Here is a 113251-nt window from a genome sequence, read left to right on the forward strand (position 1 = left end):
CGTGCGCCGGTTCGATGACTACGTCTCCAAGCTGGAGGCGGCCAAGGTCGTGCTCGACCCGGAACGCCGCGCCGACATGATCCGCGCCGATGCCAAGACGCTGGCGTTCGCGCAGGGCATGGAACTGGTCGAGGACGAGGGGCTGGTGAACGAGGTCGCCGGGCTGGTCGAGTGGCCGGTGCCGCTGATGGGCACCTTCGACGAAAGCTTTCTCGACGTGCCGGACGAGGCGATCCGCGCAACCATCCGCGCCAACCAGAAATGCTTCGTGCTCACGGACCCGGCAACGGGCAAGCTTGCCAACCGGTTCATCGCGGTTGCCAATATCGAGGCGGCGGACGGCGGCGAGAAGATCACCGCCGGCAACGAGCGCGTCATCGCGGCCCGCCTGTCGGATGCGAAGTTCTTCTGGGAGACGGACCTCGCGACACCGCTCGCGACCCATGCCGAGAAGCTCGCCGGCATCGTCTATCACGAGAAGCTTGGCACGCAGGCCGAACGCGTCGAGCGCATCGCAGCGCTGGCCAAGGAACTGGCCCCCGTCGTCGGCGCGGACCCGGACAGGGCCGAGCGCGCCGCCCGCCTCGCCAAGGCCGATCTGGTCACCGAAATGGTCGGAGAATTCCCCGAGCTTCAGGGCCTGATGGGCCGCTACTACGCGCTGGCCCAAGGTGAGGACGCGGACGTCGCAGCGGCAATCGAGGAACACTACAAGCCGCAGGGTCCGTCCGACACGGTGCCGTCCAACTCAGTCTCCATTGCGGTTGCGCTTGCTGACAAGCTCGACACGCTCGTCGGCTTCTGGGCCATCGACGAGAAGCCGACCGGCAGCAAGGACCCTTATGCGCTGCGCCGTGCGGCGCTCGGCGTTATTCGGTTGGTGCTCGGAAACGGGCTTCGGATAGAGTTGGGGTGGCTGTTAGATGCGGCTTTAAATCAAATCATCAAGATGAGCGATTTAGACATCTATCAACCCATCGACAAATTGCGTGAAATTGAATTGCGAACTGCGCGGGATTCGCACTTTTACGATCTGGCCGATACGCTGATAGCGGTTAGAGATCACCCGATATTCAATTTTTTCTTTAACGAAGATGGTTTAATCCAGAAACTGATTGAAAAATCGCTGAAGCTCCGGAATTATGCGGTAAGCAAAGAGAAATCTATTATCTATTTTGATCGTAAAGAAGCCGAACGAGTTTCTAAAGAAATAGAAGAAATGGTTGCTGGGCGCACCAAAGAAATGTACGCGCCATTATATTTGAAGATTGAATTTGATAATAATGAATTTCCCTATCGAGATGCCGAGAAACGAACAAAATACAGCGAAAAGTTCATTTTCTTCGATAGGCTCATTAGCGATCTCCTCTCCTTCTTCGCGGACCGCCTGAAGGTCCAGCTTCGCGACGAGGGCGCGCGGCACGACCTGGTGGATGCTGTCTTCGCGCTTCCCGATCAGGACGATCTTCTCATGGTCACCCGCCGGGTCGAGGCGCTGGGCGCGTTTCTCGACACCGATGACGGCGCGAACCTGATGGCGGCCTACAAGCGCGCCGCCAACATCCTGCGCATCGAGGAAAAGAAGGACGACACCACCTACCCGGCAACGCCCGATCCCGACCGCTTCGCGGTGCAGGAGGAGCGCGCCCTGTTCGACGCGCTGGAGACAGCGCGCGGCGAAGTTGACATGGCGCTGGAGCGCGAGGACTTCGCCGACGCCATGACGGCGCTGTCGAAGCTGCGCGCGCCCGTCGATACCTTCTTCGACGACGTGACGGTGAATGCCGAGGATGCTGACGTTCGCGTCAACCGGCTGAAGCTGCTCGCCGCCATCCGCGGCACGATGGACAGGGTTGCCGTCTTCGACAAGGTTGCCGGCTAGCGCTTCTGCGCTTCAAACACGACGCAACGTTTCCCTGAATCGCGCACGGCGATGAGCCTGCGCGGCGCGCTGTTCCGCGCGCGTACGCTGCACTGCGCGCGAGGTCTTCCACAAACGCATTGTCCCTAAACAGCTTGACGCATTGCATCGCGGGCGCGTTTGCGCGATGAAGCCTCACTCTTCGCGGTTGCAGCATGAGTCCTGTTCCGCGAAGGCAAAGAAGACTGCGCGAGACGCTTCAGGGACGTGTGACATGACGCAATGGGTCTATTCATTCGGCGGCAGGTCCGCCGAGGGCGAAGCCGGCATGAAGAACCTGCTCGGCGGCAAGGGTGCCAACCTTGCCGAAATGTCGAGCCTGGGCCTGCCGGTGCCGCCGGGATTCACGATCACGACCGAGGTCTGCAACTACTATTACGACAACGCCGAGAGCTACCCCGCCGACCTGCGCGAGCAGGCGGCCGCCGCGGTGAGCCGCATCGGCGAGATCACCGGAAAGGGTTTCGGCGACACCGAGAACCCGCTTTTGGTCTCCGTGCGCTCCGGCGCGCGCGCCTCCATGCCGGGCATGATGGACACGGTCCTCAATCTTGGCCTCAACGACGAGACGGTCGAGGCGCTCGCGAAGAACTCCGGCGACCGGCGTTTCGCCTATGACAGCTACCGCCGCTTCATCCAGATGTATTCCGACGTGGTGCTCGGCGTGGAGCATCACAATTTCGAGGAGATCCTCGAGCTCTACAAGGAAGAGCGGTCGCTGACGCTGGACACCGATCTCGGTGCCGACGACTGGGAACACATCGTCGCCGCCTTCAAGGTGCGCGTCGAGGAGGAGCTTGGCTCGTCCTTCCCGCTGGACGTGAACGAGCAGCTCTGGGGCGCCATCGGCGCGGTGTTCGGCTCCTGGATGAACCAGCGCGCCATCACCTATCGCCGCCTGCATGAAATCCCGGCGACGTGGGGCACGGCGGTCAACGTGCAGGCCATGGTCTTCGGCAACATGGGCGAGGATTCCGCAACTGGCGTTGCCTTCACCCGAAACCCCTCCACTGGTGAGAAGGCGCTCTATGGCGAGTTCCTCATCAATGCGCAGGGCGAGGATGTCGTCGCAGGTATCCGCACCCCGCAGGACCTGACGGAAGCAGCCCGCGAGGCTGCAGGCTCAGACAAGGCATCGCTTGAAAGGGCCATGCCGGAGACATTCTCGGAGTTTGTCGGCATCTGCGACCAGCTCGAAAACCACTATCGCGACATGCAGGACCTCGAATTCACCGTCGAGCAGGGCAAGCTGTGGATGCTGCAGACCCGGTCGGGAAAGCGCACCACAAAGGCAGCCCTCAAGATCGCCGTGGACATGGCCGCCGAAGGCCTCATCACGCAAGATGAAGCCGTGCTGCGCATCGATGCCGGCGCGCTCGACCAGCTTCTGCACCCGATGATCGACCCCGACGCCCCGCGCACCATCATCGCCAACGGCCTGCCGGCCTCACCCGGCGCGGCGCAGGGCGAGATCGTGTTCAATTCCGATGATGCCGAGCGGCTGAAGGCGGAAGGGCGCGCGGTCATCCTCGTGCGCGTGGAAACCAGCCCGGAAGACATTCACGGCATGCATGCCGCAGAAGGCATCCTCACGACGCGCGGCGGCATGACGAGCCACGCGGCCGTTGTCGCGCGCGGCATGGGCAAGCCCTGCGTGTCTGGTGCCGGGATGCTGCGCATCAACTACGCCAAGGGCGAGATGCTGGCCGCCGGCCGCATCTTCAAGGAAGGCGACATCATCACCGTGGACGGCTCCACGGGGCAGGTGCTGGAAGGCCGCGTGAACATGCTCCAGCCGGAACTTTCCGGCGATTTCGGACAGATCATGGAATGGGCCGATTCCCGCCGCGTGCTGGGCGTGCGCGCCAATGCCGAGACCCCGCTCGATGCCCGCGCCGCGCGCGAGTTCGGTGCCGAGGGCATCGGCCTGTCGCGCACCGAGCACATGTTCTTCGACGGCGACCGCATCACCTCCGTGCGCCAGATGATCCTGGCAGACGACGAAGCGGGCCGCCGCAAGGCGCTCGACAAGCTGCTGCCGATGCAGCGCGAGGACTTCATCGAGCTGTTCGAGATCATGGCCGGCCTGCCCGTGACGATCCGACTGCTGGACCCCCCGCTGCACGAGTTCCTCCCCCACGATGCGGAGGAAATCGCGGAAGTGGCCGAAGGTCTCGGCGCCGATGTCGACAAGGTGACGGCGCGGGTCGAACTGCTGAAGGAACTGAACCCGATGCTTGGCCATCGCGGTTGCCGCCTCGGCATCTCCTACCCTGAAATCTACGAGATGCAGGCGCAGGCAATCTTCGAGGCCGCAGCCGAAGCCGCGAAGAAGACCGGCCAGCCGGTGACGCCGGAAGTCATGATCCCGCTCATCGCCACCAAGGCGGAATTCGACCTGCTGAAGGAGCGTATCGACGCGGTGGCCGACAAGGTCCGCGCAGACAAGGGCGTCGAGATCGAGTACCAGACCGGTACCATGATCGAGCTTCCCCGCGCCTGCCTGCGCGCCGGCGAAATCGCCGAAAGCGCGGAGTTCTTCTCCTTTGGCACCAACGACCTGACGCAGACCGCCTTCGGCATCTCGCGTGACGATGCGGCGAGCTTCCTCGGCACCTACGTGGAAAAAGGCCTGCTGGAGGCCGACCCGTTCATTTCCATCGACACCGGTGGCGTTGGCGAACTGGTGTCCATCGGTTGCGAGCGCGGTCGTGCCGTGCGTCCCGACATCAAGCTCGGCATCTGCGGCGAGCATGGCGGCGATCCGGCCTCGGTGCGCTTCTGCCACGAGGTTGGTCTCACTTATGTCTCCTGCTCGCCCTACCGCGTGCCGATTGCACGCCTTGCGGCAGCGCAGGCCGCGATTGCCGGCGATGCCGGCTCGACGGACTAAGGGTCGAGGGCCGCGTGCGGTGAGCAGCGGTGCGGACCATCTCGCCGCGCTGCGGACCGGCGGCAAGCAGGCGGTTGCGCGCGCGCTGACCGCGCTTGAGCGCGGGCTGGACCCGGCCGGTGCACCGGATGCCGAAACCGCTGACCTGCTGGATGCGGCAATCGCCGACCCGACCGGCATTGTCATCGGCCTGACCGGGCCGCCCGGCGTCGGCAAGTCGACGCTGACGGGTGAACTGCTCACCAGCTGGCGCAAGGCGGGCCTGAGTGTCGGCGTCATTGCCGTCGATCCGTCCTCGCAGATCACCGGTGGGGCGCTGTTGGGTGACCGCACGCGCATTCGCACGGCTCCCGACGACGACAAGGCCTTCGTGCGCTCGCTTGCCGCCCGCGACCGGCTCGGCGGCCTGTCGGACCATTCCGTTGCAGCCGCGCTTCTCATGCGCGCGGTCTACGACCGGGTGATCGTGGAAACCGTCGGCATCGGGCAATCAGAAGCCGACATTGGCCTGATTGCTGACACGCTGGTCCTGTGCGTGCAGCCGGGTTCAGGCGACAGTCTTCAGTTCATGAAGGCCGGCATCATGGAACTGCCCGACGTGATCGCCGTCACGAAATCCGACATGGGAGCGGCCGCCCGCCGTGCGCGCGCCGACGTGGAAGGCGCGCTCGGCCTCGTGGCAACCGGCATCGCCGACTGGAAGGTTCCGGTGGTCGCGCTGTCGGCTGCCAGCGGCGAGGGCATCGACGATCTTCTGGCTGCAATCAGCAGTCACCGCGCGTGGCTGGACGAGGACCGGCATCTCGCTCAAAGGCGTCAGGACCAGGCCCGCGCCTTCATGCGCGACTTCGTCAAATCGCGCCACGGACGGGCGGGCCTGAACCGCGTCGTGACAGAAATCGCTTCGGCTGATGCGAGAAAGCCCTTTGAGGCACTGAGAAGGCTTGTGAAATTTCTCGACCGGTAAACCATTGATTTACCTAGAAAACACTTCACCTCTTGCCTGCCAATTTCCTGACTTTTTTTATCGTTAATTCACCATCAACGCTTTTGCGGCGAAATGGTCATGCGACGGGGGGTCCGTCGGGTATCAGCGCTTTCGCCGCCCGCGTTCGGGGTTTTGGCGATGCTTGAAATAAGTGGTGTTTGAGTTGCGTAAGACGTTTCGCATGCCGCCGCGCAGGGGGCGCATCGGGTACCGCCTACGTGCGGTCGTATTCGCAGTCATCGGTCTTCTGGTCACGACGGGCGAAGCCGCCTATCAGGACGCCGCCGCGATGTTGACGAAGGAAATCGTCAACAAGGATCGCTGGCGCACGTCACTGGTGGCAGCGCCCAACGGCGCAGAGTACACGGCCAAGGTGGCACTTCCCTTCAAATCATCTTCCGCGTCTGCAGGGGCCGGCACGCTCGGCGTATCCAACGGTCACGAGATGCTTGGCGTGGATCCGTCCGATGCCATGATGACCGGCGCGCTCCCAAAGGCGCCGAATAATCCGGAAGACAGCGTCAACCGCGTGGTCAAGAGCGACCTGCAGATGAGCCGTCCGCCCGTCGGCACCACGCTGCGCATGTCTCCCGATGGCGGCGGCATCCTGCGCAACGCGCCGCAGCTCATCGATCCGAGCGAGCTTGCCGGCCAGCGTCTTTCCTTCACCGCGCCAACAGAAGAGCGGCGCGGTGCCATGGTTCTTGCCTCGCTTGGCCTGGAATTCCTCTACGGCGAGGAAGCCCTGCCGACCCTGTTTGACGATCGGCTTCCCTCCGACCCCGGCTATGACGTGAATCGCTATGTCCAGGAGCTGAACTGCCTGGCCACAGCCGTCTACTTTGAAGCCCGCGGCGAGCCGGACCCCGGCCAGATCGCCGTCGCGCAGGTGGTCACCAACCGCGTGCGCTCCAGCTACTACCCGGACTCGGTTTGCGGGGTCGTCTACCAGAACAAGCACTGGCGCAACCGCTGCCAGTTCTCGTTCGCCTGCGACCGCATCCCCGACAAGGTCCGCGACAAGAATTCATGGGAAAAGGCAATGACCTTTGCCCGCGACGTGATGAGCGGCAAGGCCTTCGACGACAAGGTCAACGACTCCACGCACTACCACGCCGACTACGTTCACCCGCGCTGGGTGCGTGGCATGGTCAAGCGTGACAAGATCGGTCGCCACATCTTCTACCAGGTTCGCAAGTGGATCTGACCTGAAGCCTCAGGCTTCGTCTTCCAGGTCCGCATCGGCCGCAGTTTCCGGCGTGAACAGCAGAAACCCCCTCACCGTGTAGAAGTAGGGGGTTTCCTGCCATCCGGCGGCGGCAAAGGCTTCGCTCCCCTCCGGCCACGGCTGGTTGTCGAGGATCGCGTGCGTGTGTGCCTCGCCCTTGCCGGTGTTGCAGTGGATCGCGCTGACCCAGTGCTCCTGCTCCGACAGCTCCTTGCGAATGAGTGCTTCTTCCAGCAGTTCGAGTGCGCCGGGTGGTGCGATGTCGGCACCTTGCGCCGGGCCGCGATAGACCGGCTCGGTGGAATGCAGGATGAACCGGCCCGCGTCGAAATCGCAGATCGAGCGGTCCACTTCCGGCGTCTGAACGTCCCACAGGCCCGACAGCAGCACGTGGAACGGCCCGGCGACGAAGTTCTTCAGCGCGTCCATGCAGCCGGTCGTCTCCGTGCCCACGCCGGCATAGGTTTCCTCGATGATTTCGCCACCGGAGAGCGTGGCTTCCACCGTCAGCGTGCCGATGCCGTTGCCGGTGTCGCTTTCCAGCCAGTGCGCGCGCAGCGCGGGAAACACCCCGTCCGGCAGCACCCAACCGGCCTTTTCCTCAGCTTGCAGCCCGTACTCGGCAAACAGCTTGCGCATGAAATCTGCGAGCATTTCGTCCATGTCGGCCGCCCCCTTGTGACCGTTGACACAGTCTGACGCTTCTCGCAGCCAATGCGGGCAAGGTCAAACCGCTTTGAGCGCAGGCCCGGCGATTGCGTCACGTCAATGCGAATGGACGCTGGCCATGTTCCATCGCATCGAGGGAGAGAAACGATGAATGATGCAACCGACATCACCAGGCTGCCGGAAGGCTACCGACCGCCGCCCAAGGTGCGCAGCTTCACGTTTTCGGACGTGATCGCAGCCGCCGGCAAGGGCATGGCCGACTTCCGCAAGGCACCTGCGATGAGCCTCATGTTCGGCGCGATCTATGCGCTTGGCGGCATTGCGGTGTTGCTGACGGCGACCCTGCTGGAGATGCCGTGGATCAGCTATCCGCTCGCCACCGGCTTCGTGCTGCTCGGCCCCTTTGCCGCTGTCGGCCTCTACGAGATTTCGCGAAGGCTGGAGGCGGGCGAGCCGCTGGTCGTGAAGGACGTCCTGCTCGTCATTTACGACCAGCGCAGCCGCGAGATCGGCTTCATGTCCTTCGTGGTGCTCTTCTTCTTCATCATGTGGATGTACCAGATCCGCCTGTTGCTGGCGCTGTTCCTCGGCTTTGAACCCATCGACACCTTCGCCGGCTTCCTGCACACGGTGTTCACGACGGGGCCGGGGCTGATGTTCCTGGTCGTCGGGCATGTGGTCGGCGCGGTTCTGTCGCTGATCCTGTTTTCCATCTCCGTGATCTCCTTCCCGATCCTGCTCGACCGGGAGGTCGATTTCATCACGGCAATGGTCACCTCGGTGCAGACGGTGGTGAAGAACCCGGTCGCCATGCTCGGCTGGGCCTTCATCGTCGTGTGCCTGTTGCTGGTTGCGACCCTGCCGATGTTCATCGGGATGGTGGTCGTGCTGCCGATCCTCGGCCACGCCACGTGGCACCTCTACCGGCTGGCGGTGGAGCCCGCCGAAGAGGTCGAAATAACTGCCTGACACGATCAGGATTTCGGATGCGCAATGCGCGCTCCATGAGTTTTCCTGATGCAACCTATTCGATAACGCTGTTTCTCGATGTGAAACGACCCGTCTATGGTTGTCGCGCCCGGACCTGGCCGGGATGCGGAGACACAACGACATGAGCACCTCTCAGCCTTCGGCGCGCCCGGCCTGGCGCAGCGCGCAGATGATCATCCTGGCGGGTGTTCTCATCTCCATCCTGACCAACGGCCCGCGAACCTCGATGGGCCTGTTCCTGCCGCCGATGACCGACGAGTTCGGCTGGTCGCGGGAGACCTTCGCCCTGGCGCTCGCGCTGCAGAACCTCGTCTGGGGCATCTCGCAGCCCATCGTTGGCGGCATCGCCGATAAGTACGGCACCACCCGCGTGATCCTCGGCGGTGCGGTCACCTATGTCGCCGCGCTCCTGCTCATGTCGCAGGCCGACGCACCGTTCCTGCTACATCTCTCCGCCGGCATCATGATGGGCGCCGCCATCGGCGCCTGTTCCTTCGGCATCGTCATCACGGCATTCTCGCGCCTGCTGCCGCCGGAAAAGCGGCAGGTCGGCTTCGGCATCGCCACCGCTGGCGGCTCGCTTGGCCAGTTCCTGTTTGCGCCCATCAGCCAGGGCTTCATCTCCGCCTACGGCTGGCAACTCGCGCTGGTGCTGACCGCCGCCATGCTGATGACGGTCCTCGCGCTGGCGCCTGTTCTGGCGGGCAAGAACGAAAAGGCGACGCTGGACATGCCGGATCAGTCCCTGCGCGAAGCCGTGCGCGAGGCCCTGCGCGAACGCTCCTACGTGCTGCTGCTGGTCGGGTTCTTCGTGTGCGGCTTCCAGGTCGCCTTCATCAACGCGCACCTGCCGGCCTACATCGTCGACCTCGGCCTCGCCGCGAAGTGGGGCGCGTGGTCGATCGCGCTCATCGGCCTGTTCAACATCATCGGGTCATACGGCGCCGGCGTGCTGTCCGGCTCGCACTCGCGCCCCAAGATGCTGGCGGGTATCTACCTGCTGCGCGCGTTGGCCTTCCTCGTCTTCCTGATGGTGCCCGTCTCGGTACCGAGCGTGCTGATCTTCTCGTCGGTCATGGGCGTGCTGTGGCTGTCCACCGTGCCGCCGACCTCGGGCATCGTGGTGTCGATGTTCGGTCCGCGCTGGATGGGCCTGCTCTGGGGGCTGGTCTTCCTCAACCACCAGTTCGGCTCGTTCCTCGGCGTCTGGCTCGGCGGCCGCCTGTATGACCAGACGGGGTCCTATGACGTAGTCTGGTGGCTCTCGGTCGTGCTCGGGCTGGCAGCGGCGCTGATCCACTGGCCGATCAGCGACGCGCCTGTCGCCCGCCTCAAGGAAGCCGCCTGAGCGTTCAGCCTTTCAGGTTCGCGGCGAGGAATTCGCTGGTGCGCTCCCACGCGAGGCTCGCGTCCTCCGCGTCGTAGCGTGCGCCTGTCGGGTTTGCAAAGGCGTGGTCGGCGTCATACCAGTGCACGGTCAGTATGTCGGCCTTGCCGGCCTTTTCCATCTCCGCCTCGAAGCCTTCGACCATCTCTTCGTTGATGTTGCCGTCCTGCGTGCCGAAATGCCCGAGCACCGGGCCTTCGAGGTTCTCCAGTTCGTCGGCAGGCTTCGTCACCCGCCCATAATAGATCACCGTGGCATCGACCGGCGTCGCGACGGACGCATTGAGCGACCAGCCGCCGCCAAAGCACCAGCCCATGGTCGCGACCTTGCCGGTGCTGTCCTTGTGCTTCTTGAGATGCTCGATGGCTGTCACCAGTTGCTGGCGCGCGGTGCCCGCATCAACGCCCTGTGTCAGCGTGCGCGCTTCTTCCGGCGTCGAGGCAACCTGCCCGCCGTAGAGATCGATCGCGTAGGCGATGTAGCCCATCTTCGCCAGTTCGACCGCGACCGACTTGATCTGGTCGTTGAGGCCCCACCACTCGTGGATCAGCACCACCGCAGGCGCCGGCAGCGTCTCGGGCATGGCAATGACGCCGCTCGCGGTCGCACCGTCCGCGCCGCCGACGACGAGCGCTTCGGTGCGTTCGGCCTGCGCGTGCGCAAGGTCGGGATAAGCCAGCACCGTCGCCAGCGGCAGGCTGGCGAGCCCGGCCAGGAACGCCCTGCGGTCGGTTTGAGAAACGTCAATCGGCGGCATGTCCTTGTGCGCGCCACATCCATCAATCGTGCACATCGCAGTCAATCTCCCTCGTTGATCGTGTCCCGTACCCGGCCCCGCACAGGTCAGATAGGGCAGCGAACCGCCACGGCACCTCGACGGATGCAGCATTGTGCATGACCCGCGCCGCGCGGTAGGGATGTCGGCAATGACATCGAAAGCCGGGAGGCAAGAACCATGGGCGAATTTCCCGCGATCCTCATTTCGAAAGAAGGTGAGAAGGGTCAGAAGGCCGAACTGACGACCCTGTCCGACAGCGACCTTATGGACGGCGACGTGACCGTTCGCGTCACGCACTCCACCCTCAACTACAAGGACGGCCTCGCGCTGACGGGCAAGGCGCCCATCGTGCGCACCTGGCCGCTGATCCCCGGCATCGACTTCGCCGGCGAGGTGGAAGCCTCCGACAATCCCGAGTTCAAGCCCGGCGACCGCGTCATCCTCAACGGCTGGGGCGTCGGCGAAACCCATCACGGCGGCTTCGCTGGCAAGGCGCGGGTGAAGGGCGACTGGCTGATCCCTTGTCCCGACAGCCTGACCAATGCGCAGGCCATGGCCATCGGAACCGCGGGCTATACCGCTGCGCTCTGCGTGCTGGCGATCTCGGACAATGGCGCGGCACCGGCCAAGGGTCCGGCCATCGTCACGGGCGCTGCCGGCGGCGTCGGCTCCACGGCCGTCAGCCTGCTGGCGAAGCTCGGCTTTGAGGTGCTGGCCTCCACCGGCCGCGCCAGCGAGGCGGACTACCTGAAGTCGCTGGGTGCGAGCGACATCGTCGACCGCAACGAACTCTCCGAGCCGGGCCGCCCGCTCGGCAAGGAGCGCTGGGCCGGCGGTGTCGATTCCGTCGGCAGCCACACACTGGCGAACGTGCTCGCCCAGACCAAGTATGGCGGCTGCGTCGCGGCCTGTGGCCTGGCGCAGGGCATGGACCTGCCGGCGACTGTCGCGCCCTTCATCCTGCGCGGCGTCTCGCTGCTCGGCATCGACTCGGTCATGGCCCCGCGTGAAAAGCGCGCCCGTGCCTACGAGCTTCTGACCAGCCAGCTCGACAAGGATGCCCTCGACAAGATGTCGACCACCATTGGCCTTGGCGACCTGATGCAGGCAGGCGAGGACATCATCGCCGGCAAGACGCGCGGTCGCGTGGTCGTCGAGATTTCCTGAAACACCTGAACGAGACAGTCCGCCGCGAGCCTATTGCGGCGGGAAGATCATGCAGGTTGTGGTGGCGTGGGCGATCAGCTTGCCGTTGGCGTCGGTGAGCTTGCCCTCCGACGTCGCCGTGGTGCGTCCGCGGTGCAGGACCTTGCCTTCCGCGTGAACGAGGCCGGTTTCGGCGGTCATGCCGCGCACCATGTTCGTCTTGATTTCCAGCGTCGTGTAGCCTTCGCCCGCCACCAGCATGGTGTGGATGGCGCAGCCGAGCGCGGTATCGAGGATCGCCAGCGCGAACCCGCCATGCACCTGCGAGCTTGGATTGTAGAACCGCACGCCCGGTTCGCCGCGCACCACGCAGCGACCCTTCTCCAGCTGCGTGAAGGCAAAGCCCATCGTCTCGAAGATGGGCGGTGAGGGCAGGTCGCCCTCCATGATGCGGGTGAGAAACGTCAGCCCGTCACTGGCCAGAAGGTCTTCGCGCGCAACGACGCCGAAGGAACGGTTGGCGCTCACGTGTTGCTCTCCTCGTCGGGCGCGTCGTGCAGTTCGAGGACGAACGGCTCGCCCTCGAAGGCAGACTGGCCGCGACCAATCGAACGGATGGCCTCGCTCATCGCGCCGCCGCGTTCAAGGATCTGGTCTGCGAGGTCGACGAGCAGCGCGTTCGGTGTCGCGCTTGGTGCAGCCTTGCGCAGCGTCTTGGCGATCTCGTCCGGGTCGCGGTGCGGATTGAGCGCGCAGGCCGCGATGAAGCCGCCTGCCGTCGACCGGCTGATGCCCGCCCAGCAATGCACGACCATCGGCGCGGACCGGTCCCAGCCCTGCGCGAAGTCGATCAGCCGTTCCACGTGTTCCGCCCCGGGCAAAGTCATGCCGTCCAGCGGCGAAACGATGTCGTTTAAGCCTAGAAACAGGTGCCGGTCCTCGGCGATATGCGCGGGCCGCTCGACCGGCGTGCCGGCATTGATGAGCGTCACGATGTGCGACGCGCCGCTGTTGCTGACTGTTTCATGCAGGCGCGAGAGCGAGCAGACATGGATGGCGGGTGGTGTCTTGTTCATTGGGCACCTGCCTTTGCCATCTCGACCGGTTCGGCATCCGCGCCCAACTCGCTGGCGCGCGAAAGGAACTGCGATTGCGCCTGCTGGGCCGCATCGGGAGACAGCCGGAACAGGTCTTCAAGATGCGCGCCGCCGATGGGGCCGGGACGCCCGAAGTAGCGTTCCGCGTCAGCGCGCTCGAAACCGGCCAGCTGCGTTGCCTCAAGAAAGGCCGCGACCTGGTCTGCCCGCTTGATGAGTTTCTTCCAGTCGGCGGGCAAGGTGCCCGGCAGCGACAGGCGAATGTGAATGGCCTGCTGGAGCCTGCTTTCCACTGCCTTGTAATTGTCGCCGATGACCGCCTTGAACGGGCTGATCATGTCGCCGATGACGTATTCCGGCGCATCGTGAAACAAAGCAGCGAGGCGTAGCTGCATGCCCGCCTGCGGCTCCAGCCGCCCGACGATGTCCTCCACCAGCAACGAGTGCTGCGCCACCGAATAGGCATGGTCGCCGACCGTCTGCCCGTTCCAGCGCGCCACGCGGGCAAGGCCGTGGGCGATGTCGGCGACTTCGACGTCGAGCGGCGAAGGGTCGAGCAGGTCGAGCCGGCGGCCGGACAGCATCCGCTGCCAAGCGCGCTGGGAATTTGCGGCTGCCTTGCGCCCGCTCATGCCGTCTCTCCGCTCTTGGCCAGCGCCTGCGCCATCCACTCCGGCACGCTCGGGGTCAGGGTCGCGCCCTCGCATGTCAGCGCGTCGCCGACGCTTTCCGCCTTGTTGATGCGGTCGAGGCGCAACAGCGCAAGGCCCTGCGCAGCAGAAGCAGAGCCCATGGTGCCGACGCTCTTCTCATCGGCCTTCACATCGCTGCCCATCGCGGGCGCGGTGCCATCGATCGCGACGGAGACGAAGCGTTTGCGCGCGGTGCCGCGGTGCTGCATCCGGGAGACGACTTCCTGTCCGACGAAACAGCCCTTCGAGAACGAGACACCGGCGTAGTGGTCGAAATTCGCCTCGTGCGGAAACACGTCGCCTGTCACGAAATCCGCGCCCAGTTCCGCGATGCCTTCGTGGATGCGGTGGGCGTGATAGGGCGCGATATCGTCGCTCAGGGTTTCGGCCTGCGTCAGCTCAACGATGCCGCGATGGCCCAGCGTGAACAGGCGCGGATCGGGTGCCAGCCCCTCGGCCACGCCGCCCGGCAGCGCAACGGCACACAGCTCGTCGGCGCGCTCGATCGTCGCCTTGGCGCGCAGCTTGTAGAAGGTCAGCCGCTTGGCGAAATCGTCGGCAAGCTCGGCGCACGTGTCGAGCAGGATGCTGTCTTCGCCTTCCGCGTGGACGATGGCCTCGAACAGGATCTTGCCCTGCGGTGTCAGCAGCGCCCCGTGGGCAGGCGCAGCCGGCTCCAGCGCGTCGATCTCGCAGGTCAGCAGCCCTTGCAGGAGGTGGCGCGCGTCAGGCCCTGCAACGCGCAGGATGGCCCGGTCGCCGAGGCGTATGGTCTGGCTGTCTGTCATGCGTGTGGCGTGTGTCCCCTGTGCTGTCGTCTCATGAAGGTCTGGTTCGCGACGGCTTCATGGCATAGGTATGCGCCAAGGCTGCGCGCGGCAAGCGCCGGGCGCAGCAACCCGGCAATGCGAAAGGCGACTATGGCAGAGACGTTCGATCTGATCCTCAAGGGCGGCACGGTGGTCAACCAGGACGGCACCGCCCGCCGCGACATCGGCGTGCGCGACGGCCGCATCATCGATCTCGGCTCGTTCCAGGCCGACCAGGCCGGCAAGGTGATCGACTGCAAGGGTCTGCACATCCTGCCCGGTGTCATCGACACGCAGGTGCACTTCCGTGAGCCGGGCCTCGACCACAAGGAAGACCTCGAAACCGGCTCGCGCGCCGCCGTCATGGGTGGCGTGACCGGTGTCTTCGAAATGCCGAACACCAATCCGCAGACGGTCACCGCCGAGGCGCTGTCGGACAAGCTGTCGCGCGCCCGCAACCGGATGCACTGCGACCACGCCTTCTTCATCGGCGGCACGCACCAGAATGCCATCGACCTGCCGGACCTCGAACGCCTGCCGGGCTGCTGCGGCGTGAAGGTCTTCATAGGCTCCTCCACCGGCAATCTGCTGGTCGAGGACGATCCCGGCATCGAGATGATCCTGTCGAAGATTTCCCGCCGCGCTGCCTTCCACGCCGAGGACGAGCCGCGCCTGCGTGACCGCAAGGCCCACCGCGTGGCCGGTGACCCGTCGAGCCACCCGGTCTGGCGTGACCCGCTGGCAGCCCTGATGGCGACGGAGCGGTTGGTGGCGCTGGCGCGCAAGCTCGGCAAGCGCATCCACGTGCTGCACATCTCGACCGGACCGGAAATGGACGTGCTGCGCGCCAACAAGGACGTGGCGACCGTCGAGGTCACCCCGCACCACCTGACGCTGGTCGCGCCGGGCTGCTACCAGCGCTTGGGCACCCGCGCGCAGATGAACCCGCCCGTGCGCGATGCCGCCCACCAGGAGCGCATCTGGCAGGGTCTGTTCGACGGCACGGTGGACGTGCTCGGCTCCGACCATGCGCCCCACACGCTTGAGGAGAAGGGCGGCACCTACCCGGAAACGCCGTCGGGCATGACCGGCGTGCAGACGCTGGTGCCGACGATGCTGAACCACGTCAACAACGGCAAGCTGTCGCTGCAGCGCTTCGTCGACCTGACAAGCCACGGCCCCTCGCGCATATTCAACATCGCGCGAAAGGGACGCATCGCCGCCGGCTACGATGCCGACTTCACGGTCGTCGACATGAAGCGTTCGGAGAAGATCACCAATTCGTGGATCGCGTCGAAATCCAAGTGGACGCCCTATCACGGCGAGACGGTCACCGGCTGGCCGGTGGGGACGATCATTCGCGGCAACCAGGTGATGTGGGACGGCGAGCTGGTCAACGCCTCGCTCGGCAAGCCCATCGAGTTCCTCGAGACCCTGTAACAACGCCCGGTAGCAAAATTGCCAGTAGTCAGCCACAAGTGTTTTGAGCGACCCAATGTAACTGATCGCTTGTGGCGCTATATGGATATACCCAAATTTCTAGATCTCGTTATTTCAAAAAATCTATGGTTATCAAACGCAGAGGTTCTTGCAGCAGATGATCCGTATGAGGGGTTGCCAGATGCATACTATTTCCCTCACAGAATCTGGAATAGCATTGATGATTTGCCGAAGAAAATACGAGATCAAATCGAGTTTCTTTATGCTAGTGAGTTTCCTTCGAAGGCCGAGATTTTTAAAAATTGGTACCGCCTCGAAGAGCAAATGTGTCTATTTAAGAGGTTTAGTAGGCGTCAGTTTTATGTAAATTCTTGGCATGCAGCTCAGCACGAATCCATTGCGATGTGGAAAATTTATGCCTCGCCCGGTGATGGAGTAGCGGTAATCACTACAGGAGGAAGGTTGACTCATTCGTTGGACGACGCATCCGATGATCTGCACGTTGGTGCGGTTAAATACTGGACGCCTGGAACATTCCAAGTTGGGTCCGAAAATATATTTTCAAATCTAACGGTAAAACGGAGCAGTTATTCATTCGAGCAGGAAGTCAGAATAGTTTATTGGGACAATGAAAATTTTCATGATCCACTACAAGGCAGTGTGTGGAACGAGGAAACATTAAGGTACGAGAATATCAACGAAAATGTAAATCTGCCACGCGCAGGAAGATTAATTCCATGCGATATAAATATTATGATCGAGAAAGTCGTTATTTCACCAAACTCTCCATCGTGGTACCTGCCAATGATAGAGAAATTGATCGGGGAACTAGGCCTTAAATTTCCCGTAATGCAATCGAGTCTTCTGCAAGAGCCTCCAATTATTAAATAAACTAGTCGCCCGACAGCAGGAAGTACCACGTGCCGTCCGGCCCGATGCCGAGCCGGTAGAACGTGTACTGCCCGGCGTGGCTCGCCATGTCGTCGCGGTCGGCGGCGGTGATGACCTTGAACAGGTCGACTTCCTGTTCCGGCGTCAGCGCGTCGAAGGGCAGGGCCGCGAAGTAGGGCCACACATAGGCCTCCCGGTCCGTGCCCGGTTCGACGTGCGCATAGCCGCTTTCGAGAATCTCCACGATGATCGCGAGGATCTCGCGCCCGTTCTCGTCGCCAGCAAGGCTGCGCAGGAAGCCGACGATGTCGGTCTCGGTGTTCTGGCCCATCGCCGGCGGGAGTTCGCTCTGGTCGATGGGAACCTGCATGCGCGAGATATCGCCGCTGCGGGCTGCTTCGAGAATTTCCGCGCGCATCCGCTGAACCGCTTCGGGAAGCTTCGAGATATCCTTGGAGACCTCCGGCAGGTTGCCCATGTCGGCGAGGGTCGAGCCGTCTTCTTGTTGCTGTTCGTCCACCGGCTGCTCCGGTGGCTGGATCGGCACGGTGCGCACAGTGTTGGTGTCCGTCGCTGCAACGCTGGGCGCAGCCGCGAGCGAGATGCCAGCCGCGATCAGTGCAGCAGCCACCGCAACGCTATGCCGCTCAGTTGCCATAACGGGTCGCGATCTGGTTGGAGATGCGGGTGCCTTCGCGCACGAACCGGTCAGCCAGCAGCTTGGACGCGTCCGTGCACTCCGAGTGCGTGCGCTCGTAGCCGCGGTAGCCGCGATTGAAGCCGTCCGTGAAACGCGCGCGGCGCCCCACGCTCGGGTTTTCCGCTTCCAGCAGCGCCTGCATCAGGTCGCGCCACTTTTTGCCGTCTTCCGCGCCGCACAGGTTGCGCAGGTAGTGAATCGCGCCGAGCAGTTCCGAAAGCCGCGCCATCTGGTCGTCATAGGGCGCCGTCTGTTCCTTCAGGCCCGGCCGGATCGAGGCTTCCGACTGGGCGGAGGCCGGCGCGGCGCCGGCCATGAGCGCGGCGGCAAGTGCGAAGGCAGCCAGTGCCTTGGTGCGGGTCGTTGTCTGGAACATGCCGTTGTCGTCGAACCTGTGGGAATGCAATTCAGCTGTTGCGGCGCTCTCTAGCATAACCGCCACAAGATGGCAGGGTCGTGGTGGCGATCACCTGTCATGCGTCAAAACGATGTTGTGGTCTTGGATTCAACAAGAAGTTGCGTGTTCAATGGCTGCATGGTCGGATGGCGTCGCGTGATTTCGTCCGGCTACCAGCAAACTTAATAGCGCCGCAGAATACGGCGATAATGGGCAGCAGGCGTGAATGCGCTGCCCGGCAATCGACACTTGCAGCCTTACGACGCAAGCGAGGAGGGACGCATGACTGGCGACATCGGGAAGCACGACGTGCCTCTCAACAAGGACCTGTTTTTGCGAAAGCTGCTGCGCGAGCTCAGCGGGACATTGCAGGACGTCGTCGGCATGGAAAACGCCTCCGGCTATATTGCGGTGGTCGGCAGCGCGATGGGGAAGTGGATCGACGAGCAGTACCGCGAGGCGATGCACGTCAGCGAACTCGACGCCAAGCAGGTCGCGCAAGTCTTCGTCGACCTGAAGGGCCGCATCGGCGGCGACTTCTACATCATCGAACTCGATTCCGAGAAGATCGTCGTCGGCAATCGAGCCTGCCCCTTCGGCGAGATGGCCAATGGCCGCGAATCGCTTTGCCAGATGACCTCCAACGTCTTCGGCCGGATCGCCGCCGACAATCTCGGATACGCCCGCGTCAGTCTCGACCACACGATCGCAACCGGTCACAAGCAATGCCGGATCGTGGTCTATTTAAAGCCTGAGCAAAATGTTGAGGTAGATGAGCGCGAATTCTACCGCGTTCCGAAGTAACTTCGCAGTGGTTGATGCGATGTCCATGGAACTTTGCGACGAAATTCTGGAAACCCATCCAGCCGAATCGATCTCGATGTCGGTCGACGGCGAAATAATGTTCGCCAATGCCCGCGCGCGGAAGCTCATCATCCGTGGCGAGGAGAAGTTTCCTGACCTGTGGTCTGAATCGCGCGAGCGGGTTCTTGAGATCATCGGTCATTGTGCTGGCGGCAGCACGTGGCAGCCCTTCGCGCTGACCCGAAAGGGTGGCGGCCATGACGGCGTGAAGATGCGCTGGCGTGGGCGGGGCTATCGCCGCGACGGCAAGCCGCCGATGGTCGCCATCGTCGGTGACGAGAGCCACACCCATGCGTTCGAGGAACACCGCAAGCTTGTGCGAGAGTTGAATGAGCAGCTCGCCCACCACATGCGCATGGAGGCCAAGCTCGACGAGGCCCTGACAGGCCAGCAGAAGCTGCATCGCGAACTGGTCCACCGGGTCAAGAACAACCTGTCGATTCTCTCGGCGCTGATCCGGCTTCGCGCCAATTCCGCCGTCAGCGAAGAAACGCGCGATGCGCTGAAGCAGCTTGAATCGCGCACCATGGCCATGGCGCTGGTCCACCAGATGCTCGACCGCAACCAGCAGATCGACCGCGTCGATGCAGCCCAGGTGGTCGAGCAGCTCTGCGGGATCATTGAATCCTCGATCCTGCCGCCCAACGTGAAGATCATTCGCGACCTCACGCCCCATCCCCTCCACATCGACGACGCGACGCCCCTGTGCCTGCTGGTCAACGAGCTTGTCACCAACTCGATCAAGCACGCCTTTTCAGGCAGCGACAGCGGCGAGGTGCATGTCCGCCTGAAGAAGAACGGCGTCGACAAGCTGGAAGTCCACGTCGCCGACAATGGCGCCGGGTTCTCCGAAGCCGGTGATGGCAAGGGGTCGGGCACGCGGATCGTCCGCGCCCTTACCGAGCAGCTGCGCGGCGACCTGCATGTGGAATCGGAGAACGGGACGGTCTGGCAACTGATCTTCCCGCCCGTCGAACCCGGACGGATCACGCAGACACCGCCGCCCGCAAACGATTTGGCAGCCAACTGACCCGGGGCTACCCGGCGCCAACCATCTTGCGGGCATGCGCGATCACTTCCAGCGCGCGTGGAGTCAGCGGATAGCGGTCGAGGTCGAACGGCTTTTCCCAGGCAACTTCTGCGGCATCGCTCATGGCATGGGCCTCGCCGGACACGTAGCGCGCGGCGAAATTCGAGATCTTGTAGAGCTCCCCACTTTCCGTCTTGAAGTCGATTTCCATCCCCGCGCCGACGATGGTCGCCACGACGCCGGTTTCCTCGGAAAGCTCGCGCAGGGCGGCTTCCTCTGCCCGCTCGCCCGCCTCGATGCGCCCGCCCGGCAGGCTCCACAGGAACGGCGGCTTGGCGCGCTTCACCAGAAGCACGAGATTGGCGTGGAAGACGCAGATGGATGCAGCGGCGATGATGCCGGGTTTCGATGGAAAGCTGATGATATCGCCCATGATCCGCTTATACGCGCTTCATCGCGTGGGCGATGCCGTTATTTTCGTCAAAACATTGCGTCGACGAGGGCCTGCGCGCCTTCGGTGTCGTCGGAGATGGCGATATCGGCAATCGTCAGATGGCCGTGGATGATGCCGTTGAGCTGGCCAAGGATGCCGCGGGCTGCATCGAGAGTCGTTTCGGTGAGACTGACGGCGGCCTCTTCCGAGCCGTTTTCATACAGTCGCGCGATTTCGCCGATGGCCGGCGCGATGATGAGATCGAGTTCGCGCGTGGAGGCGAGAAACGCATCGCGGTAGCGTGCGGGAGAGGCCTCGTAGGCGGCAATCACCCCGTCCGCGATTGCCAACCCGGAGCCGCGGAAGTGATCGACATAGGATTTCGGCTGCCAGTCGGACGCGTCCTCGATGCACTCGGGCATGTCGGAGACGAGCTCGAGCAGCATGACGATCTCGTTGTAGTGATTGAGGTAATCGGTCGCCAACCCGGTTTCGGGATGGACCCCTTCTACTCCCTCGAACGGCTCGGCAGGCATACACGACCCCAGAAATTTGTCTTCGCGCTCCGGTTGTCCTCCCATTAGAGGCCTGATGGCTTAAATTCTATTAAACCGAAAACAGAATTCGCTCGTTTTACGTTTCGTCAGGAGCCGCGCATGTGTGGTCGATATCTGCTGCGAACCTCGCCGGAGGAAGTGCGCGACACGTTCGGATATGCCGCGCAGCCGAACTTTCCGCCGCGCTACAACATCGCGCCGACCCAGCCCATCCCGATCGTGCGCGAAGATGCCGGTGACAGGGCCAGCCCGGAATTCGCGCTGGTGCGCTGGGGGCTGCTGCCGCCGTGGGTGAAGGATATCAAGGACTTCCCGACCCTCATCAACGCGCGCTCGGAAGAAGCGGCGAACAAGCCGGCGTTCCGCACCGCCATGCGCCGCCGCCGCTGCCTGATCCCCGCCGACGGGTTCTACGAATGGCAGAAGGCGGAGAACGGCAAGAAGCAGCCCTACCTGATCCAGCGGCCCGACGCGCAGGTCTTCGCATTCGCCGGGCTTTGGGAAACCTGGATGGACGCGCAGGGCAACGAACTGGAAAGCGCGGCGATCCTGACGACTGCCGCCAACGAGACGCTGACACCGCTGCATCATCGCATGCCCGTGGTCATCGAGAAGGAAGACCGCGCCCGCTGGCTGCACTGTGACGAAACCTCGGGCGACGACATCTCCGACCTGCTGAAGGCGGCACCGGAGGACTACTTCCGCGCCTTCCCGGTTTCCACGCGGGTGAACTCCGTCGCCAATGACGACGAGAGCCTCGTCGTGCCGTTGGCCGACGAGCAGACGCCTGCAGCGACGGACAAGGAAAAGCCGTCTGCAAAGAAGAAACCAAAGGCCGGCGACGGCCAGATGTCGCTGTTCTGATGCTTTAGCGCGCGTTGGCCGGGTTCTTTGAAGGGTCCAGCCATTTCGCCATGGCGGTGCGCGGCTCCACGTCGTAGCCGAGCGCGGAATAGAACGCCTCGACCTGCGTGTTCTCGGTGCGGATCAGCAGGTTCAGCTTCCAGATGCCGCGCGCCATGAGCCAGCCTTCCGCTGCATCCATCACCTGCCGCCCGAAGCCGCGCCCGCGAAAGTCCGGGTGGACGCTGACATAGTAGACCGTCCCGCGATGCCCGTCGTGACCGACCATGACACTGGCGGCAATCCGCCCGTCCGCCTCGCCGACGAGCAAGGTGGATTCCTGGCCCCTCATGGCAAGGTCGATGTCCTGCCCCGGATCGTTCCACGGCCGCGTCAGCCCGCAGGCCTTCCATAGCTCCGCAACACTATCGGTTTCATCCGTCCGCATCTCGCGGATCGCAAGTTCGGTCTCGTTCATCGTCGTTTTGCTCACAGAACCTTGCCCGGGTTGAGGATGCCGTCGGGGTCCAGCACCGACTTGATCTTGCGCATCAGGTCCATTTCCACCGCGCTCTTGGTGCGCGCCAACATCTCGCGCTTCATGCGCCCGATGCCGTGTTCGGCGGAGATCGTCCCGCCCATGTCGAGGACGATTGCGTGGACCTTCTCGGAAACAGCATCCCACTGCGCGAGGAACGCCGCCTTGTCGCCGCCCACCGGCTGCGACACGTTGAAATGAACGTTGCCGTCGCCGAGATGGCCGAAGGGCACCGGGCGGCAACCCGGCACCAGCTCGGTCACCGCGTCGCTGGCTTCGCGCACGAATTGCGGGACCTTGGCGACCGGCACGGCGACGTCGTGCTTGATCGATCCGCCTTCCTGCCGCTGCACCTCCGATAGCAGCATCCGCAGCTGCCAGAAATCCTTCGCCTCGCTCTCGGACTTCGCGGGAATCGCATCAAGCACGTGGCCGGCCTCGTAGGCTTCCGCCAGCACCTGTTCCAGCACATCGTCGAGTGCGTCCTCGGTGCCGGAGGAAAACTCCATCAGCACGTACCAGGGGTGGTCCTCGCCGAAGGGATCGCGGGTGGAAGGTGCGTGGGTGAGGATGAAATCCAGCCCGATGCGCGGCATGAACTCGAATGCCGTCAGCGCCGGGCCAACGGTCGAGCGCGCGATGTCGAGCAGCCACATGGCGTCGGCCAGCGTGTGCAGCGCGACCATGGCGGTCGAGCGCGTGCGCGGCTTGGGGAACAGCTTCACGACAGCCGCCGTGACGATGCCGAGCGTGCCTTCGCTGCCGATGAACAGGTCCTTCAGGTCGTAGCCGGTGTTGTCCTTACGCAGCGAGCGCAGGCCCTCCCAGATGCGCCCGTCGGCCAGCACCACTTCAAGCCCCAGCACCAGTTCGCGCGTGTTGCCATAGGCGAGCACCGCCGTGCCTCCGGCATTGGAGGCGATGTTGCCGCCGATGGTGCAGGAACCTTCCGAGGCGAGCGACAGCGGAAACAGCCGGTCCGCATCGTCGGCGGCGTTCTGCACCGTCTCCAGCACGCAGCCGGCTTCCACGGTCATGGTGTTGCTGGAGGTGTCGATGGCGCGAATGCGGTTCAGCCGCCTCAGCGAGATCACCAGCTCGTGCCCCGCTTCGGAGGGGATCTGCCCGCCGACGAGACCGGTATTGCCGCCCTGCGGCACGATGGCGATGCCGGCTTCCGCAGCCATCCGCACCACCTGCGAAACCTCCTGCGTGTCGCCCGGCAGCACCACGCCCAGCGACTTGCCGTGATACTTGTCGCGCGGCTCGGTCATGTGCGCGGCCATGTCGGCCTGATCGGTCAGGACGTTCGCCGCCCCGACGATGGAAGCGATACGGGAAAGCAATGCACTTGCGCCCGAAGGCGCGCTGTGTGCTGACTGGTTCATGAGGTTCTGCCGCGTTCGCTTGGAATGGCGCGCGTCACGCGCGCGCCGTGGCTGACTTCAAGACCCACTATCGCGCGGGGCCGCCGCGCGGCGCAAGCGGTCGTTGATCGCTTCGCCAAGCCCTGTCTGCGGGATCGGTGCAACGGCAATGGCGCGCGCGCCTGCCGCGTCGAGGTCGCGCAGCACGGTGAAGAGATTTGCGGCGGCTTCGATCAGGTCACCGGAGGTTGAGAGATTGGCGACGTGTGCCGCGTTCTCGAGGCCTGACGGTTCGGTGCCACCAAACAGGATGGCAGCCTCGCCAGCCAGGATACTGCGCGCGTCGAGCCGGACCGGAACCGACGGCGCGTAGTGCGACGCCATCATCCCCGGCGCGGCGATCTCGCCGTCGTGCGCGTCATCGTCCGACAGCAGTTCGCCCAGAACCTCGCGAACCTGTTCGCGGGTGATGGCGCCCGACCGCAGGATGCGCGCGCGCTCGCCCGAACAGTCGACGATGGTGGATTCGATGCCGATGCCTGTCGGTCCACCGTCGAGCACGATCGCGACCGCCTCCCCGAGGTCGCCCGCCACGTGCTGCGCGGTGGTCGCGCTCACGTAGCCAGAGCGGTTGGCGGACGGTGCGACCACCGGCCCGCCGAAGGCCGCCAGCAGCGCGTGCGCGTCCGCGCCCTTGGGCACGCGAAGCGCAACCGTCTCGAGCCCGGCGCAGGCGAGGTCGCTGATGTTGGATGCCTGATTGCGCGATACGACCAGCGTCAGCGGCCCCGGCCAGAAGGCGTCGGCGAGCCTCATCGCGGCGTCGCCGAATGCGCCGTGCGCTTGCGCTGAAGCGGTATCGGCGAAGTGCGAAATCAGCGGGTTGAAGCTTGGTCGGCCCTTGGCGGCATAGACCTTTGCCACGGCGCGGGGGTCGCCTGCATCCGCTCCCAGCCCGTAGACTGTCTCGGTCGGGAAGGCGACGAGGTCGCCCGCGCGCAGCGCATCGGCGGCAAGCGCGATGGCCTCACGGTCGTTCGCTGGCAGGATGCGCGGTGCGGTCATTGTCGGCGAATGTCTCGCATTCGGGGATCGGGTGTTCCAACCTGTTCCGGCGGGCGATAGAGTCCGTTTCGAACCTGCCCGAACGCCTACTGGCCTCGACGCCCGCGGGCAAGCGATTTGGCGGCAGAAAGGGGAGGCAAGATGTCTTTTCGCGCACCGGTTTCCGACATTTCCCACACGCTGAATGCCATTGCTGGTCTCGGCGAGCTGATCGACAGCGGCGCCTATGAAGACCTGAGCGCCGACCTCGGCGAAGCCGTGCTGGAAGAGGCGGGCCGCTTCGCAACCGACGTGATCGCCCCGCTGAACCGCTCCGGCGACATCGAGGGCGCGAGCCTCTCCGGTGATGCGGTGACGCTGCCGGACGGCTGGAGGGATGCCTACCAGCGCTGGGTGGAAGGGGGCTGGGGCGCGCTGCCCGGACCGGCCGACCATGGCGGTCAGGGCCTGCCGGTCTCGCTCGCCGTTGCCGTGCAGGACATGTGGAACGCAGCCTCCATGGCCTTCGGCATCGGCACGGTGCTGACGGCGGGTGCCGTGGAAGCCGTCACCGAACACGGCTCGGACGAGTTGCAGTCGCTCTACTTGCCGAAGCTCGTCTCGGGCGAGTGGACCGGCACGATGAACCTGACCGAGCCGCAGGCCGGCACCGACCTCGCCCTGCTGCGCGCCAGGGCCGTGCCGAACGGCGACGGCACCTACGCCATCACCGGCACCAAGATCTACATCACCTATGGCGAGCACGACCTGACGGACAACATCGTCCACCTCGTGCTGGCGCGCCTGCCCGACGCGCCGGAAGGCACGCGCGGCATTTCACTGTTCCTCGTTCCGAAGTTCATTCCGGCCGAGGACGGGACCCCGGGCGAGCGCAACGACGTGCGCTGCATCGGGCTGGAGCACAAGCTTGGCATTCACGGCTCCGCCACCTGCACCATGGCCTTCGGCGAGAATGGCGGCGCGACCGGCTGGCTGCTGGGCGAGGAAAATCGCGGCCTCAATTGCATGTTCACGATGATGAACAACGCCCGCCTTCACGTCGGCATTCAGGGCGTGGCGATTGCCGAGCGCGCCTACCAGCAGGCGCTGGCCTACGCGCAGGAGCGCCGGCAGGGCCGCAAGCCCGGCATGGGAACGCTGGAAACCGTCGCGATCATTGAGCACCCGGACGTGCAGCGAAACCTGATGACCATGCGCGGGCTGACCCATGCCGCGCGCGCCATCTGCTATCTCACGGCCAATGCAATCGACCGGTCCAAGTCCGGCGGGGATGACGCTGCGCGCAAGGCGGCGCTCGAACGCGCGAACCTGCTCACCCCCGTCGCCAAGGCCTTCTCCACCGATATCGGGACCGAGGTCGCGTCCATCGGCGTTCAGGTCCACGGCGGCATGGGCTACATCGAGGAAACCGGCGCGGCACAGCACCTGCGCGATGCCCGCATCGCCCAGATCTACGAGGGCACCAACGGCGTGCAGGCCATCGACCTCGTGACCCGCAAGATCACCCAGTCCGGCGGGGCTGCGGTGGAAGCCTTCATGGACGAACTCGACGAGCTGGCCGATGCGGTGCGCGCATCCAATTCGCCGGACCTGGGCGCGACAGCCGAACGGCTGGGCGACAGCATCGCGCACTTGCGCGAGGCGACGCGCTGGTTGCTCGAGACGCTGCCGCAAGACCCGGATGCAGCCCTTGCGGGCGCAACGCCCTATCTGGAACTGTTCGGCCTGGCAGCAGGCGGAACGCACATGGCAGCCGGCGCATTGCGCGCCAACGGCTCGTCCGAAGCCCATGCGGCGACCGCGCGCTTCTTTGCCGAGAACCTCATGCCCGCGACCGCCGGGCTGCTGACATCCATCACCGGCGGGGCCGCCTCGCTGAAATCCGCAAAGGCTGCATTGCTCGCCTGACGATCAAGATACTGACCGAACAAAGTCCTCGAACAGAAAGACGTTTCAGCCTTGTCCACCCTTTACCTGTCCCATCCTTGCGGCCTCGAACACCTCGTGCCGGAAGGCCATCCCGAACGCCCCGACCGCCTGCGCGCCATCGAGCGCGCGATGGAGGCCGAGGTCTTCCAGCCGCTGCTGCGCGAACAGGCGCCCATGGGCGAGTTCGACGCCATCGCCGAGGCCCACCCGCAGGAATATATCCGCGCGTTGGAACAGGCCGCCCCCAGTGAGGGCATGGTGCGGATCGATGCCGACACCGCCATGAGCCCCGGCACGTGGGAAGCGGTGATGCGTGCGGTGGGTGCCGCGACCTACGCCGTCGACGAGGTGATGACCGGCAAGGTGGACAACGCCTTCTGCGCCATGCGCCCGCCCGGCCATCACGCCGAGGAAGCCCGTGCCATGGGCTTCTGCCTGTTCAACAGCGCGGCGATCGCAGCCCTCCACGCCCGCGACAAGCACGGCGCGGAGCGCGTTGCTGTGATCGATTTCGACGTCCACCACGGCAACGGCACGCAGGACATCTTCTGGAACCGCCCGGAGATGTTCTACGCCTCCACCCACCAGATGCCGCTGTTCCCCGGCACGGGTGCTGCCAACGAAACTGGCTGCGGCAACATCTGCAATGCGCCGCTTCAGCCCGGCGACGATGGCGTCGCCTTCAAGGACGCGATGGAGGTGCGCATCCTGCCCGCGCTGAAGAAGCACAAGCCGGACCTCATCATCATCTCCGCCGGTTTCGATGCCCATGAGCGCGACCCGCTCGCCAACATCAACCTGACGGAAGAGGATTTCGCCTGGGTAACCCGCAAGCTGATGGACTACGCCGACGAACAGTGCGAAGGCCGGGTGGTGTCGGTGCTCGAGGGCGGGTATGACCTCATGGGCCTGTCGCTGTCGGTCGCCGCGCACGTGCGCGCGCTGATGGGCAGCTAGAGCGGCAACGGGACGGGAGACTGCACGCATGGCGCAGGAACAAGGCGAGACCCCCGCGGACGTCTCCGCGATGAGCTTCGAGGATGCGCTCAAGGAGCTTGAGCGCATCGTCGGCGAACTCGAAAAGGGGCAGGTTCCGCTGGAGAAATCCATCCGCATCTACGAGCGCGGCGAAGCGCTGCGCCGTCATTGCGACAAGCTGCTCAAGCAGGCCGAGGCGAAGATCGAGAAGATCACGGTCGGTGCTGACGGGCAGGCGAAGGGCACCGAGCCGCTCGACGTCGAGTAGGCTCGTTCTATGGCAAGCGCGCCGTAACCGTGCGCCAGGGAACTTCCTCCAATGGGTAACGCGCGTTCGTTGCGCACTTCGGGCGAGCAGCCCATCGATCCGGGCATCCGCCGCCATCGCGGCCCCGTCGCGCGCCGCCGGGTGGTCTATTGCTGCGGCTACGACCCGCGTCCGCCCGAGGGCGCGGTCTACGGCCTGCTGGAACGCGAGGCCGAACGCTACTGCAAGGAGCGCCCACTCTCCTTCGAGCTGTCGCCGTTGGTGCATGCCGCGGACGGCGAAACGTCGAGCTGGACGCTGACGCTGGAAGGCGAACTCAACGGGGAAGCCTGGCGCACGCAGGCCGACTACATCCAGCTGCGCTGGGACGATATCGTCGCGGAAGATTTCGCGCGCTGGTTTCCTGAACGCGCGGCGCGCAGCTTCGCGACCTTCTTCGACTACCTGTTCAGCGGCGCGATGCTGGCGATGGCGCGCACGTTCCACCGCACGCTGATCCTTTGGCTCTACCCGGTCTTCGCCATCGCCGGGATCATCCTGCTGGCAGGCTTCGGCGCGTGGTCGGCATGGGAGCTGCTGCCTCTCTCCGCGCCGCTGCGCATTGTGGCGGCACTCGCCTGCTTCCTCGCGGTAATCGCGGGCGGGGCGTGGTTCACGCGGTTCACCTTCATCCAGCATCTGGCCGACCTGTGGACCTTCTGCCGTGACTTCGCGGTCGGAAAGCGCCCGGACATGGAGGCGCGCTGCGAGGCCTTTGCCGGTTACGTGCTGGATGCCGTGCGCAAGGACGATGTCGACGAGACGCTGCTGATCGGCCACAGCTACGGCACGATGATGATCGTGGAGGCGACGGCGCGCGCTCTCAAGCGCGACGCGGAGGCGTTCCGCAAGGGTGCGCCGATCACGCTCATCACGCTCGGTTCCTGCCTCAACACATCGACGCTTCACCCGGCTGCCGAAGCCCGGCGCGAAGCGGTGCGCATAATTGCCGAGAACCGCGACCTGCTGTGGATCGAGATTCAGGGCCGGCAGGACATGATCAACTATTTCGAGGACGACCCCGGCGTTGCGGCGGGCCTTGCCGATGACGATGCCCGCGCCAACCCTGTGGTGCGCTGGCTCTCGCTGCGCGACACGCTGGCCGCCGACACCTATGCGCGCTTCTCGATGAACTACTTCCGGATGCACTTCCAGACGATCTTTGCCAACGACCAGCCGCACCCGTGGGACTATTTCCTCACCGTCGCCGGGCCGGACCCGGTGGCCGAGCGCGTAAAGCGGAATTTCTGGGAATATCGCTGGGAGGAAACCGACATTTTCATGCGGCAATCGGTTCCATTGGTCTTGGCCTTCCCAGATTTGCCGGAAACACCATCTAGAGAGAGGAAACGCGGCAAGCGGAAGGATGCTTCGGCAACCTGAATTCGCCCGTTCCGCGCATACTTCACAAGGTGAAGCGAGCCTGTCAGGGTGCAGGCTCCCGCCAGTACAGGACAGCCGTATAAACGTGACCGCGTCATCGAAAACCCCGCTGCTCGATCAGGTTCAGACACCTCAGGACCTGCGCAAGCTGGATGAGTCGCAGCTGCCGCAGCTGGCGGAGGAACTTCGCCAGGAAACAATCGACGCGGTGTCGGTGACCGGCGGCCATCTGGGCGCGGGGCTCGGCGTTGTCGAGCTGACGGTTGCGCTGCACTACCTGTTCGACACGCCCGACGACAAGGTGATCTGGGACGTTGGCCACCAGTGCTATCCGCACAAGATTCTGACAGGCCGTCGTGACCGTATCCGCACGTTGCGCCAGCCAGGCGGCCTGTCGGGTTTCACCAAGCGCGCCGAGAGCGAATACGACCCGTTCGGCGCGGCGCATTCCTCGACCTCGATTTCCGCGGGCCTCGGCTTTGCGGTGGCGCGTGACCTGGCCGGCCGTGACAACCACGTCGTCGCCGTGATCGGCGATGGCGCGATGTCGGCAGGCATGGCCTACGAGGCGATGAACAATGCCGGCGCGCGCCACGAGCGCCTGATCGTCATCCTCAACGACAACGACATGTCGATTGCACCGCCGGTCGGTGCCATGAGCGCGTATCTCGCGCGGCTCGTCTCCGGGCGCACCTACCTGACGCTTCGCGACGCCGCCAAGCAATTGACCGCGCGCCTGCCCAAGACCTGGGACCGCGCGATTACCCGCGCGGTCGAGCATGCCCGCACCTACTTCACCGGGGGCACGCTGTTCGAGGAGATGGGCTTTTACTATGTCGGCCCCATCGACGGGCACAATCTCGACCACCTTCTGCCCATCCTGAAGAACGTGAAGGCCTGCAACGACGGGCCGATCCTCGTTCACGTCGTGACCGAGAAGGGCAAGGGATACGCGCCGGCGGAGAAGTCCGCCGACAAGTATCACGGCGTTGCCAAGTTCAATGTCGTCACGGGCGAGCAGGCCAAGAACCGCCCGAATGCCCCGGCCTACACCAAGGTCTTCGCCCAGCAACTCGTCCAGCAGGCGGAGAAGGACGACAGGATCGTCGCGGTCACGGCGGCCATGCCGTCCGGCACCGGGCTGGATATCTTCGGCGACAAGTTCCCCGACCGTACTTTCGATGTCGGCATCGCCGAGCAGCACGCGGTGACCTTTGCCGCAGGGCTTTCGTGCGAGGGCTACAAGCCCTTCGCCGCGATCTACTCGACCTTCCTGCAGCGCGGTTACGACCAGGTCGTGCATGACGTGGCGATTCAGAAGCTGCCCGTGCGGTTTGCCATCGACCGCGCCGGTCTCGTCGGTGCGGATGGTCCCACGCACGCAGGCGCTTACGACATTGCCTACCTGAGCTGCCTGCCGGATTTCGTCATCATGGCTCCGTCGGACGAGGCGGAACTTGCGCGCATGGTTTCCACCAGCGTTGCCATTGACGATCGCCCCAGTGCCTTCCGCTATCCGCGCGGCGAGGGCGTGGGCGTTGAAATTCCCGTCGATCCGCAGCCGCTGGAAGTCGGTCGTGGCCGCATCCTTCGCGAGGGCACCTCGGTCGCCATTCTCTCACTCGGCACGCGTCTGGCCGCGGCCATGGAAGCCGCCGACGAACTGGCCGGCTACGGGTTGTCGGCAACCGTGGCGGATGCCCGCTTCGCCAAGCCGCTCGACAACGACCTCATCCTGCGGCTCGCCCGCGAGCACGAAGTGCTGGTGACGGTCGAGGAGGGTGCGTCCGGCGGCTTTGCCTCCAGCGTCATGGAATTGCTGGCCAGGGAAGGCGTGTTCGATTCCGGTCTTCGGTTCCGCCCGCTGTGCCTGCCGGACAGCTTCATCGACCACGGCTCGCCCGCAGCCATGGTGGCAGAGGCCGGTCTGGATGCGACGGGCATCGTCACCACCGTGCTCGGCGCATTGGGCCGCACCGACGCCGCGAGCGCCAACCGCACGGCTTGACGCACATCGCCCGACACGTGGTGGTGGGCGCTTTTCTGCGCAATGGCAGATTCTTCGGCTTCCTTAAAAGTCGATGAATTGATTTAGCGTGGCCTTCCAATCTGGCTGCCATGGTCGTCCTCATGAACAACCCTCATGAGGACAAGTCGGCCATGCTCGCGCCGCTGAAATCCACCCTGCAGAATTTTTGCCGCCGCTTCCGCATGGACCAGCGCGGCAACGTCGCGATCATGACCGGGCTGCTGTCATTGCCGGCATTCGCCATCGGCGGCGCGGCAATCGATTTCTCCCGCGCCATCGCGACCAAGGCGGAACTCTCGACAGCGCTTGATTCCGCGCTGCTGTCGCTTGCCCGCTCGCCTGCCGGCCCGGATGACGTGGCCAAGGCCTACGTCAAGAACTATGTCGGCGACGTGCTGGTCAGCAATGGCAAGGTGCTGGACTGGAAGATCGCCGACTTTCACCAGACGGTCTCCACCGTCGATGCGACGCTGAGCGCAACCATCGAGACGGCGGTTCTCGGCATCGTCAAGATGACCGAAATGACAGTGACGGTGACGAGCGAAGTGACCCGCGAAAACAAGAAGGTCGAGGTCGCACTCGTGCTCGACAACACCGGCTCCATGGGGTCGGGCGGAAAGATACAGGCCCTTCGCGAAGCCACCCACGACCTTCTCGACATCCTGTTTGCCGGCAAGAACTCCGAAGAGATGGTCAAGGTCGGAATGGTCCCCTTCGTCACGTCGGTGAACATCAAGGCGGACGGCTTCAAGACGGCCTGGATCGACAAGAACGGAGAAGCGCAGAGCAACGGCATCAACTTCGATCCGCACACTGGCCCCACCAATCATTTCGCGCTCTACGCGACCATGAAGGGCGTGGAGTGGAAGGGCTGCGTGGAAGCACGTGCCGAGCCTTACGACACCAGCGACACCACGCCTCATCCGGGCAAGAAGGATACCCTGTGGGTGCCCTATCTGTGGCCGGACGAGCCGGACTACGGCTGGGGCTATTCGAACAACTACTTGCCGGACGGCGTCTGGGGCACGTCCGAGTATCGCCAGAGCCATACCCACAAGTACACCGGGTCTCGCCCGTCCATAGACGAAACCGCACCCAACACTCGCGGCCCGAACAAGTCTTGCCCGCAGCCGTTGCGCCCGCTGACAAACAATGTCGAGGTGCTGCGCGCCGACACAAACCTGATGACCTCCTGGGGTTCATCCGGCACGAATATCGCGCTCGGTCTCGCCTGGGGCTGGCGGGTTCTGTCGCCGGAAGCACCGTTCACCGAAGGTGTCGAGTATGACGATGAAGAAGTCGAGAAGGCGCTGATATTGCTGACCGACGGTGAAAACGTCGTCGTCAGCCAGAACACCCACAACAAGTCCGACTACAACGGATACGGCTATATGTCAGTGGGAAATCTGGGAACGACCAGCACTTGGTCGGCCGTGCAGAAGGTCAATGCCAAGGTCGAAAAGCTCTGCGCATCCATCAAGGCAAAGGGCGTCCGCATCTACACGATCACGTTCCAGCTGAACGACAATACGCTACAGGACATCTTCCGGGCCTGCGCGACCACACCGAACCTTTATTTCGACAGCCCCAGCAACGAAGAACTCAAGCTGGCCTTCCGCACCATCGCGGTCGACCTGTCCAACTTGCGCCTTTCCAAATAGCCAACGCGCCTCACAACTTGCTATAGCCCGCCTTCGGACCTTGAGGGCGGGCTTTTTCATGGGCGAGCGCGAACGCTATCTCAGGCTGGACGAGGCGCTTGTCGCGGCGGGCCTGTCGCCGTCCCGTTCGCGGGCGCGCGACCAGGTGCTGCGCGGCTGCGTCAGCGTCGATGGCCGGGTCGAGACGAAGCCGTCACGCAAGGTGCCGGCGGATGCGAAGCTGGCGTTGGAAGACGACGCGTCATCCTATGTCTCGCGCTCCGCGCTGAAGCTCATCGCCGGGCTGGAAGCGGCGGCGTTCGACGTCACCGGTGTACGGGCGCTCGATGTCGGCGCGTCCACCGGCGGCTTCACGCAGGTGCTGCTGGAGCGTGCCGCAAGCAACGTGCTCGCGCTCGACGTTGGCCGGGACCAACTGGTGGCCGAGCTTCGCGATGATCCGCGCGTCGGCGTCATGGAGGGCATCAACGCCCGCGATCTGGAACCCGGCGACCTGCCCTGGCCGCCTGATTTTGTTGCCGTGGACGTGTCGTTCATCTCGCTGACGCTGATCCTGCCAGCGGTGCTGGCACTGGCGGGACCCGGCGCGCGCGGCGTCTTCCTGTTCAAGCCGCAATTCGAGGTCGGGCGTGACGGGATCGGCAAGGGCGGCATCGTGCGCGCCGATGCCGACGTGGATGCCGCTTTTGATGCTGTGTGCCGCGCGATCGTCGAAGCCGGCTGGCGTGTTGTCGCCACCTGCGATGCACCGATTGCCGGCGGTGATGGAAACCGCGAGCGGCTCATCGCCGCAGCTGCCTCGACCTCGCATCCCGCCTGACCTATCGTTTCAGGACGGTGGGGCGATGGGTACTTGAGACGGAGCGCGCAATCGATGACCGAGACCCGTGAAGACGGCCGGCGCGGCAAGCGCCGCGTATCGCTTGCCCGCGCAGTGATGCGCGGTGCCTATGCGGCGCGCCAGGCAACGCGCGTTGGCTGGTACACGAGCCAGCGCCTGCTGACGGCACGCGCGGTCGAGTCCGGCGACGACGATGCCGATCCGGGTGAGGAGACCAAGCGCGCCGAAACCCCGCTGCCGAGCGAGCCGACCGGCGGACAGATGGCGCGCGGCGCGCGTTCGCTGATGCCGGGGCTGCGCGCCCTGTTCGAACGCGATCTCGCCAATGCCGAGGCTGGCTTATACCCAATGCCGCGCGATGCTGATGGCGGGTTCACACAACTGATCGCGCAGACCCGCGCGCTGTTCCGCGACCTTCCCGATGCCAACCGCCGACGCAAGGCGAAGGACGGGCAGGAGGTCTGGCGCAAGGCGCAGGAAACCGGCGAGGGTGCCGGCCTGCCGCGCTACTACCTGCAGAATTTCCATTATCAGACGGACGGTTACCTGACGGACCATTCCGCCCGCCTTTACGACGCGCAGGTGGAATCGCTGTTTGCCGGAACCGGCAATGCCATGCGTCGGCAGGCGCTGGTGCCGATTGCCCACCACGTCGCAGACCGCGACCAGCGCGAGATCGCGCTTGCCGACATCGCCTGCGGAACCGGCCGCTTCCTGCGCACGATCCGCGAAGCCTATCCGCGCATGAAGCTGACGGGCATCGACCTGTCGGAGGCGTACCTGCGCGAGGCGCGTCGCCATCTCGAGCGGCGCTATCCGGTGCGCCTCGCCATGGGCAATGCCGAGCAGATCCCGCTGCCCGACGCGAGCCAGGACATCGTCACCTCGGTCTACCTGTTCCACGAACTGCCGCAGAAGGTGCGCCGCATCGCGGGCGCGGAGTTCGCCCGCATCCTCAAGCCCGGCGGCATTCTCGTCTTCATGGATTCGCTTCAGATCGGCGACACGCACGGTTACGACCGCATCCTGGAGAGCTTCCCCGGTCGCTTCCACGAGCCCTACTACGACAACTACATCCGCGACGATCTCGACGCGATCTTCGCTGAAGGTGGGCTGGAGCCGGTGCGGCACGTGCCCGCCTTCCTGTCGAAGGTCTCGGTCTATCGCAAGCCGGACGAGGCCTGATCAGAGCTTCAGTTCGGCTTCCGCCGGCACGTAGTCCAGCCCCTGCGCGTCTGCGACGGCCTTGTAGGTCACGTGGCCCTTGTGGACGTTCAGCCCGGCGCGCAAGTGCGGGTCGAGGCCGAGCGCGCGGCGGTAGCCGTGATTGGCAATCGCCAGCGTGAAGGGAAGGGTGACGTTGTTCAGCGCGAAGGTGGAGGTGCGCGCAACGGCGCCCGGCATGTTCGTCACGCAGTAATGCACCACGTCGTCGACGATGTAGGTCGGGTCGGAATGCGAGGTCGGCTTGCTGGTCTCCGACGAGCCGCCCTGGTCGATGGCGACATCGACGATGCAGGCGCCCGACTTCATGTCGCGCACCATGTCGGCGGTCAGCAGCTTCGGCGTTTCCGCACCCGGAACCAGCACGGTGGAGATGACGGCGTCCGCCCCTGTCACCAGCCGGTAGATTGCATCGCGCGTGGAAAACACCGTGCGGATGGCGGTGCCGAATGTCGTCACCGCGCGGCGCAGCACGTCGGCAGAGCGGTCGACGATGGTCACCGTCGCGCCCATGCCGAGCGCGATGAGGGCTGCGTTGGTGCCCGCCATGCCGCCGCCGAGAATGACCACATCGCCCGCCGGCACACCCGGCACGCCACCGAGCAGCACGCCGCGCCCGCCGATTTCCTTCTCGAGGCAGCGTGCCGCGACCTGCGTCGCCATGCGGCCTGCGACTTCCGACATGGGCGAGAGCAGCGGCAGCGAGCCATTGGGAGCGGTCACGGTTTCATAGGCGATGCAGATCGCGCCGGACTCGATCAGGTCCTGCGTCTGCTCCTCGTCGGGGGCGAGATGCAGGTAGGTGAAGAGGATCTGGTCGGGGTTCAGCTTCTTGCGCTCGAAGTCGAGCGGCTCCTTCACCTTCACCACCATCTCGGCCTGCGACCAGATCTCGTCGGCGGAGTTGACGATCCGCGCCCCGGCGGCCTGGTAGTCGGCATCCGTCTGCCCGCAACCGGTGCCGGCTTCCGTCTCGATGATGACCTCGTGCCCGTTGTGGACGAGTTCTGCGACGCTCGAAGGCACGAGGCCGACCCGGTATTCGTGGTTCTTGGTTTCCTTCGGCACGCCGACAAGCATCTGGAATTCTCCTCTGGTGGCCCATTCGGGCTTGGTGTGGCTCCACCATGACAAATGGCGCACGAAATCTGTTTGCAAACTCGCGCGCGTGGATCACGATATTCGCAGGCAATTGCGTGCAAGGGGGCAAAGCGGATGAAACTTGCGCAAGTCCGTCTCGACACGGTGGATCGTGCGATTCTTCTCGCGCTTCAGAAGGATGGCCGCATCAGCAATTCCGACCTCGCCGAGCGTGTCGGCCTGTCCCAGTCCGCCTGCCTGCGACGGGTGCGCGCCTTGGAGGAAAAGGGACTGATCGGCGGTTACGCCGCGATCCTCGACCAGCGTGCCTGCGGCCTGCCCGGAACGGCTTTCGTGCACATCTCGCTGGAGCAGCAGGGCAGGGCGGCGCTCGATGCCTTCGAGCGCGCTGTCGCCCGCGTGCCGGAAATCCTCGAATGCCACTTGCTGGCCGGACAGTCGGATTTCCTCGTCCGTGTCGTCTACCGCGATGCGGACGACCTTGAACGCATCCACACCGAAACGCTGACCCAGCTTCCCGGCGTCACCCGCGTCCAGTCGACGCTGACCCTGCGCACCGTGAAGAAGACCACCGCGCTGCCGATCTGAGGCTTCAGATGATGTCGGTGGCGGTGATGTCGATGCCGTAGCCCGACAGGCCGACATAGTGTCGCTCGCGGCTGGTGATGAGCCGGATCGTGCTGACGCCGAGATCGTTGAGGATCTGCGCGCCAAGCCCGATCTCGCGCCACTGGTCGGAGCGCAGCGAGGCAGACCCGTGGTCTTCCTCGCCAACCGGCGGGCGCGGGCGGTCGGAGCTGCGCGACACGCCGACAGAGCCTTCCCGCAGGTAGATCACGACGCCGCGTCCGCCTTCGGCGATGCGCTCGACGATGCGGCGCAGGTCGGAGCCTTCGAAGACGTCTTCCACCACGGATTCAAGGTGCAGGCGCACTGGCACGTCATTGCCGTCGCGGATATCGCCATAGACGATGGCGAGGTGCTGCATCGGGTCCCACGGCGTGGCGTAGGTGATAGCGGTTGCGGGCCCGGCGAAGGTTTCCACCTTGCTTTCCGCGACCCGCTCCACCAGCCGCTCGGTGCGCTGGCGATAGGCAATGAGGTCGGCGACCGAGAGCAGCTTCAGCCCGTGTTCCTCGGCAAAGGCGAAGACGTCCGGACCCTTCTTCACGGTGCCGTCGTCGTTGACCAGTTCGCAGATGACGCCGACCGGCGGCAGGCCCGCCAGCGTGCACAGGTCGACGGCGGCCTCCGTATGGCCGGAACGCATCAGCACGCCGCCTTCCTTGGCGACCAGCGGGAAGATGTGGCCCGGGCGCACGAAGTCCTCCGCGCCGCAATTGCCGTTGGCGAGTGCGCGGGCGGTCGCCGTGCGGTCTTCCGCCGAGATGCCGGTGGTCGTGCCATGGCGGTAGTCGATGGTGACGGTGAATGCGGTGCCGTGCGGGGAATCGTTGTCGGCCACCATCGCATCCAGCTTCAGGCGCTTGGCGTCGGCCCGCGTCATGGGCGTGCACACGATGCCGCAGGTATGGCGGATGATGAACGCCATCTTCTCCGGCGTGCAAAGGCTCGCGGAAATGACGAGATCGCCTTCGTTCTCACGGTCATCGTCATCGGTCACGACGACGATTTCCCCGGCCTCGAAGGCGCGGATGGCTTCGGCTACGCGCGTCTGGTCGCTGGTCATGGAATGCTTTCTTCTACACCCGGCCCGTCTGGCCACGGTGACGCAGATAGTGGTCGGCCAGCACGATGGCCAGCATCGCCTCGCCGACAGGAACCGCGCGGATACCGACACAGGGGTCGTGGCGGCCCTTGGTCACAACGTCCGTCTCTTCGCCAGAGGACGTGACGGACTTGCGCGGCGTCAGGATGGACGAAGTCGGCTTCACCGCGAAGCGCGCGACGATCGGCTGTCCGCTCGAAATGCCGCCGAGGATGCCGCCGGCATGGTTCGACAGGAAATGCGGGCGACCTTCATTGCTGGCACGCATCTCGTCGGCGTTTTCTTCGCCCGTTAGTTCGGCCGATGCGAAGCCCGCGCCGATCTCAACGCCCTTCACCGCGTTGATGGACATCATTGCCGAGGCGATATCCTGGTCGAGCTTGCCGTAGACCGGCGCGCCGAGACCTTCGGGCACGCCTTCGGCCACCACCTCGATCACCGCGCCGATGGAAGAACCCGCCTTGCGGATGCCGTCGAGATAGTCGGCCCAGAGTTCCGCCGCCCTGGCGTCCGGGCAGAAGAACGGGTTGTTGGAAACCTCGTCCCAGTTCCAGTTGTCGCGGTTAATCTTGTGCGGGCCCATCTGCACCAGCGCGGCGCGCACCTTGACGCCCGGCACCACCTTGCGGGCGATGGCGCCAGCCGCCACGCGGGCGGCCGTTTCGCGCGCGGAAGACCGGCCCCCGCCGCGATAGTCGCGCACGCCGTACTTGGCGTCGTAGGTCATGTCGGCATGACCGGGGCGGTAGCTGTCGCGAATCCCGGAATAGTCCTTGGAGCGCTGGTCCGTGTTGCGGATCAGCAGCCCGATGGGCGTGCCGGTGGTGACCTGTCCGTTGGTGCGCTCGTCCTCGAACACGCCGGAGAGGATTTCCACCTCGTCGGCCTCGCGCCGCTGCGTGGTGAAGCGCGACTGGCCGGGCTTGCGCCGGTCGAGATCGGCCTGAATTTCGTCCACGCTCAGCGCAATGCCGGGCGGGCACCCGTCGATCACGCAGCCGAGCGCGGCCCCGTGGCTTTCGCCGAACGTCGTGATGCGGAACAGATGGCCGAACGAATTGTGGGACATGGAACTCTTGCTGCGCCCTTGAGGGATGGCCGGTTCTAGGTGAGGGCAGGGCGCGCGTCAAACATGCCGCGCTGCGCTATTCCGGCAAGGGCAGGGTGAGGTCCGGGGCAGGAGACGCGACTTGCGTCGTGGTGCTCTGGAAACCGGGCTGCTGCATGGTGATGATCGACTTGGAGACGAACCCGGTTTCCTTGTTCACCCAGTACTTCGCGTGGGTGTGCACCTCGGTCGGTTCGCTCATATGGGTGTCGGCCTCCAGCGTCTCGTGGGCGACGCCATCGAGCGTTTCCTCGCCGCACACGGCGTTCTCCACCGTCTGCGCCTGCGCCTCGACCGACGCGATATTCTTCTCGCGGGTGTCCTGCTTGTCGAAGGAATGCAGCGCGACCCACGACCCACCTTCGTCGGTGGACTGGTACATGGTGCCGTCATGGGTCAGGTACCACGGCCCGCCGGCAGGCTCCGTCGGCTTGTAGAGGTAGTGGTCCCAGGCCGATTGCGCGAACTCGCTGTGCGTCTTGCCCTGTCCCTCGGTCACGACCTCCATCTTCGAGACGGTCGGTTCGCGGAACTCGGTCCATTCCACCATCAGCCGGGCGACCTTCCCGGCGCACTCCTCGGCCATGGCAGGGGTTGCGAGGAAGGCGGTCACGAAGGCAGCAGCTATGGCAGGTCTGAACATCGTAATTGCTCCTCGCGAGAGATTGGCGCAGACCTGATTGAACAGGCAAGCGAGCCGGACTGCAATGTTGCCCGCAGCTTGTGGCAAAATGGCGCTTTGGCGATTGGCCGCTTTTCAAGCCGTGGCGATGGCCATATCTTGCGCTCCGCAATGAACCCGATCCGCAACAGACGGCTCGCCCTTTGGGCGGCATTGGCCTTCCTGCTGGCAGCGCTCGTCAACGCGCAGGGCTTCCGGCTGGGTGCTGCGGCATCGCAGGGCGACCGCGCGGATTTCCAGACACTGGCCGAACTTTGCCTCGGGTTCTCGCCTGACGGCGCGCCGATCCAGCTGTCGCGCGGCCATTGCGACTTCTGCAACCTGATCGCGTCGCCGGGCCTCGCCAGTGCACCCGAAGCCACGCATTGTGTGCCGACCGATTTCTTGTCGGTCGCCTACGTGGCGACAAGCCAGATCGCGGTGCGCCCGGCAGCCTTTCCCGGCGCGCGGGTTCGCGCGCCGCCTGTCCTCTCAGCCTGACATTTGCGCTGCCGGATGACCGGCGGCTTTGACGAAATTCAGACTGAAAGGACGATGCCATGACGCGCATCATGTCTTGCCGCATGAGCGGCATCCGCACGCTTGCCCTGACCTTCGCTTTCACTTTCATCGCGCTCGCCGCCAGCCTGCCGTTGGTCTCGGCGCACGAATACAAGCTCGGTGATTTGCACATCGACCACCCCTGGGCGCGCGCCACGCCGGGTGCCGCCAAGGTCGGCGGCGGCTATCTCACCGTCACCAACAACGGCACCGAGGCCGACCGGCTCGTTTCCGGCAGCGCGACATTTGCCGACAAGGTCGAGTTTCACGAGATGAAGACCGATGGTGGCACCATGGTCATGCGCCCGGTCGAGGGCGGCATCGAGGTGCCTGCCGGCGAGACGGTCGAGCTCAAGCCCGGCGGCCTGCACGTCATGTTCATGGGGCTGAGCGAGCAGCTTGTCGAAGGAGAGAAGCGCAAGGTGACGCTGACCTTCGAGAAGGCCGGCGATGTCGAGGTGGAATTCTCCGTCGACAAGATCGGCGCGAAGGAGCCGGGCGGCATGGAGCATGACCATGGGAAGATGGGATACGGCACCATGAACCACGACGCCGAGGGCCACGAGTCCATGGACCATTCCGGCCACGGCAAGTCGAACTGAAGACCAGAGAAAATTCGGGCGGTGGGTGTCAGACCCACCGTCCCTCGCCGCCTTCGATGACGTAGATCCGGTCCTGCGTCGGCGGCCCGTTGAACAGGCTCGGGTGGTCGCCTTCCAGCATCGCACGGAAGATCCGGATTACACCCCCGTGACACACGGCGACCGTCGGCTGCGTCAGGCTTTCAAGCCAGTCGGTCACGCGCTCCGCCAGCATCACGTAGCTTTCGCCGTTCGGCGGCACGAAGCCCCAGCGGTCGGCCTTGCGGGCGCGGTGCGCCGGGCGGTTCTTCGCCTTCAGCTCGTCCATCGTCCAGCCTTCGAGATCACCGAAGGTCGCTTCCGCGATGCGCGGCTCCAGCGAATAGGCCTGCGGATCAAGGCCCATGGCCTCGCGCACGATGCGCATGGTCTCCTGCGTGCGGCCCAGCGGACTGGAGACGAAGTCCCAGCCGCTCTCGTCGGGCAGATGCGTGCGCAGCGTCTCGCCGTTGCGGCGCGCCTGCGCGCGGCCGGTCTCGTTCAGCGGGATGTCGCGCTGGCCCTGCAACCGGCCTTCGGCATTCCAGTCGGTCTGGCCGTGGCGGATCGCGATCAGCGGAACCCGGATTTCGGGTACGCGAAAGGGTGGCGCGGCGCGGGGTCCGTCGTCGCGCATCAGACCTTGAGAACCAGCTTGCCGAAATTGCCACTCGTGTAGAGGAGGTTCAGCACGTCGGGGAAGGCGTCGATGCCGCCTTCGCGCACGTCTTCGCGGATCTTCAGCTTGCCCGCGCCGTGCCATTCGCCGAGCTGCTTGGCGGCTTGCGGATATTGCGAGATGAAGTCGAAGACGATGAAGCCGCGCACGTTGAGCCGGTTCACCAGGATGGAACGGTAATTGTACGGCCCCGGCACCGGCTCGGTCGCGTTGTAGGCGGAGATCATCCCGCAGATGGCGACGCGCCCTCGAAAGTTCATCAGCGACAGGCAGGTGTCGTGGATCTCGCCGCCGACATTTTCAAACAGCACGTCGATGCCGTCCGGGCAGGCGGCGGACAATTGCCCGCGCAGGTCGTCGGCCTTGTAGTCGACGCAGGCGTCGAAGCCGAGTTCATCGGTGACGTAGGCGCACTTCTCCGCGCCGCCCGCGATCCCGACCGCGCGGCATCCCTTGATCCTGGCGATCTGCCCGACGATGGAGCCGACCGCGCCGGACGCCGCTGACACGACGACCGTCTCGCCCTCGTTGGGCACCGCGATCTCGGTGAGACCGAAATAGGCGGTCATGCCGGGCATCCCCAGTCCGCCGATCCAGCGTTCGGGCGGGGCCTTGGAGGTATCGACCTTGATGACGCCGGACCCGTCGGACACGGCGTATTCCTGCACGCCGAAGAGACCGGTCACCGTGTCGCCATCGGCGAATTTCGAATTGCGGGACGCTTCCACCGTCCCCACCGCGATGGCGCGCATCACCTCGCCGATGCCAACCGGCGGCACGTAAGACTTGGCGTCGTTCACCCAGCCGCGCATGGCCGGGTCGAGCGAGATGTGGGAGATGCGGACGCGGAATTCGCCGTCGCCGGGTTCGGGCAGCTCTTCGCTGGCAATCTCGAAGTTGTCGCGCTGGAGCATGCCCGTCGGGCGCGACGATAGCCGGGCGGTCCTGTTGGTCTCAGCCACGCAGCCGCCCTCCGGTCAAACGGTTGAAATGTCTGGCGCGTCGACCGCCTTCATGCCGACGACGTGATAGCCGCTGTCGACATGGTGGACTTCGCCGGTCACGCCACGGCTCAGGTCGCTGAGCAGATAGAGCGCGGATGAGCCAACCTCGTCGATCGTCACGGTGCGCTTCAGCGCCGAGTTGTACTCGTTCCATTTCAGGATGTAGCGGAAGTCGCCGATGCCGGACGCCGCCAGTGTCTTGATCGGCCCGGCGGAGATCGCGTTGACGCGGATGCCGTTGCCGCCGAGGTCCACGGCGAGGTAGCGCACGCTTGCCTCAAGCGCTGCTTTGGCAACACCCATGACGTTGTAGTGGGGCATGACCTTCTCGGCGCCGTAATAGGTCAGGGTCAGCAAGCTGCCGCCCTCGTTCATCAGCTTTTCCGCGCGCTGCGCGATGGCCGTGAAGGAGAAGCAGGAAATCAGCAGCGACTTGGAGAAGTTGTCAGCCGTCGTATCGACGTAGCGCCCGGTCAGCTGGTCCTTGTCGGAGAACGCGATGGCATGGACGAGAAAGTCGAACTTGCCCCACTGCTTCTCGACTTCGGCGAAGACCGCGTCCATGGAGGAGTCGTCGGTAACGTCGCAATGACCGACGACGATGCCGCCAAGTTCCTCGGCCAGCGGTTCGACGCGCTTCTTCAGCGCATCGCCCTGGTAGGTGAAGGCCAGCTCGGCGCCCGCATCGGCGCAGGCCTTGGCAATCCCGTAGGCGATGGAGCGGTTGTTCGCCACGCCCATGATCAGGCCACGCTTGCCCCGCATCAATCCGGCAGTGGAGTTGGAACTGTCTGTCATGTCGGAGGCTTTCGTCGAACGCGAGGCTGATGGAAAGCCAGTCATATACAAGCCCGCTGCCAGCCTCAAGACTTGGGCCGGGACATGACACCCCTGCGTCTGCGCCTCAGGCCTTGGCCCGGCGCTGCTCCATCAGGGCTTCCAGTTCGGCATCGTTTTCGGGAAGCTGGATGTTCAGCACGACGAGAAGGTCGCCGTTCCCACCGGCCTTTTTCGGCAGGCCCTTGCCCTTCAGGCGCAGCACCTTGCCGCCATTCGTGCCCTTGGGAACGGTGAGATTGGCCTGCCCGGTAAGCGTCTTGATGCGCACCTTGCCGCCCAGGACGGCATCGGCCAGCGGCACGGACTGTTCCAGCCGCAGGTCATCGCCGTCGACCTTCAAGTGCGGGTGGTTCTTGAGCCGAATCGTCAGTCGCACGTCGCCGCGCTGCCCGGTGAGGGGGTCGGGCGCGCCTTGGCCCTTCAGCCGCAATTCGCTGCCCGTGCGCGATCCTGCGGGGATCGTCACGTCGAGCGTGCGTCCGTCGGGCAGCATGACACGGACCTTGCCGCCGCCTGCCAGCTCTTCCAGCGTGACCGGAGCGTCGGCTTTCAGTTCCGGTGCGCTCGGGGCAGCGGACGGGTCGGCGGAAAAGCCGCCGCCCATGCCTCCACCCATGCCGCCGGGGCCGGGCCTGCGCCCGCCGGCAAATGCGCCGAGGATGTCGCCGAACAGGTCGTGGGCATCGAACTCCGCGCTGCCACCCGGGCCGGAGCGGAACGCGAAGCCGCGCTGCGAGCGTCCACCGCCGCCGCCGGCCTGTCGCGGATCGAAGCCTGCAAATTTGGGGTTGCCGTCGGCATCGATCTCGCCACGGTCGAACTGCGCGCGCTTTTCGGTGTCGGACAGCATCTCGTAGGCGGTGTTCACCTCCGAGAAGCGCTCCTGCGCCTTCGGGTCGTCCTTGTTCGCGTCGGGATGGAACTTCTTCGCAAGCTTGCGGAACGCCGACTTCACGTCAGCGGTGCTTGCGGACTTGGACACGCCCAGAACGGTATATGGATCGCGCGTTGCCATGATGCGCTATTCGTCGCCACCTGTTTGCAAAATCAATGAGTGAGGCGCGCGCGGCGGATGCCGGCGCACGTCTTTGGGTCATATGTCGGTATTGCCTGCGAAAAATGCAACCCTTTCGGGCTGCTCAGCGGCGCATCACAGCGGGGTGACGGACCAGCCGTTGGTGCCGATCGGGCAGGCCTCGGAGAGGATTTCATCCGCGCCCCGGCCGGACTTGGCCGTGACCGCGATGCGGCGGCAGCGGCGGCCGTCGCCGGCAGTCAGCGTGCCGATCGGCGTCACGGTGCCGGAGCTGACATTGCCACCCTTCCAGTTGACGCGTTCGCCATCCTCGCGGTCGATCAGCGCGGTGATCAACGCTGCCTTGAGCGAAGGCCACGCGTCATTGCCGACGAACGACACCAGGAACGGCGCCTCGACGGCGGTGGAATTGCTGGCGGAGGGGATGATTGATCCGGTGGACTGGCTGAGCGAGAAGCGGTTCATCGGCAGCGAACACGCGGCGACCGCGATGCACAGTGCCCCTGCGGCGACGGCCCTCGCCATCGCAACGGAGCTTCTGTATATCGTGCCACTGAACATGTTCGGGCTTTCCACCTGACTCAACGCAACTACCTTCCGACCTGTTCGCGATTCCGTAGAACGCGCCGCGGCAAAATCTGCGGCGCTGTCGGATCCGTCTGCACAGACCGGGTACTCTAGATGTCCAGTATCATCGAAGATCAGTTAATGGATGGTGACCCCGACGCGGGATTGGACCCATTTGCCCAATTCGCGGAATGGTTTGCCGAAGCCCAGAAGAGCGAGCCGAACGACCCCAACGCCATGGCGCTGTCGACCGTTGATCCCGACGGACTGCCCAACGTGCGCATGGTGCTGCTGAAGGGATGGGACGCGGACGGCTTCGTCTTCTACACCAACCTTGAAAGCGCCAAGGGCGACGAACTTGCCGCGGCCCCGAAGGCAGCCTTCGTGATGCACTGGAAGTCGCTGCGCCGCCAGGTGCGTGTGCGCGGCAACGTGACGCCCGTGTCGCCGCAGGAGGCGGACGAGTATTTCGCCTCGCGTCCGCGCGGCAGCCGGATCGGGGCATGGGCTTCGAGCCAGTCGCGCCCGCTCGAGAGCCGCTTCGCACTGGAGAAGTCGGTGGCGGAGTGGACGGCAAAATTCAATGTCGGCGAGATCGACCGCCCGCCGCACTGGTCGGGTTTCCGCATCGAGCCGGTCGAGATCGAGTTCTGGCGCGACAAGCCGTTCCGGCTGCACGACCGCGTCAAGTTTTCCCGCAAGGCGTCCGGCCAGCCCTGGTCGGCCACGCGGCTTTACCCCTGAGGCAAACAGATGCCGAGTTATGACGGACCAAGACGCACCCTGATCCTGACCGGGGCCAGCCGCGGCATCGGTCATGCCACGGTGAAGCGGTTTTCGAGCGCCGGCTGGCGGGTCATCACCTGCTCACGCCACGCGTTCCCGGAAAACTGCCCGTGGGATGCCGGCCCCGAGGATCACATCCAGATCGACCTTGGCGACATCGAGAATACCAGTGACGGGATCGCCGAGATGAAGGAACGCCTGAAGCAGGACGGCGGCCAGCTCAACGCGCTCGTCAACAACGCGGCCATCTCCCCGAAGGGCGAAGGCGGCAAGCGGCTTGGCGCGATGGACATGCCGGTCGCTGACTGGCTCAAGGTGTTCCAGGTGAACTTCTTCGGCCCGGTGATGCTGGCGCGCGGCCTCCTCGACGAGCTGCAGGCAGCCAAGGGCGCGGTGGTCAACGTCACCTCGATCGCCGGCTCCAGCGTGCACCCGTTCGCAGGCGCCGCCTACGCCACCTCCAAGGCGGCACTTGCCTCGCTGACCCGGGAAATGGCGAACGATTTCGGGCCGCTGGGCGTTCGCGTCAATGCGATTGCGCCCGGCGAGATCGACACCTCGATCCTCAGCCCCGGCACCGAAAAGATCGTCGAGCAAATTCCCCTGCGCCGTCTGGGCAAACCGGACGAAGTCGCCAAGATCATCTATGCCCTATGCACCGAAACCGCGTCCTACGTCACCGGAGCCGAAATCCACATCAATGGCGGCCAGCACGTCTGATCGCATGTGTCGTGGCGTTCGCCGCGCTCGCATTGCCTGCATGGGCCGAGCACATCGGCCTGCCGGATGGCGGCAAGGCGACGTCCGTCTCCGGCGACATCGCTGAGGCCTGGTACACCGCGCCGACGCGCCGCTATGGCCACGGCGTGCTGGGTGACGCGATCGAGGCAGGCGCGCTCGCCGTGCGCCTGCGCGACGGTACCGTGATGGAGATGGAACTCGACGCCCGCCATGTCTTCGAGGACCTGACACCGCGCATCGCCGATCTCGACGGGGACGGGCGCAACGAGGTCATCACCATCCGTTCCAGCCTGTCGGGCGGGGCGGCTGTCGCCGTCTACGGTCTACGCGGTGAAACCTTCCGTCAGGTCGCAGCCAGCGATGATATCGGCCTGCGCAACCGCTGGCTGAACATCGCCGCCATCCACGATTTCGACGGCGACGGACAGCTTGAGATCGCCGCCGTCCGCACGCCGCATATCGGCGGCGCATTGCAGGTCTGGGAACTGGGCGAAGAAGGCCTGCGCAAGCAGGGCGAACTCGGCGGCTTTTCCAACCACGTCATCGGCTCACGCGCTCTTGCGCTGTCGGCGATGATCGACGTGACCGGCGACGGCAAGGCCGAACTCGTGATTCCGGACCAGTCGCGCGAAAACCTCATGGCGGTCACCGTCAGCGCGGATTCCGTGACCGTGGTCGCGCACGCCGAACTCGCCGACCGCGCCGTGGGAGATTTCAGCGTCTCCGGCGCGCGCCTCACAGTGCCGCTGGCCTCCGGAGAAGTTGCCAGCCTGTCGGCTGCGGACTTCCGCCAGTGAGCGTCGACGACGTCACGGCGGTTCTCGTCGGCTTTGCCCTCGGACTGACGCTCATCATTGCCATTGGTGCGCAGAATGCCTTCGTGCTGCGCCAGGGCATCCTGCGCGAATACGTCACGCCGGTGGTGCTCATCTGTGCCGTGTCGGATGCGCTGCTGATCGCGGCGGGGGTGCTGGGCCTGGGGGAACTGGTGCGCCAGTCCGAAACGCTCATCACGGTTGCCACCTGGGGCGGGGCTGCGTTCCTGCTGGTCTATGCGGGACTGGCCCTGAAGCGCGCGACGATGCCGGACGCGCTGCGCCCGCGCGCCGACTCAAAGCCGACGCTTGCTGGGGCCGTCACCGCCGCGCTGCTGTTCACCTGGGCCAACCCGCACGTCTACCTCGACACCGTGGTGCTGTTTGGCATCGCGTCGGTCGAGCAGGGCGGAACGGCCCGCCTGGCCTTCTGGGCAGGCGGCTCGCTCGCGTCGTTCGTCTGGTTCGCTGGTCTTGGATATGGCGCACGCCTGCTTGCGCCGCTGTTTGCCAAGCCGATGGCCTGGCGCGCGCTGGACGTGCTCATCGCCGTGACAATGACGGCGATTGCCATATCGCTACTGCGTGGAGAGCCGGCTTGAAGCGCCGGCTGGTCCGGCAGTGGATCAGTCGGTGTCCATCACCGAGCTGAATTGCGGGTTGTAGGTCCGCCGGGCCGACTTCGCCTTCAGGGACGGGCAGTAGGATGCCGCTGCCGTCACTGCGGAAATGCCAACTTCGTGAAACTTGGATTCAAGCGCCTCGTTCTGGCGCGGATCTTCCGGTTGCTGAAACTCAGCCATCTCTCGACTCCTGACAGGCTTTTGCCTGTCTCGCTTGCTTGCCTTGACCACTAAGGTCGGCGCGCCTGGTGCGGCAGCATAAGTCGTCGTCGCATCGGCCGTCGGCCTTTCAGGCCGCGAGGTGCGCCCCGAATTCGTCAAATCCGAGGCAACGCCCTCGGATGAATCAACAGTGCACCCCAACATGGTTGGTGAAAAGTTAATTGCTCCCGACGCGGCCAGTGTTCAGTTCTTTTCAAATCGCTTGTTGCGAATTTGTGACATGAGGCCAATGCGCATACGCATATCTGGTTCTGAATATGTCAGGCGGCGGTCACGGTCACCAGGTTGATCTCCGGCGGGACACCGAGTCGAAGCGGCAGATAGGTGCACCCGAGGCCGCCAGAAACCAGCATGTGGCGCTCATCCTCCACCACCGTCCCGTAGCCGTATTTCTCGCGGTAGCGGCGCGGCAGCATCGGGTTGCCGATGATCGGGAGTCTCACTTGGCCGCCGTGGGTGTGACCGGCGAGCGTCAGCGCGATTCGCGGTTCGACCTCCGGGAAGATGTCCGGCTCGTGAACCATCATGATGATGGGATCCTCGTCGGTGATCTTCGCCATCGTGGCGGGCAGATCGTCCTCGCGCACGCTGGCGAACTCGCCCTCGCTGCTCACATCCATGCTGGCAAGACCGCCGACCCAGAAGTCGCCGCCGTCGCGCTCGATTTTCACGGCGTCATTTTCCAGCAGATTGATATTGGAGGAGAGCAGCGCCTGTCGCACGTCTTCGGGGTAGTCCCACCAGTCGTGGTTGCCCATGATCGTGTGGACGCCGAGCGGCGCGGAAAGCTCATCCAGCGCGTGGATCCACTTTTCCGGCGCGATGCGCTTCGAAAGCCGCGGCAGGTAGCACGGCTCGTAATCGCCCAGCAGCAGGATGATGTCGGCACCCAGCGCGTTGGTGCGCTTCACGATTCGCTTCAGCCGCGACACCGACATCCACGGGTCGCAGATGTGGAAGTCGGTGAGCACGGCGATGGTCAGTTCGCCGTGGGAGGTGGGCCAGCGCGGCACGGAGAAGGTGTCCTTGCGCACGACCAGCCGGATCCCCGGCTCGACCAGGAACGCGTATCCCGTGGCACCGACGACCCCGGCCGCGGCAAGTCCGACAATGGTGCCGATCATGAGAAATCCTGCTCCTGGTTCAGGTGCGCAGGCCCTCGTGTTCCACCACGGCCTGTGCCTTGTCGAGCGCGCGCTCGAGAATGTCGAACATCTCGTCCGTATCCGCTTCGTCAATGATGATCGGCGGACAAAGTGCGACGCAATCCCCGTATAGGTTGCGGAGGATGAGGCCGTCTTCCTCGCAGAACTTCACGATCCTGGCGGCGACGCCGGCCTTCGGATCGAACTGCTTGCGGCTCTCCTTGTCGCTGACGATCTCGATGGCGCCGATCAGTCCGACGCCGCGCGCCTGGCCCACCAATGGATGGTCGGCGAGTTTGTTCAGGCGGTTCTGGAACTGCGGGGTGCGCGCCCTTGCGATGCCGACGATGTTGTCGCGCTCGTAGATTTCCAGCGTCTTGAGCGCCACGGCGGAAGCGACCGGGTGCGCGGAATAGGTGAAGCCGTGGCCGAAAATGCCGATCTTGCGGCTGGCTTCCACCATCGCCTCGTACATCTCGTCGCTGATCATCACCGCGCCGATGGGCTGGTAGGCCGACGACAGCGCCTTGGCGACGGAGATGGTGTCCGGCTTCATGCCGAAGGTCTGCGTGCCGAACATCTCGCCGGTGCGCCCGAAGCCGCAGATCACCTCGTCGGCGATCATCATCACGTCGTATTTGTCGAGCACCGCCTGGATCTTTGCGAAATAGGTCTCGGGGGGAACGATGACGCCGCCCGCACCCATCACCGGCTCGGCGATGAAGGCGGCGACCGTATCCGGCCCCTCCCGGGTGATCATCTCCTCCAGCTCGCTCGCCATGCGGGTCGCGAATTCGTCCTCGCTCTCGCCCTCGTGGCCCTCGCGATAGTAGTGCGGGCAGGACGTGTGCATGATGTTGGCAATCGGCAGGTCGAAATCGGTGTGGTTCGCGGGCAGGCCGGTGAGGCTTGCCGAGGCGATCGTCACGCCGTGGTAGCCGCGCTTGCGCGAGATGATCTTCTTCTTGGCCGGGCGGCCGAGGGCGTTGTTCATGTACCAGACGAACTTCACCTGCGTGTCGTTGGCTTCCGAACCCGAGCCGACGAAGAACACCTTGGAGACCGGAACCGGCGAAATCTCCTTGAGCTTTTCCGCCAGCGCGATCGCCGGGTCATGGCTCTTGCCGCCGAAGATGTGCGTGAAGGACAGCTTGCGCATCTGATCGCTCGCCGCCTCGATCAGTTCTTCGTTGCCGTAGCCAAGCGACGTGCACCAAAGCCCCGCCATGCCCTCGATGTAGCTCTTGCCGCTTGAATCGTAGACCCGAACGCCCTCCGCGCGCTCCAGCGACAGCGGCCCGGTTTCGCGGTGCGTGGCAAGGTTTGTGTAGGGGTGGAGGACGGTCTCGATATCGCGCATCGCCAGGTTGGACAGCTGCGGCATGGAAGGCTCCCGTTTTTGGCCGTGGTTTCATCGATTCGTAGGCTGGCGCGCGCAAAAACGAAAGCGCCTTTGCGCATGGCTCCCAACAGGCGCTTGCAATGCGCGCCGGGCGTGCGAATCTTTCTCCCTGGAAACAAGAACGGAGCCTGCGCCAAAGCGGGCCCGACGGGACGCAAAAGTCCCGGCCAAGGGATGAGGGAAAACATCATGCTCGGGCTGATGCAGGACTGGCCGCTGCGCTGTCACCGGATCATCGACCACGCCGCCACGTTTCATGGCAGCCGCGAGATCGTCACCCGGTCCGTGGAAGGCGCCATCCATCGCACCACCTATTCGCAGGCCCGCCGCAACGCGATGCGCACCGCGCAGGCACTGGAAGCCCACGGCATCAAGCCCGGTGACCGCGTCGGGACGCTCGCCTGGAACACCTGGCGGCATCTGGAGGTCTGGTACGGGATCGTCGGCTGCGGCGCGGTCTACCACACGGTCAATCCGCGCCTGTTCCCCGACCAGATCATCTACATCGTGAACCACGCCGAAGACCGCGTGATGTTTGCCGATCTTACCTTCCTGCCGCTGCTGGAAAAGATCGCCAACAAGCTGACGACCATCGAGCGCTTCGTCATCCTGACCGATGGCGAGCACATGCCCGAAACGAGCCTGAAGAACGCCGTCGCCTACGAGGGCTGGATCGCCGAATTCACCGGCGACTACGCCTGGAAGGAGGTTGACGAAAAAGCCGCCGCCGGGATGTGCTACACCTCCGGCACCACCGGCAACCCGAAGGGCGTCGTCTACACTCACCGCTCCAACGTGCTGCATTCCATGGCTGCGGTGCAGATGGACATGATGGGCATTTCCAGTCGCGATGTGGTGATGCCGGTCGTCCCGATGTTCCATGCCAACGGCTGGTCGCTCGCATTTTCCACGCCCATGGTCGGCGCGAAATGCGTGATGCCGGGCGCGCGGATGGATGGCCCCGCCATCCACGAGCTTCTGGAAAGCGAAGGGGTGACCTTCACCGCCGCCGTGCCGACCGTCTGGCTGATGCTGCTCCAGCACCTTGAGGAAACCGGCGCGAAACTCTCGACGTTGAAGAAGGTGGTGATCGGCGGTTCGGCCTGCCCGCGTTCCATGACCAGGAAATTCCAGGACAATTACGGCGTCGAGGTCATCCATGCCTGGGGCATGACGGAGATGAGCCCGCTCGGTTCGCTGTGCACGCTGAAACCCGCCTATGCGGGGCTGACCGGTGATGTACTGCTCGACATACAGGAAAAGCAGGGCCACCCGCCCTTCACGGTGGAAATGAAGATCACCGACGATGCCGGCAACCCGCAGCCGTGGGACGACAAGACATACGGCCGGCTCAAGGTGCGCGGACCGGCCGTCACCTCCTCCTACTTCAAGGGCGAGGGCGGCGAGATCCTCGATGCCGATGGCTACTTCGACACCTCCGACGTCGCCACCATGGACGCCGAGGGCTACATGCGCATCACCGACCGCTCCAAGGACGTCATCAAGTCCGGCGGCGAGTGGATTTCCTCCATCGACCTTGAAAACATCGCGGTCGGCCATCCGGACGTTGCGGAAGCCGCCGTCATCGGCATCGCCCATCCCAAGTGGGACGAGCGGCCGCTGCTGGTGATCGTCGCCAAGGAGGGCAAGGATGTCTCCGGCGACGCGATCATCGATTTCATGCGCGGCAAGGTCGCCAAGTGGTGGCTGCCGGATGCGGTTGCTTTCGTGGATGAAATACCGCACACCGCAACGGGGAAAATTCAGAAGACCACGCTACGCGATCAGTTCCGCGACTACGCCTTTCCGCAAGACTAGGCTTGGCGACTGGCCGTTCGGCGTTCCGGGGTTGCAGGCGTTTGACTGCTAGAGCGGCATGAGCGACGAGACGATCATCGACATCATGGACCGTCGTGCCATCGAGCACGACGCGGGCCGCGTGTCGGCAGCCGGCATCTGGGCGCGCCGGCTCGGTGCGCTGTCGATTCCCGTCGTCATCATCGCAGGGCTGATGCACCGCTTCGGCCACCTCGACACGCCGACGCTGATCGGCTCGATCGGCCTTGCGACCATCCTTGCGTTGCTGGCGCTTGCCATGGCGATCGCGACCATCGTCACGGTGTGGAGCTACGGCTGGCGGGGCCTTGGCGATGCCGGCGTCGGCGTCATCTACGCGCTCTGCGTGCTGGCGCTGCCGGCCTGGGCCGGCGTTGCCTATATCGACAAGCCGATGATCACCGACGTGACGACCGACCCGCGCGACCCGCCCGCCATGCCGGCGGCGCAGGCGCAGCGCCCGGCTTTGTCAAATCCCGTTCGCTACAACGAGGAACTCGTCGCCGTTCAGCGCATCGCCTATCCGCAGATCGTGCCGCTGCGCGCGGTCGTGCCGCCACCGAACGTCTACGAGGTCGTGCTCGATATCGTCGAGAGCATGGACTGGCTGGTGCTGGATTCGCACGCGCCGCAGGACGGGTTGAGCGGCGGCGTCGAGGCGCTGGTTCATTCGCCGGTCTTCGGCTTTCCCAACGATGTCTCGATCCGGATTTCCTACGAGGGCGACAACACGGTGATCGACATGCGCGCGCGCTCGCGCTTCGGCAAGCATGACCTTGGCTACAACGCCAAGCTGATCGACAATTTCCTCACCGAGCTTGCGACCCGCCTCAGCGTTCCCGGCGCTTAAATCCCTGGACCAGCCGGTAGGCGTCGTCGCCGTCGATGCGCTCGGCGATGCCGCGCTCGATCAGGTCGTCGATATGGGCGCGAACTGAGAGCGCGGCCGCGAAGTGAAGCTTGGCGTCGAGTTCGGGGTAGAGCTTCGGCACCATCTGGGAAATCGTCGTGTCGCCCTCCTTCAGCCGCTTGACGATCTGCGTCTCGCGCTGCTTGCGGTGGGTGATGAGGCCGCGCACGTAGCGGTGCGGGTTGCGGATCTCTCCGCCATGCGAGGGCAGGTAGTGGGCCTCCTCGCGCGCCAGGATCTTCTCCAGCGACTCCATGTAGGAGCGCATGTGCCCGTCCGGCGGCGCGATGACGGTCGTCGACCAGCCCATCACGTGGTCGCCGGGAAACAGCACCTCGTCATCGAGCGAGAAGGCGAGGTGGTTGGCGGCGTGCCCCGGCGTGGCGATGGCCGTGAGGACGCGCCCACCGATGCCGATGGTGTCGCCGTCGCTCATGGTTTCGTCCGGCGTATAGTCCGCGTCGTTGGCCGCATCCAGACCGCGCTTCACCTCGCCGCCTGCGCTCTGGCGGGGCGACCACGCGGCGCAACCGGTGATCGGCGCGCCCGTCGCTTCCTTCAGGGCCTGCGCCAGCGGCGAATGGTCGTGGTGGGTGTGCGTGACGAGGATGTGCGTCAGCGTGTAGCCGTCGAGCGCGCCAAGAATCGCGCCGAGATGCTTCTCGTCGATGGGGCCGGGATCGATGACGGCGGCCTCGCGGCTGCCCGGACCGCCGGTCACGATGAACGTGCCGGTTCCCTTGAAGGTGAAGGGGGAGGGGTTTTCGCAGACGATTCGCAAAACGTCGGTCGCCACCGGCACGGTTGTCCCGTATTCCGGCTGGAAGGCGAGGTCGAAGCGCGGCGAGCCTTTCGGCTTGCTGCTCGCGCCCGCACTGGTCTTGTCTTGATCGTTGGCCAAGCCTTGCTCCCTCGCCAAAAGCCCGCGTTCCGGACCATCTCCGGCTTATGGCAAGTTCCGCAAACGTCGTCCAATCGACCCTGCCATGCGCATTGGGCGTGCGACGCAAGGCGGAGCCCTTCGTGCTTGCGCATGGCTTCGCTATCGCGATAACTAGCGCCAATCGAACTTCCCGACCGCTTCAAGTGGAGACACGTCCCATGATCACCGGTTCCGCACCCACCCTCGCCACCCGCGTCTTCGGCGCGCGCGAAGGTTCCGCCGCCATCGTCCAGAACGTGGCGCTCGCCGTCCTCGGCGCGCTGGCGCTGTGGATCTCAGCCAAGATCAAGGTGCCGTTCTATCCCGTCGAGATGACGCTGCAGGGCATGGTCGTCCTGCTCATCGGCGCCGCCTATGGCTGGCGTCTCGGCGGCGCGACTGTCGCGCTCTACCTCGCGCAGGGCGCGATGGGCATGCCGGTCTTCACCGGCACTCCGGAAAAGGGCATCGGCATTGCCTACATGATGGGCCCGACGGGCGGTTACCTGCTCGGCTTCCTCGTTGCCGCCGTGATGACCGGCTGGCTGGTGGAGCGCATCGGCACGCGCAACGTGTTCCTCGTCGGCGGTGCGATGCTCGCCTCCGTCGCGGTGATGTTCGCGCTCGGCCTGTTGTGGCTCGGCACGCTGTTTGGCTGGGACAAGCCGATCCTCGATTGGGGCCTGTACCCGTTCGTGCTGGGTGATCTCACCAAGGTCGCGCTGGCAGCCTGCCTGACGGCGGGCATCGCACGCGTCGTTCGCAAGTAGTCTTTCGTGAATTCAGGCGGACGTCTGCGAGATGCGGGCGTCTATCTCCACCGAGTGCTCGGGGTCGTTGGACCCGCGCACGCTGCTCGGGGTCGCATCGAACGTGTCGCGGAAGGCGCGCGTGAAGTGCGAGGCATCCGAGAACCCGCATTCCAGCGCGATGTCGCTGATGCGCCGTTCCGTTGTCAGCAACAGGAAGCGCCCGAAGCGCAGCCGGTGCAGCCGGTAATATTCCTGCGGCGACACACCAACCTCGGATTGAAACAGCCGCTCAAGATGCCGGGTGGTGATATTCAGCCGGTTGGCCAGTTCCCGCATGGTGACGGGCGAGGCCATGGTCTGCTCCATCATCAGGATCGCGCGGCGCACGCGCGGGTCGCGCACGTGTTCCGAACCCGGCGGATGCGGCTGGGCGGCGTTGGGCGGGCGCGCCTGGTCCACCAGCAGGATGTGCAGGCACTTCTGGGCCATCGCGCGCCCGAAGTGCTTCTCGATGATCCAGGCCGCGACATCGAGCGCACCGGCCCCGCCCGCACACGTGATGCGCCGCCGATCGACCACGAAGACCTGGTCGGCGATGGCGGTGATTTCCGGAAATTCCTCGACAAGGTCCTGGTAGTGGAACCAGCTGACGCAGCAGCGGTGGCCGGTCATGATGCCGGCGCGGATGAGCGTCATCACGGCAGTGCAAAGCCCGACGACCGTGACGTTCTTGCGGGCCGCATCCCGCAGGAATTCCAGCGTCGCGGAATCCGCCTGCTCGCCCTTGTGCAGCAATCCGCCCACGACGACGATATAGTCGAAGCGGGCCGGGTCGCCGAGGCCTTCTTCCGGGTAGATCTCGATGCCGCAGCTAGCCCGCATCGCCCGGCGCTGGGAGGACAGCACCGACCAGCTGCAACGGATGGGGCGTGAGAGGTCGGCCTCGTCGGCGGCCAGCCGCAGGGCGTCGATGAAGGTCGCGAAGGGGGTCAGCGTGAAATTGCTCAGCAAGAGAAAGCCGACCGACAGCTCGCGGGGAGACTGCACAGACTTGTCGACTCTTGACTGCTGAATTTCCGTCAAACTCTGCCTCTAGGCTGCGCTTTCGGGTCGTCAGCGACGCAATGTCGCTTATGTACGATTACGATGTCCGTTTGATCCTACGCGCAATTTGCGGGATTGGCGAGAGTATCGCAGACGGCCCGAATGGCACCGCACGGTCAGTGCGAGGGGAGGCATTGTCAGGCATCCGATGAAACGATTTTCCGCATTTTCGCTGGCGCGCAACGCGTTCAGCCATCACGAGGACTGGCCGCGCCAGTGGCGCAGTCCGCAGCCGAAGCCGGAATACGACGTCGTCATCATCGGCGGCGGCGGACATGGCCTTGCCACGGCCTACTATCTCGCCAAGGAGCACGGCATCACCAACGTTGCGGTGCTGGAAAAGGGCTGGATCGGTGGCGGCAACACCGGGCGCAACACGACCATCGTGCGCTCCAACTACCTGTTCGACGAGAGCGCGCATCTGTATGAAAAGTCGCTGCAGCTCTTCGAGCGCCTGTCGCAGGACCTCAACTACAACATCATGATGAGCCAGCGCGGCGTGATGAACCTCGCGCACAACCTGCATGACGTTCGCGAATCCAGGCGCCGCGTCTACGCGAACAAGCTGAACGGCGTTGACGCGGAGTGGCTGGAGCCGGACGAGGTGAAGGCCTTCTGCCCGATCATCGATATCTCCAAGGACGCGCGCTACCCGGTCATGGGCGCAACGCTGCAGAAGCGCGCCGGTGTCGCCCGCCACGATGCGGTCGCCTGGGGCTTTGCCCGCGGCGCGGACGATCGCGGTGTCGACATCATCCAGAACTGCGAAGTCACCGGCCTGCGGACGGAGAACGGCCGCATTATCGGCGTCGAGACGACCAAGGGCTTCATCGGTGCCAAGAAGGTCGGGTCGGTCGCGGCGGGCCACACGTCGGTCATTTGCGACATGGCCGGTTTCCGCGTGCCGCTGACGAGCCACCCGCTGCAGGCGCTGGTCTCCGAGCCGATCAAGCCGGTGCATCCTTGCGTCGTCATGTCGAACGCGGTGCACGTCTATGTCAGCCAGTCCGACAAGGGCGAGCTGGTCATCGGCGCGGGCATCGACGCCTACAATTCCTACGCCCAGCGCGGCTCCTTCCACATCATCGAAGGCCAGATGGGCGCGCTTTGCGAACTGTTTCCGATTTTCTCGCGCCTGCGCATGATGCGCTCCTGGGGCGGCATCGTGGACACGACGCCGGACGCCTCGGCGATCATCTCCAGGACGCCGGTGGAGAACTTCTTCATCAATTGCGGCTGGGGCACCGGCGGCTTCAAGGCAACGCCCGGTTCCGGCTGGGTTTTCGCCTACACGCTCGCCAAGGGCGAACCGCATCCGCTGAACGCAGCCTTCAACCTCGACCGTTTCGTGTCCGGCGCTCTCGTTGACGAGCACGGCGCGGCCGGCGTCGCGCACTAGGGGGACGAGATATGTTTCTGATCCAATGCCCCTATTGCGGGGAACGGCCCGAGACCGAATTTTCCTATGGCGGCGAAGCGCACATCGCGCGGCCCGAAAACCCGCAGGCGCTGAGCGACGAGGAATGGGCGCAGTTCCTGTTCATGCGTGAAAACGCCAAGGGCGCCTTCCGCGAACGCTGGGTCCACACCCACGGCTGCCGCCGCTTCTTCAACGTGCTGCGCAACACCGCCAGCCACGAGATTTACGCGGTCTACGAGATCGGCGCCGCGAAGCCCGATGCGCCGAGCCAGGCAGCGGCTGCACCGGCGAAATCCGAGAAGAAACCGGCCGCGAAGCGCAAGCCTGCTGCGGCGAAGGCGGCGGCAAAGCCTGCCGCAGCCAAGAAGCCGGCTGCGAAGAAGAGCGCAACCAGCAAACCTGCCGCGAAGAAGCCGGCCACGCGCAAGCGCGCAACGCCCGCGAAGAAGGAGAGCGGCGAATGACCGGCTCCAAGCGTCTGTCCAGTGGCGGCCGGATCGATCGGTCCCGCCCGCTCTGGTTCAAGTTCAACGGCAAGTCGTATCGCGGCTTTGAAGGCGACACGCTCGCCTCGGCCCTGATTGCCAATGGCGTGCACCTCGTTGCGCGTTCGATGAAGTATCACCGCCCGCGCGGCATCATGACCGCCGGCTCCGATGAGCCGAACGCCATGGTCCAGCTCGCCAAGGGCGCGCGCACCGAGCCCAACATCAAGGCCACGCAGATCCCGCTCTACGAGGGGCTGGAGGCTGCCAGCGTCAACGTCTTCCCGTCGGTGGAAAACGACGTCGGGTCGGTCAACTCGCTGCTCTCGCCGTTCATGACGGCGGGCTTCTATTACAAGACATTCATGCCGAGCCAGAAGTTCTGGGACAAGGTGGCCGAGCCGATGATCCGGCGCGCCGCAGGCTTCGGCAAGGCGCCGACCGAGCCGGACCCGGACGTCTACGATCACAAGCATGTCCACTGCGACGTGATGGTGGTTGGCGGCGGTGCCGCTGGCCTGTCAGCCGCGCGTGCAGCCGCCGCGACCGGTGCTCGCGTGATCCTTGCCGACGAGCAGGCCGCCTTCGGCGGATCGCTGCTGACGCTCGACCGCGACATTGACGGCAAGCCCGCTGCCGACTGGGTCGCCGATACCGTCAGCGAGCTGGAGAGCCACGACGCGGTTCGCCTGCTCAAGCGGACGACCGTCGCCGGTCTCTACGACCAGAACTATCTTGTTGCCATCGAGCAGCGCATCGACGACCTGACGCCGTCTTCGGTCGCCAACCCGCGCATGCGCGTCTGGCACATCCGGGCGAAGGAAGTGATCGTCGCGGCAGGGTCGCACGAGCGCCCGCTCGTCTTCGCCGACAACGACCGGCCCGGCACGATGCTTGCCAGCGCCGCGCTCACCTACATGAACCGCTACGGCGTGCTGCCCTGCGTCAAGCCCGTCATCATCACCAACAATGACTGGGCCTACGAGACTGCCCGCGCCTTCGTCGCGAACAAGGCCGAAGTCGTGGTCGCCGATACGCGCAAGTCGGTCGGCGAAGAGCTGCTGTCGGAGATGAAGGCGAGTGGTGTCGATGTCATCACCGGTGCGACCGTCACCGAGGTCGTCGGCAAGAAGCACATCAAGGCGGTGAAGATCGGCCCCGTCCAGGAAGACGGCACGGTTCTCGACGGCGAGGCACGTCGCATCGACTGCGACGGGCTCATCGTCTCCGGCGGCTACTCGGCAGCTGTTCATCTTTACTGCCACGTCGGCGGCAAACTGCGCTTCGACAATGAGCGCATGACCTTCATGCCCGCCGCCGAGCGCAAGGGCGTGACCTGCGTCGGCGGGTCGGCTGGCGACTTCGCGCTGTCAGCCGCAATGGATGCTGGCATCGCGGCAGGCCGCAACGCGGCCATTGCCTCCGGCTTCGCGGCGGGTGAGGCCCCCGCGCCCGTGCAGGTGACCGGCGACATCGAGAACGGCAACGTGGAACCGGCCTGGCTGCTGCCCTGCGGCAAGCCGATCAACCGCGTGAAGGCGAAGTTCTTCGTCGACTACCAGAACGACACCGGCGCTGCCGACATCGCGCTCGCTGTGCGCGAGGGCTTCGACAATGTCGAGCACATGAAGCGCTACACGCTGACCGGGTTTGGCACCGACCAGGGCAAGCTTGGCAACATCAACGGCCTTGCGATCCTCGCAGAACTGACCGGCCGAACCATCGAGGAGACCGGCACCACCACGTTCCGCCCGCCCTACACGCCGGTGACCTTCGGCGCGCTGGCCGGCCGCGATGCCGGTGACATGCTGGACCCGGTGCGCGTCACCAACATCCACGACTGGCACGTGTCCCACGGCGCGGAATTCGAGAATGTCGGCCAGTGGAAGCGCCCCTGGTACTACCCGCGGGATGGCGAGACGATGCACGAGGCGGTGGCGCGCGAGTGCCGCGCGGCGCGCACGGCTGTGACGTTGCTGGATGCCTCCACGCTCGGCAAGATTGACGTCAGCGGCAAGGATGCCGGCGAATTCCTCGACCGCGTCTACACCAACATGATGTTGAACCTGAAGGTCGGCTCCGTGCGCTACGGGCTGATGCTGAAGGAAGACGGCATGGTCTATGACGACGGCACCGTGACCCGCATCGCCGAGGACCGCTTCCTCGCCACCACCACGACTGGCGGCGCGGCGGCGGTGTTCCAGAACCTGGAAGACTACCTCCAGACCGAATGGCCCGACCTCGACGTCTACCTGACCTCTGTCACCGAGCAATGGGCGACCGTCACCGTCTCCGGCCCCAAGGCCCGTGCGACGCTGGAACGCCTCACCGATGTCGAACTCGACCCTGAAACCTTCCCGTTCATGACCTACCGCGAGGGCGAGGTTGCGGGCCTGCCGGCACGCATCTTCCGCATATCGTTCACCGGCGAACTGTCCTTCGAAATCTCGGTCGCCTGGTATCACGGCCGCGCGCTGTGGGAATCGCTGATGGAAGCGGGCCGTGATTTCGGCATCACGCCATACGGCACCGAGACGATGCACGTGTTGCGCGCCGAGAAGGGCTTCATCATCGTCGGCCAGGAAACCGACGGCACCATGACCCCGATCGATCTCGGCATGAACTGGATCGTCTCCAAGAAGAAGCCGGACTTCATCGGCAAGCGCTCGCTGAGCCGCCCCGATACCGAGCGCGACGACCGCAAGCATCTCGTCGGCCTGCTGCCGGAGGATTCAAGCTACGTCGTGCCCGAAGGCGCGCAGCTGGTCGACAGCGCCGTGAAGCTGTCGGACGTGAAGCATTTCGATCCGCCCGGCCTCGACGGCGCGCCGATCTACGGTCGCGGCAGCCGTTCGCCGATCCCGATGCTCGGCCACGTCACGTCGAGCTACTGGTCCGACGCGATGGGCCGGTCCTTCGCGCTCGCCGTGGTCAAGCGTGGCCGCGAGCGCATGGGCGACACGATCTACGCGCCGTTGAACGATCGAACCATTGCCATGCGCATTGTCGATCCGGTCTTCTACGACAAGGAAGGAGCCCGCCGCGATGGCTGAGTCCCACGCCTATGAAGCGCACCGCGCGCGCGACGTGCGCCTGAGCCCGCTGGAGCCGATGGGCCACCGGCTGGTTGCCCTGTCGTCCGGCAAGAGCGTTGCAATTACCGAGAAGCCGTTCACGATCCAGATCGGCCTGCGCGGCAAGGCCGGCGACAGCGTCTTTTCCAAGGCGGTGAAGTCTGCCACCGGGGTGGCGCTGCCCGAGGATGCCTGTTCGGTGTCAAGCGCGGGCGACACAAGCATTCTCTGGCTCGGCCCGGATGAATGGCTCGTTGTTGCGCCCGATGCGGAAGACTCCGATCTCTTGTCAAAGCTGGAAAGCGGGCTGGAGACGGTGTCGTCGGCGGTCGTCGACCTCACCGGCAACCGCACGGTCATCGAACTGTCCGGTCCCCGTGCCCGCGACGTACTGGAAAAGGGCTGCCGGCTGGACCTGCACCCGGATGCGTTCCCCGTTGGCCGTGTCGCCGGCACCCTGATGGCGCACACGCAGCTGTTCCTGGAAAAGCTCTCCGGCGAGCCGGAAACCTTCCGCCTCTACGTGCGGGCATCGTTCGCACGCCACATGGCTGAATGGCTTCTCGACGCCATGGCCGAATTCACCGAAAGCGCCTGAGCAGATGGTCACGAGCCTCTTCGATCTCTTCAAGATCGGTGTGGGGCCATCCAGCTCCCACACCGTTGGCCCCATGAAGGCAGCGGTCCTGTTCACCCAGGAACTGGACACGCTGAACCTCACCGGCAGGATCGCGCGGGTGAAGACCGATCTCTTCGGCTCGCTGGCACTGACGGGCAAGGGGCACGCGACGGATGTCGCCGTGCTCGTCGGCCTGACAGGGCACGCGCCGGAGAAGGTCGATTCCGATGCCATTCCTGTGCTCGTGAACGACATTCGCGAGACAGGTGCGCTGAACCTTGGCGGCACCCATGTCATCGACTTCAACGAGGAAACGGACCTCGTCTTCAACTTCTCCGACCGCCTGACCCAGCATTCCAACGGGATGCGGTTCCAGGCCTTCGATGCTGACGGCGAGCGGCTGCACGAGCAGACGTTCTTCTCGGTCGGTGGCGGGTTCGTCGCGACGCTGGAGGAGTTCGAGGCGGATGCCCCGGCGACCGGCAACGTCCAGCTTCCCTATCCGTTTCGCTCCGCAAAGAAGCTTCTGGAAATCGGCGAGCAGGAAAAACTGACCATCGCCGAGATCATGTATGCCAACGAGCGTGCCTGGCGCGCCGACGATGATATCCGTACCGGCATCTTCGAGATCGCCGCCGTGATGGACCAGTGCATCGACCGGGGCTGCCACACCGACGGCATCCTGCCCGGCGGGCTGAACGTGCGCCGCCGCAGCCACGCGCTCTACCGCGAGCTTCAGGACAAGCCCGAACGCTGCAAGTCCGGCGGCCTGACCATTCTCGACTGGGTCAGCCTCTACGCGCTCGCCGTGAACGAGGAGAACGCCGCAGGCGGGCGCGTCGTCACCGCACCGACCAACGGTGCCGCCGGCATCATCCCCGCCGTGCTGCGCTACTACCGCCGTTTCGTGGAAGACGCGACCGACGAGGGCGTCGTCACCTTCATGCTGACGGCGGCCGCCATCGGCTCGCTGTACAAGATGAACGCTTCGATCTCCGCAGCCGAGGTCGGCTGCCAGGGCGAGGTGGGCGTTGCCTGCTCCATGGCCGCAGCCGGCCTGTGCGCCGTCATGGGCGGCACTAACGAGCAGATCGAGAATGCCGCCGAGATCGGCATGGAGCACAATCTGGGCCTCACCTGCGATCCCATCGGCGGGCTGGTGCAGGTGCCCTGCATCGAGCGCAACACCATGGGTGCGGTGAAGGCGATCAACGCCTCGCGGCTGGCACTGCGCGGTGACGGCATCCACGTCGTCTCGCTCGACAAGGTGATCCACACCATGCACCAGACGGGCCGCGACATGCAGGACAAGTACAAGGAAACCGCCCAGGGCGGCCTCGCGGTCAACATCGTCGAGTGTTGAGAGCGTCCGCCTCAGACGGACGCGGCAACGGCCAGCGCTGAGGTCAGGTCGCCATACCCGGTGAGCCTGCGTTCGAAGGCAAGCCCGAGGAATTTGGCGGCGTCCTTTGCCTTTTCCGTCAGGTCCGGATCGTCCGTCTGGGCGAGATAGACCAGCGTCTCGTAGTTCCCGAAATACATCTCCCGCAGTTCCGGGTGCCGGTCGAGCCCGAGCGGCTTGACCAGGAACGCCTCGAACTGGCGGGCGAGGAAATCGGTCATGTAGAACGCGGTCATGTCACGATCCTCGAGCGCGGCGAATTTCTCCATGCCTTGGTAGAACGCGAAGCAGTGCGGCCCGGCGATGCGCTCCACCCCGTGGCGTTCGCACACCTTGTCGAGGTCGCCCCCGGTGCCACAATCCGCATAGCCGATGAAGATGCGCTCATAGCCGTCCGCGCGCGCCTTGGTGATCGCCTCGTCAACGGCGGGCGCAATGCGTTCCGGGTGGTGATGGAAGTCCGCCGGCAGGCACGCCAGCGACAGGTGATCGAGCTTCAGGGACTCCATCACCGCCAGCGTTTCCCGCGCAATCATCCCGCAGGCAATGATGCGCACCGGTTCAGGTCTCGGTTTCATTGTATTCGCATAGCACAATTTGTTGGTTTTTTCTGCGTTGTTGGCCGGTTCGGCAGCTTCATCGACCGCGAAAAATATCCAAGCCGGCATATTTTCGCGGTTTCACAGGGCATTTTTATGCGACGTGAGAAAAAAATATCGAGTCGGTATTCGAATTGGCCGATTTGCCCGCCTTGCTTAATGGTTCATTAGAAAACCCTATAAATACTTAGGCTTGTCAGTTACCGGCAGATTTCAGAAGGAAAGCGCCATGTTCGGATTGGGTCGCAACGCCGACGCCACCGCCACGCTCGACGCATTTTCGCGTTCTCAGGCACTCATTGAATTTCATCCCGACGGCACGATCGTGAATGCCAACCGGAATTTCCTCGACGCGCTCGGCTACGAGCTCGAGGAGATTGCCGGCAAGCACCACCGCATGTTCGTCGATCCCGCGGAAGCGTCCAATCCGGAATACGCAGCTTTCTGGAACAAGCTCGCAGAGGGCGAGTTCATGGCCGGCGAATTCCGCCGAGTCGGCAAGGGCGGCAAGGAGATCTGGATCCAGGCCTCCTACAACCCGGTCGTGGGGCAGGGCGGCAAGGTCGTGAAGGTGGTCAAGATAGCCTCCGACGTGACCGCGACGAAGAAGCATTCCGCCGAGGTGGAAAGCCAGGTGAAGGCAATCGACCGTTCGCAGGCCGTGATCCGCTTCGACCTTGAAGGCAACATCCTCGACGCCAATCGCAACTTCCTTGCAACCGTCGGCTACAAGCGCGAAGAGATCGTCGGCCAGCATCACTCGATGTTCGTGGACGACAAGGAGCGCCGGTCGGAAGCCTACAAGGCATTCTGGGAATCGCTGCGCGCCGGCGAGTTCAAGTCGGGCGAGTTCCGCCGCATCGGCAAGGACGGCAACGAGATCTGGATCCAGGCCTCCTACAACCCGGTCATGGATGCAGACGGCAAGCCCGTCAGCGTCGTGAAGTTTGCCTCCGACATCACCGAGACGAAGCAGAAGAACGCCGAGCACGAGGGGCAGATCAAGGCGATCAGCCGGTCGCAGGCGGTCATCGAGTTCGACCTGGAAGGCAAGATCCTCACCGCCAACGAGAACTTCCTGAAGACGCTGGGCTATTCGCTCGACGATATCGTCGGCAAGCATCACCGCATGTTCGTGAACGCCGAGGAGCGCGAGAGCAACGAATACAAGATGTTCTGGAAGGCGCTGCGTGACGGCGAATTCCAGTCCGGCGAATATCGCCGCATTGCCCGCAACGGCAGCGACATCTGGATTCAGGCAACCTACAACCCGGTCCTCGGCGCCAGCGGCGAGCCGGTGAAGGTCGTCAAGTTCGCAACCGACATCACCGAGCGCAAGAAGCGAAACGCGGAATATGAAGGCCAGATCGACGCCATCAACCGCTCGCAGGCCGTGATCCACTTCGATCTCGACGGTGTCGTTCTCGATGCCAACGAGAATTTCCGCAAGGTGATGGGCTTCCGCCTCGACGACATCGTCGGGCGCCACCACTCCATGTTCGTCGACAAGGCTGAAGCGACGTCCCCGGAATACAAGGAGTTCTGGGCAAAACTGCGCAGTGGCCAGTTCCAGACCGGCGAATTCCACCGCAAGGGCCGCGAGGACAGGGACGTCTGGATTCAGGCTTCCTACAACCCGATCTTCGATTCCGAAGGCAAGCCCTTCAAGGTCATCAAGTTCGCCACCGATACGACCGAGGAAGTGCTGGAGCGCCAGAAGCGCGAACGCATGCAGGTCGAGTTCGAGGCGGTGCTGGGTGAAGTCGACCAGTCGGTCACCGAGACCATGGGCAAGGCCAATTCGGCCGTCGATGCCTCCAACGACGCCGCCACCAACGTCCAGTCGACGGCCGCCGCCACCGAAGAGCTCGTCGCCTCGATCGAGGAGATCAACCGTCAGCTCACCACGGCAGCGGAAGTCTCCAACCGGGCCGTCGAGAATGCGCTCGCCTCCACCGAGATCATGACGGGTCTGAACAACAGCGCCCAGAACATCGGCCAGGTCGTCGAACTCATCCAGAACGTCGCCGACCAGACCAACCTGCTGGCGCTCAACGCCACCATCGAGGCGGCACGTGCCGGTGAAGCCGGTCGCGGATTCGCGGTTGTCGCATCGGAAGTGAAGGGGCTGGCCAGCCAGACCTCCAAGGCGACCGAGGAGATCAGCAAGCAGATCGCGGGCATGCAGACCTCCACCGACAACGCGGTGACCTCGATCGACCAGATCAAGGGGGTCATCGAACAGATCAGCGAAATCACTGGTTCGATCACGGCAGCCGTCACCGAGCAGCTCACCGTGACGCGGGAAATCTCCGGCAACATGCAGACCTGTTCCGACGTGGTCGGCGTCATTGCCGAGAGCCTGCAGGGCATCTCCAGTTCCACGACGCAGATCGAGGCGGCCGCCCAGCGCGTGCGTGCTGCCTCCGTCGCGGCCTGACGCGCCACGACGCCCAGATAACGACCCAAGGAAAAAGGGCGCGGCCAGTGATGGCCGCGCCCTTGATCGTTTCAGGCTTATCACTTGAAAAGCGAAATCATGCAGGCCCGCGGTTGTGGCGGCGCTCCACCAGCGACTTCGCGGTTTCCACGGCCACGGCGGCATCGCGGCAATAGGCGTCGGCACCGACGGCCTTGCCGAATTCCTCGTTCAGCGGCGCACCGCCGACGAGAACCACGTAGTCGTCGCGAATGCCCTTTTCCTTCATCGTGTCGATGACGACCTTCATGTAGGGCATGGTCGTGGTCAGCAGCGCTGACATGCCGAGAATGTCCGGCTGGTGCTCTTCGAGCGCTTCCAGGTACGCCTCGACCGGGTTGTTGATGCCCAGATCGATCACCTCGAAGCCCGCGCCTTCCATCATCATCGACACGAGGTTCTTGCCGATGTCGTGAATGTCGCCCTTTACGGTGCCGATGACCATCTTGCCGACCTTCGGTGCGCCGGTTTCCACCAGCAGCGGCCGCAGGATCGACATGCCGGACTTCATGGCATTGGCGCTGAGCAGCACCTCCGGAACGAAGAGAATGCCGTCGCGAAAATCCTCACCGACGATCCGCATCCCCTCGACCAGTGCCTTGGTCAGCACGTCGTAGGGCGCCCACTTGCGTTCCAGCAGAATATTGACGCCTTCCTCGATCTCTTCCTTGAGGCCGTCGTAAAGGTCGTCGTGCATCTGCTGCACGAGTTCGTCGTCGGGCAGTTCCGACAGGACGATATCGTCGTCTGACATCTCTGATTCACCGTCTGGCTGCGGTGCGCTGGGCAATCATGGCCGCGGCGTCACCTCTTTTGCAATCACTGCCCTATCCCGGATTCTCGCCATCCCGGATTTTCAGTGTGGAAATAATGCTTTCCATCCATTCTCGGAGTGATCCCGCCGCGACGCAACACTGCTTTTTTGCGACATCGCCACCTGTCGTTCGTGTCGCGGCCAGCATATCCGCCGTCGCGAGCGCGACGAAATACGCCTCAACCCGGAGATACGCTTCCCCCAGATGACGGCAGGCGCGGCGCTTGCTGTCGAAAAAGGTTTTACGGAGCCAACGGCGATGAGTGACGAGATGACCGATACGGCAGAAGCCGGCGCAGGGCGCCGCGGACGGCGCGGTAGCGGCGGCGCGGAAGCCCGCCGGGCCAAGCGGCAGAGCCGGGGCGCTGGCGTCTCGATGCCCTTCATCGACCGCAAGATCGGCGTGTTCAACGTCCTCACCGAGGAGGGCATGGAGATCATCGAGGCCAACTGCGACAAGATCCTCGAAGAGATCGGCATCGAGTTCCGCGACGATCCGGAAGCGCTCCAGATGTGGCGCGATGCGGGCGCTGACGTGCAGGGCGAGCGCGTGCGCTTTCCCAAGGGCCTCGTGCGCGACCTGCTGAAGACCGCGCCCGCCCAGTTCACCCAGTACGCCCGCAACCCGGCGCGCAACGTGGAAATCGGCGGCAACAACACGGTCTTCGCACCGGTCTACGGCCCGCCCTTCATCTCCAATCTCGACGAGGGCCGCCGCTACGCGACCATCGAGGATTTCCAGAACCTCGTGAAGCTCGCCTACATGGCGCCCGCGATGCACCATTCCGGCGGCACCGTCTGCGAGCCGGTCGACGTGCCGGTGAACAAGCGCCACCTCGACATGCTCTATGCGCACATGCGCCTGTCCGACAAACCCTACATGGGTTCGGTCACGCATCCCGAGCGCGCGCAGGACACGGTCAACCTCGCAGGGCTGATGTTCGGCGACGACTTCGTGCAGAACAACTGCGTCACGATCTCGCTCATCAACGCCAACTCGCCCATGACCTTCGACGACACCATGCTCGGTGCGCTCAAGGTCTATGCCCGCGCCGGACAGGCCACCGTCATTTCGCCGTTCATCCTCGCCGGTGCCATGAGCCCGGTCACGGTCGCCGGCACGCTGACGCAGGTTCTGGCGGAAGCCAGTGTCGGCATGGCGTTCACCCAGCTTTGCCGCCCGGGCGCACCGGTCGTCTTCGGCACCTTCGCAAGCTCGATCTCGATGCAGACGGGCGCGCCGACCTTCGGCACGCCGGAACCGGCGCTGGTGCTCTACGGTGCAGCCGCGCTCGCCCGCCGCCTCAACGTGCCGTTCCGCTCCGGCGGCTCGCTGTGCGCCTCCAAGACGCCGGACGCGCAGGCCGCCTACGAGAGCGTGCAGACCATGTGGCCGACGCTGATGGCCGGCACGAACTTTGTGCTGCACTCGGCCGGCTGGCTCGAAGGCGGCCTCGTCAGTTCGTATGAAAAGTTCGTCATGGACTGCGACCAGCTCGCCATGTTCCAGCGCTTCTCCGAGGGCATCGACCTCACCGAGAACGGGCAGGCCATGTCCGCCATCGAGGAAGTCGGCCCCGGCAACCACTATCTGGGCTGCGCCCACACGCAGGCGAACTTCGAGAATGCCTTCTACCGCTCGCCGCTGGCTGACAACGCGTCCTTCGAGCAGTGGGAAGCCGAAGGCAGCCTGCGCATCGAGGAGCGCGCCAACAAGCTCTACAAGCGCTGGCTGAACGAGTACGAGGCCCCCGAGATCGACCTCGGCGTCGACGAGGCGCTGAACGACTACATTAACCGGCGCAAGGCGGAGATGCCTGACGCCTTTGCCTGAAGCGGAGCGAAGGACCCGGTCTCGTCAGCGGCTTCGGTACGTAGCCGTGGGATGCGGGAAGCCTTCGGTCTGAAGGGCAAGCGGGAGAACTAGCGGCGGCTACCTTGCCGCCGCGATTGCCCGGCACGCCCGGTTCTGGTGAAGTCGCCCGCGAGATTCAATTCGGCGGGAAGGGCAGGCAATGACGAAACTGGCGCGGCGCGGCTGGGTGCCGGACAATTGCGAGGACGTGGTCCAGGCCTATGCCACGCAGACCGCGAGCGCGACCAGCCGGGCCATTGGCGCGCGGCTGGAAGAGCTTGCCGCTGACAACCGCCGCATCCACGAGCAGCGCTGCTTCAACCTCAACCCGGCCACCAACACCATGAACCCGCGCGCCGAGGCGATGCTCTCGGCGGGCATGGGCTCGCGCCCCTCGCTCGGCTATCCCGGCGACAAGTACGAGATGGGGCTGGAGGCGATCGAGGAAATCGAGGTCATCGCCGCCGAACTCTGCGCCGAGGTCTTCGGCGCGCAATATGCCGAAGTGCGCGTCTTCTCCGGTGCGATGTGCAACCTCTACGCCTTCATGGCGATCTGTTCGCCCGGTGACGCGATCATCGCGCCGTCGGCCTCCATCGGCGGTCACGTCACCCACCATCTGGCAGGCTGCGCCGGGCTCTACGGGCTGGACATCCACCACGCACCGGTCAACGCCGACGGCTACACGGTCGATCTCGAGGGCTTGCGCGATCTGGCTCGCAAGGTCTCGCCCAAGCTCATCACCATCGGCGGCAGCCTCAACCTGTTTGCGCACCCCGTTGCCGACATTCGCGCGATTGCCGACGAGGTCGGCGCGCGGGTGCTGTTCGATGCCGCCCACCAGTGCGGGATCATTGCCGGGCGCGCCTGGCCCAATCCGCTGGCCGAGGGTGCCGACCTCATTACTATGAGCACCTACAAGAGCCTTGGCGGGCCGGCTGGTGGGCTGATCGTCACCAGTGACGCGGGCCTTGCCGAGAAGCTGGACGCCATCGCCTTTCCCGGCATGACCGCGAATTTCGATGCGGGTCGTGTCGCGGCACTGGCCATCACCATGCTGGACTGGCGCGAGCACGGCGAGGCCTATGCCACGCGGATGCTGGACCTTGCGTCATCTCTGGCAAAGGCGATGGAAGACGCCGGCCTGCCGGTCTTCACGACATCGCGCGGGGCCACGTCCTCGCACCAGTTCGCGGTGGATGCCGTCCGGTTCGGCGGCGGGCAGGCGGCCTCCAAGACCTTGCGCAAGGCGGGCTTCCTCGCCTGCGGCATCGGCCTGCCGCTGGCCCCCGTCGAGGGGGACATGAACGGGTTGCGCATCGGCACGCCGGAACTGGCCCGCTGGGGCATGGAAGTGGGCGACATGCCGCGCCTTGCCGATCTTGTGATGCGGGCATTGAAAGCGAACGATCCCGGCGGACTGGCCGAGGAGGTCGCAGACTGGCGCGCGACATTCGACAGGCTGCATTTCGTGATGGACGAAGCCTGAGGTGGCGCAAAGCCCGCTCCGCGACATCGAATCCGCACTTCGCCAAAGCGGGCTGATCCTGCGTGGCGGCTTCGATATTGGGGAGAGCGAGCGTGACCTGTTTCCCGAAGCACCGGGCGGGCAACGACCCCGCGCGATTGCGCTGATCGGGGCAGCGGGCGGCAGCTTCTGGAATGCCTTCAGCGCGTGGATGGCCGCCGATCCGGCGCGCCCGGCATTCGCTGACCCGTTGGATGCCTGGACCCGCGAAATCGTGACGCCACTGGCTGATGCGTCCGGCGCGCGGGCGATCTACCCGTTCGAACCGCCGTGGCAGCCGTTCCAGCGCTGGGCGCAGGCGGCTGAACCTGTGCATCCGTCGCCCGTCGGCATCTTCATTCACCCGGACTACGGCCTGTGGCACGCCTACCGCGCGGCGCTGGTCTACGCGATGCCGCTTGGATTTGCCGCGCCTGATCCGCAACCATCGCCTTGCGAGACGTGCGCGGACAAGCCATGCCTGAGCGGCTGCCCCGCCGGCGCGTTTTCGGCCGATGGATATGATCTGGCGACCTGCGCGGGCCATCTCGCGGCGCCGGAAAGCCGTGACTGCCATCTCGTCGGTTGCCGCGCGCGCGATGCCTGCCCGGTTGGACGGGACTACCGCTACGGCGAGGTGCAGCGGCGCTTCCACATGGCAGCCTTCATCCGCGCCCGCGGCGTCGAGCCGGTGGCAGGAGGCTAGGCAGGTGGTCAGCTCCGGCGGCGCCGCGCGCGCCGCGCTTTGCCGGCTGCTTCCGCACCCTCGTTGGGCGGTGCCTGCAATGGCCCGATTTCGCTGATGACGGCATCCTGCGTCGGGCGATCACCTGCGGTGTGGCTGTCGAGCGCCTCGCGCATGGCCTTGAGGTGTTCGACCGCCGTGCCGCAGCAGCCGCCGACAATCCGCGCACCGGAATCGATCGCCATGTGGGCATAGCGCGCCATCAGGTCCGGCGTGCCGGTATATTCCACCTTGTCGCCCTTCACCTGAGGAATGCCGCAATTGGCCTTGGCGACGATCATCGGCGCGATGCCGCTCTTCGCCGCTTCCATGGACAGCACGCTGACCAGCAGGTCGGACGCGCCGACGCCGCAATTCGCGCCGATGGCAATCGGCTTGCGCTCGAAGGAGTTTGCGAGTTCCACCAGCCCTTCCGGCTTGATCCCCATCATCGTGCGGCCCGCCGTGTCGAAGCTTGCGGTGAAGACGTAGGGCATGTCGTGGGCAATCGCCGCGGTGACGGCGGCGCGGATTTCCTCCGCAGCCGACATGGTCTCGATCCACACCACGTCGATGCCGCCGGCCTTCAGGCCGTCGATCTGCTCCTTGAAGACCTCGACCGCCTGCTCCTCGGTGAGAGGGCCAAGCGGCGCGAACAGGTCGCCCGTTGGGCCGACGGAGCCGGCGACGACAATCGGGCGGTCCACGGCTTCGGCTTCCACGCGGGCGAGTTCGGCGCCCTTCTTGTTCAGCGTGTAAACCTGGTCCTGCATGTTGTGCAGCATCAGGCGGCGCGCGTTGCAGCCGAAGGTGTTGGTCAGGATGATGTCGGACCCGGCCTCGACGAAGCGGCGATGCAGCTCGCGAATGCGGTCGGGATGTTCTTCCAGCCACATCTCCGGTGCGTCGCCGGAGGTCAGTCCCATCTCGAAGAGATTGGTGCCTGTCGCGCCGTCGGCGAGCAGCACGCCCTTGTCTTCCAGCAGTTGTGCGAGGTCGGCCATGTCACGTTCTCCTGCGCCCGCGTCGTGCGCGAGGCTGGGTGATGGAACAAGTTTGCCAGCCCGGTCAATCCCCGCCGTGACGCGCTGCCGCCAGAGCGTCGCATTCGCGGCACACGCTGTCGTCTCAAAGACAACGAACCGGCGGCGCTGGTTCATCATTTGGCGAGATCAGCAACGCTTTCCCGCATGAGACTGGGCCGATGGCGCAACGCATCGTTCTTTACTGGCGCGATATCCCCGCGCAGGTGATCGTCCGAAAGGGGCGCACCAATGCCAAGCGCGAGCTGCCCGAACGCTTCGGCGTGGCGATCGACGCCTGTGCCATGCGCGTCGGCGCAAAGGACTCCGACGCCTATCTCGCCGAGTGGCGCAAGGGCGACGCGGAAGAGGTTGGCGACGATCTGGAAGCCGAGGCGCAGTCCGCGCACGACGCACTGGATGCCGAGTACGACCGCGAAACCATCAAGCGGCTCGTCGCCGCCGACGGTTGGAACCGCTGACATGGCCGCCAAGACAACACAGACCGCCTACGAGCCGGCGGGCGTCTCGCGCGTTCGCCGCGCCCGCTCCGCCTACACGATCCGCCTGTGGTCGGTGCGCAATTCGCGCCTGCTGGAGTGGTTCTACTCCCGCTTCGCCGATGCACTTCTCGGCCTGCATTGGTTCTGGAAGGCGGTTGGCTACAAGCGCGCCGAACCGCCGGTGAAGGCCATCGAGCGCGTCTCCAAGAAGTTCCTGTTCGATTGCCGCATGTGCGGCCAGTGCGCGCTGTCGTCGACCGGCATGTCCTGTCCGATGAATTGCCCCAAGGGCCTGCGCAACGGGCCCTGCGGCGGCGTGCGTGCCAACGGCCACTGCGAGGTCGAGCCGGACATGCCCTGCGTCTGGGTGCAGGCGTGGGAGGGTTCGCGGCGCATGAAGGGCGGCGATGCCATCTTCGACGTGCAGAAGCCCGTCGACAATGCGCTGTGGAACACCTCGTCCTGGTTGCGCGTCACCGCCCAGAAGGCTGCCGAACGCGAAAAGGCGGAGGACGTGGCATGAGCGCAGGTCTCAACCCCGATGATGTGATCCCGGGCAACCCGGAAGCACCGCTGCCGGACCTGCCGGGCCATTCCTCGCGCGGGCGGTTGGAGCGCATCCTGCGGCGCGGCGAGTTTGCCGTGACCGCCGAACTGAACCCGCCCGATTCCGCCGACCCGGAAGAGGTCTACGAGCGCGCCCAGATCTTCGAGGGCTGGGTCGACGGCCTCAACGCGACGGACGGGTCCGGTGCCAACTGCCACATGTCGTCGGTCGGCATCTGCGCGCTGCTGACGCGCATGGGCTACGCGCCGATCATGCAGATTTCCTGCCGGGACCGGAACCGCATCGCCATCCAGGGAGACGTGCTGGGCGCATCCGCCATGGGCGTTGCCAACATCCTGTGCCTGACCGGTGACGGCGTGCAGGCCGGCGATCAGCCGGGCGCGAAGCCTGTCTTCGACTTCGACTGCATGTCGCTTCTGGAAACGATCCGCACCATGCGCGATGAGGCGAAATTCCTCTCCGGCCGCAAGCTGACGGTGCCGCCGCGTGTCTTTCTGGGCGGGGCCATCAACCCCTTCGCGCCGCCTTATGAGTTCCGTCCCTACCGGCTGATGAAGAAGATCGCCGCGGGTGCGCAGTTCGTCCAGAGTCAGTATTGTTTCGACGTTCCGATGCTGAAGTCCTATCTAGACAAGGTGCGGGACCTCGGCCTCGACGAGAAATGCTTCATCCTCGTCGGCGTCGGCCCGCTGGCGTCGGCCCGCACCGCGCGCTGGATCCGCACCAACGTTCCCGGCATCCACATTCCGGATTCGATCATCGAGCGGCTGGAAGGCGCGCAGGACCAGAAGAAGGAAGGTGCCAACATCTGCATCGAGATCATGCAGGAGGTTAAGGAGATGGCGGGTGTCTCCGGCGTGCATGTCATGGCATACCGGCAGGAAGAACACGTCGCCGAGATCGTCGAGCGGTCCGGCGTGCTGAAAGACCGCCGTCCGTGGCGCAAGGAAGTGCGCCCCTCCGACGCCATGGTCGCCGAGCGCCTCGTGGAAATCCTCGACGAGGCAGACGCGCTGCCGGATTCGCTGGAACAGTTTTCAGAAAGCGCGGGGATCTGAGCCCGCTACCAAACCGAAATGCTTCGGATAGGAACTATCCGGTTCCCGTTCTTGAACCTTCACCCAGTCACCCAAAGAGACGGATCACATGACCCGCACCATCGTCGCCTCCGCCACCCGGGAAATCGTCATCGGCTTCGACCAGCCGTTCTGCGTCATTGGCGAACGCATCAACCCCACCGGCCGCAAGAAGCTCGCCGCCGAGATGGTGGAAGGCAATTTCGACACCGTGAAGAAGGACGCGCTGGAGCAGGTCGCGGCCGGCGCCACGATGCTCGACGTGAACGCGGGCGTCACCGCCGTCGACCCCAACACCACCGAGCCGCCGCTTCTCGTGCAGACGCTGGAGATCGTGCAGGAACTCGTCGATGTTCCGCTGTCGATCGATTCCTCCGTCACTGCGGCAATCGAGGCTGGGCTCAAGGTCGCCAAGGGCCGCCCGCTGGTGAACTCGGTCACCGGCGAAGAGGAAAAGCTCGAGGCCATCCTCCCGCTCATCAAGAAGTACAACGTGCCGGTCGTCGCCATCTCCAACGACGAGACCGGTATCTCCGAGGACCCCGACGTACGGTTCGAAGTCGCCAAGAAGATCGTGCAGCACGCCGCCGACTACGGCATCCCAGCCCACGACATCGTGGTCGATCCGCTCGTCATGCCGATTGGCGCCATGGGCACCGCCGGCAAGCAGGTCTTCGCGCTGCTGCGCCGCCTGCGCGACGAGTTGAAGGTCAACACCACCTGCGGCCTGTCCAACATCTCGTTTGGTTTGCCGCATCGCCACGGCATCAATGCCGGCTTCATCCCGATGGTGATCGGTGCGGGCATGACCAGCGCCATCATGAACCCCTGCCGCCCGCAGGAAATGGAGATGGTGCGCGCCGCCAACGTGCTGAACGGCACCGACCCGAACTGCATGACGTGGATCAAGACATACAAGGACCACACGCCGAGCGCAGGCGGCACGGCAACCGCCGCGCCGGTTGAAGCCGGGGCAAGCGGTGGCCGCCGTCGTGGCGGACGCGACGCGAGACGGGCGCGGGGTTGATCAAGCGAATGGCACCCCGCAAAAAGTCGCGTCTATCCAAGGATATGCAGAGCGTCGCGACGCTCGCACCGTTGGTCTTCTCCGCCCGTGTCATGGAGGCGGCGACCGGCAATGATGCGCGCGGGGCGGCCTTCGACCTCGCGCGCTACGGAGCGGAGAAGATGACGAGCTTCTGGTTGTCGGGTGCTGCCATGCAGCTGGAAACCATGAACCAGTGGCAGCGCATGTGGTTCGATGCGGCGTCGGGCAAGACGTCCGACCCCGTGCGCAGCGCCCAGGACATCGCCGCCGCCGGCATCGCCCCCATCCGAAAGCAGGTCCGCAAGAACAACACGGCCATCAACCGGCGAAAGAAGAAGCGTTGAGCCAAGACCACCTCGTCCTCTTCATGCCGTCGGGAAAGCGCGGGCGCTTTGCACCCGGCACCCCGGTGCTCGAGGCCGCGCGCTCGCTCGGCGTCTATATCGAGAGCGTTTGCGGGGGCAGGGGCATCTGCGGGCGCTGCCAGGTGGAGCAGCAGACCGGCGAGTTCGCCAAGCACGGCATCACCTCGAAGGCCGAGAACCTCAGCGGCATCAACGAGGTCGAGCAGCGCTATGCCGACAAGCGCACGCTGCCTGCCGAACGCCGCCTCTCCTGCCAGGCGAAGGTCGAGGGCGATCTCGTCATCGACGTGCCGCAGGACGTCCAGGTCAACCGGCAGGTGGTGCGCAAGCGCGCCGAGACGCGCACCATCGAGCGCAATCCGGCGACGCAGCTCTGCTTCGTCGAGGTCGAGCAACCGGACATGGAAAAGCCGCTCGGCGATCTCGATCACGTGTTCCAGGCACTGCAGGCCGAATGGGGATTTGAAAACCTGCGCGCCGACTTCCACGTGCTGGCGCAAGTGCAGGAGGTGCTGCGCGAGGGCAACTGGCAGGTGACTTGTGCTGTCCACGACGATGGCACCGGACCGCAGGTCGTCGCGATCTGGCCCGGACTGCACAACGAGGGTTACGGCCTCGCAGTCGACATCGGCTCCACCACCATCGCGGCACATCTCGTGTCGCTGCTGTCAGGCCGAGTGGTGGCATCGTCGGGCACCAGCAACCCGCAGATCCGCTTTGGCGAAGACCTGATGAGCCGCGTCTCCTACGTGATGATGAACCCAGACGGGCGCGAGGCCATGACCAAGGCCGTGCGCGAGGCCATCAATACGCTGATCGGGCGGCTGGCATCGGAAGGCGGCATCGACCGCAGCGACATTCTCGAAGGTGTCTTCGTCGGCAACCCGGTGATGCACCACCTGTTCATGGGCATCAATCCGGTGGAACTTGGCGGCGCACCCTTCGCGCTGGCCGTTTCCGGCGCGCAGCACTGCACCGCCAACGACCTGAACCTGACGATGAACCGAGGCGCGCGCGTCTACGTGCTGCCCTGCATCGCGGGCCATGTGGGCGCGGATGCAGCTGCCGTCGCGCTGTCGGAAGCACCGCAGAAATCGCCCGAGATGACGCTTGTCGTCGATGTCGGCACCAATGCCGAAATCGTGCTCGGCAACAAGGAGCGCGTGGTGGCGGCCAGTTCGCCCACGGGGCCGGCCTTCGAGGGCGCGGAGATTTCCTGCGGCCAGCGCGCAGCCCCCGGTGCCATCGAGCGCGTGCGCATCGATCCGGAAACGCTGGAGCCGCGGATTCGCGTCATCGGTTGCGACAAGTGGTCGAACGAGGACGGCTTTGCGGAGGAAGTCGAGTCAGTCGGCGTCACCGGCGTCTGCGGCTCGGGCATCATCGAGGTCATCGCCGAGATGTTCCTCGCTGGCATCATCTCCGAGGACGGCGTCATCGACGGCTCGCTGGCGGAGCGATCCTCGCGCATCGTCGCGGAGGGGCGCACCTTCTCCTACCTGCTCTGGGACGAACGTGTCGCGCTGAAGATCACTCAAAACGATGTGCGCGCCATCCAGCTTGCCAAGGCCGCGCTCTATGCGGGCGTCCGCCTGCTGATGGACAAGCTCGGCATCGAGCAGGTCGACCGCATCCGCCTTGCCGGTGCCTTCGGCAGCTTCATCGATCCGAAATACGCGATGGTGCTGGGTCTGATCCCCGACTGTGATCTGGAGAAGGTCGCAGCCGTCGGCAACGCCGCCGGCACCGGTGCGCGCATGGCGCTGCTGAACGTCGACCACCGCCGCGAGGTGGAGGCGCTGGTGCGCAACATTGAGAAGATTGAGACGGCGCTGGAGAAGAAGTTCCAGGAGCACTTCGTCAACGCCATGGCCCTGCCCAACAAGACCGAAGGCTTCCCGAACCTTGCCAGGTCAGTGCAGCTTCCTGCCCGCAAGGCGCTGGGTGGTGGTGATGGCGCGGACGGCGAGGGCCGCCGCCGCAGGCGCGGTGGCCGCGCGCGGGGCTAGCGAGCGTCGCCCGGCGAGGACGTCTCCCCATCTCCTGACGGCTGAGGATCGGGCACGATCAGCACGCCGAACCGCCCCAGGATGGAACCGTACATCATGTAAAGGCCCGTGGTCGCACGATCCTTCACGTGGGGATCCTGATCCATGCGGAGGTAAGGTGTCAGTAGAAGCGTGACCATCCAGGGGAAGGCCCCCAAAAACCAGAATACGAGCACGAAGACAACGAACAATGGCAGTGCCAGTATCAGCAGTGGCCTGAAGAAAATCGATCCGAGGCCAAGTCAGGGCAGCGCAGAAAAGCCAGCCCGAAATCCTCATGATCTGCCTGTGCCGGCTCTCCGTCACGAGATACTCGCAATCCTCCTAGCGCGGGGCCATGCCCCGGATGCGTTCGGAACGACGCCGCAGCAGTTCGACCGTCGTCAGCAAGGCAATCGAGATCGCCACGAGGATCGTCGCCACGGCGAGGATCGTCGGCGAAATCTGCTCGCGGATGCCCGACCACATCTGGCGCGGGATGGTGCGCTGCTCGACATCGGCGAGGAACAGCACCGTCACGATTTCATCGAGCGAGGTGACGAAGGCAAACAGCGCACCCGAGATCATGCCCGGAAGGATCAGCGGCATGATGATCTGGCGGAACGTGGTCCACCCGTCGGCACCGAGGCTCTGCGCGGCACGGATCAGGCTGCGGTCGAAGCCCACCAGCGTCGCCGTCACCGTGATGATGACGAAGGGAATGCCGAGCGTGGCATGGGCCAGGATGATGCCGAGATAGGTCTTCGCAAGGCCGATGTCGGAGTAGAAGAAGAACATGCCCGTCGCGGTGATGACGAGCGGAACGATCATCGGCGAGATCAGCAGGCTGGTGATCGCCGAGCGGAACGGCATTTCCGGGCGCGACAGGCCGAGCGCTGCCAGCGTGCCGAGCGCGGTGGCGATGATCGTCGCGCAGATCGCCACGAAGAACGAGTTGCGCATGGCACGAATCCATTGCGCGTTGTTCCACATGTCCGCCCACCAGCTGCCGTCCATCTGCGCGTCCGGCGCGGCCATGCCGTTGCGCACGATGTCGGCGTACCAGCGGCCCGAGAAGGCATCCGGGTCGAACGACAGCATGCCGTCGGTGAAGGTGAAGTACGGTTCCGCGTTGAACGACAGCGGCACGATGATGAGGATCGGCGCGATCAGGAACAGGAAGATGCAGAAGCAGATGAACAGGTAGGTGTAGTGCCATATCCGTTCCAGCGGGGAGGCGTATTCGGGCAGTTTCATGGTCTGTGCCTCCTCAACCGAACTTCAGGTTGTCGACGCCGATCAGGCGATTGTAGAGCCAGTAGAGCACCAGCACGCTGGCGAGCAGGATGCCGCCGAGTGCTGCCGCAAGGCTCCAGTTGAGCGAGCTCTGCATGTGGAAGGCGATGAGGTTGGAGATCATCTGGCCGTCCTGCCCGCCAACGAGGGCCGGCGTGATGTAGAAGCCGATGGACAGGATGAAGACAAGCAGCGTGCCCGCCGCGATCCCCGGCACCGTCTGCGGGAAATAGACCCGGCGGAAGGCGGTGAAGCTGTTGGCGCCAAGCGAGCGGGCAGCGCGCATCAGGCTCGGCGGGATGGTCTTCATCACCGAGTAGAGCGGCAGGATCATGAACGGCAGCAGGATGTGCGTCATGGCGATGATGGTGCCGGTCTGGTTGTAGATCAGCTGCGCGCGGTTTTCGTCGGCAACCAGCCCCACCGTGACAAGAATGTCGTTGACCACGCCCTCGCTCTGCAGCATCGCGATCCACGCCGTCGTGCGCACCAGCAGCGATGTCCAGAATGGCAGCAGCACGAGGATCATCAGCAGGTTGGAGGTGCGAAGCGGCAGCACCGAGAGCAAATAGGAAACCGGGAACGCCAGCAGGAAGCACAGGAAGGTGATGAGCATCGACATCCAGAACGTGCGCATGAACAGCTTCACGTAGATCTGCTGGTAGTCGGCCTCCATCACGATCTCCCCCTCGGCATTGTAGCGTCGGTCGAGTGCGGACAGGTAGAACGCCGCCGTGTAGTCGTTGGAGACGCGCTTCAGGATCGCCCACAGTTCCGGGTTGTCCCAGTCCTTGTCGAGTTCGATCAGCTGTTCCTTGTAGGGCGGACCTTCGATCCGGTTGACCTTGCGCGCCGAAGACGTGAACAGGCTGCGGGAGCCGGGCAGATCATAGTTCACCCGGGTCGCGGCCTGGCCGATCGTGCGGTCCTCGCGCGCCTGCTTCAGGTCGGCGACCGCAATCGCGAAAATCTCTTCGCCCGGCACGCCTTCGCCGTCCCAGTCCTTCAGGGCTTCGGCGAGGTTGGGCAGGACCTTGGACACGGCCGGGTTGTGCAGGCTGCGATAGAGCATCTGCCCGATCGGAAATACGAAACCGATCAGCAGGAAGGCCACCAGCGGCGCAGTCAGCAGCAGCGCGCGGATCTTGGCCCGACGGGTCGTCTGGGCCAGCTTCTTCTTGAGTGGCGTGCCATCGGCCGCAATCAGCGGTCCGGTCATTGCGCCATCGGCGGTGAGGTCACTCATCCCGCACTGATCCCCCGATAGTGGTCCCCGTGAATGGGAGAGGCGCGAGGCCCGCGCCTCTCCCGGTGTTGTCGATGGTCAGGCGCTTACTGCGCCAGCCATGCGTTGAAGCGCTCGTTGAGCTGGTCCTGGTTGTCGGCCCAGAACTCGAAGTTGTTCTGCAGCGCGGTCTTCAGGTTCTCCGGAGCGGTGGGCATCTGCGGACCCATGTCGATCTTGCCGTCTTCGTACTTGCCGACGAGCGGGGCGGACGACTGACGGGCGGGGCCGTAGGCAATCCACTTGGCCTGGTCGGCAAGGCGCTGGGTGTCGGTCGAGAACTTCAGGAACTCGAGCGCAGCGTCCTTGTTGGGTGCACCCTTCGGGATGGCCCACAGGTCGATGTCCCAGATCTGGCCGTCCCAGACGATTTCGAACGGCTTGCTCTCGGCTGCGACCGCGTTGAAGATACGGCCGTTATAGGCGGTCGTCATGACCACTTCGCCGTCCGCCAGAAGCTGCGGCGGCTGGGCGCCGGCTTCCCACCACACAACGTCATTCTTGATGGTGTCGAGCTTGGCGAAGGCGCGTTCGATGCCTTCCGGCGTCTCGAGCATGGCATAGACATCACCCGGCGCAACGCCGTCGGCGATCAGGGCCATTTCGAGGTTGGCCTTGGGCGTCTTGCGCAGGCCGCGCTTGCCCGGGAAGCCTTCGAGGTCGAAGAAGTCGGCGAGCGTCGTCGGCTTGTTGTCGAGCTTGGTGGAGTCGTAGGCGTAGATGGTCGACCACACGATGGTCGCCACGGCGCATTCCACGATCGTGCCGGGAAGGAAGTCTTCCTCGGCCGGCGTGCCGTCGGGAGCCGGCGGCAGGATCGAGGCGTCGATGGGCTCGAAGATGCCTTCGTCGCAGCCGCGCACGGCGTCGGAAAGCTCGACGTCGATGAGGTCCCAGGTGACGTTGTCGGCTTCAACCTGCGCCTTCACCTCGGCGATGCCGCCGTTGTAGTCCTCGGACACGACATTGATGCCGGTCTTTGCGGTGAACGGCTTGTGGTAGGCCTCGACCTGGCTCTTCGTGTATGCACCGCCCCAAGAGACGACGGTGATGGAGTCCTGAGCCATCGCGGACGTGCCGAGCGTGGCAGCGACCGCAGCAGCGATGACTGTTTTCAATCCGGTTTTCATAGGTTCTTCTCTCCTCTGGTTGCGTTTCGTTGAGGCGCTGCCTCGGGCAGAAGTCCGCTCGAAACGCGGGGTCTTTCATGTGTCCGAAGCCGGACACGGCTTGCACGCCACCGCGTGCGTTGCCTCCTGATCGCTTGCCGCTCGAGTTCGCCGCGCGGCCGACGATTCCTGCTGGACGCCTCAGGCGTCCGCGCCGGGCGCATCCAGCGCGCGGCAGTCCTCGGCGCTCCAGCCCACGGTCACGTTGGTGCCGGGGTTTAGCGATGGGTGAGCGGCCGAGTTGGGTATCTTCACGATGAAGTCGTTGTGGCCGGCCACCTTCAGTCGCGTGCGGATGTGGTCGCCAAGATAGATGACCTCTTCCACGGTGCCGTCGAACGTGTTGTTGAACTTGCCGCCCTTCGGGTTGACGACGACGCGTTCCGGCCGCAGCGAGAGTGTGGTGGCCTCGCCCTTCTTGCCCTTGATGTTGATCGGCAGGGCATTGACCATTTCGCCCGTAGGCAGCTTCACGGTCACGGAGTCCGTACCGGTCTCCGTCACGTTGCCCGACAGCTTGTTGTTCTCGCCGATGAAGGCGGCGACGAACGCGTTGTCGGGCTTTTCATACAGCACCGCCGGCGGGGCCAGTTGCTGGATGATGCCGTCGTTGAAGACCGCGATGCGGTCGGACATCGTCAGCGCCTCGGACTGGTCGTGCGTCACGTAGACGACCGTGACGCCGAGGCTCTCGTGGATGTGCTTGATCTCGTACTGCATCTGCTCGCGCAGGTTCTTGTCGAGTGCGCCGAGCGGTTCGTCCATCAGCACCAGATCGGGATCGAAGACGAGGGCGCGGGCAACTGCCACGCGCTGCTGCTGGCCGCCCGAAAGCTGTGCCGGCATTCTGGCGCCGAAGGCACCGAGCTCGACCATGTCGAGCGCCCGCTTCACCTTCGCTTCCGTGTCCGCCTTGCTCATGCCGCGCACTTCCAGCGGGAAGGCGAGGTTTTCGGCGACCGTCATGTGCGGAAAGAGCGCGTAATTCTGAAACACCATGCCGATGCCCCGCTTGTGCGGCGGCACGTTGTTGATCGGCTTGCCCCCCAGCAGGATGTCGCCGTGGGTGGCGGTCTCGAAGCCCGCCAGCATCATCAGCGTTGTGGTCTTGCCGGAACCGGACGGTCCGAGCAGGGTGAGGAACTCACCACGCTGGATCGACAGGTTGAGATTTTTCACGACGAGCGTTTCGCCGTCGTAGCTCTTTTGAACATTGACGAATTCGACGAAGGCTTGGGACGTCCCAGACCCGTTTTCGCTCATCAACTATCCCCTCTCGGCGCGCAGGCGCGCACCGCCATATATCTCGGACGGTTCTCGGCCTTTCGGCTCGAACCGCGTGTCAAATCCTGACGGGGGCGGTGCGCATTTTGCGCGTGCCGTTCCGTCTGCTGTTCCCCGGGGCTTTCTGCCACCCTGTCTCTGGTCGCGGTCGTTACCGGTTGCCCGGCTCGACCGTCGCAGTGTCCGGCTTTGTTGCCGGCTGCACATTCCATGAGCGTACCCAATTCATGTGCAAGTGCAAGGCTATCGGGAGAAATCCGCCTCAAGTGTAAGTCACCCGACATTCGTTGGAACATATCCGACACGTTGATTTGCCTCACCCGCGACCTTCGTCGAACGCCCGGTGCAATGCGGCGATCCGGGTGTGGCGGGCGCTGTCGCATTCACGTCGCGTCGCGCCGCGGTTTTGTCGCAATCGGACCTAAAGGCCCGTGAAACCGGGTCCTATAGTCGGCGCAAACCGGACAGTCTGGAGTGGGACCCATGTCGAAATTTCCCGAAAAGGCGAATGTCATCATTGTCGGCCTCGGCGGTATCGTCGGGGCATCCGTCGCCCATCACCTGATCGAGCGCGGCTGGGACAACATCGTCGGCATCGACAAGTCGGCGATCCCGACCGACATCGGCTCCACGTCGCACGCATCCGACTTCTGCTACGCGACGAGCCACGATTTCCTGTCCTGCTGGACGACGATGTATTCCATCGACTTCTTCGAAAAGCGTGGTCGGTACGCCAAGGTCGGCGGACTTGAGGTCGCGCGCGTCGGCGACGATGCCCGCATGGACGAGATCAAGCGCAAGGTCGCATCCGGCAAGGCCTTCGGCACGCGCGCGGAACTCGTCGATCCGGCCTTCATCAAGGAGAAGTTCCCGCTCATCGAGCAGGACATGGTGCAGGGTGGGTTGTGGGACCCGGACGCGGGCCTCGTCGCGCCGCGCTCCCAGACGGTTGCCGGTGAACTGGTGGATGAAGCGGTCGCCAGCGGCAAACTTCAGGCCTTCGGCAACACGCCGGCTCAGGATCTCGTCATCGAGAACGGCCGCATCACCGGTGTCGTCACTCATCGCGGCACGATCCACGCCGACAAGGTTATCGTCTGCGCCGGCCTGTGGGGCCGCCTCATTTCGGAGATGGCGGGCGAAGACCTACCCGTTATGCCGGTCGACCACCCGCTGACCTTCTTCGGCCCCTATACCGAGTTCGAGGGCACCGGCAAGGACATCGGCTACGCGCTGCTGCGCGACCAGGGCAACTCCGCCTACATGCGCGACACCGGCGACCCGAAAACGCCCGAAGGCGGACAGATCGAGTGGGGCTACTACGAGGAGACCAACCCGCGCCTGTGCCACTCACGCGACATCCTCGAAAAGGAGGAGGCGCGCCTGTCTCCCTCTCAGCGCGACCTCGACATGGAGCAGATCATCGAGCCGCTTGAGCGCGCGATGGAGCTGACCCCGATCCTCGCCGAACTCGGCTACCGCGAGAGCCATTCCTTCAACGGCCTGCTGCAGGTCACCACCGACGGCGGCCCCTCCATCGGGCCGAGCCAGAAGGTGAAGGGTCTGTGGTACGCGGTCGCCATCTGGGTGAAGGACGCGCCCGGCATGGCGAAGCTGCTGGTCGACTGGATGACCGATGGCCGCACGGAGATTGACCATCACGCCATCGACTACGCCCGCTTCTACCCGCACCAGATGACCGAGGACTTCATCCACGACCGCTGCACCGAGACGGCGATGAAGATCTACAACCCGGCCGTTCATCCGCGCGAACCCTTCTCCAAGGGTCGCGACATCCGCCGCTCGCCGTTCTGGGAGCGCGAGAAGGAACTCGGCGGCTACTTCATGGAGCTTGGCGGCTGGGAGCGCGCCCACGGCTATGCCGCCAACGAGCACCTGCTGGAGAAGTACGGCAACCAGGTTCCCGAGCGCGCCAACGAATGGGACAGCCGCCACTTCTGGCGTGTCTCCAACGCCGAGCATCTGGAGATGACCGCCAATTGCGGCATCGTGAACCTGTCGCACTTCGCCATGTATGACGTCGAAGGCCCCGACCATGTCGCGCTGATAGAATATGTCTGCGCTGCCAAGATCGGCGGCGACAACATGGTGGGGAAGGGCATCTACACCCACTTCCTCGATGACGCCGGCATGGTGCGCGCCGACCTGACGGTCTTCCGCATGGCCGAGCGTTGCCGTGTCGTCGACGGTGCCGATGCCGGGCCGCGCGACTTCGACTACCTGCGCCGCACGGCGGACGAGAAGGGCTTCGACGTCACCGTGACCGACGTCACCGAGAAGTTCACCACCATCGGCATCTGGGGCCCCAATGCCCGCGAGACGCTGAAGAAGGTGGTGGAAGACCCCGCCGGCCTCGACCCGGAGAACTTCCCCTTCGCTGCGATCAAGCCGATCCGCATCGCGGGCAAGGACGTCAGCGCCTTCCGCATCTCCTATGTCGGCGAGCAGGGCTGGGAACTTCACATGAAGTACGAGGACGGCCTCGCCGTCTGGGATGCCTTGCGCGAAACCGGTGTCATGGCATTCGGCGTCGAGACCTATGCCAACTCCCGCCGTCTGGAAAAGTCGCTGCGCCTGCAGAACGCCGACCTGCTGACGGAGTACAACCTGTATGAAGCCGACCTCTCGCGGCCCAAGGTCAAGGAGGCCGACTTCCGCGGCAAGGCGAAGCACCAAGAATATCGCGAGCGCGAGCACCAGCCCGCCATGCTCTGCACGCTGGTGATGACCGACAACACGGACGCAAGTGGCGTCGCGCGCTATCCCGTCGGCATCATGCCGGTGCAGGACCCGGCAACCGGCAAGACGCTGGTCGATGAAATGGGCCGGCTCTCCTACACCACGTCCATCGCCTACGGCCCGACCATCGGCAAGAACATCGCCCTGGCCTACCTGCCGTGGAGCCATTGCAAGAAGGGTAACAAGCTTCAGGTCGAGTATTTCGGCGAGACCTTCCCCGTGGAAGTTGCAGCCGTCGGCTATGAGCCGCTCTACGATCCGGAGAACCTCAAGCCGCGTACCTGAGGCACGCTCAGGGACGCTTAGAGGTCATCCACCCCCGGCCGGGAAACCGGCCGGGGTTCTTGTTTCTGGTGCAGGCACCATGCGCAGCCGGGCATGCGGGATTTTTGCCGCCACGCACTGCCCAACAAACCCTCTGGCGCGGAAAAGGCCATTTCGTTAGTTTGGCGCACGCCGCCCCGGTTCGCGATGACGGCGCGATGACGGTTGCTGCTCGCTGGAGTACTCGTATTGGCGCACCGCAATTTCCAGTTCTTCCTGTTGCCGGAATTCACCATGTTGGCGGTCACCGGCGCCATAGACCTGCTTCGCATCGCCAATCGCGCCACCGGCGTGGACATGTATTCCTGGACGCTTGTCTCGCGCGACGGCGCGCCGGTGCAGGCTTCTTCCGGCATCAGCATCGCCGCCGACCGTGACCTGAAATCCGTCCAGCGCGACCTGATGAACGGCGAACAGCCCGACATCGCCTTTGTGTGCGGGGGTTTGCGCGTCGAGAACCACTGCTTCTCCGAACTCAAGGACTGGCTGCGCGGAGTCGCCCGTCGCGGGCGCGGCGTCGGCGGACTGTGCACGGGAGCGTGGGTGCTGGGTGCGGCGGGCCTGCTGGACGGCAAGCGCTGCTCCATCCACTGGGAAAACATCCCCGGCTTCTCGGAATGGTTCCCGGAGGCCGAGGTCGCGCCGCTGCTGTGCGAGGTGGACGGCAACGTCTACACCTCCGCCGGCGGAACGGCCTCGCTCGACCTGTTCCTCCACATCATCGAGCAGGACTTCGACGAGGAAACCGTCACCCGCGTCTGCGAGATGAGCCTCGTCGACCGGATGCGCGATATTCACGACCGCCAGCGCCTGCCACTCGGCGCGCGCGTCGGGCACCACGACAGCAAGCTGCTGAGCGTGGTCCAGCTGATGGAATCCAACCTCGCCGAACCTATCGCGCTGGAGGATATTTCCCACCGCGTCGGTTTGTCGCGACGTCACGTCGAGCGGCTTTTCCGGCTGTATCTGGGGCGCTCTCCGGCGCGATACTACCTTGAAATCCGGCTCGATCGCGCCCGCCACCTGCTGCGGCAGACGAGCCTGCCCGTCATCGAGATCGCCATTGCTTGCGGCTTCGTTTCCGCCTCGCACTTTTCAAAGTGCTACCGCGAGACGTATGGATGCTCGCCGCAGTCGGAACGGGCACGTCCCAAGCTCGGCGCATCCAAGAGCGCCCGCATGGCAGCTTCCTGAGCCACCGGACGAATTGATCGGAGCCAGACCATGTTGAAGCCGGGCGGGCAGGCAGCCGCAATCTACGAACGCTATCGCCGCGCGATTCTCGGCACGCTGATCGCGCTGCTGGCGGTCGGGCTGATCTTCGTCGGACCGGTCTATCCGGGGACGGATGACTTCCACGAGAACCTCGAAATCCTCGGCCTGACCCTGATCGTGACCGCGATTCTCGGGCGCATGTGGTGCACGCTCTATATCGGCGGGTCCAAGAACTCATCGCTGGTCACCGATGGGCCCTACAGCCTGAGCCGCAACCCGCTCTACGTGTTCTCGACCATCGGCGCTGCGGGCATTGGCGCGCAGATGGGTTCTGTCACGATGATGATCGGCGCTGCCGTTCTCTGCTACGTCGCCTTCATGTTGCTGATCCGCGTCGAGGAAGACCGGCTGTCCGAGGCGTTCGGCGAGACGTTTCAGCACTATATCCGCAGCACGCCGCGCTTCTTCCCGAAGTTCAGCGGCTACCGCGAACGCGAAACGGTGACCTTCAAGCCGCATTTGCTGCGCGCAACGCTTTTCGACGGGCTGGTGTTCTTCATCGCGCTTCCCGTCTTCGAGGTGCTGGAAGCCGCGCAGGATTCCGGGTTCATCCCGGTCCTGCTGCGCGTCTGGTAATCGTTAAGAAATTCCCCGTTTTTCGCCCCTGAAAATTTATTTTCGCCGTGGCGCTTTTGCCCCTTGCGTCAGGGTGCGAATTGCATCATTTACAGCGCGCCCAAAGTCGCACGTGCCCATCGGCGTCGGCACAAGGCGGGTCAGCCCCGCCGCTTCGTCCAGACCATCGGTTCGAAGCAAGACGTCCTCAAGCAACGACGGTGCGGGCTTTTTTGGTCTCTGCCGGCTGTTCCACCAGCCGGGGTCACTGAAGAGGCACACCATCCTTGCCTGGCAGTGCGGCGCGGCTCTCCGCTCCAATCCAAAGGCGCTCATACCGCTGACCTGCATGTCGCAGGCAGCGTCTTGAACCTGTTCTCGTGCGCATGCACGGGCAGGGACGGCGCGTCCACACCCGTCTCTGGCCGTTCTCGCGCAATCGGGAACATGCCCCCGCCGCAAAGCCGGTGGGCCAAGAACGATTGGAGACGGAACGATGGCGACGCAGCGTGTCATGGACTTCTTCGCAACCCGACGTCCCGAGGGCCCATGCCTGGTGGTCGACCTCGATGTCGTGCGCGAGAATTATTCGACCTACCGTCGGGCCCTGCCGGATTCGGCGATCTTCTATGCGGTGAAGGCCAACCCTGCGCCGGAAATCCTGCGCCTGCTGGCCGACATGGGTTCGAGCTTCGATACCGCGTCCGTGGTGGAGATCGAAATGGCACTGGATGCCGGCGCCACCCCCGACCGCATCTCCTACGGCAACACCATCAAGAAGGAGCGCGACATCGCGCGCGCCTACGAGCTGGGCGTTCGCCTGTTCGCGGTCGATGCCTTCGAGGAAGTCGAGAAGGTTGCCCGCGCAGCCCCCGGCGCGCGCGTCTTCTGCCGTGTGCTGACCGACGGCGAAGGCGCCGAATGGCCGCTGTCGCGCAAGTTCGGCTGCGCCCCGAAGATGGCCATCGACGTGCTGCAATACGCCCACTCGCTCGGCCTCGTCGCCACCGGCGTCTCCTTCCACGTCGGCTCCCAGATGACCGACACCAACGCATGGGACGCAGCGCTTGCCGATGCTTCCATGGTCTTCAAGGCCCTGGAATCGCGCGGCATTGTGCTGACGCTCGTCAACATGGGCGGCGGCTTCCCGACCCGTTACCTGAAGGACGTTCCGGCGGCTCAGGCCTACGGCGAATCCATCCACCGCGCGCTCGGCCGCCACTTCGGCAACCGTCTGCCCGCGACCATCATCGAGCCGGGTCGCGGCATGGTCGGCAACGCCGGCACCATCAAGGCCGAAGTCGTGCTCGTCTCCCGCAAGTCGGAAGACGACAACGTGCGCTGGGTCTATCTCGACATCGGCAAGTTCGGCGGCCTCGCCGAGACCATGGACGAGGCCATCCGCTACCCCTTCGTCACCCCGCGTGATGGCGAAGAAGCCGGCCCCTGCGTCGTCGCAGGCCCGACCTGCGACAGCGCCGACGTGCTCTACGAGAAGAAGCCCTACAACCTGCCGCTCTCGCTGACGGTCGGTGACGAGATCTTCATCGAGGCGACCGGCGCCTACACCACGACCTACGCTGCCGTGGCCTTCAACGGCTTCCCGCCCCTGAAGGCCTACGTCATCTAGTCATGGACACGTGGATCAAACCCGACCTGCCGCCCGTGAGGGTGACGATCGGTGCCGAATGCGCTGGCGATTTGCCAGCGCGCGAAGCCCTGCTCGATTCAGCCTTCGGTCCCGGCCGGTTCCGCAAGTCCAGCGAGAAGCTGCGGCGTGGCCGCTTTCCGGCCGAAGGCCTCGCCTTTACCGCCCGCGATGGTGATCGGGTGGTCGGCACCGTGCGGCTGTGGAACATCGCCGCCGGCACCGCAGGTGAAGCGCTGCTGCTCGGCCCGCTGGCGACCGACCCGTCGCTTCAGGGTCAGGGCATCGGCGGGCGGCTTATGGCCTATGCGATTTCCGAGGCAGCCCGCCTTGGCCACCGCGCCATCCTGCTGGTGGGCGATGCGCCCTACTACAACCGCTTCGGTTTCGAGCGGCGCTTCGCTCAGGGACTCTCCATGCCGGGTCCGCTCGAAGCCGACCGCTTCCTTGGCCTGGAACTGGTCGCAGGCAGCCTCGATGGCGCATCAGGCATGCTGCGCCCCACGGGCCGTCACGCCGCCATCGCACAGCGCAAGGCCGCTTGAGCCACACGCAATACGATAGATACCGGCGGCAAGCTGCCGCCGGTTCCTGCCTTCCGAATTTCACCGAAAACTTCGACGAACGTGACAGCGCCGCACGCGACATCGCGCGCGCTCGCGCGCAACTCACCGACCGGATTTTGGATTGATGGTCGGAGTGGCAGGATTCGAACCTGCGACCCCCTCGTCCCGAACGAGGTGCGCTACCAGACTGCGCCACACTCCGAAGTCTTTGCAAACACGGGCGCTGCGGCCCGGTGCGGACGGACTTATAACCACCACATGCGGTCGCCGCAAGGCATGTTTCCAAAGGAAACTCTGCGTGCTTCGCGCGGGCGCGGAACCCTTGCGGGGCCGCAGCCAAGCGGCTAGATACGTGGCCCGGCATTGGGGCGTCGCCAAGTGGTAAGGCACCGGTTTTTGGTATCGGCATTCGCAGGTTCGAATCCTGCCGCCCCAGCCAACCGCTCGGGCGAACAGGCGGCCTGATGTTTGGCCCGATATACCGGGCCTCGCTACCCTTTGCGTCTCAAAATCCCCGCGACGACCTTCGGCAGGGTCGACTTGCGGGCAAGTTTGGCCAATCACGTGACGTGAAGCGGTTTGCCGCTGCCGAACCGCAAAGGGAACCGTCACGTTCATGCCGACCTCGATCATCGCCCCGCTCTTCGTGCCCGCCAGCAGGCCGGACCGCTTCTCCAAGGCCGCTGCCTGCGGCACGGATGCCGTCATCCTCGATCTCGAAGATGCCGTCGGCCGCGAGGCCAAGGACACGGCGCGCGACGCGCTTGATCCAAGTTTCACCGACCTGCCGGTGATCGTGCGGGTGAACGCCGTCGGCACGCCGTGGCATGACGCCGACATCGCGGCGGTGCGCGACGCGGGATTTGCCGCCGTCATGCTGTCGAAGTCGGAAGACCCGGAAAGCGTTGCGAGCGTCGCTGAAGACGCAGCAATGCCTACCATTGCGCTGATCGAGACAGCTCTCGGACTTGCCAATGCCCGCGCCATTGCCGCGCTGAACGGGGTCACGCGGCTTGCCTTCGGCTCCATCGACTATTGCGCTGATCTCGGCTGCGCGCACGAGCGAAACATTCTCTTAGCAGCCCGCAGCGAGCTGGTGCTCGCCTCGCGCCTTGCCGGTATCGCCGCGCCCATCGACGGGGTGACGGCGCGGATCAACGATACCGACGAACTGGCCGCAGACACCGCCCACGCGCGCGACATCGGCATGACCGGTAAGCTGTGCATTCACCCGAAACAGATTGATGGCGTGAAGGCCGCCTTCATGCCCGGCGAGGGCGAGATCGAGTGGGCCAGACGGGTGCTGGCATCCGGTGACGGCGCGGCCTCCGTCAATGGCGAGATGGTCGATGAACCGGTGCGCATCCGCGCCCGCGCAATCCTCGCGCGCGCTGGCGCTGCGAACTAGGCAGCCCGACTTCAGGCCGCGACGATGGTCTCGAACAACCGCGTCTTGTCGGCCTCGCTGTCCGGCAGTCCCTCGAAGACAACCGCGCCGCGCTCGATCGCGTAGAAGCGCGACGTCACTTCCAGCGCGCGATGGACGTTCTGCTCGACCAGCAGGACCGACATGCCATCTGCCGACATCGCCTGGATGATCGAGACGATCTCGTCGACGATGAACGGCGCTAGCCCTTCGGTCGGCTCGTCGATCAGGACGAGCTTCGGCGCACCGACGAGCACGCGCGCAATCGCCAGCATCTGCTGTTCGCCGCCCGAAAGGGTGGTGCCCATCTGCTGGCGGCGCTCCCACAGCCGGGGGAAGCGCTCGTAGGCCTTCTCCAGCCGCTCGCGGCGCTCGGCAGCGCTGGCCGAAGGCGACTGGCGAAAGCCGAGCCGCATGTTCTCGTCGACGCTGAGGCCCGGAAAGATGCGCCGGTCCTCGGGAACGAGGCCGACGCCTGCATGACAGATCTTGTCCGTCTCCAGCCCCGAGATGGTTTCGCCCGCCAGTTCGATGCGGCCGGTATGAGGCTTGAGCCATCCGGCGATGGTCTTCAGCAGGGTCGTCTTGCCGACGCCGTTGCGCCCGAACAGAGAGACGACCTCGCCGGCCTCCACATGCAGGCTGATGCCGCGCAGGACATCGCCCAGCCCGTAGCGCGCGTGGACATTCTCGACGTTGAGGATGGTGTCAGGCATGACCGAGATAGGCCTCCTTGACCCGTGGATCGTTGCGTACCTCGTCCGGCGTGCCGTCGGCGATCTTGGCGCCCTGCGCCATGACGACGATCCGGTCCGACATGGACATGACGAGGCCGATATCGTGCTCCACCACCAGCACGGTGACGTCGCCGGCGAGCGAGCGGATGAGCTTTCCCACCGCCTGCGTGTCGCCATGCGACATGCCCTGGGTGGGTTCATCGAGCAGCAGCAGCTTCGGATGCGAGGCCATGGCGACGGCGATCTCCAGCCGGCGCTGATCGCCGTGGGAGAGATGCGCCACGTCGAGGTGGCGGGTGGGGCCGAGGTCGAAACGCTCGATCATGGTCTCGACCGCCCTGGCCGCTTCGCGGTTCGCGCGGACCGGGAAAAACCCTCGCAGCCGGCTTTCGTTGATCTGCGCGGCAAGGCGCAGGTTTTCTTCCACGCTCAGGTCGTTGAAGAGGTTCGTCGTCTGGAAGCAGCGCGCGAGGCCGGCGGCGGCCAACCGGTTGGGCGACCAGCGCGTGACGTCGCGCCCGGCGAGTTCGACGCGTCCGGTGGCCGGGCGCAGTGCGCCGCTGATGAGGTTGAAGAGCGTCGACTTGCCCGCACCGTTGGGACCGATCACCGACGTGATCGCGCCGGGCTGCACGTCGAAGCTGACATGGTCGACCGCCTTCAGGCCACCGAAGCTGATCGACAGGCCTTCCACCGCAAGGATCGGGGTCATGTCAGCGATCCTCCCTGCGCGGACGCTTCATCCACTGGGTCACCATGCCGAGAATGCCCTTGGGAAACGCGATGACGACGATGACGAAGAACACGCCGACGATGATGTGGTGATGCTCCGTGTAGCTGCTCAGCACCGAGCGCAGCATGGTCAGCAGGAAGCTGCCGAACAGCGCGCCGACGAGCGTGCCCATGCCGCCGATGATGACGGCGATAATGGCCCAGGCGGACGTCTGGAACGCCATCAGCTCGGGTGAGACGAAGCCGCGCAGCATGGGATAGAGCGCGCCGGAAAAGCCCGCCACCGCTGCCGCCATGACGTAGACCGCGAGCTTGTAGCGGAAGGTGTCGTAGCCGAGGAACCGCACCCGCGTCTCGTTGGCCTTTATCGCCGCCAGCACCCGCCCGTGCGGCAGGTCGACGACATAGGCGATTGCCGCGCACACAAGCGCGAAGGCTGCCAGCGTGAACAGGTAGAAGGCGAGGGGTTCGTCCGCGCCGAAGCTGTAGACGAGCAGGTCGATCTTGATGATCGGGATGCCGATGATGCCGTCGGACGCACCCAGCGCACGGGTGTTGTAGACTGACTTGGCGACCGCCTGCGCCAGCCCGAAGGTGATGAGCGCGAAGTAGACCCCGCGCGAGCGCACGGCGACCAGCCCGCCGATCAGCCCGGCGACGGCGCTGACGCCACTCGCTGCGAACGCCGCCAGCCAGAACGATGGCGCGACGTCCTTGAGGACGAGCGTCGAGACATAGGCCCCGATTCCGAAATAGAGCGCCTGTCCGAGCGTCAGCATGCCGGTGCGACCCAGCAGCAGGTCGACCGAAAGCGCCAGCCCGCCGAAGATCAGCGCTTCGGTGGCAAGCCGCAGGTAGAATTCGGCATCGCTCATCCACGCGAGCAGGCCGAAGGCCAGCGCCGCGACGAACAGGCCGATGGCGAGCAGCCGCGTGGCGGGAATGCCTTGGCGGCGTTCGGCTGGCGCAGCGGTGCCGGGTTCGGTTGAAAGATCAGCCATGACCGAACTTCCCGAACAGACCGGCCGGGCGCACCGCGAGGAAGATCACCATCAGTGTGAAGACGAACGGTTCCGTCCAGGCAGGCGATATCCAGACGCTGGAGACGGCCTGTATCTGTGTGATGAGAAGCCCTGCGAGGACTGCTCCCTTGATGGAGCCCAAGCCCCCGACGATGACGACCACGAAGGCCATGAAGATGAAGTCGCGGCCCATGGTGGGAAAGACCGAGTAGATCGGCGCGAGCAGGACGCCCGCAAGCCCGGCGAGCGCAACGCCGGTGCCGAAGGTGATCGCGTAGATGCGCTTCACCTTGATGCCCAGCGAGGAGGCCATGTCCGGGTCGTGGGCCGCGGCGCGCACCGTGGCGCCGAACTGCGTGCGGAACACGAACTGCCATACGGCGGCGATGATCAGCGTGCCGGCCACGATCAGGAACAGCCGGTAGTTGGGCACGATCACGCCGAGGATTTCGGTGACGCCGGAAATCGGCATCTCGATGCGCTGCGGGTTCGGGCCGAAGACGATCTTCAACAGGTCTTCCAGCACCATGCCGATGCCGAAGGTCAGCAGGAGCGTTCGCATGTGCCGCTCCTTGTCGTTGTAGACCCGCTGGATGAAGACGGTCTCCGTCAGCGCGCCGAGCGGAAACAGGAGCAGCGGCACGAGCAGCAGCAGCGCCCAGTACGAGACGCCGATGCCGGCAAGCGCCAGCCCGAGATAGGCCCCGATGGCGTAGAACTCGCCATGGGACATGTTGATGACGTCGAGCAGCCCGAAGATGATCGTCAGGCCGAGCGCCATCAGGATGACCGCGATGCCGATGGCAAGGCCGTTGACGACCTGCGGCGCGATCACGAACTGGATGAGATCGGTTAGCGGCATGCGGGACCCCTCAGGAGAAGGTCAGCCGCCGTGACGACGTCGCCACGGCGGCTGCGTGTTTCGCGTCAGAAGCGCTCGCAGCTGTCCTCGCCGACGATGTCGGCCCCGTCGATGCGATCGATCATGCCGAACTGACCGTCCTGGATCTGGACGATGTACATGTCGAGCACGGCCTGGTGGTCTTCGGCGCGCATGGTCTTGGAACCCTGCGGCGTGTCCCACTGAAGGCCTTCCATCGCCTTGCGCACGGCTTCCGTTTCGGTCGAACCCGCCTTTTCGACGGCAGCCTTGTAGAAGAACAGTACGCCATAGGAGTCCGTGCCGAAAAGGTCGGGCTTCTTGCCGTTCGCGGCCTCGAAAGCCTCCACGAAGGCCTTGTTCTCGGGCGTGTCGATGCCGGAGGAATAACCCACGCCGGTGACGAACCCGTTGGCCGCGGTGCCGAGCGCCTCGATGTTCTGGCCCGATACGGCGCCCGAAGCGCCGATCACTTTCAGGCCCTCGAGAAGCCCGAATTCCTGCATCTGGGTCAGGAGGCGGACGGTGTCGTTGCCCGCAGTCGCGGTGTACATCACGTCGGCACGAGCCGCGCGGATCTGGCCGAAATACTGCGAGTAGTCGTTGTTGCCGAGCGGCGCGAAGACTTCGCCCGCCGAGACGGCACCCTTGGATTCAGCTTCCGCCTTGAAGGCGGAGACGCTGGAGCGGCCCATTTCGTAATCCGGACCGACATAGAGCACGCGCGCTTCCTTGGTCTCGTTGGCAAGCCACACGGCAAGCGTCGCCGCCTGCATGTGCGCATTGGCACTCACGCGGAAGACGTTGGGCGAGCACTGGGCGCCGGTGATCGAGTCCGCATAGGACACGCTCGTTGTCGCGATGGCGTTGCTGCGCTCGGCCAGCTGTCCGACGGAAAGCGTCGCGGCGGAGTTCACAGTGCCGGTGATGAAGTTGACGCCGTTGGACGTGATGAGCTTTTCCGCCTTCTGCGTGGCAACCGCGGGGTTGGCCTCGGAGTCCTCGTAGATGAGATTCACCTGCCGGCCCATGATGCCGCCGGCCTCGTTGATCTCCTTGGCGGCCAGGTCGAGGCCCCAGCGGATCTGCTGGCCGATGCCGGCATAGGTGCCGGAGATCGGCGTCACCACGCCGATGTCGATGGTCTTGTCCTGCGCCACGGCGGGCGTGCCCAGGACCGTGCCGGCAAGCAATGCGCCTGCGGCGATTGATTTCATGTAGGTCATCTTCTTCCTCCCGGTGAGCAATTTCGCGTTGTTTGCGTTCGTTGCTGGCTTGCCGGTTGTCCGGCTTTCTTGTCCGCGCGCTCGCCATGGCGCGCGGTTGGTTCGCTCGGGCCTAGCTTGCGGTGGCCCGGGCGTGTGCGTGTCCTTCGCTGTCGAGTGCAAGGCCTTCGACGCCATCCTGCGTTTGCGTCCACACAAGGCGGATCGGCCGGTCCACGAAGGCCGGCCGCAGGAGGCGGATGGAAAAGCTGGTCGGTTCGCGGCCAAGCGCGTCATGCGCGCCGTTCATCAGCCGGAACGCGATCAGGGGTCCGTGGACGACGAGGTCGGGGTAGCCTTCCGCGTCGCGGGCATAGTCGCGGTCGTAATGGATGCGATGGGCGTTGTAGGTCAGTGCCGAGAAGCGGAAGAGCATCCGCGTGTCGGGCGTGAAGGTCTCCTCCGTCAGCACGCTGCCCGGCAGGTCCACCGGCGCTGCGGACACGCTGTCCTTGCGCGGGCCGAGATAGATGATGTTGGAGCTTTCGCTGACGCACAGCGTGCCGCCGCAGCGAAACTCCCGCTCAAGCCGCACGATCGCCATGCGCCCGCTGCCGCCTTCGCGCTCGTCCACGCCGCCGATGGTTTCGCGGATATCGACGGGTCCGGTTTCCAGCGGTGCGTGAAACGCGATTTTGGAGCCGCCCCACATGCGCCGCTCCAGCCCGAGATCCGGCAGGATGCCGCCTGCCTTCGGATGCCCGTCGCGGCCAAGCTCGCTCTGCAGCGCACCCGGCAGGCCCAGCATCAGGTGCAGGCCGTAAACGGGACGCGCGTCGTCAGGCTGCCGGTCGAGCAGGGCGCGCGCACGCGTTACGACCGATTGCGTCAGCGTGTCGGTCTCGGTGCGGCTTTGCCCGGTTATGTCGGCGTGCATGTTCATTGGCTCCGCCGCGTGGACTGAGCGTCGAACTCGGCGCGGATGGATTCGGTATGCTCGCCCAGCGCCGGCACGCGCGCCGGCTTGCGCGCTTCGCCGCGAAACCGGGCGGCGGGCAGGGGAACCATGGCTTCGCCGCTCGGCGTGCGGCAGGCCGCGCGGGCAAACTCCGGATGGCTGTCGAGGCCTTCCATGCCGTTGACTCGGCCCCAGGCGATCCCGGCCTCGTTGAGCCGCTCACCAAGCGTGTCCGCATCGCTCTTGCCGAAGACCGTACCGATGATCTCGCGCAGCGCGACGAGGTTTGCCACGCGCGCGGTGTTGTCGTTGAAGCGGGGGTCGCTGGCCAGTTCCGCATTGCCCAGCACGTGCGCGCACAGCCGCTGCCACTCGCGCTCGTTCTGGATCGCGATGAGGATCGGCACACCGCTCCCTGTCGGGAACGCGCCGTAGGGCTGGATTGTCGGGTGATTCAGGCCGACGCGCGCCGGCTCCTTGCCGCCATAGCGCCATTGCAGCCACGGCACGGCGGAGAGTTCGGCGATGACGTCGAACATCGAGATGTCGATGGTCAGGCCCTCGCCGTTCTTGCCGCGCGCGATCAGCGCTTCGAGGATGGCTTCATAGGCCGTGGTGCCGGTCGCGATATCGACAATGGAAATCCCGACGCGGCCCGGTTCCTGCGGCGAGCCGGTGATGGAGCACAGGCCGGACTCCGCCTGGATCAGTAGGTCGTAGGCCTTGCGGTCGGCCATGTCGCCGTCGCCGCGAAAGCCGGAAATGTTGCAGACGATGAGACCGGGGTTGCGCTTGCGGATTGCGTCCGGGTCGATGCCGAGCCGGTTCAGCGAGCCGGGCTTCAGGTTCTGGACGAGAATGTCCGCACGACCGATCAGGCGGTCGAGAAAGTCGAGGTCGCCTGACTGGCGCAGGTCGAGGACGAGGCTTTCCTTGCCCCGGTTGAGCCAGACGAAATAGGCGCTCTCGCCGTCCACGAGCCGGTCGTAGCCGCGCGCGAAATCACCTTCCGGGCGTTCCACCTTGATGACGCGTGCACCAGCATCGCCCAGGCGCGCGGTACACAAGGGCGCTGCGACCGCCTGCTCGACGGACACGACCAGCAGCCCCTCCAGCGGGCGGGGCGCCACCATCAGTAGGACCTCGGCAGGCCGAGCACATGCTCGGCGAGATAGGAGAGGATGAGGTTCGTGGAGATCGGTGCGACCTGGTAGAGCTTGGTCTCGCGGAACTTGCGCTCCACGTCGTATTCCTCCGCGAATCCGAATCCGCCATGGGTCTGGAGGCAGACATTGGCCGCCTCCCAAGAGGCGTCGGCTGCCAGCATCTTGGCCATGTTGGCTTCCGCGCCGCACGGCTCGCCGGCTTCGTAGAGATCAATGGCCTGGTGCACCATCAGTTCGGCTGCGCGCATCTGCGCATAGACCTTGGCGATGGGGAACTGGATGCCCTGGTTCTTGCCAATGGGCTGGCCGAAGACCGAGCGCTCGTTGGCGTAGTCCGTCGCGGTCCGGATGAACCAGCGCGCATCGCCGATGCATTCCGCCGCGATCAGGATGCGCTCCGCGTTCATGCCCGACAGCACGTAGCGGAAGCCCTTGCCCTCTTCGCCGATGAGGTTTTCCGCCGGCACCTTCACGTCGTCGAAGAACACTTCCGTGGTGGCGTGGTTCATCATCGTGCGGATCGGGCGGATCGTCATTCCGTCCTTCAGTGCGTCGCGCATGTCGACGATGAAGACCGAAAGCCCCTGCGTCTTCTTCTCCACCTGGTCGAGCGGCGTGGTGCGCGCCAGCAGGATCATCAGATCGGAATATTCCGCCCGCGACGTCCAGATCTTCTGGCCGTTGACGATGTACCGGTCGCCGTCCTTCACCGCGACGGTGCGCAGCGAGCCGGTGTCCGTGCCGGATGTCGGCTCGGTGACGCCGAAGGCCTGTAGCCGCAATTCGCCAGACGCGATGGACGGCAGGTACTTCTGCTTCTGCGCGTCCGAGCCATGCCGCAGCACGGTTCCCATCGTGTACATCTGCGCGTGGCAGGCCGCACCGTTGCAGCCTTGCGCGTGGATTTCCTCGAGGATCGCCGCAGCCGCCGAAATGGTCAGGCCCGAGCCGTCATACTCTTCCGGGATCAGCGCGCCGAGATAGCCGGCCTCGGTCAGCGCGGCGACGAACTCCGCCGGATAGCGGTTTTCGCGATCCAGCTCGCGCCAGTACTCGCCGGGAAAACCGGCACAAAGCCGCTGCACGGCCTCGCGAATGTCCTTGTGGTCTTGTGGCACGGGAACTCCTTCGTTGCGTGACAGCTAACGGGATGCCGGAGCATCGTTCAAATAGATGTTTGTTGGGGTAGCTATAGAAAATATGTATAGCGCCGCTTACGCGAGCGCGCGGGCACCGGGCCACCTGTCATCGCCGAGCAGCGAGAGCAGATGGGAGGCCAGCGCATCCGAGAACACGCGAACGACGTGTGGATGGCTGCGGTCGGTCGGCAGCGCCAGCACGATGCGCCGCAGGATTTCCGGATCGCAGATCGGCGCGGCGGTGATGTGCCCGTCGGCGAGCTCCTGCGCGATGGCAGATGGTGGCAGCACCGTCCAGCCGAAATCCGAGCGCGCGAGGTCCAGTTGGGCCTGGAGCGAATCCGCCTCCAGCCGAACCGTGAGCTTGATCTTCCGCTCCTGCACGGCGGTTTCCAGAAGTTTGCGCAGGCCGTGCTGCGGGCTGGGCAGGATCATCGGCATGGAGGAGAGTTCGCTTAAGCCGATGGGCTTGTTGATGCTCAGCCCGGCAGAGGCCGGGGCCACTGCAAACAGCGGCTCTTCGACAAGCGGCACCACCTCGTAGTTGGCAAGGCTCGGCAGGTCGTACAGCAGCGCAATATCGACCTGTCGGCGCGCCAGCCACTCCACGAGGAAGCCCGCATAGCCGGTGACGAGGCGCAGCGAGACAAGCGGATTGTCGGTCGCGAAATCGCGCGCAAACGGCACCAGCGCCCGCTCGCCGAGGCTTGGGATCGCCCCGCAGAAAACATCGCCCGTCAGTGTCCCGCGCACCGCCTGCAAGTCGGCACGGGCATGTTCAACGTCGCGCAGGATGGTTCGCGCGTGCTGCAGCAGGCGCTCGCCGGCTTCGGTCGGCTTCATGCCGCGCCCCTGCCGCTCGAAGAGCACGACGTCGAACTCTTCCTCCAGCATCCGGATCTGGCGGCTGAGCGCCGGCTGCACGGTGTTGAGGCGGTCTGCGGCACTTGTCAGGCTGCCGGTTTCGGCAACCTGGATCAGGGTTCTGAGCTGACGGAGATCCACGGCACGCCCCACAAAGGTATCACGGATTTGAATAGCACATAAAGAAACAAACTATTTTTGCAAAGGCTTGGTGCGTGCCTAGTCTGCCTCACGACACAAACGCTCAACGAGAAAAACCACCAGTGAGGTCCCCATGGAGGCTGCAAAGCGCAGTGATACCGATCGTGCGCCTTGGCAGGACGTGCTGTTCGACTGTCTGAAGCGAAACGAGGTCCGGCAGGTGCCATACGTTCCCGACGCCGGCCACAGCCACGTCATCCGCAGCGCCCAGGCAGATGCCGACATGACGGCCTATCCGCTGACCACCGAGGAAGAGGGCGTTGCCGCCGTGTGCGGTGCATGGCTTGGCGGCGACCGGTCGGTCCTGCTGATGCAGTCGAGCGGTGTCGGCAACTGCGTCAACATGCTGAGCCTCATCAACAATTGCCGCGTGCCCTTCGCGACCGTCGTGACGATGCGCGGCGAGATCGGCGAGTTCAATCCCTGGCAGGTGCCCATGGGCCGCGCGACCCAGGCCTCCTTCGAGATGATGGGCGTCACCGTCCACCGCGTCAGCACGCCGGAAGAGGTCGGCCCGGTCACGGACGCGGCCCTGCACGATGCGTTTCTTGGCGATCAGCCGGTCGCGATCCTGCTGTCCCAATCCCTCATCGGCCGCAAGAAATGGACGGAATAGACATGGCAAGCCAGGCAACCAATGCGCGGCTGGACCGCCGTGAAATCGTCGAGAAGCTGCTGGAAAAGCGTGACGACCTGCTGGTCGTGACCGGGCTGGGTTCATCGGCCTATGACGTGGCGGCGGTTGGCGACAGCCATCGCAATTTCTATCTCTGGGGCGCCATGGGCGGCGCGGCCATGGTTGGGCTCGGCCTCGCGGTCGCGCGTCCGGACCAGCACGTCGCGGTCATCACCGGCGACGGCGAACAGCTCATGGGCATGGGCGCGCTGGCGACGATTGCCGCGCGCAAGCAGAAGAACCTGACTGTCGTGGTGCTCGACAACCAGCACTATGGCGAGACCGGCATGCAGGCGAGCCACACGGGCCTCGGCGTCGACCTCGTCGGCGTGGCCAAGGCCTGCGGATTCAACTGGACGATGCGGGTGGAAGACGAGAGCGGTCTCCCCGATCTCATCGCGAAGCTGAAGTCCGGCGAAGGGCCGGGCTTCGCGTCCGTGCTGATCGAGGCCAAGCCCTATCCGCGCGCACTGCCGCCGCGCGACGGCGTCGAGGTCAAGAACCGGTTCCGCCGCGAGCTGGGTCTGGAGACCATATGACCGAACGCCTCGAACAGTTCCGCAACGTCGTCGGCGGCAAGCGGGTCGAATCCGCTGGCGGCCAGTGGATCGACAGCCACGACCCCTACGCCGGGTCCGCCTGGGCGCAGGTCCCCCGATGCACGCCGGACGATGTCGAGGCGGCGGTCACCGCAGCGCGCAACGCATTTGAATCGCCGGAGTGGCGCGACATCACGCCGTCGGCGCGCGGCAAGCTGCTGTGGAAGGTCGCGGACCTGATCGAGCGTGATGCCGAACGGCTGGCGCGGCTGGAAGTGCGCGACAACGGCAAGCTCTTCGCCGAGATGCACGGCCAGCTTCGCTACATCCCGGAGTGGTACCGCTACTTCGGCGGCCTTGCCGACAAGATCGAAGGCAGCGTCATCCCGACCGACAAGGCGCAGATCTTCAACTACACCCTGCGCGAACCGCTCGGCGTGGTCGCCGCAATCACTCCGTGGAACTCGCCGCTGCTGCTGCTGACGTGGAAGCTTGCCGCGGCACTCGCCGCCGGCAACACCGTCGTCATCAAGCCCTCGGAACACGCGTCCGTTTCGACGCTGGCATTCGCCGAACTCTTCGAGGAAGCGGGCTTTCCGCCAGGCGTCGTCAACACGGTGACCGGCTTCGGCGCGGAAATCGGCGATGCGCTCGTCACCCATCCGAAGGTTGCCAAGGTCGCCTTCACCGGCGGTGATGCAACCGGCGCAAGCGTTGCGGCCAAAGCAGGCGAGCACATCAAGCACGTCTCGCTCGAACTGGGCGGCAAGTCCGCCAACATCGTATTCGACGATGCCCCGATCGATGACGCGGTGCGCGGTGCCATCGCGGGCATCTTCGCCGCGTCCGGCCAGACCTGCATCGCCGGTTCGCGGCTGCTGGTCCAGCGGTCCATCCAAGATGAATTCGTCGAGAAGCTGGTCGCCTTCGCGCGCTCGGCGAAACTCGGCAACCCCATGGACGAGGACACCAATGTCGGCCCGGTGACGACCCGCCAGCAGCTCGACACGGTACTGAAATATATCGACATCGGCCGGAGCGAGGGCGCGACCTGCGCGCTGGGCGGCGGGCGACCGGAAGGCACCGAGCTGGGCGATGGCTGGTTCGTGGAACCGACCATCTTCACCGGCGTCGACAACGACATGCGCATTGCCCAGGAGGAAATCTTCGGACCGGTTCTCAGCGTGATCCCGTTCGACGACGAGGCCGACGCGCTGAAGAAGGCCAACCAGATCGCCTACGGGCTTGCCGCCGGTGTCTGGACGCAGTCGATGCCGCGCGCGATCCGCATGGCGGCGCGTCTCGAAGCCGGCACAGTCTGGGTGAACACTTACCGGGCCGTCAGCTACACGTCGCCCTTCGGCGGCTACAAACGCAGCGGCCTTGGCCGGGAGTCCGGCCAGAAGGCAATCGAGGAATATCTCCAGACGAAGAGCGTCTGGATCAGCTGCGCGGACGGGTTCTCCAATCCGTTCGTGCTGCGCTAAGCGGCCGCGAAGCGCCGTGAAGCAACCAGGGAGGACGGAGGCGTTGGCACAAAGGGCCATGCGATGAAGCCCGCCGTCAGCGAAGGCGGAGACGGGCAGGACGGCTGGTTCGGCAAGCCGGTGGAGCGCCTCGAGGACGAGGCGCTGCTGACCGGTCATGGCCGGTTCATGGACGACCTCGAGCCGGTGGCGGGACTGCGCCACGCGGCCATTCTGCGTTCGCCCCACGCCCACGCCATGATCCGCTCCATCGACGTTTCCGCCGCGGCAGCCTTGCCCGGCGTCGAGGGTGTCGTGACCGGTGCGGAAATCGCATCGCTGCTGAAGCCCATATCGAGCGTCATCCACTCGCCGATTGTCTATTTCCCCTGTGCGGTGGACCGGGTGCGCTATGTCGGCGAGCCGGTTGCCGTGGTCGTCGCACGCGACCGCTACATCGCCGAGGACGCGCTGGACCTCATCCGGGTCGAGTACGACCCGCTGCCGGCGGTGGTCGATCCGGTCGAGACGCTGGAACCGGGCGCGCCCGTGCTGCACGAGAAAGTCGGTTCCAACCTCGCGCTGGAGCGCCGTCATTCCTATGGCGATCCCGATACCGCGTTCGCGCAGGCAGCCCACACCTTCGAACTCGACTACCGCTTTCCGCGCTACATCGCGACGCCGATGGAGACCTTCGGCGTCATCGCGAATTTCGAGCAGGCCCCGGACCGCTACACGGTCTGGTCCAACTTCCAGGGGCCGTTTATCCTGCACCCGCTGATGGCGGCATCCCTCGGCATCCAGGGCAACCGGCTGCGCCTCATAACTCCGCCCAACAGCGGCGGCAGCTTCGGCGTGAAGCAGGCGCTCTATCCCTACATCGTGCTGCTGGCCGCCGTGAGCCGAATGCTGAAGGTCCCGGTGAAGTGGATTGAGGATCGCGGCGAGCACCTGACGGCGGCCACCGCCGTCAGCGACCGCTGGGGCAGGATCCGCGCTGCCTTTGACAAGTCCGGCAAGCTGACCGCGCTGCACTACGACAACCTCGCCAATATGGGCGCCTATGTGCGCGCGCCGGAGCCGGCATCGCTCTACCGCATGCACGCGGCCTCCAACGGCGCATACGCGGTCGAGAACATCCTCGTCGAAAACCGCATCGTGGTGACGAACACGCCGCCGGTCGGCCTCAATCGCGGCTATGGCGGCCCGCAGTTCTACTTTGCGCTCGAACGCATGATGGAGCTGGCCGCGCGCGGCATGGGCCTCGACGTCGCCGAGATCCGCCGCCGCAATTTTGTACCCAGGGACGCCTTCCCGTATCGCACCTGCGGCGGCTCCATCTATGACGCAGGGGACTACGAGGCCGCCCTCGATGAACTGCTTAATGTCGGCGGCTATTACGACCTGAAGACGAGGCGCGAAGCCGCCCGGCGTGAAGGCCGCATCTTCGGCATCGGCTTTGCCATCGGCACCGAACCGTCCGGCTCCAACATGGCCTATGTCGGCCTTGCCCAGACGCCGGAACAGCGCGCGAAGTCAGCCCCCAAGTCCGGCGGCATGGCGACCGCGCACATCGCCATGGACCCCGGTGGCCGCGTCACGGTGAGCCTCGATTCGACGCCGAACGGGCAGGGCCACGCCACCGTCGCGACACAGATCGTGGCGCAGAAGCTCGGCATGCGGCCCGAGGACATCGAGACCGTCACCCAGATGGACACGCTCAATTCCGTCTGGTCCGTCGCGTCCGGAAACTATTCCAACCGCTTCGCCTCCATCGTCGCCGATACCATCGACGAATGCGCCGAGAACGTTGCGACCAAGCTGCGGCGCATCGCGGCCAGTGCGCTGAATGCCGACCTCGCAAACATCGAACTGGCCGACGGCGTTGCCCGCCTGATCGACGATCCCGACAAGAAGGTGCCCGTCGGCAGGCTCGCAGCAGGAAGCCACTGGCACACGCGCGGCATGCCGCAGGGTGTCTCGCCGGGCATCTCCGAAACCGTGATGTTCTCGCCTGACGTGCTCGGCACGGCCGACAGCGAGGACAGGGTCGCCTCGGCGGTGACCTACGGCCTCGTCGCCGACCTTGCAGCCGTCGAGATCGACCCCGAAACCGGCAAGCTCGAAATCGTGAAATACGCCTCGGTCCACGATGTCGGCGTGCAGTTGAACCCGCTCGTCGTCGAGGGGCAGGTGCGCGGCGGCTTCCTGCATGGGCTCGGCGCGGCGCTCATGGAAGAGCTGGTCTACGACTCGCAGGGCCAGTTCCTGTCCGGCACCTTTGCCGATTATTCCTGCCCGACCGCCATGGAAGTGCCGGACGTTTCGCTTGGCCACACCACGACGCCCTCGACCGCAAACCGTCTCGGCGCCAAGGGCATGGGCGACGGCAGCTCGATGCTGACACCCGCTGCCATCGCCAACGCGGTGGCCGATGCCTTCGGTCGCGAGGATGTCGTTCTGCCGCTCAACCGCTCGCGGCTCTGGCGCATGGCAAACCCCGATGCCGATATCGAGGACAAGACACCCTCCGGCGAGGCCAAGTCCGACGACCTCACCGGCGAGGGCACCGTCCTCGTGCCGATGAGCCCGCAGGAAGTCTGGGACCGCCTGACCGACCCGGACGTGCTTGCCAACATCGTGCCGGGCTGCCGCAAGCTGACCAAGGACGGCGAGAACCGTTTCCAGGCCGAGGTCGAATTGCGCGTCGCCGCCATGCGCGGCGTCTTCTCCGCCACCATCGACATGCGCGATCCGGTGCCGCCCAAGAGCGTCCATCTCGTCGGCACGGTCGCCGGCGAACTGGGCTTTGGCCGCGGCGACGGTCACGTGACGCTGGAACCGGAAGGAGACGGCACGCGGCTGTCGTATCGCTACCGCGCCCGCGTCGGCGGCAAGGTCGCAAGTGTCGGCCAGCGGATGCTCGGCAAGGTCACCGAGGTTCTGATTGGGCGCTTCTTCCAGGCGCTGGCGTCCGAGCGCAAGCCGGGCGTTCTGGGCCGCATCCGCGCGCTGTTCGGCAAGTCTGGGGCAAGCGCATGAAGCCGGTCGCCTTCGATTACGTCTGCCCCGAAAGCATCGAGGAAGCACTGGGCCTGCTCTCCGAATACGGCAGCGATGCCGTGGTGATGGCGGGCGGCATGTCGCTCGGACCGATGCTCAACCTGCGTCTGGTCAAGCCGTCGGTGGTGATCGACATCGGCCGCATCGAGGCGCTTCGTGCAATTGATGCAGGAACTGACACGGCAACGACGGGCGCGACCGTGCGCCAGAGCGATGCGCTCATCGACGAGACACTCACCGGCCACGTGCCGTTGCTCGGGCTGGCGCTTCCCTGGGTCGGGCACGTGCAGACCCGCAACCGCGGCACGCTCGGCGGGTCGGTTGCCCATGCCGACCCGAGCGCCGAAACGCCGCTCTCGCTCGTGACACTGGGCGGTAGGGTGCAGCTTCGCTCGCGCCGTGGCAGCCGCAAGGTCGCTGCCGACGAGTTCTTTCTCGGCATGCTGACCACGGCCCGCTCGCCCGAGGAGATGATCACCGGCCTTGAATGGCCCTGCGCGAAGCCGGGCGACCATGTCGCCTTTGCCGAGATTGCAGAACGTCACGGCGACTTCGCGGTTGCCGCCGTCGCCAGCCGTGTTCGCATCGAGGGCGGCAAGGTGTCGGAGGTCTCGATCGGCGTCGGCGGCGTGGAAGACCGGCCCGTCCGCTTCCGCCCGGACGCCGCCGGCGAAGTGCCGTCCGATGAGCTTGCCACCGCGCTCGCCGAAGACGTTGCAAGCAAGCTTGAACCCATCAGCGATCACAGCGCCTCGGCCGGCCAGAGGCGCGCGCTGGCGCGCACCCTCGTGCGCCGCACCCTGACGACGGCGTTCTCGCAGACCACGGAGGCCGCCGCATGAGCGCGCAGGTGAAGAAGGGCGACCAGCGCCACGCCGTGACCCTGACGGTCAATGGCCGCGAGCGCACTGGCGAGGCGGCGCCGCGCATGCTGCTCAGCGATTTCCTGCGCCACGAGATGGGCTGCCTCGGCCTGCATGTCGGCTGCGAGCATGGCGTGTGCGGGGCCTGCACGATCCTGCGCGACGGGCGCGCCGAGCGAAGCTGCACCCAGTACGCCGTCCAGGCCGAAGGCGCGGACATCCGCACGGTTGAATCCTTCTCCGGCGAGGACGGGCTGAACGACCTGCAACGCGCGTTCCGCCGCCACCACGCCCTGCAATGCGGGTTCTGCACTGCGGGCATTCTCGCCTCGGCAACGGAATTCCTGGAGCGCAACAAGGCCCCGAGCGAGGCGCAGGTGCGCGACATGCTGTCGGGCCATATCTGCCGCTGCACCGACTACAGCGGCATGGTCCGGGCCATCCTCGAAGTCGCGCAGGCGCGCGGCGGGGAGGGCGGGGAATAGCCATGGATCTCGGCACCCTGTTCCAGTTCGCAGTCAATCGCAGCCCCGACGCACTCGCTGTCGTGGATGGCGACACGCGCCGGACCTATGCCGAGTGGCTTGGCGAAATCCGTGCCGTCACGGGCGCGCTGCGCGAGATGGGGCTGAAGGCTGGCGACCATTTCGCCGTCGTCATGCGCAACCGCTACGAGACCGCGACCCTCTATTGGGCTTCGCACATGCTGGGCGTGATCTTCACGCCGATCACGTGGCGCGCCACCGCCGACGAACTTCGCTACTGCCTTGAAGATTCCGAGGCCGTCGCCGTCGCCTTCGACGATGGGCCGGAGGCGCGCATCGGCGAGGCGCTCGCAGACCTGCCGATTGCGCCGGAACGCTGCATCGTGGGTCCGGGCGGGCAGGGCGAGGGCCACAGCTTCGAAAGCCTGCTGTCAGCCGACCCGGTCGATGCACCTGCTGCACCGGATGCCGAGAGCACCTGCCTGATGCTCTACACATCCGGCACGACAGGGCAGCCGAAGGGCGTGCCGCGCTCCCACCGCGCAGAGCACATGGCAGCGCTCTCGCAGCTCGTCCACAACCGTTACCGCTACGGCGCGTCGTCCATTGGCGTGATGCCGATGTTCCACACCATGGGCGTGCGGATCATGCTGTCGACGGCGATGATCAACGGCAAGCTTGCCTGCGTTCCTGCCTACAGCCCGCAGACGGTGATCGAGCTGGTCGAGCGCGAGCGCATCGACAGCGCCTTCCTCGTGCCGACCATGTTCCACGACATCCTGCGCCACGCCGATTGCGACAAGGCGGACATGCGCTCGCTCACGCACGTGGGCTATGCCGGCATGTCCATGACCACCGCGCTGACGCAGGCCGTGCGCGAGCGCTTCCAGCCCGAGGTCTTCGCGAACTACTACGGCTCCAGCGAGATCTACACCTTCGCGGTGTGTGACTGGCTCGACCGCAAGCCCGGCTGTGCGGGGCGGCCCGGCGTGAACCAGACGCTGCGCATCGTCCCCACCGAAACGCCACCGGAAGACATCGACGCGGTGCTGCCCGCTGGCGAGACGGGCGAGATCGTTGCCAGCATGTCCAGCCCTGAGGCCTTCTCCGGCTACTGGAAACGCCCTGATGCCGACGCGAAGTCCCTGCATGCGGGCTGGTATCGCACCGGTGATCTCGGAATGTTCGACGAGGACGGCGATCTCTTCGTCGTCGGCCGTGTCGACGACATGATCATTTCCGGCGGCGAGAACATCTATCCCGAAGAGGTGGAGGACGTGCTGTCGCGCCTGCCGATGGTCGCGGCTGCTGCCGTCATCGGCGCACCGGACGAGCGCTACGGCAGCAAGGTCGTGGCCTACGTCATCCCCAACGAGGACGGCGTGACGGCACAGATGCTGGACGAGGCCTGCCTCGCCAGTGGCTTGGCCCGCTTCAAGCGCCCGCGTGAATACCGCTTCGTCGAAACACTGCCGCGCTCGGCTTCGGGAAAGCTGCTGCGCCGGATGCTCAAGACGTCAACCGACACAAACTGAAACGCAACAAAGGACGAAACAATCATGGCCAAGGATTATGCAGAGCTGCGCGGTTCGATCCTGCGCGATCTGGACGGAATGCGCTACGAGGTCGACACCGAGAACAAGATCGGTTTCCTGATCTTCGACCGCCCGCCACTGAACATCGTTTCCTATCGCGGCCGCCAGCAGATCAACGCGATCATGGAAGCCTTCAGCGAGGATGACGATGTGCGCGTCGTCGTCATTCGCGGCGCCAACGGTGTCTACACATCCGGCGGCGACGTGAAGGCGTTTCCGGACATTCCGCTCGACCGCATGACCGACCTCGCCTGGGCGATTGCCGCGCCCGAGCGCTGTCCCAAGCCGGTCATCTGCGCGATGGAAAAATACGCCATGGGCGTCGGCTTCGAACTCGCCATGGCCTGCGACATTCGCCTGGCGACCAAGGAAACCGTCGTGGCCCTGCCGGAAGTGACGCTCGGCCAGATCCCCGGCAGCGGCGGCTCGCAGCGCGTCGCGCGCATCGCCGGCACGACACGCGCCTTCGAGATGATGGCCTTCGGGCTTCGGGTGCCTGCGCAGGAAGCCAAGGACTGGGGCCTCATCACACGCGTGGTCGAGGATTCCGCCGAGATGGACAAGACCATCATGGAAATGGCCAAGAAGCTGCGTGCCGGCTCCCCGCTGGCGCTTCGCACCATCAAGAAGGTTCTCTCCACCACCTATGACGCGACCCTGACGGTCGGCATGGATGTCGAGGGACAGGCCTACGAGAAGCTGCGCCGCACCGAGGACTACCAGGAAGGCATCGCCGCCTTCGGCGAAAAGCGGAAGGCCAATTTCAGCGACACGCTTTGAGCGCTCGCTGCAATTGCAGGGGAGGGTTGCGATGAGACAAGCTTCGCACGTCTTTCAGGGGCCGTTTGGCCGCGTTGCGCATCTGCACATGCACCGCGGACTGGTGTCCCATGCCCATCCCCATTGCCACATCCTCATCAAGACAGGAGGCGCCGACAGCGCCTTCCGTGTTGGTGACCGGTTGTGCCCGCTCACCGACGACACGATGGTGCTGGTTAATGCCTGGCAGCCCCATGCCTACACGCCTCAAGCCTGCGCGGCTCCGACCTCGATCCTCGCGCTTTACATGGACCCGCAATGGCTGCGCGACATGGGCTGGGTGGATGGCGCAAGCGGCGGGCCGGATTTCTTCCCACACCCGCTCGCGCGGGCCGGCCGCGCGGTCCAGTCGGACGCAAGGGCGCTCGCCTGCTCGCTCAGCACGGATGATCCGTCAGCGATTGGCGACAGGCTGGACTGCCTGCACCAGCTGGTGTGCGACGTGGTGACCGGTCATGGGCGAACGGGGCGTGGCGCACAGTCCGGCTGCAACGATTTTCGCGTCCGCAAGGCGCTCGACCGGCTGAAATGCAGCATCGGCAGCACCTTCACGATGGAGGAGATCGCACGCGAATCCGGCCTGTCGCGTGCGCAGCTCTTTCGCGGCTTCCAGAACACCATCGGCATTTCGCCGATGCTCTATTTCAATGCCCTGCGGATTGAACGCGCGGTGCGTTATCTCGCCGAGGACGACGGAAATGTCAGCGACATCGCCGAGAAGCTCGGCTTCAGCATGCAGGCGCATTTCACCCGCTTCTTCCGGGGCAATATCGGCATGACGCCGACCCAGTATCGCAACGCGGTGCGGCTCTACCAGAACGAGCCGGTTCACTAGAGACCGGAAGCCTCAGTCGCCCAGCATCTGTGTCACGAGGCTCGCGCTGTCAGGATGCGCCAGAGCGTCGAGGTCGACCTCGTCTTCGCCGGGCACGCGGATGCGCTTGAAGGTGAACTCGTCGGCCTCCAGCGGAATTGTCGCGTCCAACCCCATCTTGGCGCTAACGCCCTTGTCGGTCGAAGGATCGAGCTTGGAGCCCTGCGCGCCGGACACGACGACGAGGTCACGGTCGGCCTGGAAGCGCGTCGAAACGGCCCACTTCACGTCGTTGGGATTGTGGATGTCGACGTCGGTATCCACCACCGTGACGTGCTTGATGTCGTAGTGCGCGCCGAACGCGCCGAGGATGACGTTCTTGGCTTCGCCCTCGCTGCGCTTTTCAATCTTCACGACGAGATCGTACCGGCAAACACCGCCCTGCGTCAGGTGGACGTCGCGCACGTTCGGAAAGCTGCGCTTCAGCAGCGACAGGACGGTCGCCTCGCGCGGCACCGCGCCGAGCAACAGGTGTTCCATGCCGCCGCCCAGAATGGTGTGGAAGATCGGGTTGCGGCGATGGGTGACGACATCGACCTCGATGACATGCTGGTTCGACCGTGCGCCGTAATATTGCGGGAACTCGCCAAACGGCCCTTCCGGTTCGAACGTCTTGGGCAGCAACCGGCCTTCCAGCACGATCTCGGAATTGGCGGGAACGCGCACCTCGTTGCTGCGGCACTTCACGACGTCGAGCGACCTGCCGTGCAACGCACCGGCAATCTCCAGTTCGTCCTGTCCCAGCGGCGCGATGGCCTGCGAAGAGAGCAGCGTCAGCGGATCGATGCCGATGACCAGCGCCACGTCGAGCGCATCGCCGGCTTCTTCAGCCACGCGGTGGAATGCCAGCGTGTGACGTGGCAGCAGCAGCAGGCCGATGCGGTTCGGGCCGGACACCTGGCAGCGGTGAATGGCGACGTTCTGCTCGCCGGTGCGCGGGTTGCGCGAGATCAGCAGGGCGGCGGTGATGTAGGGGCCGCTGTCGAGTTCGTTGTGGGTCGGCACGGGCAGTAGCCGGTTGATGTCGACTTCCTCGTGCACGACTTCCTGCGCCGGTGCCTCGCTCACCTCGTTGCAGGCAATCGGGTTCTCGGCGGCTGTGCGGTAGCGTTCCAGCAGGTCGGATTCAGAGACACCAAGCGCTTCGGCAAACCAGCTTCGATGGCACAGCAGATTGGCCATGACGGGAATGTCGTGTCCGTCCGGCGAAGGGCAAAGAACAGCGGAATCGTGTTGCAGCCGCTTGGCGATGGCTGCGACCTCGTGCTTCAGCTTGACCCCCGGCTTGGTGATCGTCAGCCGATCCGTTTCGGCCAGGTGGCGCAGCCATGGCCGCAGGTCGTGGAAGGGGGCTGTGGACATGCTGGCCTCTCGGTTGCCGGCGTCGAAGACGCCCGATCCGTTCGGTTTACCCAAGGCCCCGGTGCCTGACCACAAAGCGGGCATTCGCACCGTTGGTTTTTGAGACTTGAAGGCAAATCCCGGCGGCCCGAACCCGGTTCTCGCCTCGCGCAGGCTCTATAGTCGGTTCCTCTGCATGTCTCGCGAAATGAACAAGAACTGGAGGAATACATGCGCAATCTGATCAAGTACCTGGCGTCGTGCGCCGCCGGCGCAGGCCTGATGATGGCAAGTGCCGCGCAGGCCGACGAACCGGTGAACTGGACGCTCGGCTCGTTCATTCAGGGCTCGAGTTGGTACGTCTACGGCGTCAACATCGGCGAGGTTCTTCGCGAAGCGCTTCCCGAAGGCTCGACCGTGGACACGCCCCCGATCGCGGGCGGCACGGGCAACCCGCTGCTCGTCTCGACCGGTAAGGCCAATCTGGCGCTCGGCATCGCGACGGTGAACACCTGGGCCACCGAGGGCAAGCACGCCTATGAAGAGCCGCTGACCGGCCTGCGCGCCCTGCTCGGCGGTCTCGATCAGTACTACCTCCTTCCCGTCGCCGATGGCGAAAACCCGGCGGACCTGAAGGCGATGCTCGAAGCCAAGCCGAAGGCACGCGTCGTGCTGCTTCGCAAGGGCAGCCTCGGCTCGCTCGGTGGCCAGCAGATGCTGGGTCTTGTCGGTGCCGGTGAAGACGAACTGGCCGCTGCCGGTGGCTCCTACGAATTCGGCTCCTTCGACATGGTCAAGAGCCGCTTTGCCAGCGACACCGCCGACGTCTTCATCCAGGTTGTCACGGTCGGCCACCCGGCCATTACCGAGATGGGCCAGACCCAGAAGATGACCTACCTGCAGCCGTCGCAGGAAACGCTCGACGAGATGACCTCGACCTATGGCTGGAGCCAGGCAACCCTGCCCGCCGGGACGTTCCCCGGACAGGACAAGGAGCTGAAGCTTCCCGGTTCGACCACCATGCTCTTCACCAGCGAGGACATGTCGGAAGATCACGCGTATCTCGTCGTCAAGACGATCTGCGAGAACACCGCCAAGCTTCAGGCAGCCCACAACGCGCTGAAGAACTTCGACTGCGAGGCGGGTGAAGTCTGGCGTGAGGAAGTCAACGGCATCGCGCTCCACGAGGGCGCGAAAAAGTACTTCAAGGAA

General features: G+C 64.8%; 107 protein-coding genes and 2 tRNA genes (2 of these 109 cut by a window edge). 63 read left to right on the forward strand and 46 right to left on the reverse strand.

What is annotated here, in order from left to right; all coding sequences use genetic code 11:
* The 4 genes from glyS to ACKTEK_RS02215 all read left to right on the forward strand — a co-directional run.
* Positions 1–1882, forward strand: the 3' portion of a protein-coding gene (glyS, locus tag ACKTEK_RS02200; RefSeq protein ID WP_409163600.1) for a glycine--tRNA ligase subunit beta. It extends 587 nt beyond the left edge of the window; only the last 1882 of its 2469 coding nucleotides appear in the window; its start codon lies off the left edge, out of view; the stop codon is at positions 1880–1882.
* Positions 1883–2135: 253 nt separating this feature from the next.
* Positions 2136–4814, forward strand: coding sequence for a pyruvate, phosphate dikinase (gene ppdK / locus ACKTEK_RS02205; protein WP_409163601.1), 2679 nt, complete (start codon positions 2136–2138; stop codon positions 4812–4814).
* A gap of 19 nt (positions 4815–4833) precedes the next feature.
* Positions 4834–5781: an ArgK/MeaB family GTPase gene (locus tag ACKTEK_RS02210; protein ID WP_409163602.1), complete on the forward strand. Its 948-nt coding sequence runs from the start codon at positions 4834–4836 to the stop codon at positions 5779–5781.
* 202 nt (positions 5782–5983) lie between these two features.
* A complete protein-coding gene (locus ACKTEK_RS02215) occupies positions 5984–7009 on the forward strand; it encodes a cell wall hydrolase (protein ID WP_409163603.1) in 1026 nt (341 codons plus the stop codon).
* 9 nt (positions 7010–7018) lie between these two features.
* On the opposite strand, the gene ACKTEK_RS02220 is transcribed toward ACKTEK_RS02215, so the two are convergent.
* Positions 7019–7693: a DUF6348 family protein gene (locus ACKTEK_RS02220; protein ID WP_409163604.1), complete on the reverse strand. Its 675-nt coding sequence runs from the start codon at positions 7691–7693 to the stop codon at positions 7019–7021.
* Between the two features lie 153 nt (positions 7694–7846).
* Between ACKTEK_RS02220 and ACKTEK_RS02225 the strand changes: the two genes are divergently transcribed.
* Positions 7847–8668, forward strand: a complete 822-nt coding sequence (locus ACKTEK_RS02225) for a DUF2189 domain-containing protein (protein WP_409163605.1) — start codon at positions 7847–7849, stop codon at positions 8666–8668.
* Positions 8669–8810: 142 nt separating this feature from the next.
* A complete protein-coding gene (locus ACKTEK_RS02230; RefSeq protein ID WP_409163606.1) occupies positions 8811–10037 on the forward strand; it encodes an MFS transporter in 1227 nt (408 codons plus the stop codon).
* Between the two features lie 4 nt (positions 10038–10041).
* On the opposite strand, the gene ACKTEK_RS02235 is transcribed toward ACKTEK_RS02230, so the two are convergent.
* Positions 10042–10869: a dienelactone hydrolase family protein gene (locus ACKTEK_RS02235; protein ID WP_409163607.1), complete on the reverse strand. Its 828-nt coding sequence runs from the start codon at positions 10867–10869 to the stop codon at positions 10042–10044.
* A gap of 162 nt (positions 10870–11031) precedes the next feature.
* On the opposite strand from ACKTEK_RS02235, the gene ACKTEK_RS02240 reads away from it, so the two are divergent.
* On the forward strand, positions 11032–12021 hold the full coding sequence (locus ACKTEK_RS02240; protein ID WP_409163608.1) for an MDR family oxidoreductase: 990 nt from the start codon (positions 11032–11034) through the stop codon (positions 12019–12021).
* Between the two features lie 30 nt (positions 12022–12051).
* Here the strand turns inward: ACKTEK_RS02240 and ACKTEK_RS02245 are convergent, their stop codons facing one another.
* From ACKTEK_RS02245 to ACKTEK_RS02260, 4 genes are read right to left on the reverse strand one after another with little or no spacing between them, the layout of a single operon-like run.
* Positions 12052–12528, reverse strand: a complete 477-nt coding sequence (locus tag ACKTEK_RS02245) for a PaaI family thioesterase (RefSeq protein ID WP_409163609.1) — start codon at positions 12526–12528, stop codon at positions 12052–12054.
* Positions 12525–13076 carry a tyrosine phosphatase family protein gene (locus ACKTEK_RS02250; RefSeq protein WP_409163610.1) on the reverse strand — a complete coding sequence of 184 codons (552 nt, stop codon included), beginning with the start codon at positions 13074–13076 and terminating at the stop codon, positions 12525–12527. The genes ACKTEK_RS02245 and ACKTEK_RS02250 overlap by 4 nt, the downstream gene beginning before the upstream one ends.
* Complete coding sequence (locus ACKTEK_RS02255) at positions 13073–13729, reverse strand: YfbR-like 5'-deoxynucleotidase (RefSeq protein WP_409163611.1); 657 nt, start codon at positions 13727–13729, stop codon at positions 13073–13075. Before ACKTEK_RS02255 ends, ACKTEK_RS02250 begins: the two co-directional genes overlap by 4 nt.
* Positions 13726–14577 (reverse strand): YgfZ/GcvT domain-containing protein, encoded by an 852-nt coding sequence (locus ACKTEK_RS02260; RefSeq protein WP_409163612.1) that lies wholly within the window; start codon positions 14575–14577, stop codon positions 13726–13728. The genes ACKTEK_RS02255 and ACKTEK_RS02260 overlap by 4 nt, the downstream gene beginning before the upstream one ends.
* 132 nt (positions 14578–14709) lie before the next feature.
* On the opposite strand from ACKTEK_RS02260, the gene ACKTEK_RS02265 reads away from it, so the two are divergent.
* Positions 14710–16038: a dihydroorotase gene (locus tag ACKTEK_RS02265; RefSeq protein WP_409163613.1), complete on the forward strand. Its 1329-nt coding sequence runs from the start codon at positions 14710–14712 to the stop codon at positions 16036–16038.
* Between the two features lie 81 nt (positions 16039–16119).
* On the forward strand, positions 16120–16929 hold the full coding sequence (locus ACKTEK_RS02270; protein ID WP_409163614.1) for a hypothetical protein: 810 nt from the start codon (positions 16120–16122) through the stop codon (positions 16927–16929).
* A 1-nt stretch (position 16930) separates the two neighbouring features.
* Here the strand turns inward: ACKTEK_RS02270 and ACKTEK_RS02275 are convergent, their stop codons facing one another.
* Entirely contained in the window at positions 16931–17560 is a 630-nt protein-coding gene (locus tag ACKTEK_RS02275) for a hypothetical protein (RefSeq protein ID WP_409163615.1), read from the reverse strand.
* Between the two features lie 16 nt (positions 17561–17576).
* On the reverse strand, positions 17577–18005 hold the full coding sequence (locus ACKTEK_RS02280; protein WP_409163616.1) for a TIGR02301 family protein: 429 nt from the start codon (positions 18003–18005) through the stop codon (positions 17577–17579).
* A gap of 303 nt (positions 18006–18308) precedes the next feature.
* Between ACKTEK_RS02280 and ACKTEK_RS02285 the strand changes: the two genes are divergently transcribed.
* Positions 18309–18830 carry a methanogen output domain 1-containing protein gene (locus ACKTEK_RS02285; RefSeq protein ID WP_409163617.1) on the forward strand — a complete coding sequence of 174 codons (522 nt, stop codon included), beginning with the start codon at positions 18309–18311 and terminating at the stop codon, positions 18828–18830.
* A 19-nt stretch (positions 18831–18849) separates the two neighbouring features.
* The gene (locus ACKTEK_RS02290) at positions 18850–19920 is read left to right on the forward strand and encodes a sensor histidine kinase (protein WP_409163618.1); all 1071 of its coding nucleotides are present in this window, start codon (positions 18850–18852) and stop codon (positions 19918–19920) included.
* A gap of 7 nt (positions 19921–19927) precedes the next feature.
* On the opposite strand, the gene ACKTEK_RS02295 is transcribed toward ACKTEK_RS02290, so the two are convergent.
* Both ACKTEK_RS02295 and ACKTEK_RS02300 read right to left on the reverse strand, forming a co-directional pair.
* A complete protein-coding gene (locus ACKTEK_RS02295; RefSeq protein WP_409163619.1) occupies positions 19928–20353 on the reverse strand; it encodes an NUDIX domain-containing protein in 426 nt (141 codons plus the stop codon).
* A gap of 47 nt (positions 20354–20400) precedes the next feature.
* Positions 20401–20889 (reverse strand): hypothetical protein, encoded by a 489-nt coding sequence (locus ACKTEK_RS02300; RefSeq protein WP_409163620.1) that lies wholly within the window; start codon positions 20887–20889, stop codon positions 20401–20403.
* Between the two features lie 120 nt (positions 20890–21009).
* On the opposite strand from ACKTEK_RS02300, the gene ACKTEK_RS02305 reads away from it, so the two are divergent.
* Positions 21010–21774, forward strand: coding sequence for an SOS response-associated peptidase (locus ACKTEK_RS02305; protein WP_409163621.1), 765 nt, complete (start codon positions 21010–21012; stop codon positions 21772–21774).
* Positions 21775–21778: 4 nt separating this feature from the next.
* Here ACKTEK_RS02305 and ACKTEK_RS02310 read toward each other — a convergent pair whose 3' ends face one another.
* The 3 genes from ACKTEK_RS02310 to ACKTEK_RS02320 are packed head-to-tail and all read right to left on the reverse strand — an operon-like array spanning position 21779 to position 24723.
* Positions 21779–22231 carry a GNAT family acetyltransferase gene (locus ACKTEK_RS02310; protein WP_409163622.1) on the reverse strand — a complete coding sequence of 151 codons (453 nt, stop codon included), beginning with the start codon at positions 22229–22231 and terminating at the stop codon, positions 21779–21781.
* A gap of 11 nt (positions 22232–22242) precedes the next feature.
* Positions 22243–23679: an FAD-binding oxidoreductase gene (locus ACKTEK_RS02315; protein ID WP_409163623.1), complete on the reverse strand. Its 1437-nt coding sequence runs from the start codon at positions 23677–23679 to the stop codon at positions 22243–22245.
* A 57-nt stretch (positions 23680–23736) separates the two neighbouring features.
* Positions 23737–24723 carry an L-threonylcarbamoyladenylate synthase gene (locus ACKTEK_RS02320; RefSeq protein ID WP_409163624.1) on the reverse strand — a complete coding sequence of 329 codons (987 nt, stop codon included), beginning with the start codon at positions 24721–24723 and terminating at the stop codon, positions 23737–23739.
* 141 nt (positions 24724–24864) lie between these two features.
* Here ACKTEK_RS02320 and ACKTEK_RS02325 point away from each other — a divergent pair, with 141 nt between their 5' ends.
* The 8 genes from ACKTEK_RS02325 to ACKTEK_RS02360 all read left to right on the forward strand — a co-directional run bounded on the left by ACKTEK_RS02325 (position 24865) and on the right by ACKTEK_RS02360 (position 35036).
* Complete coding sequence (locus ACKTEK_RS02325) at positions 24865–26631, forward strand: acyl-CoA dehydrogenase (RefSeq protein WP_409163625.1); 1767 nt, start codon at positions 24865–24867, stop codon at positions 26629–26631.
* 51 nt (positions 26632–26682) lie between these two features.
* On the forward strand, positions 26683–27609 hold the full coding sequence (locus tag ACKTEK_RS02330) for a histone deacetylase family protein (protein ID WP_409163626.1): 927 nt from the start codon (positions 26683–26685) through the stop codon (positions 27607–27609).
* A 28-nt stretch (positions 27610–27637) separates the two neighbouring features.
* Positions 27638–27898: an exodeoxyribonuclease VII small subunit gene (locus ACKTEK_RS02335; protein ID WP_409163627.1), complete on the forward strand. Its 261-nt coding sequence runs from the start codon at positions 27638–27640 to the stop codon at positions 27896–27898.
* A 51-nt stretch (positions 27899–27949) separates the two neighbouring features.
* Positions 27950–29320 (forward strand): hypothetical protein, encoded by a 1371-nt coding sequence (locus ACKTEK_RS02340; RefSeq protein ID WP_409163628.1) that lies wholly within the window; start codon positions 27950–27952, stop codon positions 29318–29320.
* A gap of 85 nt (positions 29321–29405) precedes the next feature.
* On the forward strand, positions 29406–31328 hold the full coding sequence (dxs, locus tag ACKTEK_RS02345) for a 1-deoxy-D-xylulose-5-phosphate synthase (RefSeq protein ID WP_409163629.1): 1923 nt from the start codon (positions 29406–29408) through the stop codon (positions 31326–31328).
* 122 nt (positions 31329–31450) lie between these two features.
* A complete protein-coding gene (locus tag ACKTEK_RS02350; RefSeq protein ID WP_409163630.1) occupies positions 31451–33010 on the forward strand; it encodes a pilus assembly protein TadG-related protein in 1560 nt (519 codons plus the stop codon).
* 58 nt (positions 33011–33068) lie between these two features.
* Positions 33069–33830, forward strand: coding sequence for a TlyA family RNA methyltransferase (locus tag ACKTEK_RS02355; RefSeq protein WP_409163631.1), 762 nt, complete (start codon positions 33069–33071; stop codon positions 33828–33830).
* A 54-nt stretch (positions 33831–33884) separates the two neighbouring features.
* Positions 33885–35036 carry a class I SAM-dependent methyltransferase gene (locus ACKTEK_RS02360; protein WP_409163632.1) on the forward strand — a complete coding sequence of 384 codons (1152 nt, stop codon included), beginning with the start codon at positions 33885–33887 and terminating at the stop codon, positions 35034–35036.
* Here the strand turns inward: ACKTEK_RS02360 and ald are convergent, their stop codons facing one another.
* On the reverse strand, positions 35037–36155 hold the full coding sequence (ald, locus tag ACKTEK_RS02365) for an alanine dehydrogenase (protein ID WP_409163633.1): 1119 nt from the start codon (positions 36153–36155) through the stop codon (positions 35037–35039).
* A gap of 135 nt (positions 36156–36290) precedes the next feature.
* Here ald and ACKTEK_RS02370 point away from each other — a divergent pair, with 135 nt between their 5' ends.
* Positions 36291–36764: an Lrp/AsnC family transcriptional regulator gene (locus ACKTEK_RS02370; protein WP_409163634.1), complete on the forward strand. Its 474-nt coding sequence runs from the start codon at positions 36291–36293 to the stop codon at positions 36762–36764.
* Positions 36765–36768: 4 nt separating this feature from the next.
* Here the strand turns inward: ACKTEK_RS02370 and ribB are convergent, their stop codons facing one another.
* From ribB to ACKTEK_RS02385, 3 genes are all read right to left on the reverse strand, one after another.
* A complete protein-coding gene (gene ribB / locus ACKTEK_RS02375; RefSeq protein ID WP_409163635.1) occupies positions 36769–37866 on the reverse strand; it encodes a 3,4-dihydroxy-2-butanone-4-phosphate synthase in 1098 nt (365 codons plus the stop codon).
* 13 nt (positions 37867–37879) lie between these two features.
* Complete coding sequence (gene aroC, locus ACKTEK_RS02380) at positions 37880–38974, reverse strand: chorismate synthase (protein WP_409163636.1); 1095 nt, start codon at positions 38972–38974, stop codon at positions 37880–37882.
* Between the two features lie 76 nt (positions 38975–39050).
* Positions 39051–39656: a hypothetical protein gene (locus ACKTEK_RS02385; RefSeq protein ID WP_409163637.1), complete on the reverse strand. Its 606-nt coding sequence runs from the start codon at positions 39654–39656 to the stop codon at positions 39051–39053.
* Between the two features lie 138 nt (positions 39657–39794).
* Between ACKTEK_RS02385 and ACKTEK_RS02390 the strand changes: the two genes are divergently transcribed.
* Together ACKTEK_RS02390 and ACKTEK_RS02395 are read left to right on the forward strand one after the other, a co-directional pair.
* Entirely contained in the window at positions 39795–40175 is a 381-nt protein-coding gene (locus tag ACKTEK_RS02390) for a hypothetical protein (protein WP_409163638.1), read from the forward strand.
* A gap of 59 nt (positions 40176–40234) precedes the next feature.
* Positions 40235–40837 (forward strand): copper chaperone PCu(A)C, encoded by a 603-nt coding sequence (locus ACKTEK_RS02395; protein WP_409163639.1) that lies wholly within the window; start codon positions 40235–40237, stop codon positions 40835–40837.
* A 28-nt stretch (positions 40838–40865) separates the two neighbouring features.
* Here ACKTEK_RS02395 and ACKTEK_RS02400 read toward each other — a convergent pair whose 3' ends face one another.
* From ACKTEK_RS02400 to ACKTEK_RS02420, 5 genes are all read right to left on the reverse strand, one after another.
* Complete coding sequence (locus tag ACKTEK_RS02400) at positions 40866–41492, reverse strand: histidine phosphatase family protein (protein WP_409163640.1); 627 nt, start codon at positions 41490–41492, stop codon at positions 40866–40868.
* A complete protein-coding gene (locus ACKTEK_RS02405; RefSeq protein ID WP_409163641.1) occupies positions 41492–42496 on the reverse strand; it encodes an NADP-dependent oxidoreductase in 1005 nt (334 codons plus the stop codon). The genes ACKTEK_RS02400 and ACKTEK_RS02405 overlap by 1 nt, the downstream gene beginning before the upstream one ends.
* Before the next feature lie 15 nt (positions 42497–42511).
* On the reverse strand, positions 42512–43336 hold the full coding sequence (gene fabI, locus ACKTEK_RS02410) for an enoyl-ACP reductase FabI (RefSeq protein WP_409163642.1): 825 nt from the start codon (positions 43334–43336) through the stop codon (positions 42512–42514).
* 106 nt (positions 43337–43442) lie between these two features.
* Positions 43443–44393 (reverse strand): DnaJ C-terminal domain-containing protein, encoded by a 951-nt coding sequence (locus ACKTEK_RS02415; RefSeq protein ID WP_409163643.1) that lies wholly within the window; start codon positions 44391–44393, stop codon positions 43443–43445.
* 135 nt (positions 44394–44528) lie between these two features.
* Positions 44529–44939: a hypothetical protein gene (locus ACKTEK_RS02420; protein WP_409163644.1), complete on the reverse strand. Its 411-nt coding sequence runs from the start codon at positions 44937–44939 to the stop codon at positions 44529–44531.
* Positions 44940–45095: 156 nt separating this feature from the next.
* Between ACKTEK_RS02420 and pdxH the strand changes: the two genes are divergently transcribed.
* Genes pdxH through ACKTEK_RS02440 form a run of 4 tightly spaced genes read left to right on the forward strand, consistent with a single transcriptional unit; the run spans position 45096 to position 47925 of the window.
* The gene (pdxH, locus tag ACKTEK_RS02425) at positions 45096–45725 is read left to right on the forward strand and encodes a pyridoxamine 5'-phosphate oxidase (protein WP_409163645.1); all 630 of its coding nucleotides are present in this window, start codon (positions 45096–45098) and stop codon (positions 45723–45725) included.
* Positions 45726–45734: 9 nt separating this feature from the next.
* A complete protein-coding gene (locus ACKTEK_RS02430) occupies positions 45735–46487 on the forward strand; it encodes an SDR family NAD(P)-dependent oxidoreductase (protein ID WP_409163646.1) in 753 nt (250 codons plus the stop codon).
* Positions 46488–46498: 11 nt separating this feature from the next.
* Positions 46499–47305, forward strand: a complete 807-nt coding sequence (locus ACKTEK_RS02435; protein ID WP_409163647.1) for an FG-GAP repeat domain-containing protein — start codon at positions 46499–46501, stop codon at positions 47303–47305.
* A complete protein-coding gene (locus tag ACKTEK_RS02440) occupies positions 47302–47925 on the forward strand; it encodes a LysE/ArgO family amino acid transporter (RefSeq protein WP_409163648.1) in 624 nt (207 codons plus the stop codon). Before ACKTEK_RS02435 ends, ACKTEK_RS02440 begins: the two co-directional genes overlap by 4 nt.
* Before the next feature lie 24 nt (positions 47926–47949).
* On the opposite strand, the gene ACKTEK_RS02445 is transcribed toward ACKTEK_RS02440, so the two are convergent.
* The 3 genes from ACKTEK_RS02445 to ACKTEK_RS02455 form a co-directional block, all read right to left on the reverse strand.
* Positions 47950–48126 (reverse strand): hypothetical protein, encoded by a 177-nt coding sequence (locus ACKTEK_RS02445; RefSeq protein ID WP_409163649.1) that lies wholly within the window; start codon positions 48124–48126, stop codon positions 47950–47952.
* A 302-nt stretch (positions 48127–48428) separates the two neighbouring features.
* Positions 48429–49292 carry a metallophosphoesterase gene (locus ACKTEK_RS02450; protein WP_409163650.1) on the reverse strand — a complete coding sequence of 288 codons (864 nt, stop codon included), beginning with the start codon at positions 49290–49292 and terminating at the stop codon, positions 48429–48431.
* A gap of 19 nt (positions 49293–49311) precedes the next feature.
* Positions 49312–50697, reverse strand: a complete 1386-nt coding sequence (locus ACKTEK_RS02455; protein WP_409163651.1) for an aspartate aminotransferase family protein — start codon at positions 50695–50697, stop codon at positions 49312–49314.
* Between the two features lie 207 nt (positions 50698–50904).
* Here ACKTEK_RS02455 and ACKTEK_RS02460 point away from each other — a divergent pair, with 207 nt between their 5' ends.
* Both ACKTEK_RS02460 and ACKTEK_RS02465 read left to right on the forward strand, forming a co-directional pair.
* Complete coding sequence (locus tag ACKTEK_RS02460) at positions 50905–52533, forward strand: long-chain-fatty-acid--CoA ligase (protein ID WP_409163652.1); 1629 nt, start codon at positions 50905–50907, stop codon at positions 52531–52533.
* Positions 52534–52591: 58 nt separating this feature from the next.
* Positions 52592–53401: a DUF1499 domain-containing protein gene (locus ACKTEK_RS02465; protein ID WP_409163653.1), complete on the forward strand. Its 810-nt coding sequence runs from the start codon at positions 52592–52594 to the stop codon at positions 53399–53401.
* Here the strand turns inward: ACKTEK_RS02465 and ACKTEK_RS02470 are convergent.
* The gene (locus tag ACKTEK_RS02470; protein WP_409163654.1) at positions 53382–54362 is read right to left on the reverse strand and encodes an MBL fold metallo-hydrolase; all 981 of its coding nucleotides are present in this window, start codon (positions 54360–54362) and stop codon (positions 53382–53384) included. The two genes, ACKTEK_RS02465 and ACKTEK_RS02470, sit on opposite strands and share 20 nt — an antisense overlap.
* Positions 54363–54562: 200 nt before the next feature.
* On the opposite strand from ACKTEK_RS02470, the gene ACKTEK_RS02475 reads away from it, so the two are divergent.
* Positions 54563–55153 (forward strand): biotin transporter BioY, encoded by a 591-nt coding sequence (locus tag ACKTEK_RS02475; RefSeq protein WP_409163655.1) that lies wholly within the window; start codon positions 54563–54565, stop codon positions 55151–55153.
* Between the two features lie 12 nt (positions 55154–55165).
* Here the strand turns inward: ACKTEK_RS02475 and ACKTEK_RS02480 are convergent, their stop codons facing one another.
* Entirely contained in the window at positions 55166–56182 is a 1017-nt protein-coding gene (locus ACKTEK_RS02480) for a GlxA family transcriptional regulator (RefSeq protein ID WP_409163656.1), read from the reverse strand.
* 205 nt (positions 56183–56387) lie between these two features.
* Between ACKTEK_RS02480 and ACKTEK_RS02485 the strand changes: the two genes are divergently transcribed.
* From ACKTEK_RS02485 to ACKTEK_RS02505, 5 genes are read left to right on the forward strand one after another with little or no spacing between them, the layout of a single operon-like run.
* Positions 56388–57638, forward strand: a complete 1251-nt coding sequence (locus ACKTEK_RS02485; RefSeq protein ID WP_409163657.1) for a sarcosine oxidase subunit beta family protein — start codon at positions 56388–56390, stop codon at positions 57636–57638.
* Positions 57639–57649: 11 nt separating this feature from the next.
* Positions 57650–58123, forward strand: a complete 474-nt coding sequence (locus tag ACKTEK_RS02490; protein ID WP_409163658.1) for a sarcosine oxidase subunit delta — start codon at positions 57650–57652, stop codon at positions 58121–58123.
* Positions 58120–61197: a sarcosine oxidase subunit alpha family protein gene (locus tag ACKTEK_RS02495; RefSeq protein WP_409163659.1), complete on the forward strand. Its 3078-nt coding sequence runs from the start codon at positions 58120–58122 to the stop codon at positions 61195–61197. The genes ACKTEK_RS02490 and ACKTEK_RS02495 overlap by 4 nt, the downstream gene beginning before the upstream one ends.
* Complete coding sequence (locus tag ACKTEK_RS02500; protein WP_409163660.1) at positions 61190–61816, forward strand: sarcosine oxidase subunit gamma; 627 nt, start codon at positions 61190–61192, stop codon at positions 61814–61816. The genes ACKTEK_RS02495 and ACKTEK_RS02500 overlap by 8 nt, the downstream gene beginning before the upstream one ends.
* 4 nt (positions 61817–61820) lie before the next feature.
* Positions 61821–63200, forward strand: a complete 1380-nt coding sequence (locus ACKTEK_RS02505) for an L-serine ammonia-lyase (protein WP_409163661.1) — start codon at positions 61821–61823, stop codon at positions 63198–63200.
* Between the two features lie 11 nt (positions 63201–63211).
* Here the strand turns inward: ACKTEK_RS02505 and ACKTEK_RS02510 are convergent, their stop codons facing one another.
* Positions 63212–63817 carry a DUF1638 domain-containing protein gene (locus tag ACKTEK_RS02510; protein WP_409163662.1) on the reverse strand — a complete coding sequence of 202 codons (606 nt, stop codon included), beginning with the start codon at positions 63815–63817 and terminating at the stop codon, positions 63212–63214.
* A 250-nt stretch (positions 63818–64067) separates the two neighbouring features.
* On the opposite strand from ACKTEK_RS02510, the gene ACKTEK_RS02515 reads away from it, so the two are divergent.
* The gene (locus tag ACKTEK_RS02515) at positions 64068–66278 is read left to right on the forward strand and encodes a PAS domain S-box protein (RefSeq protein ID WP_409163663.1); all 2211 of its coding nucleotides are present in this window, start codon (positions 64068–64070) and stop codon (positions 66276–66278) included.
* 97 nt (positions 66279–66375) lie between these two features.
* On the opposite strand, the gene ACKTEK_RS02520 is transcribed toward ACKTEK_RS02515, so the two are convergent.
* The gene (locus ACKTEK_RS02520) at positions 66376–67071 is read right to left on the reverse strand and encodes a corrinoid protein (RefSeq protein WP_409163664.1); all 696 of its coding nucleotides are present in this window, start codon (positions 67069–67071) and stop codon (positions 66376–66378) included.
* Between the two features lie 319 nt (positions 67072–67390).
* Here ACKTEK_RS02520 and ACKTEK_RS02525 point away from each other — a divergent pair, with 319 nt between their 5' ends.
* From ACKTEK_RS02525 to ACKTEK_RS02535, 3 genes are all read left to right on the forward strand, one after another.
* On the forward strand, positions 67391–68965 hold the full coding sequence (locus ACKTEK_RS02525) for a trimethylamine methyltransferase family protein (protein ID WP_409163665.1): 1575 nt from the start codon (positions 67391–67393) through the stop codon (positions 68963–68965).
* 181 nt (positions 68966–69146) lie between these two features.
* Positions 69147–70475, forward strand: coding sequence for a serine hydroxymethyltransferase (gene glyA / locus ACKTEK_RS02530; protein ID WP_409163666.1), 1329 nt, complete (start codon positions 69147–69149; stop codon positions 70473–70475).
* A 1-nt stretch (position 70476) separates the two neighbouring features.
* Positions 70477–71199 carry a ferredoxin gene (locus tag ACKTEK_RS02535; protein WP_409163667.1) on the forward strand — a complete coding sequence of 241 codons (723 nt, stop codon included), beginning with the start codon at positions 70477–70479 and terminating at the stop codon, positions 71197–71199.
* 8 nt (positions 71200–71207) lie between these two features.
* Here the strand turns inward: ACKTEK_RS02535 and bmt are convergent, their stop codons facing one another.
* A complete protein-coding gene (gene bmt / locus ACKTEK_RS02540) occupies positions 71208–72221 on the reverse strand; it encodes a betaine--homocysteine S-methyltransferase (RefSeq protein ID WP_409163668.1) in 1014 nt (337 codons plus the stop codon).
* Between the two features lie 200 nt (positions 72222–72421).
* Between bmt and ACKTEK_RS02545 the strand changes: the two genes are divergently transcribed.
* From ACKTEK_RS02545 to ACKTEK_RS02570, 6 genes are all read left to right on the forward strand, one after another.
* Positions 72422–72721: a virulence factor gene (locus ACKTEK_RS02545; protein ID WP_409163669.1), complete on the forward strand. Its 300-nt coding sequence runs from the start codon at positions 72422–72424 to the stop codon at positions 72719–72721.
* Position 72722: 1 nt separating this feature from the next.
* Complete coding sequence (locus ACKTEK_RS02550; RefSeq protein ID WP_409163670.1) at positions 72723–73265, forward strand: methylenetetrahydrofolate reductase C-terminal domain-containing protein; 543 nt, start codon at positions 72723–72725, stop codon at positions 73263–73265.
* Positions 73262–74368 carry a methylenetetrahydrofolate reductase gene (locus tag ACKTEK_RS02555; protein ID WP_409163671.1) on the forward strand — a complete coding sequence of 369 codons (1107 nt, stop codon included), beginning with the start codon at positions 73262–73264 and terminating at the stop codon, positions 74366–74368. The genes ACKTEK_RS02550 and ACKTEK_RS02555 overlap by 4 nt, the downstream gene beginning before the upstream one ends.
* Positions 74369–74456: 88 nt before the next feature.
* Positions 74457–75413 carry a methyltetrahydrofolate cobalamin methyltransferase gene (locus ACKTEK_RS02560; protein WP_409163672.1) on the forward strand — a complete coding sequence of 319 codons (957 nt, stop codon included), beginning with the start codon at positions 74457–74459 and terminating at the stop codon, positions 75411–75413.
* An 8-nt stretch (positions 75414–75421) separates the two neighbouring features.
* On the forward strand, positions 75422–75778 hold the full coding sequence (locus tag ACKTEK_RS02565) for a hypothetical protein (RefSeq protein ID WP_409163673.1): 357 nt from the start codon (positions 75422–75424) through the stop codon (positions 75776–75778).
* Positions 75779–75801: 23 nt separating this feature from the next.
* Complete coding sequence (locus ACKTEK_RS02570) at positions 75802–77808, forward strand: ASKHA domain-containing protein (RefSeq protein ID WP_409164875.1); 2007 nt, start codon at positions 75802–75804, stop codon at positions 77806–77808.
* Here the strand turns inward: ACKTEK_RS02570 and ACKTEK_RS02575 are convergent.
* The 5 genes from ACKTEK_RS02575 to ACKTEK_RS02595 form a co-directional block, all read right to left on the reverse strand.
* Positions 77805–77954, reverse strand: coding sequence for a hypothetical protein (locus tag ACKTEK_RS02575; RefSeq protein WP_409163674.1), 150 nt, complete (start codon positions 77952–77954; stop codon positions 77805–77807). The two genes, ACKTEK_RS02570 and ACKTEK_RS02575, sit on opposite strands and share 4 nt — an antisense overlap.
* A 217-nt stretch (positions 77955–78171) precedes the next feature.
* Positions 78172–79083 (reverse strand): ABC transporter permease, encoded by a 912-nt coding sequence (locus tag ACKTEK_RS02580; protein ID WP_409163675.1) that lies wholly within the window; start codon positions 79081–79083, stop codon positions 78172–78174.
* Positions 79084–79096: 13 nt separating this feature from the next.
* Entirely contained in the window at positions 79097–80368 is a 1272-nt protein-coding gene (locus tag ACKTEK_RS02585) for an ABC transporter permease (RefSeq protein ID WP_409163676.1), read from the reverse strand.
* 86 nt (positions 80369–80454) lie between these two features.
* Entirely contained in the window at positions 80455–81537 is a 1083-nt protein-coding gene (locus ACKTEK_RS02590) for a polyamine ABC transporter substrate-binding protein (protein WP_409163677.1), read from the reverse strand.
* Positions 81538–81717: 180 nt separating this feature from the next.
* Complete coding sequence (locus tag ACKTEK_RS02595) at positions 81718–82839, reverse strand: ABC transporter ATP-binding protein (RefSeq protein WP_409163678.1); 1122 nt, start codon at positions 82837–82839, stop codon at positions 81718–81720.
* Positions 82840–83343: 504 nt separating this feature from the next.
* Here ACKTEK_RS02595 and ACKTEK_RS02600 point away from each other — a divergent pair.
* The 6 genes from ACKTEK_RS02600 to ACKTEK_RS02625 all read left to right on the forward strand — a co-directional run bounded on the left by ACKTEK_RS02600 (position 83344) and on the right by ACKTEK_RS02625 (position 90113).
* Positions 83344–85905 (forward strand): FAD-dependent oxidoreductase, encoded by a 2562-nt coding sequence (locus tag ACKTEK_RS02600; RefSeq protein WP_409163679.1) that lies wholly within the window; start codon positions 83344–83346, stop codon positions 85903–85905.
* 273 nt (positions 85906–86178) lie between these two features.
* Entirely contained in the window at positions 86179–87138 is a 960-nt protein-coding gene (locus ACKTEK_RS02605) for a GlxA family transcriptional regulator (protein WP_409164876.1), read from the forward strand.
* 30 nt (positions 87139–87168) lie between these two features.
* Entirely contained in the window at positions 87169–87795 is a 627-nt protein-coding gene (locus ACKTEK_RS02610; protein ID WP_409163680.1) for a methyltransferase family protein, read from the forward strand.
* A gap of 475 nt (positions 87796–88270) precedes the next feature.
* On the forward strand, positions 88271–89404 hold the full coding sequence (locus ACKTEK_RS02615; protein WP_409163681.1) for a type III PLP-dependent enzyme: 1134 nt from the start codon (positions 88271–88273) through the stop codon (positions 89402–89404).
* 2 nt (positions 89405–89406) lie between these two features.
* The gene (locus ACKTEK_RS02620; RefSeq protein WP_409163682.1) at positions 89407–89967 is read left to right on the forward strand and encodes a GNAT family N-acetyltransferase; all 561 of its coding nucleotides are present in this window, start codon (positions 89407–89409) and stop codon (positions 89965–89967) included.
* Positions 89964–90113, forward strand: coding sequence for a hypothetical protein (locus ACKTEK_RS02625; RefSeq protein WP_409163683.1), 150 nt, complete (start codon positions 89964–89966; stop codon positions 90111–90113). The genes ACKTEK_RS02620 and ACKTEK_RS02625 overlap by 4 nt, the downstream gene beginning before the upstream one ends.
* Here ACKTEK_RS02625 and ACKTEK_RS02630 read toward each other — a convergent pair.
* A tRNA-Pro gene (locus ACKTEK_RS02630) sits at positions 90114–90190 on the reverse strand. It lies immediately after the preceding gene.
* Between the two features lie 162 nt (positions 90191–90352).
* On the opposite strand from ACKTEK_RS02630, the gene ACKTEK_RS02635 reads away from it, so the two are divergent.
* Together ACKTEK_RS02635 and ACKTEK_RS02640 are read left to right on the forward strand one after the other, a co-directional pair.
* A tRNA-Gln gene (locus ACKTEK_RS02635) sits at positions 90353–90427 on the forward strand.
* Between the two features lie 177 nt (positions 90428–90604).
* Positions 90605–91396: an HpcH/HpaI aldolase/citrate lyase family protein gene (locus ACKTEK_RS02640; RefSeq protein WP_409163684.1), complete on the forward strand. Its 792-nt coding sequence runs from the start codon at positions 90605–90607 to the stop codon at positions 91394–91396.
* Positions 91397–91407: 11 nt separating this feature from the next.
* Here the strand turns inward: ACKTEK_RS02640 and ACKTEK_RS02645 are convergent, their stop codons facing one another.
* The 9 genes from ACKTEK_RS02645 to ACKTEK_RS02685 all read right to left on the reverse strand — a co-directional run bounded on the left by ACKTEK_RS02645 (position 91408) and on the right by ACKTEK_RS02685 (position 100258).
* On the reverse strand, positions 91408–92130 hold the full coding sequence (locus tag ACKTEK_RS02645; protein ID WP_409163685.1) for an ABC transporter ATP-binding protein: 723 nt from the start codon (positions 92128–92130) through the stop codon (positions 91408–91410).
* Positions 92123–92863 carry an ABC transporter ATP-binding protein gene (locus ACKTEK_RS02650; protein ID WP_409163686.1) on the reverse strand — a complete coding sequence of 247 codons (741 nt, stop codon included), beginning with the start codon at positions 92861–92863 and terminating at the stop codon, positions 92123–92125. Before ACKTEK_RS02650 ends, ACKTEK_RS02645 begins: the two co-directional genes overlap by 8 nt.
* Position 92864: 1 nt before the next feature.
* Positions 92865–93884, reverse strand: coding sequence for a branched-chain amino acid ABC transporter permease (locus ACKTEK_RS02655; protein WP_409163687.1), 1020 nt, complete (start codon positions 93882–93884; stop codon positions 92865–92867).
* Positions 93877–94767, reverse strand: coding sequence for a branched-chain amino acid ABC transporter permease (locus ACKTEK_RS02660; RefSeq protein WP_409163688.1), 891 nt, complete (start codon positions 94765–94767; stop codon positions 93877–93879). Before ACKTEK_RS02660 ends, ACKTEK_RS02655 begins: the two co-directional genes overlap by 8 nt.
* 65 nt (positions 94768–94832) lie before the next feature.
* Entirely contained in the window at positions 94833–96011 is a 1179-nt protein-coding gene (locus tag ACKTEK_RS02665) for an ABC transporter substrate-binding protein (RefSeq protein ID WP_409163689.1), read from the reverse strand.
* Between the two features lie 112 nt (positions 96012–96123).
* Positions 96124–96927, reverse strand: a complete 804-nt coding sequence (locus tag ACKTEK_RS02670; RefSeq protein ID WP_409163690.1) for an acyl-CoA dehydrogenase — start codon at positions 96925–96927, stop codon at positions 96124–96126.
* A 2-nt stretch (positions 96928–96929) separates the two neighbouring features.
* Entirely contained in the window at positions 96930–98081 is a 1152-nt protein-coding gene (locus ACKTEK_RS02675; RefSeq protein ID WP_409163691.1) for a CaiB/BaiF CoA transferase family protein, read from the reverse strand.
* Complete coding sequence (locus tag ACKTEK_RS02680) at positions 98081–99232, reverse strand: acyl-CoA dehydrogenase family protein (RefSeq protein WP_409163692.1); 1152 nt, start codon at positions 99230–99232, stop codon at positions 98081–98083. Before ACKTEK_RS02680 ends, ACKTEK_RS02675 begins: the two co-directional genes overlap by 1 nt.
* A gap of 96 nt (positions 99233–99328) precedes the next feature.
* Complete coding sequence (locus ACKTEK_RS02685) at positions 99329–100258, reverse strand: LysR family transcriptional regulator (RefSeq protein ID WP_409163693.1); 930 nt, start codon at positions 100256–100258, stop codon at positions 99329–99331.
* A gap of 133 nt (positions 100259–100391) precedes the next feature.
* On the opposite strand from ACKTEK_RS02685, the gene ACKTEK_RS02690 reads away from it, so the two are divergent.
* From ACKTEK_RS02690 to ACKTEK_RS02730, 9 genes are all read left to right on the forward strand, one after another.
* A complete protein-coding gene (locus tag ACKTEK_RS02690) occupies positions 100392–100934 on the forward strand; it encodes a phosphonopyruvate decarboxylase (RefSeq protein WP_409163694.1) in 543 nt (180 codons plus the stop codon).
* Between the two features lie 2 nt (positions 100935–100936).
* A complete protein-coding gene (locus tag ACKTEK_RS02695; protein ID WP_409163695.1) occupies positions 100937–101533 on the forward strand; it encodes a thiamine pyrophosphate-dependent enzyme in 597 nt (198 codons plus the stop codon).
* Positions 101530–103020: an aldehyde dehydrogenase gene (locus tag ACKTEK_RS02700; RefSeq protein ID WP_409163696.1), complete on the forward strand. Its 1491-nt coding sequence runs from the start codon at positions 101530–101532 to the stop codon at positions 103018–103020. The genes ACKTEK_RS02695 and ACKTEK_RS02700 overlap by 4 nt, the downstream gene beginning before the upstream one ends.
* Before the next feature lie 63 nt (positions 103021–103083).
* Positions 103084–106041 (forward strand): xanthine dehydrogenase family protein molybdopterin-binding subunit, encoded by a 2958-nt coding sequence (locus ACKTEK_RS02705; protein ID WP_409163697.1) that lies wholly within the window; start codon positions 103084–103086, stop codon positions 106039–106041.
* Positions 106038–106904, forward strand: coding sequence for an FAD binding domain-containing protein (locus ACKTEK_RS02710; protein ID WP_409163698.1), 867 nt, complete (start codon positions 106038–106040; stop codon positions 106902–106904). The genes ACKTEK_RS02705 and ACKTEK_RS02710 overlap by 4 nt, the downstream gene beginning before the upstream one ends.
* Positions 106901–107410 carry a (2Fe-2S)-binding protein gene (locus ACKTEK_RS02715; protein ID WP_409163699.1) on the forward strand — a complete coding sequence of 170 codons (510 nt, stop codon included), beginning with the start codon at positions 106901–106903 and terminating at the stop codon, positions 107408–107410. Before ACKTEK_RS02710 ends, ACKTEK_RS02715 begins: the two co-directional genes overlap by 4 nt.
* Positions 107411–107412: 2 nt before the next feature.
* Positions 107413–108945, forward strand: coding sequence for an AMP-binding protein (locus tag ACKTEK_RS02720; protein ID WP_409163700.1), 1533 nt, complete (start codon positions 107413–107415; stop codon positions 108943–108945).
* Between the two features lie 24 nt (positions 108946–108969).
* Positions 108970–109785 carry an enoyl-CoA hydratase/isomerase family protein gene (locus ACKTEK_RS02725; RefSeq protein ID WP_409163701.1) on the forward strand — a complete coding sequence of 272 codons (816 nt, stop codon included), beginning with the start codon at positions 108970–108972 and terminating at the stop codon, positions 109783–109785.
* Positions 109786–109816: 31 nt separating this feature from the next.
* On the forward strand, positions 109817–110659 hold the full coding sequence (locus ACKTEK_RS02730; protein ID WP_409163702.1) for a helix-turn-helix transcriptional regulator: 843 nt from the start codon (positions 109817–109819) through the stop codon (positions 110657–110659).
* Positions 110660–110671: 12 nt separating this feature from the next.
* Here the strand turns inward: ACKTEK_RS02730 and ACKTEK_RS02735 are convergent, their stop codons facing one another.
* Positions 110672–112060, reverse strand: a complete 1389-nt coding sequence (locus ACKTEK_RS02735) for a UbiD family decarboxylase (protein ID WP_409163703.1) — start codon at positions 112058–112060, stop codon at positions 110672–110674.
* A gap of 210 nt (positions 112061–112270) precedes the next feature.
* Here ACKTEK_RS02735 and ACKTEK_RS02740 point away from each other — a divergent pair, with 210 nt between their 5' ends.
* Positions 112271–113251 carry the 5' portion of a TAXI family TRAP transporter solute-binding subunit gene (locus ACKTEK_RS02740; RefSeq protein WP_409163704.1) on the forward strand. 18 nt of this gene lie beyond the right edge of the window, so 981 of the gene's 999 nt are visible here — the first part of the coding sequence; its start codon is at positions 112271–112273; its stop codon lies beyond the right edge, outside the window.

It is taken from the genome of Tepidamorphus sp. 3E244 (assembly GCF_046159835.1).
Lineage (GTDB): Bacteria > Pseudomonadota > Alphaproteobacteria > Rhizobiales > Tepidamorphaceae > JACKJK01.

Coding starts and splice junctions, on each gene's coding strand:
- ACKTEK_RS02285 (WP_409163617.1), top strand. CDS start 18,309: ATGACTGGCGACATCGGGAAGCACGACGTGCCTCTCAACAAGGACCTG.
- ACKTEK_RS02270 (WP_409163614.1), top strand. CDS start 16,120: ATGGATATACCCAAATTTCTAGATCTCGTTATTTCAAAAAATCTATGG.
- bmt (WP_409163668.1), bottom strand. CDS start 72,221: ATGGCCGACCTCGCACAACTGCTGGAAGACAAGGGCGTGCTGCTCGCC.
- ACKTEK_RS02660 (WP_409163688.1), bottom strand. CDS start 94,767: ATGCCGCTAACCGATCTCATCCAGTTCGTGATCGCGCCGCAGGTCGTC.
- ACKTEK_RS02675 (WP_409163691.1), bottom strand. CDS start 98,081: ATGGTGGCGCCCCGCCCGCTGGAGGGGCTGCTGGTCGTGTCCGTCGAG.
- ACKTEK_RS02360 (WP_409163632.1), top strand. CDS start 33,885: ATGACCGAGACCCGTGAAGACGGCCGGCGCGGCAAGCGCCGCGTATCG.
- ACKTEK_RS02280 (WP_409163616.1), bottom strand. CDS start 18,005: ATGTTCCAGACAACGACCCGCACCAAGGCACTGGCTGCCTTCGCACTT.
- aroC (WP_409163636.1), bottom strand. CDS start 38,974: ATGTCCCACAATTCGTTCGGCCATCTGTTCCGCATCACGACGTTCGGC.
- ACKTEK_RS02565 (WP_409163673.1), top strand. CDS start 75,422: ATGGCACCCCGCAAAAAGTCGCGTCTATCCAAGGATATGCAGAGCGTC.
- ACKTEK_RS02295 (WP_409163619.1), bottom strand. CDS start 20,353: ATGGGCGATATCATCAGCTTTCCATCGAAACCCGGCATCATCGCCGCT.
- ACKTEK_RS02300 (WP_409163620.1), bottom strand. CDS start 20,889: ATGCCTGCCGAGCCGTTCGAGGGAGTAGAAGGGGTCCATCCCGAAACC.
- ACKTEK_RS02555 (WP_409163671.1), top strand. CDS start 73,262: ATGAGCGCAGGTCTCAACCCCGATGATGTGATCCCGGGCAACCCGGAA.
- ACKTEK_RS02730 (WP_409163702.1), top strand. CDS start 109,817: ATGAGACAAGCTTCGCACGTCTTTCAGGGGCCGTTTGGCCGCGTTGCG.
- ACKTEK_RS02505 (WP_409163661.1), top strand. CDS start 61,821: ATGGTCACGAGCCTCTTCGATCTCTTCAAGATCGGTGTGGGGCCATCC.
- ACKTEK_RS02460 (WP_409163652.1), top strand. CDS start 50,905: ATGCTCGGGCTGATGCAGGACTGGCCGCTGCGCTGTCACCGGATCATC.
- ACKTEK_RS02415 (WP_409163643.1), bottom strand. CDS start 44,393: ATGGCAACGCGCGATCCATATACCGTTCTGGGCGTGTCCAAGTCCGCA.
- fabI (WP_409163642.1), bottom strand. CDS start 43,336: ATGACAGACAGTTCCAACTCCACTGCCGGATTGATGCGGGGCAAGCGT.
- ACKTEK_RS02490 (WP_409163658.1), top strand. CDS start 57,650: ATGTTTCTGATCCAATGCCCCTATTGCGGGGAACGGCCCGAGACCGAA.
- ACKTEK_RS02340 (WP_409163628.1), top strand. CDS start 27,950: ATGGGTAACGCGCGTTCGTTGCGCACTTCGGGCGAGCAGCCCATCGAT.
- ACKTEK_RS02445 (WP_409163649.1), bottom strand. CDS start 48,126: ATGGCTGAGTTTCAGCAACCGGAAGATCCGCGCCAGAACGAGGCGCTT.
- ACKTEK_RS02645 (WP_409163685.1), bottom strand. CDS start 92,130: ATGCCTGACACCATCCTCAACGTCGAGAATGTCCACGCGCGCTACGGG.
- ACKTEK_RS02545 (WP_409163669.1), top strand. CDS start 72,422: ATGGCGCAACGCATCGTTCTTTACTGGCGCGATATCCCCGCGCAGGTG.
- ACKTEK_RS02655 (WP_409163687.1), bottom strand. CDS start 93,884: ATGGCTGATCTTTCAACCGAACCCGGCACCGCTGCGCCAGCCGAACGC.
- ACKTEK_RS02290 (WP_409163618.1), top strand. CDS start 18,850: ATGTCCATGGAACTTTGCGACGAAATTCTGGAAACCCATCCAGCCGAA.
- ACKTEK_RS02450 (WP_409163650.1), bottom strand. CDS start 49,292: ATGATCGGCACCATTGTCGGACTTGCCGCGGCCGGGGTCGTCGGTGCC.
- ACKTEK_RS02640 (WP_409163684.1), top strand. CDS start 90,605: ATGCCGACCTCGATCATCGCCCCGCTCTTCGTGCCCGCCAGCAGGCCG.
- ACKTEK_RS02430 (WP_409163646.1), top strand. CDS start 45,735: ATGCCGAGTTATGACGGACCAAGACGCACCCTGATCCTGACCGGGGCC.
- pdxH (WP_409163645.1), top strand. CDS start 45,096: ATGTCCAGTATCATCGAAGATCAGTTAATGGATGGTGACCCCGACGCG.
- ACKTEK_RS02570 (WP_409164875.1), top strand. CDS start 75,802: ATGCCGTCGGGAAAGCGCGGGCGCTTTGCACCCGGCACCCCGGTGCTC.
- ACKTEK_RS02580 (WP_409163675.1), bottom strand. CDS start 79,083: ATGAAACTGCCCGAATACGCCTCCCCGCTGGAACGGATATGGCACTAC.
- ACKTEK_RS02670 (WP_409163690.1), bottom strand. CDS start 96,927: ATGCACGCCGACATAACCGGGCAAAGCCGCACCGAGACCGACACGCTG.
- ald (WP_409163633.1), bottom strand. CDS start 36,155: ATGCTTGTCGGCGTGCCGAAGGAAACCAAGAACCACGAATACCGGGTC.
- ACKTEK_RS02370 (WP_409163634.1), top strand. CDS start 36,291: ATGAAACTTGCGCAAGTCCGTCTCGACACGGTGGATCGTGCGATTCTT.
- ACKTEK_RS02720 (WP_409163700.1), top strand. CDS start 107,413: ATGGATCTCGGCACCCTGTTCCAGTTCGCAGTCAATCGCAGCCCCGAC.
- ACKTEK_RS02620 (WP_409163682.1), top strand. CDS start 89,407: ATGGACACGTGGATCAAACCCGACCTGCCGCCCGTGAGGGTGACGATC.
- ACKTEK_RS02575 (WP_409163674.1), bottom strand. CDS start 77,954: ATGGATCAGGATCCCCACGTGAAGGATCGTGCGACCACGGGCCTTTAC.
- ACKTEK_RS02220 (WP_409163604.1), bottom strand. CDS start 7,693: ATGGACGAAATGCTCGCAGATTTCATGCGCAAGCTGTTTGCCGAGTAC.
- ACKTEK_RS02520 (WP_409163664.1), bottom strand. CDS start 67,071: ATGTCAGACGACGATATCGTCCTGTCGGAACTGCCCGACGACGAACTC.
- ACKTEK_RS02510 (WP_409163662.1), bottom strand. CDS start 63,817: ATGAAACCGAGACCTGAACCGGTGCGCATCATTGCCTGCGGGATGATT.
- ACKTEK_RS02700 (WP_409163696.1), top strand. CDS start 101,530: ATGACCGAACGCCTCGAACAGTTCCGCAACGTCGTCGGCGGCAAGCGG.
- ACKTEK_RS02550 (WP_409163670.1), top strand. CDS start 72,723: ATGGCCGCCAAGACAACACAGACCGCCTACGAGCCGGCGGGCGTCTCG.
- ACKTEK_RS02595 (WP_409163678.1), bottom strand. CDS start 82,839: ATGAGCGAAAACGGGTCTGGGACGTCCCAAGCCTTCGTCGAATTCGTC.
- ACKTEK_RS02475 (WP_409163655.1), top strand. CDS start 54,563: ATGATCACCGGTTCCGCACCCACCCTCGCCACCCGCGTCTTCGGCGCG.
- ACKTEK_RS02250 (WP_409163610.1), bottom strand. CDS start 13,076: ATGAACAAGACACCACCCGCCATCCATGTCTGCTCGCTCTCGCGCCTG.
- ribB (WP_409163635.1), bottom strand. CDS start 37,866: ATGACCAGCGACCAGACGCGCGTAGCCGAAGCCATCCGCGCCTTCGAG.
- ACKTEK_RS02590 (WP_409163677.1), bottom strand. CDS start 81,537: ATGAAAACCGGATTGAAAACAGTCATCGCTGCTGCGGTCGCTGCCACG.
- ACKTEK_RS02695 (WP_409163695.1), top strand. CDS start 100,937: ATGGCAAGCCAGGCAACCAATGCGCGGCTGGACCGCCGTGAAATCGTC.
- ACKTEK_RS02255 (WP_409163611.1), bottom strand. CDS start 13,729: ATGAGCGGGCGCAAGGCAGCCGCAAATTCCCAGCGCGCTTGGCAGCGG.
- ACKTEK_RS02230 (WP_409163606.1), top strand. CDS start 8,811: ATGAGCACCTCTCAGCCTTCGGCGCGCCCGGCCTGGCGCAGCGCGCAG.
- ACKTEK_RS02495 (WP_409163659.1), top strand. CDS start 58,120: ATGACCGGCTCCAAGCGTCTGTCCAGTGGCGGCCGGATCGATCGGTCC.
- ACKTEK_RS02725 (WP_409163701.1), top strand. CDS start 108,970: ATGGCCAAGGATTATGCAGAGCTGCGCGGTTCGATCCTGCGCGATCTG.
- ACKTEK_RS02515 (WP_409163663.1), top strand. CDS start 64,068: ATGTTCGGATTGGGTCGCAACGCCGACGCCACCGCCACGCTCGACGCA.
- ACKTEK_RS02315 (WP_409163623.1), bottom strand. CDS start 23,679: ATGAACCAGTCAGCACACAGCGCGCCTTCGGGCGCAAGTGCATTGCTT.
- ACKTEK_RS02735 (WP_409163703.1), bottom strand. CDS start 112,060: ATGTCCACAGCCCCCTTCCACGACCTGCGGCCATGGCTGCGCCACCTG.
- ACKTEK_RS02355 (WP_409163631.1), top strand. CDS start 33,069: ATGGGCGAGCGCGAACGCTATCTCAGGCTGGACGAGGCGCTTGTCGCG.
- ACKTEK_RS02605 (WP_409164876.1), top strand. CDS start 86,179: ATGTTGGCGGTCACCGGCGCCATAGACCTGCTTCGCATCGCCAATCGC.
- ACKTEK_RS02310 (WP_409163622.1), bottom strand. CDS start 22,231: ATGAACGAGACCGAACTTGCGATCCGCGAGATGCGGACGGATGAAACC.
- ACKTEK_RS02560 (WP_409163672.1), top strand. CDS start 74,457: ATGACCCGCACCATCGTCGCCTCCGCCACCCGGGAAATCGTCATCGGC.
- ACKTEK_RS02235 (WP_409163607.1), bottom strand. CDS start 10,869: ATGTGCACGATTGATGGATGTGGCGCGCACAAGGACATGCCGCCGATT.
- ACKTEK_RS02465 (WP_409163653.1), top strand. CDS start 52,592: ATGAGCGACGAGACGATCATCGACATCATGGACCGTCGTGCCATCGAG.
- ppdK (WP_409163601.1), top strand. CDS start 2,136: ATGACGCAATGGGTCTATTCATTCGGCGGCAGGTCCGCCGAGGGCGAA.
- ACKTEK_RS02265 (WP_409163613.1), top strand. CDS start 14,710: ATGGCAGAGACGTTCGATCTGATCCTCAAGGGCGGCACGGTGGTCAAC.
- ACKTEK_RS02305 (WP_409163621.1), top strand. CDS start 21,010: ATGTGTGGTCGATATCTGCTGCGAACCTCGCCGGAGGAAGTGCGCGAC.
- ACKTEK_RS02400 (WP_409163640.1), bottom strand. CDS start 41,492: ATGCGCGACGACGGACCCCGCGCCGCGCCACCCTTTCGCGTACCCGAA.
- ACKTEK_RS02350 (WP_409163630.1), top strand. CDS start 31,451: ATGAACAACCCTCATGAGGACAAGTCGGCCATGCTCGCGCCGCTGAAA.
- ACKTEK_RS02665 (WP_409163689.1), bottom strand. CDS start 96,011: ATGACCTACATGAAATCAATCGCCGCAGGCGCATTGCTTGCCGGCACG.
- ACKTEK_RS02240 (WP_409163608.1), top strand. CDS start 11,032: ATGGGCGAATTTCCCGCGATCCTCATTTCGAAAGAAGGTGAGAAGGGT.
- ACKTEK_RS02320 (WP_409163624.1), bottom strand. CDS start 24,723: ATGACCGCACCGCGCATCCTGCCAGCGAACGACCGTGAGGCCATCGCG.
- glyA (WP_409163666.1), top strand. CDS start 69,147: ATGACGAAACTGGCGCGGCGCGGCTGGGTGCCGGACAATTGCGAGGAC.
- ACKTEK_RS02260 (WP_409163612.1), bottom strand. CDS start 14,577: ATGACAGACAGCCAGACCATACGCCTCGGCGACCGGGCCATCCTGCGC.
- ACKTEK_RS02385 (WP_409163637.1), bottom strand. CDS start 39,656: ATGTTCAGACCTGCCATAGCTGCTGCCTTCGTGACCGCCTTCCTCGCA.
- ACKTEK_RS02455 (WP_409163651.1), bottom strand. CDS start 50,697: ATGCCGCAGCTGTCCAACCTGGCGATGCGCGATATCGAGACCGTCCTC.
- ACKTEK_RS02485 (WP_409163657.1), top strand. CDS start 56,388: ATGAAACGATTTTCCGCATTTTCGCTGGCGCGCAACGCGTTCAGCCAT.
- ACKTEK_RS02225 (WP_409163605.1), top strand. CDS start 7,847: ATGAATGATGCAACCGACATCACCAGGCTGCCGGAAGGCTACCGACCG.
- ACKTEK_RS02710 (WP_409163698.1), top strand. CDS start 106,038: ATGAAGCCGGTCGCCTTCGATTACGTCTGCCCCGAAAGCATCGAGGAA.
- ACKTEK_RS02650 (WP_409163686.1), bottom strand. CDS start 92,863: ATGACCCCGATCCTTGCGGTGGAAGGCCTGTCGATCAGCTTCGGTGGC.
- ACKTEK_RS02325 (WP_409163625.1), top strand. CDS start 24,865: ATGTCTTTTCGCGCACCGGTTTCCGACATTTCCCACACGCTGAATGCC.
- ACKTEK_RS02215 (WP_409163603.1), top strand. CDS start 5,984: ATGCCGCCGCGCAGGGGGCGCATCGGGTACCGCCTACGTGCGGTCGTA.
- ACKTEK_RS02715 (WP_409163699.1), top strand. CDS start 106,901: ATGAGCGCGCAGGTGAAGAAGGGCGACCAGCGCCACGCCGTGACCCTG.
- ACKTEK_RS02500 (WP_409163660.1), top strand. CDS start 61,190: ATGGCTGAGTCCCACGCCTATGAAGCGCACCGCGCGCGCGACGTGCGC.
- ACKTEK_RS02600 (WP_409163679.1), top strand. CDS start 83,344: ATGTCGAAATTTCCCGAAAAGGCGAATGTCATCATTGTCGGCCTCGGC.
- ACKTEK_RS02705 (WP_409163697.1), top strand. CDS start 103,084: ATGAAGCCCGCCGTCAGCGAAGGCGGAGACGGGCAGGACGGCTGGTTC.
- ACKTEK_RS02585 (WP_409163676.1), bottom strand. CDS start 80,368: ATGAGTGACCTCACCGCCGATGGCGCAATGACCGGACCGCTGATTGCG.
- ACKTEK_RS02615 (WP_409163681.1), top strand. CDS start 88,271: ATGGCGACGCAGCGTGTCATGGACTTCTTCGCAACCCGACGTCCCGAG.
- ACKTEK_RS02690 (WP_409163694.1), top strand. CDS start 100,392: ATGGAGGCTGCAAAGCGCAGTGATACCGATCGTGCGCCTTGGCAGGAC.
- ACKTEK_RS02395 (WP_409163639.1), top strand. CDS start 40,235: ATGACGCGCATCATGTCTTGCCGCATGAGCGGCATCCGCACGCTTGCC.
- ACKTEK_RS02610 (WP_409163680.1), top strand. CDS start 87,169: ATGTTGAAGCCGGGCGGGCAGGCAGCCGCAATCTACGAACGCTATCGC.
- ACKTEK_RS02420 (WP_409163644.1), bottom strand. CDS start 44,939: ATGGCGAGGGCCGTCGCCGCAGGGGCACTGTGCATCGCGGTCGCCGCG.
- ACKTEK_RS02525 (WP_409163665.1), top strand. CDS start 67,391: ATGAGTGACGAGATGACCGATACGGCAGAAGCCGGCGCAGGGCGCCGC.
- ACKTEK_RS02335 (WP_409163627.1), top strand. CDS start 27,638: ATGGCGCAGGAACAAGGCGAGACCCCCGCGGACGTCTCCGCGATGAGC.